The sequence below is a fragment of the Paenibacillus endoradicis genome (genome assembly GCF_024721975.1).
The window spans coordinates 1-115,343 of sequence record NZ_JANQBB010000011.1; the positions used below are offsets into that span (position 1 = coordinate 1).

Consider the following 115,343-nt stretch of genomic DNA (forward strand, 5'->3'; position numbering starts at 1 on the left):
TTGGTGATGACGGCGAAAGGGAACCACGCGTACCCATCTCGAACACGACCGTTAAGCCTTTCAGCGCCGATGGTACTTGGACCGCAGGGTCCTGGGAGAGTAGGACGTCGCCAAGCACGGATAAGCCCATTGCATACTTGCAGTGGGCTTTTTTGTGTGTTTTAACGTGTGATCACGATGCGTCGCTCCGAGGTGGATTCGACGGCGAAGAGGCCATTCATCGCTAGTTCCAGTACTCATGTACCCAGTACGTACATTCCGTGCTTCACTGCACTAGCTTCATGTCCTCTTCTTGGTGCTGACACGTTAAGCTCCAGAAGCAACCCTTTCATGAGGCTGGGGGAGGAAGAAGAACATGCTGACGAGGTGCTGCTTCGAAGCGGATTTGAACTTGAGTAGGTGTAACATCGGAAGCTAGGTAAAGATGAATAAGAATGTTTCTTACAGAAACGTTTTATTGCTGGTGTACGAATGTCGTACACACCACAGTACGGACCACAACAATGCACACCACAACAGTACTATCGAATCTCTAACAATAAAGAGGTTCACCTTCGTTAGTGATGCTCCTGTATTTTCAAAACCAAGACTCGCATATAATCTTTTTGTTCCTTCATTTGAAGGGACGAAACTTGTATAGATCTCTTTGCAAGGAAACTTTTTAATAGCTTCTATAATTTTTAACATGGCATGTTTTCCAAATCCATTACCTTGATGGCTATAATCAATCATAAGCCTAGTAATGAAATAAAATTTTTGTGTTTTCGCCCTATTAAAGTTCTCTGCAGTCTATTCAAAGTTTTCAATTAAGGGATGAGAACTTTCCAATAATCCCATGCCTTTAAGTAACCCTCCAAATCATGTGGATGAACTTTTACGCAGATTCCAATTCTGCAATAAAGTTGAAGAATAACTGCTTCAATAAGCCTTGATTTATCCATTGGCTCATAATTTAGTAAATCGAAAGTAGCAAATAACGTTTCTAGGTTTAGGTCATCAGGAGAGGAGCAAAATGCATAAGTAAAATCATAAATAACAGGTCCTACCATTGGCGATGGGTCGATAACACCTGTTAGTGTAGAGTCATGAAACACGAAATTATGGACGCCAGTATCACCATGCAATAAGTATTTCTTAATAACCTTAGAAGTGCTATCAATTAGAGATTTTACTTTATCATAATCCTCTATTGGAAGCAGATTTCCCAAATTATTTCGAGCGCCGTCCACACTTAGCTCGTTAAACTCACGCCAAGAATCACGCTGTGCTAACAATCTTCCCCATTTTTCCGTCTGTTCATAAATTTTGTAATGATTCAAAAGTTCTTTAACCAAAAGTGATAACCAGTTTATTTTTAAACCACGATTATAATGCGTTGTACCCATAATGTAAGAATATACAATGAATGTCTTAGCAGGTTCTGTATAGTGAAGTTTAGGTATTAGAGGACTATCTCTATACGTTAAATGTAATTGTTCGACCAAAGATATATTTTTGGGACTATCAAGTTTCAATACATATTTCGGTTCTTCATTGACTGTAAGAGTATATACGAGTCCATCTGTGGTCCCATTCATCTTATTTGTAATTTTGGTAGTGGAATCAATTATACCTATTTCAAGAAGTTCTTTAATAATGTCGTTAACATCGTCTCTTTGTATCATTCTTATTTCCTCCCGAGATTTGTCTGGTTATCTTAACTATAGTTTCTCAGATGATTTAAATGCTAGGTAAAATTTAATTATATTCATATATTATTGTTGCAAAAGAATTCTCACATCTCGCTCGTAACGGTGGGTCGTTCTATCACATTTAGGATATGACAAGGACAATCATTGGAGGATCGTCGAATGATACTTAAAGAAATAAAATCCATTTATAGTGAGGGATGACATGAAAAGACCTATAGGTGTAACTTTAATTAGTTATTTTTACATTTTTGGTGCTGCTTTTTTATTTGTAACCGCAATATTCTTTAGCACTGATGCCGATGAATTTGGAATAGCAGATAGATTTGGTTTACCTTTTATTCCAGAACAATTATTTAGGATCATGCTGGCTATTGTTTCCCTTATCATCATATTTGGTTATATGCGATTAAAAAGATGGGGATTTTGGTTAATGGTTCTCTACTCAGCTGGATTTGGATTAATAAGTTATGCTCTATTATTCTCGCATAACCAACAACCATTTACAGGAAATCTGATATGGTCACTAATAGTGTTAATTTATACGGTGTACTTTAGAAAGTCATTTTTTACAATGCAAAAAAAAGGATAAAGTCACAATGATATTAAAGTCAACTGCTAAAACGGGAGCAAGAGAGGCACTGGAACGGAAAATTTTTTTATTGTTTATGAAATACAAAATGACACTTATTCTTTCGGAAAGTGATACTTCATATGGTAATTCTCTTGCTTTCTTAACTGCTCATCTCTGACTTAAATAAATATGTATGAACATTACTTATGCAGTTAGTACCATTTTATAGGGAATTGTAAGTTCAATATTATTTCAGACTACAAGTAGTAGCGAAGATGATTTATCACTCGTGCAAAAGAGATTGGAACTGAGATATATTATCTTAGTCCAGATGAGGACTGGTTTATTAGTGAAATTTAATAGTGACTAAAGAAATTGAATTAAAGCTTGTTATCCTCTTGTTCTGATCCATTCTCGCTAGCCTACAAATCTACCAATATTTCACCGATGTATTTAAATTCATTCCTTGGTACAATTTCTATATTAGTATTCTAGGAGGAATCCCGTGAAAGATAATTTACGTAGACTAGTATTAACGACAGTTGCTATCATATGCGCTACTAGTATTTTTTTTCAATACATATCGGCAGATGAAGTGCTACCTTTTGATGATATAAGCACTAGCTATGCCAAAAAAGAGATTATACATTTATATAATAATAAGATAATTTCAGGAACATCAAAGACTAGTTTCTCACCCACTAAAACTATTACTAGAGCTGAATTCATAACAATACTAGATCGACTGTTAAAGCTAGATCCCGCTGAAGGTCCAATAACTTCTTTCACCGATGTAGCGAAGAACGACTGGTATTTCGGTTGGATACAAGCAGCTGTTCAACTTGAGCTAGCGAGTGGTAGAACGGCAACGACATTTGCTCCAAAGGAAGCAGTAACGAGACAAGAAGCAGCTGTTTGGATTGCTAGGGCATTGAAAAAATCAAATAGTACTGCTAGTGATGTAACAGCCTATAAGGATAGTCGTCAAATTGCAGATTGGGCAAGTAGTTCTGTCACTGTTCTAAATAAATTGGCATTAATGAAAGGTGATGAGACGGGATATTTTCGTCCATCTGACCCAATAACGAGGGAAGAAACAGCAGTACTCATTGATCGAGTACTACAAAATACTCAATGGGCAGCGGAGCTAAAGGGTAAGTCGAAAGAACATATTGTGATAGGCTGGCAGTATGGGCAAACGGTAGCTGAGTATGAGCGTAATATTCAAAAATCTAATGTAAACACGTTATCTCCACGGTGGTACTTTGTTGGAGAAACAGGAACAGTAACGGATAAGACGGAAGCTTCGCTTGTTACGTGGGCGAAGAACAATGACAAGCAGATTTGGGCGATGGTAGGCAATAGATCTGATCAAGAAGCTACACATAAAATGTTATCTAGTGCAACTGCTAGAATTGCAGCTGTTAATCAATTAGTAGCGGTAGTAACTAAATATGGACTAGATGGATTGAATCTTGATTTTGAAAATGTTCATTCAGATGATCGGACTTATTTGACAACATTTGTTACTCTATTAGCCCAAAAGCTACATGGCGTGAACGCGGTGCTATCGATGGATGTATCTCCTGATCTTGGAACTGATTGGACGGAGGCTTTTGATTATGCTTCGCTTGGCAAACAAGTGGATTACATGGTGATGATGGGATATGATCAGCATTATGATGGGAGTAAATATCCAGGTCCGAATGCTTCGCTCCCATACATTCAAAATGCTATTCATACACTATTAAAAGTTGTATCAAATGATAAAGTGATATTGGCGATGCCATTATACAATCGTGACTGGACATTGAAACAAGATGGTACAGTTTCATCCTCTGAGTATATCTCGCTTATTAAGCAAAATCAGTTGATTAGTACTTATTCATTGAAACCTGTATGGAATAAAACATTCGGACAATATGTTGCAACCTATAAGAAAGATTCAGTGCAGCATTCCCTTTGGTTGGAGGATTCACGTTCACTAATTGCAAAATACAAATTTGTTGTAAGTAAAAATTTAGCTGGCGTTGCTTATTGGTATATAGGAGGAGAAAGCTCGGATCTATGGACTAGTATGCGAAATGCAGAAAAATACTTTGATTATTCATTCAAATGATATAATAGATTAACTTAGAGGCATCTAGAGCGTGAGTTCGGTAATATACTGGACTTACGCTTTTTTGTTATGTAAGTTTAGTTTTATTACTTTGATCTATTCTCTTTTTTTGAACATAAAAGTACTATTCCGATGGATGGAATATGTTCGTCGAATCATTTGAGGGAGTGACTAGAGTTAATAATAACAATACCTCTTACTTCTAATTGCTATAAAAAAACATGGTAAAATGTGGTCAAAAGGACGTATACTGTTCATATGTGAAGTATGGAAATGTGTACCATACTGATATAAAAAGCTTTATAAATAATGAAGGGGTGTTTTTTTGAAAACATTAGTTAAGTTTATACAGTGTTTACTTGTATTTCTACTCATATTTACTATGTTACCGCTTAGTCAAGTAGCAGCATCAGCTTCATTAGATATTGGTACAAATCGTATCGATATTGAAATTGAAGATGATCTAGACTCTTATATTTGGTCACCTCCAGTAGTTGTGGGAAATAAATTATTTATCCCTTGGTTTGATTGGGCTGAAAATCAAGAGATGAGTACAGTTAAGCAATATTATTCCGTTATTCATTCTGACGGTACGGTTGACACCTTATTAGCTACACCAGTATCGCCTACAACATCAAATATTCCTCCGGACATTTTTTATAAAGGGCTTTCAAATGGTAATGTTTTAATATATTGGTATAGTAGTTCTAGTTCAAATGGATTAACTGATACGTATTTTAAAATAGTTAATCAATCGGGAACTCAAGTGGTCGCACCAACAAAAATTAATTCTTCTCCTGGATCACTTAATCGGTTTACAGAAGTTACCCAGTTGACGAATGGCAATCTAGCATTTGTATGGGATACTAATGAAGCGAGTTATGCACTACGTAGATTTACAACAACAGGAGTTGCGGTAGATACGAATCAAATTTCCATTACTGGATTGGCTGGTATATCAGGTTCACAGTACACTCACCGTATTACAGCAAACAATTCAGGACAATTTATGATATCAATTTCATATTATGATACTACTTATCGTGGAATGATTTTCAATGATACGGGAACAACTCCAATACAAATAGGGGGTCAGAATAGCTTTATATATGGCACAAATACAGAAACACCAAATGGTAATCAATATGTAAAAGCGCTCTCTAACAATAAATTTCTATTTGTTTATCACAAAAAAGCAGGATTAGATGTTAATACTCGAAGTATCTATTACCGTATATATAATGCAGATGGTACACCGTATACGAATGAAATACTTGTTGATACCATTAATACATGGGGAGCGGTTTATGAACCCATTATTACAGATGATGGCTTTATTTTAAGTTATTCTTTTAATAATAACATTGTAAATAATAACTACTTTCAACAATATAACAATGCAGGAGTTCTTCAAAGTGATTCATCACCTGATTTACCTGAATTAGAGGGCGATTACGCGATTGGATTTTTGTTTAAAGATGTGGATGGTAAATTATCATATATAGCCAATGAAAAAACTAGTGGTGCTGCTTCATATGATACATGGTTACTTCGTCATTTAACATCGGGACCTACTTCATACGACGTAATATTCCAAGACTGGGACGGAATAGAACTAAAATCAGAGACGGTGAACCACGGAAATGCAGCAACAGCTCCTCCGAATCCAAGCCGAGTAGGCTACACATTTGCAGGCTGGGATGTAGCTTATGGAAATATTACTAGCGCCTTGACTGTTACAGCAAAATATGATGCGATTACATATACAGTTAGTTTTGCTAGTCAAGGAGGCAGTACGGTAGGAAATAAAAATGGAACCTATGGGAGTACGATCACAGCGCCAACACCACCTACAAGAGCGAACTACACTTTTGGCGGTTGGTATAAGGAAGCAGGTACTGAGAATCAGTGGGATTTCACTACAGAAACTATCCCCGCTAATAATATTACTTTATATGCAAAATGGAACTTGAACAGCTACGCGGTAATATTCGAGGATTGGGATGGTAACGTGTTGAAAAACCAAACGGTGAACCATGGAAGTGCAGCAACAGCACCTGCGAATCCAAGCCAAATAGGCTACACATTTACAGGCTGGGATGTAGCTTATGGAAATATTACTGGCGCGTTAACCTTAAAAGCACAGTATAGCGTGAACAGTTACAATGTAATTTTTGATAGTCAAGGTGGCAGTATAATAGGAAACAAAAATGCGGCCTATGGTAGTACGATCACAGCACCAATACCACCTACAAGAGCGAACTACACTTTTGGCGGTTGGTATAAGGAAGCAGGTACTGAGAATCAGTGGGATTTCACTACAGAAACTATCCCCGCTAATAATATTACTTTATATGCAAAATGGAACTTGAACAGCTACGTGGTAATATTCGAGGATTGGGATGGTAACGTGTTGAAAAACCAAACGGTGAACCATGGAAGTGCAGCAACAGCACCTGCGAATCCAAGCCGAATAGGCTATACATTTACAAGCTGGGATGTAGCGTATGGAAATATTACTGGCGCGTTAACCGTAAAAGCACAGTATAGCGTGAACAGTTACACGGTAATTTTTGATAGTCAAGGTGGAAGTACAGTAGGTAACAAAAATACAACCTATGGCAGCAAGATTACAGCGCCAACACCACCTACAAGAGAAGGTTACACTTTTGATGGCTGGTATAAAGAAGCTGATGCTCAAAGTCGGTGGATTTTCACTACGGATGCCATGCCAGCGAACGATGTTACGCTATATGCGAACTGGACATTGAACAGCTATATGGTTACGTTCGAGGATTGGAATGGAGACCTGTTGAAAAATGCTCCAGTAAATCATGGAAGTGGAGCAATAGCCCCAGCAGATCCAAGCCGAGAAGGTTACACATTCACAGGATGGGATGTAGATTATGGGAATATTACTGGAAGCCTAACAGTAAAAGCACAATATCGCGTGAATAGTTACACTGTAAGTTTTGACAGCCAAAGTGGAAGTATAGTTAATGACATAACTGCAAATTATGGTAGCAAGATCACAGCCCCAAATGATCCAACAAGAGTGGGATATACTTTTGATGGTTGGTATAAAGAGAATGATGCTCAGAGTCAGTGGAATTTCGTGACAGAAACTATCCCTGCACATCATGTAACGCTGTATGCGAATTGGATATTAAATAGCTATACGGTAACGTTTGAGGACTGGGATGGAACTGAGCTTAATTCTGGAATGGTGAACCATGGAAGCGGAGCAACAGCCCCGGTAGATCCGAGTCGAATTGGTTACACCTTCACAGGCTGGGATGTAGCTTTTGGGAATATTTCTGGCTCGCTAACTGTTAAGGCACAGTATAGCGTGAACAGTTATACGGTAGGCTTTGACAGCCAAAGTGGAAGTACGGTTGATGACATAACTGCAAATTATGGCAGTAAGATCACAGCTCCAACACCACCTACAAGAGAAGGTTACACTTTTGAGGGTTGGTATAAAGAGACAGATGCTCAGAGTCGGTGGGATTTCGTATTAGAAACTATCCCAGCACAACATGTAACGCTGTATGCGAATTGGGTATTAAACAGCTATACGGTAACGTTTGAGGACTGGGATGGAACTGAGCTTAATACTGGAACAGTGAACCATGGAAGTGGAGCAACAGCCCCGGTAGATCCAAGTCGAATTGGCTACACCTTCACAGGCTGGGATGTAGCTTTTGGGAACATTTCTGGATCCCTAACCGTTAAGGCACAGTATAGTTTGAATAGTTACAAGGTTAGCTTTAATAGCCAACGTGGGAGTACGGTTGGCGACATTACGGAAACATATGGAAGCAAGATCACAGCGCCAACACCTCCTACAAGAGCGAACCATCGCTTTGTTGGTTGGTATAAGGAAGAAGGCACTGTAAACAAGTGGGATTTCCTCATAGATACCATGCAAGCAAACGATGTAACACTTTATGCGAAATGGATATACCAAGCTCCAAGCAATGATGATACAAAGCAGGATGACACGGAACAATATATTAATATTACTGTAGATGATCAGCAAGAAAAGATTGGTATCGTGAAGATTACCAAGGAAAATGGTCAGGATGTTGCAACTGTAACCATTGACTCACAAATACTACTGCAATTACTTGGTAATGAATCAAACAAACAAATTACAATTCCAACCGATCTCGCTGTAGATAAGGTAACTTTAGTATTGAATGGACAATTGATCAAAGATTTGGCACAGAAAAATATTATTATCGTATTGGAAACAAGGGGCGGTCAGTATAAATTGCCTACCTCAGAAATTGATATGGACAGCATTGCTGAGCAATTAGATCTCGAATCTCTAGAGAAACTTGCATTGTCTATTGAAATCTCTGAGTTGACCGCTGAGGAAGAGATGCTTGTAGCAAACTCGCTAGTAAAAGGCGATTATACACTTGTTGCACCACCGGTACAATTTAGCGTTTATGTAGCTTATGGGAAACAAAAAATTGAACTTTCTAAATTCCAAGTTTATGTTGAACGTTACATTGCTGTGCCGGAAGGAACAGACATAAGTAAAATTTCAACTGCAGTGGTAATAGGAAAAGACGGAACTATCCGTCATGTTCCTACGAAAATCGAACATATAAAAGGCAAAGATTTTGCAGTCATACATAGCTTATCCAACAGTATTTACGCGTTGATATGGAATCCGGTATCGTTCGTAGATGTGGAAAAACATTGGTCGAGGGATGCTGTCAACAATATGGCTTCCAGAATGATTATTAGTGGTACGGGTAATGGTATATTCCAACCAGATAAGTTCATCAGTAGAGCAGAGTTCGCTGCCATTATTGTTCGAGCACTGGGGATAGAACTAGAGCCAGGCACTGTACCATTCTCGGATGTTAATCAAAATGACTGGTATTTTAACTATGTGAAGGCAGCATATGAGTATGGGATTATTAATGGTTATTCAGATGGAAGATTTAAACCGACAGATACAATCACTAGAGAAGAAGCAATGAGTATGCTGGCTAGAGCGATGAAAATCACCGAGCTGACCGTTAAAGCAGATATTCACGATTTGGAGAAATTTTCAGATGCAGCTCAAATTGCAGTATGGGCTAAAAATGATGTGGCTGTTACTTTACAGGCAGGAATCGTGAATGGTGCAGATGCTAGTGTATTGAAACCTAAGTCATTAATTACAAGAGCTGAGGTCGCTACTATGGTCGAGAGATTATTACAACAATCCGGTATGATCTAGTTATTTATTTCAAGTAGTAATTTTCAAGGTCATCCATCAGTTGGCAAAGTGCCAACTGATGGATGACCTTATTTTTGCTGTCGGATGACATGCCTCGCGTAGTTTTATGAAAAAGAGTGTTATTCGATGATTCAGTCATCGAATAACACGAATAGTAATTAATACTCAATTTGATATTAGGATGGATAATTTAGAATAGAATATGAAACTTTATGAGGATATACTTCGTCAAAAACTATGAACGACAATATGATTGGTGGTAATAATAATGAAAAGAATAATGTTTCTTGTTCTATCCATCGCCTTTATGTCGGCAATTCTAGTAGGTTGCCAATCCGAAGGTAATACTACAGTAAATACTGAAAAAACTAGTTTCAAGCAGCGGTCTTTAGTTACAGATACTATTAAGACTGACCTCAAGCAGCGGTCTATAGTTGCAGATACTTATAAGACTGACATCGAGCAGCAGCCAAAAGTTAACGAAACAAATACACTTGATGATGAAATTGCATATATAAGTATTACGAATTTAAACGGGAATAGTGACATTACTTTTGATGATGCTAGTTCAATTGACACTTTGAAAAGTATCATTATAAGTGCGGAAAGAGTAAATGGAATCGTTGATATGGCTAACCCAGGGTTTAAAATGATTGTTGTCTATGATAATGATAATAAACAAAATTTTAATTTATGGATAGGAAAAGAAGGTGGAAAAAGTGCTTTGATGAACACTGCCGATACGCACACTATATATACGCTTTCAGAAGCAATGACTGAAAAGCTACTTGAATTAATTGAATAGCAGTTGTAGCCCAGTTCTTATATGAACTGGGCTTTTTCTTGTGTTTGGAAATGTAGACATCACTAGATAGATAATTGTAATAATAGAACGGTCAATGATGCTTAGCGATAAAGTATAATTTAAACTTTTAAGGTAACAATAACCACAAATCTTTATAAGAATGGGCTGAGCAATGATGTGGTCATCTGTTATCTCGTTTATTCCTAGCTTTTCTGTATTTTTTCAGGCTCTCATGTTGCTGTTAATTCCGCAGTTATTTTTTACTGTTGCAAAGTTTTATCGTAAGCGTGTCAACAAGGGTGAAAATAAAAATCAGCATCAATCCAATGAAAACAACAGTAATGACAACCAAGATGAGCTTAAAATTGCTGGTCATTTAGGGGATGATTTAGAGTTACTTAAAGAAAAAGTAGGGCACAATAGTGACGTCCATTTTAGAGATTTTCACATTAAGATGTTGAATCGTAAAGCAACACTTATTTTTGTGGAAGGGATGCAGCAAAGTGATTTCATTAATAAGCATATTCTAAATCCACTTATGATCGAGGGATCTTCGCATTATATCCCTTCTCAGGTCAATATTGCTACATATGTGAAAGAACACTTGTTACCTGTCATTCATGTTAATGAAATGGAAAGTGTACAAAATTTATCCCAGATGATTTTATTTGGTTATACGGTATTGCTGATAGAGGGAATGAATACGGCACTAATGGTAGGTATACCAGACGCCCCTTCACGTTCTGTTGCTGAGCCTGTATCAGATGCATTGATAAGAGGACCGCGTATTGGTTTCACTGAGGTGCTAAGTGAAAATACAGCCCTTCTTCGTAGACATGGTCTTAACGATAATTTGGTCATAAATGCTGATTATGTAGGAAGCAAATCTCAAAAAACAATGGTCATCGCTTATATGAAGGATATTGCGAATGATGAACTTGTTAATGAGGTTAAGGAACGAATAGCTAAGTTGGATTATGATTATTTTGCAGAGTCGGGATACTTGGAACAACTATTGGAAGATAATATATTTAGTCCATTCCAGCAATTTCAAAATACAGAAAGACCAGACAAAGTCATTGCTGCTTTACTAGAGGGAAGAGTAGCTATCTTACTTGATGGCACCCCCTTTGCATTAATAGCACCTGCTAGTTTTATGATGCTGTTTCAGTCACCTGAGGATTATTATCAACGCTGGATATCTGGATCGTTTACAAGAATTTTGCGAATAGGAGTAGCTTTTCTCTCACTCTTTGCACCTGCTCTGTACATCTCATTCATCTCATTTAATCCAGGTCTTATACCAACACAGCTGGCAATGTCAATTATCGAATCGAGACAAGGAGTACCATTTTCCTCCATCTTAGAGGTATTGATTCTTGAAATTTCAATTGAAATTTTAAGAGAATCGGGAATTAGACTACCTAAGCCAATTGGACCAGCAATGGGAATTGTTGGTGGTCTCGTTGTAGGTGAGGCGGCAGTACGAGCGGGGTTAGTAACTCCTTTTCTTGTGATTGTGGTTGCTTTAACTGCGATATCCTCATTTACAATACCAGAATATAGCTTAGGGATCTCAATACGATTACTTCGATTTGTGGCGATGTTTTTCGCCGCTGTATTAGGATTATATGGAACAATTATTTTCTTTTTACTACTAAGTACCCATATGATACATCTACGAAGTTTCGGTTTACCGTATTTATCGCCAATTTCACCTTTGCAGGCAGCAGATAATAAGGATGTATTTCTACGGAGTCCGTTTACTTTTATGAGAGATCGACCTAAAAGCCTTAAAACAAAAAATAAAAAGCGTATATAAGTAGAATATAGAAAAGGGGGATTATGAGGATGTTCGTTACAAAAGACGATCGTATTACAGCTAATCAAGCAACGGCAAGTATGACGTCTACGACACTAGGTGCTGGATTATTAGTGATGCCAAGAATACTTATACAAGATGTTGGTACACCTGATGTGTGGATGACTTTGCTGCTTGGTGGAATTCTTGTTGTGCTTGCCTTAATATTCTTTATCAAACTATCTCAAAAATTCCCCAAACAAACGTTATATCAATATTCTTCAAAGATTTTAGGAAGACCACTTGGTAATTTAGTTTGTTTATTGTTTTGCTTATACTTTCTATTTACATCTGCTTATGAATTGAGAATCCTTGCTGAAGTAATCGTTTTTTATTTACTAGAGGGTACACCCAAGTGGGCCATCGTCATACCGATCATGTTAGTAAGTTATTATTTGCTTTTAGGCGGTGTCAATGCGTTGATGCGCTTATTTCAAATTGTGCTTCCGATAACCATTATCATTATTATTATTGTATATGGCTTAAGTTTTTCGATGTTTCATATCGATAACTTAAAACCAGTTTTCGGTAATGGGATTACCCCTGTATTTAACGGGGTGACTCATAGCTTCAACAGTTTTGCCGGATATGAGCTTGTTGCAATATATTATGCCTATCTGAATGAGCCCAAAAAAGCAATAAAGTCTTTTTCTCTTGGCTTAGGACTGGTCGTAGTTATCTATATGATCGCGCTAATTCTTGTTATAGGGTCTTTATCATTGGAGGCAGGGATGTTAAGCACTTGGCCGACTATTGATCTCGTGCGTAATTATGAGCTAAAGGGGTTCTTTTTTGAGAGAATCGAAATCTTGTTTCTTGTCATCTGGGTGATGCAACTATTTTGTACATTTTCTAGCATGTACTATGGAGCTTCACTAGGTTTAAGCCATGTATTACGTTATAAAAAGCGTCCAATTATTTTGGGGCTGTTGCCAGTATGTTACATCTTTACAATGGTACCTAGAAACATCAATGATATTACTGTACTTGGTTATGTGATTAGCTACTACTGTATGTTACTATTTGTCATTGCAGTAATCTTATATATCGTGTACCTCTTTAGAAAAAGGGTGATTTCACATGCGTAAAATTACAATTATAACGATGAAGATAGTAAGCACAATCATCTTATTGGTTCTAGTTAGCGGTTGTTGGAGTAGTAACGAAATTGAGGATCTAAGCCTATACCTTGGTATGGCATTAGACAAAGGGGAAAGCTCAAAGGAAGAAGAAATAATGAATGAAAAGGGCAGTGATTTTCCCAACAAGCATTTACTAACCGTAACGGTTCAAATTGCACCTCCACAAGCTGCTGAATCATCTAACTCTTCAAATTCAAGTAAATTATACAATAATGTTACACAAACCGGTGATTCTTTACTTGAAATACTTCGAGAATTTGCAATTAGACAGAATAGACCCGTCATTGCACATCATCTAAAGGTCGTCATTATTTCAAATGAGTTGGCTAAGGATCAGCATCTAAATGAATATATTGATTTTATGCTAAAAGACAATGATATTCGTCCAAACTGCTTGATCTTTATCTCTACAGGTAAAGCAGTGGAACCGTTGAACTTTAATGATTCAGGTATATTACCAGCATTGTATATAAAGAATCTCATCGATAATCATACAAGATCGAATCGAATAATGAGCCCTGTTACGTTAAATCATGTTAATACTTTTTTACATTCTAAGCAGAGTTTCATGCTGCAAAACATAATTAGTACAAGTGATGAAATCAAATTTAGCGGTAGTGGAATTATTAAGGGATCCTCAGGTAAATGGGTCGGATACTTAACAGAGCAAGATGTCAGTGCGATTAATTGGATCACTGATGATGTTAAGGGTGGTCTTATTAAGAGCTACAACATGCATGATGAGGTTATTACCTATGAAGTAAAAGAAGCTAAGAGCAAAATTAAATCAATAATTGAGAATGATAAAATTAGTTTTAAGGTCAGCATCAAAACAGAAGGAAGAATAATTGAAAATTGGGACGTAAACACATACGGCTCTGATCCTACTTATATAAAAGAAGCGGAGAAAATATTTACTGAGACCTTGCACAATCAGCTTGAGGAAGCATTGAAAAAGCTACAGGAAACCTATAAAGCCGATGTGGCTAATTTTGGGAAAACATTAAAACATCAACATCCCGCTGCTTGGAAAAAAGTAAGTGAACAATGGGATGATGAATTTAGTCAATGCGCTGTTGATTTTGATATTAAGCTAGAAATTACAGACTTTGGTGCTTCAACACAATAGTAATCAGGATATCTTGGCTCATTCGTGAGGGAGGATATTCTGGTTTTAAATGTTTTAACTACTTCTAGTACTCTCTTAGAACGATTACAAGCTATGCTTGTATTGTGCAGGTGTCATTCCAGTTAGTGCTTTGAATTTACGATGGAAATGAGGAATACTCCCAAATCCACAAGCTTCTGCAATCTGTGCAATATTTCGATCATTCAACCTTAACATCTCTTTTGCTCGCATGACGCGTTTGGCAGTAACATACTCTGTAACATTCATGCCTGTTAGTCGCTTGAAAACACGTGAAAAATGAGCTGGAGTAACTGCTGAATTACGTGCAAATATAGCTAATCCAAGTTCTTCCTCTAAATGTGAATCGATATATGATAGCGTCTGCTCTATCCATTGCGGTAATGCTGCTGCCTGATGGCGAAGAAGCGATTCCCCCCAAGTTTCCTCTGCATGTCGGTTAAGTAATAATAGAATGTGTTGAATATGCATTCTAATCACTTGTCTGTATCCTACTTTTTCCTCACTATATTCATGATGAATTTGCTCAATTAAATCCACAATTTGGTTTCGATATGCCTCGGGAACGGTAAAACGAAAGGATTGCTTTGATTGTGCTGTTTCAAAAGGCTGCAAATAATGAAATGGCTCACCAACAGATGACGTATCATGTACAAAGGCAGCACTAAAATAGAAAGCTGTTGCTCGTTTGGGATCATCCTCAACAGGATATGAGTGATGAATAGTGTTGCCAGGAATTAAGTAAATGTCACCGGCTTCTGCATCATAAAAGGAATGGTCAATAAAAAAAGTACCTCTTCCTGAATAGATATATACAAATTCATACCAATCGTGGACATGATTAGGCAGTTCGAATTGTGCGCTAGTCGCATCACGATATTTATATTCAAATGGAAATTCAGCATCAAACTTAAATGTTTTACGATAAGTATTCATATCTACCTCACAATTTCTACATTTTGGTACTTCTTAGCTTAGATTATATCAAAATAGAGTATAAAAAAGATGGAATTAGATATTTATCTGTTCATATTTGTTGTCTATAATAAAGGAAATAATATATGATTCTCTCGAATATGGGAAGCTTTTTTTTGTGATGTTAAGGAATATAATAATAGCTTAAAGGGGATTGAGTTGTTATGAAATCAAACATATTAGACAGCGCGTCACTAACTACAGAAAAAAAACGAGTATACAACCAAATGATACAATCAACGATTAAGGTATTGCAAATTGGTGAGGGTAATTTTCTAAGAGGTTTTTTTGATTGGATGATATATGAAAGTAGAAAGCAAGGTTTATACGATGGTAGTGTAGTAGTCGTTCAGCCGCGTCCAAGTGGAAAAGCTAAAATCGAAGCGTTAGCGTCTCAAGATGGAGTGTACACTTTAGTAACTCGAGGCTTAGAAAATAATGTTCCAATTGAGCGTATGGATCAAATTACAGTGTTTGGTACAGTTTTTGATCCGTATGAGCATTGGAATGAGTTTTTGGCACTTGCTGAACTACCGGAACTAAGAATCGTTGTCTCAAATACGACGGAAGCGGGCTTATCTTATCACCCAGAGCAGTGGAAAGAGGGCGAACCGATTAATTCGTATCCTGGCAAATTAACGATGTTGTTATATCATAGATATAAAGCTTTTCAAGGAGATCCGGAGCGTGGGTTCATCTGTTTACCATGTGAATTGCTAGAGCGTAACGGAGATACTTTACGTGATTGCATATTGCGATATTGCGAAGATTGGGAGCTTCCAGCTGATTTTAGAAACTGGGTTGTTACACATAATTTATTTTTAAATTCACTCGTTGATCGTATTGTGACAGGATATCCGAAACAAGACCAGGCAGAAGCTTGGTTCAATGAATGGGGATATCGAGATCCGATGCTTACAACAGCTGAGCCATATCATTTATGGGCAATTGAAGGAGATCCTTCACTAGATCAGGAGTTGCCGCTCGCTTCTGCTGGATTAAATGTGCTATGGGTTGAAGACTTGAAGCCTTATCAAGTGCGAAAGGTAAGTATATTAAACGGAGCACATACGTTTATGGCGCTATATGGTACGTTACATGGTATAAAAGAAGTGAGATTAGCGATGGAAGATTCTCATATCGGTGATCTGATTAAACGTACGATTCAAAACGAAATCATTCCATCATTACCTTATAATTCAGTCGAATTGCAACAATATGCAGTTCAAGTGTACCAACGATTTTTAAACCCATTTATCCAGCATCGTTTGTCCGATATTGCGATGAATAGTTTAAGTAAATTTAAAACTAGACTATTACCAGCGATTCAATATTATTTAGCAGATGAGCAATTCACTGAACTTCCTAAAGGGTTAGCTACAGCGTCTGCCGCTTTAATACGATACTATCAAATTAGTAAAGGTGAAGCGGGATATGAAGGGAAATCATTTGATGGAGAATCGTATATTTTGCATGATGACCCTATTTTATTAGAACAGATAGCTAACATATGGGAGAACTACTATTCGGGAGAAAACGGATCTTCTTCAATTAATCAAGTAGTATCTCAAATCCTTCAAATAGAAGCTATATGGGGTGTCAATATGCATGTCAGCAATGCTAATTTAGCTACACAATTATCTGCTATCTTGATCCAATGGGAGGGATACGGGAATGAATGAGTGGATTAAATTACATGAAAAAGATACTGTAGCCATTGCATTACGATCGTTCACCAGAGGTGAGAAGCTTCACTTAGACGATAAACAATCGATTGAATTACTTGATGATGTAGCTTTTGGACATAAAATTTCCCTATATTCCTTGCAGGCTGGAGAACATATTATTAAATTTGGTAATTCAATTGGAGTTGCTACTACTGATATTGCAGCTGGTCATTGGGTTCATTCAAAAAATTTGAAATCAGGCTTAAGTGGAATTTTGAGCTATGACTATACTCCAAATGTTGAAGCATTTGCAGAAGCAGCTGCAGCACAACAACAATCAAAAGATATTTCTCGTGTTTTTCAAGGCTATGTTAGAGCCGATGGAGAGGTGGGTATTCGTAATGAAATATGGATAATCAATACAGTAGGTTGTATTAATAAAACCTGTGAAATTGTCGCCAGACGTGCGTCGGCAATCTATGCAGACCGAGTAGATGGAATCTATCATTTTGCACATCCTTATGGTTGTTCGCAATTAGGTGATGATTTATCCTATACACAAAAATTGCTAGCTTCATTAGTTCGACATCCTAATGCAGCAGGCGTATTAATAATCGGTTTAGGCTGCGAAAACAATCAGATTGAGTTGTTTCAGCAAGTGATTGGAGATTATGATCCTCGTCGTATTCAATTTGTTAAAGCGCAGCAGGCGGAAGATGAAATTGAAGAATCATTAACGCTAATAGAGGAATTGGTTGAGTATGCAGAAAGTTTTTCAAGAGAGCCAATTCCTGTTTCTCGCTTAAAGCTAGGCTTAAAGTGTGGTGGTTCAGATGGTTTATCAGGGATCACAGCCAATCCTCTTGTCGGCAAGATGGCTGATCGATTAATTGCAGCTGGAGGGACGGCTATTTTAACCGAGGTACCTGAAATGTTTGGTGCTGAAACGATATTAATGGAGCGAACGGCAACTGAACAGGTTTTCCACAATGTGGTTCATCTAATTAATGATTTTAAAGAATATTTTATTCGTCATGGTCAAGAGATTTATGAAAATCCTTCTCCAGGTAATGTTGCGGGTGGCATTACTACTTTAGAAGAGAAATCTTTAGGCTGTACACAAAAGGGTGGTCATGCCATCGTTACAGATGTCATTGCTTATGGAGATCGCGTATTGAAAAATGGTTTAACATTACTTGAAGCACCAGGTAATGATCTTGTTTCGGTAACTGCACTAAGTGCAGCAGGTGCGCATATCGTATTGTTTACTACTGGAAGAGGAACACCGTTTGGAGGTCCAGTACCAACGGTGAAAATTTCTACGAATACTGAGTTATCCCAGCGAAAGAAAAACTGGATTGATTTTAATGCAGGAAGCTTACTTGATGATTCTACAATGGAAGAGTTAAGCGATGAATTTTGGGAACAACTTATTGCGATTGCTTCTGGAGAAATACAGACGCATAACGAGCGCAATGGATTTAAAGAAATTGCGATATTTAAAGATGGAGTTACGTTATAACCTATGGTTTTGACGTGTTAAATTTATAAAGGTCCGGCTATTGTGATTAATGAGTCACAATAGTCGGACTTTTATTCTATAAATAGTTACTTAGACATCTGATACATATCTATTATTCTATTAGTGTAAGTTTGCCAGCTGAATTCCTACATTATCAGGTCTGCTTTTTGAACTGCCTCTTCCTATACTGCAACGGAGAACACCCATTTGTCTGCTTGAATAGTTTGTAAAAATTTGCTAAAGACTCCATGCCTATTTGTTCAGCGATTTCGAGCATTTTCAAATTTGTTTCTCGTAGTAAGCGTTGAGCCTCTCTAACTCTAACTAATTGCACATATTCTGCAAAACCAAAGCCCGTACATTGTTTGAATTTTCTACTTAAATAGTAGGGGCTAACGAAAAATTGAGCAGCTACGTCATGAAGGCGAAGCACTGCATTATAATGAGTTCCCACATAAGTCGCAATTTCAAACATCGTTTGATGAACAGATGAGGGTTGAACTTCTACTTCCGGCTGCTCTCTTTGCGAACGAAAAACTAGTAACAGTAGTTGTCGCAGTAATGATTCAAGCATAATATCTCTACCGTTTGCATTACCCTTTGCTTCTAATAGCAAGTCCTGAAGTATGTTTTCCCCTTTATATTGTACTTGAGGAGGTAAAGTAATAACCCCGCTTTGTGTCTGAAATGGAAAGTTTGAGAGAAATGAATCATCGAAGTTAATTACTAGTCTCTCGTGATCAGGAACACCAGTATCGATCGTTCGATGTAATTCATCCTTGTCAATAAAGACAAAACTGCCTTGTTTTACTCGATACGTACGATCACGAATGAAATAATCTCGTTCACCGGTAAATAAATAATAGAGTTCATATTCATCATGCGAATGTTGATCTTGCATCGTATAAAATCCTTTACGCTTTGTATGGTCTATCATCATTGTATGTTCGTTATTATAGTAGATGTCCATTTTGACCTCCGAATATATAGAGCAAGATATGCGACTTTTTGATGATTTGAGCAATTATTATAGACGATTATAACGCATTATTGCAGTATATTGGAAGAGAGAATTTACATTTGTTTAAAGGAGAGCGTTTCCATATGAAAAAGAAATATGCACTTATTGGTACTGGTGGTCGAGCACAATTTTTTTATGGTTCTTTGGTTAGAGATTATGGCGAAACATCCCAGCTCGTAGCATTTTGTGATACGAATCAAACTAGAATGGACTATGCTAATAAGCTGCTTACAGAAAGTTATGGTTATAAAGCGATCCCTACTTATAAAGCACATGAATTTGAAAAAATGATTCAAGAAGAAAAGCCTGATACGATTATCGTAACGACGATGGATCGTACTCATCATACGTATATAATTAGAGCAATGGAACTTGGTTGTGACGTTATTACGGAAAAACCGATGACGGTCGATGAAGATAAATGTCAAGAGATTATTGATACAGTGAATCGTACAGGTAAAAAGGTACGTGTCGCGTTTAACTATCGTTATGCACCACATAATACAAAGCTTAGAGAATTAATATTAAATGGTGCTATTGGTGATGTGCACTCTGTCCATTTTGAATGGTTACTTAATACAGAGCATGGTGCAGATTATTTCCGTCGCTGGCATAGAGATAAACGTAATAGTGGAGGAATGCTTGTTCATAAATCGACACATCATTTTGATTTGGTCAATTTCTGGTTAGGTACTCAGCCTCAAACGGTATTCGCACAAGGTTCATTGATGTTCTATGGCAAAGAAAATGCAGAAAAACGTGGAGTGACAGAGTTTTATAATCGTACTCGCGGCAGCGAAGTTGCGAAAAATGATCCATTTGCACTTGATCTTGAGAAAAGTGATGACTTAAAAGGATTGTACGCAGATGCTGAGCATGAAGATGGTTACTATCGTGATCAAAGTGTATTCGGTGACGGAATTTCGATCGAAGATACATTAGGCCTACTTGTCCGTTACAAGAACAACGCAATCTTAACGTATTCGCTCAATTGTTATATGCCATGGGAAGGATTCCAAGTTAATATAAATGGCTCTAAAGGTCGTATTGAAATGAAAATTGTGGAAAAATCTTATGTGAATTCTGGTGGGAAGAAAGAAGATGAAGGTGCACTTCAATCAAAGAGTATTAAAGTAATTCCTATGTTTGGAGAAGCATATGATGCAATAATCGAAGAAGGTGTAGGCGGTCATGGTGGTGGTGATCCAATTCTTCTTAATGATTTATTCGGAGTGCCAGTGGAAGATCCTTATCATCGTGCAGCGTCTCATGTTGATGGGGCAATGTCAATTCTTACTGGGGTTGCAGGTAACATTTCAATCAGAACAGGAATGCCTGTACAAGTAGATCAGCTTATTAAGTTTTAAGATAGTAGAGAAATCAATTAGAGGTGAATGTATGTCATATAAATTTGACTTTGGACCAGAAGGAGTAACTGTGGAAGGCTATCATAAGGTTACTAATTCTACATTATATGAAGAGAATCTTGCCTACGGATTTACTACTATTAATAAAGTATCGGCAAAAAAACGGACCAATGAGTCACTAACTGGTGATTTCTGTATTCCTTTTGATTCAACATTTGTTGCTGATGTACCTAATGGCAATTATATCGTTACTATTACATTAGGCGATGCTTTTGCACCAACTCATACTTCATTAAAGACAAACGGTGAACATCTTGTTTTGCAAAATTATGAGACAGTATCTGGACAAATCGCACGAGAACAGTTTGGTGTGAACGTACGGAATGGTCAGTTAAAATTAAGTTTTGGTGGACTTGCACCACGCTTGAACAGTGTGGAGATGTTACAAACTTCACAGCAAATTACGATATATTTAGCAGGTGACTCAACTGTTACAGATCCTTCAGAAGACGGTTTCCCATTCTCTGGTTGGGGGCAAATGCTGAATTATTATTTCAAACATGATGTAGTCATCGCAAATCATGCGATCGGTGGTCGTAGCTCTAAAAGTTTTATTTCTGAAGGCAGGCTAGAAGGAATATTAGAAGAAATAAAAGAAGGCGACTATTTGTTTATTCAGTTTGGTCATAACGATCAAAAATCTGATGAGGAAAGATTTACTGACCCAGATACAACCTACCCAGAACATTTAAAAAAATATATTGATGCAGCCCGATCTAAGAAAGCAACACCAGTTTTAATTACTTCAGTGCATCGACGATATTATGACAACGATGGACATATCATTAATATGCACACAACGTATTTGGATGCAGTGAGAAAGCTTGCGGAAGAAGAAAATGTGGCGCTTATTGATTTGGCAGATCGAAGCAAACAATTGTTTGAGGAGCTTGGAGAGGAAGCGACCAAATCGATTTTTCTATGGGGAGAACCTGGAGAGTGGAGAAATTCCTCCAATGGTATTAAAGATAATACTCATTTCCAAGAACAAGGAAGTTTGCAAATTGCCGAATTAGTCGTTCAAGGTATTCGTGATCTCAATCTAATGCGCTTAACGATGTTTCTGAAACCTACGGAATAACAAGTCGAACGCACGATGAGAGGGAAAAGTTGATGAGTATGAAATCCCTTAAGCAACGAAAGATGTCAGTAGATCCGCGAAGTAGAGTGTATCTAGAACCTATCCGAATTGTATGGACTACTGGAACTTTAGAGAGATCAGAAGTGAATAATGTTGAAGGACTGCTTTCTGCAAACGAAAATCAAGTCACTAAAGAAGCACCCAATGCATGTATTTTAACTAATAAAGGTCAGTCCCCAGCTATTTTACTTGATTTTGGCATGGAGCTGCATGGTGGGATAAGACTTTCTGTAGTAGAAGGTAACCATTTTTCCTCTAGAAGCATTCGCATTCGAATTCGTTTCGGCGAATCTGCAATGGAAGCGATGAGTGAGATTGGTGGTACTGCGAATGCTACCAATGATCATACGGCGCGAGATAGTATTGTTGATGTAGGTTTGCTAGGTTCGACTGAATTTGGTACAACTGGTTTTCGTTTTGTAAGAATAGATTTACTAGATGAAGGTTCACTTGAATTACAGAGTGTGCAGGCTATATTTGTGTATCGTGATATCGCTTATAAAGGCAGCTTTCAATGTAGTGACCCCTTACTTAATCAGATATGGGAGACAGGTGCCTATACCGTTCATCTGAATATGCAAGAGTATTTATGGGATGGGATAAAGCGAGATCGAATGGTATGGACAGGGGATATGCATCCGGAAGTAGCAACGATTAGTGCTGTCTTTGGTGAGCATGAAATTGTACCGTCTAGCTTAGACTTTAAAAGAGACCGTTCACCGCTCCCGATGTTTATGGATATGCCCACCTATTCCATATGGTGGCTGCTCGTTCAGTATGATTGGTATATGCAGCACGGAAATAAGGCTTATCTATGTGAACAGCAACAATATGTAACATCTTTATTAAGAGAGCTTATTACTAAAGTTGCTGATGATGGAACGATTGATGTATACAGACCATTTTTAGATTGGCCAGCTTCATCAAATACTGAAGGCGTTACGGCTGGTGTGCATGCCTTGTTCGTAATTGCTATGCAAGTTGGAGCGTCATTATGTAGATTGTTTCATGAAGACGAAACAGCTGCATTATGTGAATCGTTGGAAACTAGATTAAGAGAGCATATACCGCATCATGCTTATAGTAAGCAAGGTGCAGCATTGCAAGTAATAGCGGGTTTAATCAATCCACTTGTCGCCAATGAAGATGTTATCGCACCAGATGCCCCGAAAGGTTATTCAACTTTCTATGGTTACTATATGCTACGTGCACGCGCTCTTGCTGGAGATATAGAGGGTAGTCTACATAGTATTAGAGCGTATTGGGGTGGCATGTTATCACTTGGTGCGACCACATTCTGGGAAGATTTTGACTTAAGTTGGCTTGAGAATGGGGCTAGAATCGATGAACTAACTCCCCCTAATAAAATTGATGTACATGGTTCCTACGGTGGTTACTGTTATAAAGGCTATCGACATAGCTTATGTCATGGTTGGGCTTCTGGTCCTACGGCATGGCTATCCGAATTTGTATTAGGAATAACGCCAGCAGAGCCAGGTTTCCGGAAAGTGAAAATTGTAGCCAATTTAGGTGATTTAGAGTGGGTGGAAGGAATTTATCCAACCCCATATGGTAATATTCATGTACGTCATGAAAAAGAAGAAGATGGTACGATTCGTACGGAATATGAGCTGCCATCAGGAGTAGAATTGATAGATTAGCCTATAGCATCACTGCGTTATCAAAGTCGGAAGTGTGAATGCGCTCTTTAAGTGAGATCTATTACGTATGCTAATTGGAATATAAATATATTGCATGGGGTGATTAATTAGTGAAAGCATTTATGGATGATCAGTTTTTGCTAAGTAACGATACATCAGTTAAGTTATACGAGCAATTCGCAAAGCCGATGCCGATAATCGACTACCATTGCCATCTTGATCCACAAGCAATCTATGAAGATAAGACATTCGCGAATCTTACAGAAGTATGGTTGTATGGTGATCATTACAAGTGGAGAGCTATGAGAGCTAATGGGGTTGAAGAACATTTTGTTACTGGTGGCGAAGGGGTAAGTGATTATGATCGTTTTGTCGCTTATGCAAAAACAGTTCCCATGTTGGTGGGAAATCCATTATATCATTGGTCTCATTTAGAGCTTAGACGACTTTTTGGCATAGATGAAATGATTAATGAAAACAATGCTCCGATCATCTGGGAAAAAGCGAATGAGCGTCTACAACAAGAAGGTTTTTCACCTCGCGGCTTAATTCGTAGCTCCAATGTGCGAGTTGTCTGTACAACAGATGATCCTGCAGATTCATTACAATATCATCTTAAATTAAAAAAAGAACAAAATCTTGGATTTCAAGTAAGACCGACTTTTCGACCAGATAAGGCTTTAGAAATAAACCGAGCAACATTTTACCCATGGTTAATGCGCTTAGAGGAGTCGTGTGGGTTTGAAGTAAACCAATATAGCTTACTATTAAAGGCGTTAAGAGATCGCGTGCAATTTTTCCATGTAGCGGATTGCTTATTATCTGATCATGCATTAGATAAAGTGATGTATGCAGAAGCAACAATGGAGCAAGCAACAGAAATTTATGCAAAAGCTCTACGTGGTGAAGTTGTGACAGTAGAGGAAGAGGCCATATATAAAACTTATACCTTAACTTATCTAGCAAGTTTATATGTAGAATTTGGTTGGACGATGCAACTCCATATTAAAGCACATCGCAATAATAATACAGCTATGTTTAATAAACTCGGTGCTGATACTGGATTTGATTCGATCAATGATGGACCTCTAGCAGAGCCACTAGTCAAGCTACTAGACGGAATTGAAAAGGGAAGTGGATTGCCACGGACCATTCTCTATTCATTAAATGCAGCTGATAATGAAGTGCTTGCAACGATTATGGGCAGTTTCCAAGGTGGCGGTATTCCAGGGAAAATTCAACTAGGCTCAGCTTGGTGGTTTAACGATACGATCGATGGTATGCAGGCTCAACTTAAATCACTAGCGAACATGGGAGTACTCGGACGATTTGTAGGCATGTTGACGGATTCTCGAAGTTTCCTTTCTTATCCTCGCCATGAATACTTCCGCCGTGTGTTATGTAATTTGTTGGGTGATTGGGTTGAGTCTGGTCAGCTGCCTGAAGATATGGAGCTACTACAGACCGTTATAGAAGGAATTTGTTATCGCAATGCGGAGGAATACTTCCATTTTGGTTCAGAACAATAAGAGGTTATATTGGATAGAAGTGACGATATAGCGTTAGAAGTATTATATCAAAGGAGATTTGTTTGGCATGATTTCGGTATTGTACCGAAATCATGCCTTTTAGTATTGTCGAAAAGAATTAAACTTCAGCTTGCTGTGCTGCCCATGCTAGTCTTATTAATGCACAACGACCCGTACGCGCGCAAGGTTTAACACTTGGGTGTAAATATCAGAGCTATTACCCTCACGCTGTGAGGCTGCACGCAATACAGGGAAGTAGGTGCCAGGAGTAGCGAATACATAATTTGCCTCGACAACGGCTTTTGTTCCCTCCATATTAATATGAATTACTGTTCCATCAATTGCAAAGCACGCGTCTCCTTCAAAATCCCATTGTGCCGCAACGATTTTACCTGTTTTTGCAGGTACTTCAATTTCTGCACGAAAAACAACTTCTTCTCCGCTTGAAACTTCGGCGCGATCTGCTCCATTGGCTTTCAATTCAATGACGGGCTGAATTCCTTTGCGTTCGGAGGCATGAGCAGGTACCTCAACCTGACCATCTATTACATTGTAGCTAGTGCTTGCAGGTGGAGCAATTTCTTGCTCAACCCAAGCACTCAGATCAAGTAGAGCTTGATGGAGAACAGGGACATAGTTAACAATGTGAAGTCCGTCTAATGGATTATTTGAGCTAGAATCTGCATGCAAAGAGTGATCAACATACCAAAGTCTAAATCGATTATCCAAATCCTCGCCTACATGTTCTAGTACCTTTGTACGATACCAATCGGCTTGCCATGGGAACGCACTTTCGTCCATAAGAGTCTGAACAACGATCATTTTTCCTTCGAAACGGCCACTTTGAATCGAACCAGCACCTCCGCGTGCGATAGCAGGACCTACTAGAAATGGACGTTGCGGATATAGAGGTTCCCCGTGTTCATCCCGGAACTGATCCCATACGGAATATTCCGCAGTTGGAACTTGATGTCTGTGATAGGTTTGCAGAGCGATATAGTCTGAGTTGTCCAGTATAATCTCATCTCCTGTTTTTACTTTTCTCAAGTTTTCTACAGAAGTGAAAAATCCGTAGGCAGCTCCAAGTGTCGCGACATCTCCATTAAGTTGTCCTAGTGGGATTTTTATTCCAGCAGCTTCGCCGCTAACGATCTCAATAAATGCGCCCTCCAAATATATTTCGCCTTCTGGAACTGTGGCCAATTTGAAAGTAGGAATGAAATCCTTACCTTCCTCAAGCATCTTCCAAGCGTCATCGACTCCCATATTCATTGCTTTACTGGAGTCCGTATCTGCCAGCTGCACGGGTAAGACGATCTCGGTTATCGTTGTTTTATGTTGTAGTCTAGCTTGTGCAGCAGAGCTATTTGGATCGTGTCCAAGATAACCATCAACGGTCCAAAAATCATCAAAATAAGAAGGATCTATTTGCATAACGGCAGGAGTGAGTACGGTTAGTGCACCATCGCCAATTTCTTGATAAGCAAACCATGCTTTAGGGGGAAATCCCAATTTCGTCACTTCTTCGAGCGCTTGTTTTTGTTCTTCATTCAATCCAGCATATATATCGCCGCTGCCACCTGGCTCGATTGCGTCAATGATAGTAGGGAACTTATCTTTAAGAAGTCGCATAGCATGAACACGAGCTGTAAATACGTTTGGAATCGCCATAGGTGTTCCGATGACAAATGGTACCGCTCCGTCCCAAATGCCTGTTGTGTTTTCAATGAAGCTGATTGTTTTGAAGCCGCCGCCGCTACCGCCGTAAATATAGCCGTAAGGTCGGTGCTCGCCGAAAAATTCTACAGCTTTAACTCGGGAATATTGTGCTACAGCAGCGCTTGCGCGATACACAAGTGTAGCATCAGATGACATTCCTCCCATATTCGTTTCTACTAAATATGCGCCGTTGGAAATCGCGAAACCGATTTTGTTATCGACACCCTCAACGTGACTTTGAGCTGCATTTTCGCTACCCTGTACAGGATTGACAGGCTGGAAGAAGCGACCAGAATATGATCCTTCAGACGGGAAATAAAATGAAAATCTCGTTTCAGTACCTTCAAATCCACCATGAATATAGCGATGACGTAGAGGTATTTCTCTCCACTCATCGATGTCCACATATGGGCTTTGAAACTGGGCGTCTTCCTGCCCGTTATATAGCGATTGTTTTGTATTATTAATATTTTCATTATTGGATTCATGAATTGACATTAAAAATTCCTCCTACGTACACATCATTTTTTTTCTTGATCAAGATTGTCTTTTTCTTCAATCATGTTCTCTTCTGTTATTTCAATGCGGCCAGCTTTGGCATTGGCTTGATTTCTTCGTTCAATGAGCTCACTGGAAATTTTACGTTGCTTTTCTTCTGTAAGATCAAACCATGCAATACATATAGCAAGAGCTCCGATGACACCAGGCAATACACCAACGAGAATTCTAAGTCCAAACAGTGTCGAACTGCTTTGTTCTATTCCCGGGACATATCCGATAACAGATAGCGCTCCTGCTGCTATAGCACCAGATATAGCTGTAGCGAAGGTTTGGATAAAACCATTGAAAGAGCTCATAAATGCATTTAAGTTAAGCCCGCTCTTCCACTCGGTATAATCAATTGCAGCAGGCATTAAAGCCATTTGTGCAGGGCTACCAAAACCACCAATTAAACTACCTAAAACCGATACTGCGATTTGAATCATAAGGCCAGTATTATTAGCTGGAATAAACAAGATGACAGGACATAAGACTAGATTGACAATAACTCCAGCTAGCACTGTGTTTTTCAAACCAAAACGTCTTATAACCCGCTGACTAAATGCCACACCTATTAACGTTGGAATTAGAACGACGATCCCCATAATCGACATTAGGCTTTCATTATTGAAAAAATACTTATAAAAATGAATTTGAACACCAGAGCGAAGACCAGATGATAGAGCATTTGCAAACAAATAAATATATAGAATGACTGCATATTTATTCGTGAAAGTTGCGGACAGCATCTTCATAAACGAAGGGGACTTCTGATCTTTAGGTGCAGTTACAACATATCTTTCTTTAATTTTAATGGATTGATAGATTGATATGACGATAGTGATAACTGCAGCCACCAGCATTAGAATCGAAAATCCTTTGGCATCATCACCCTCACCTAAAGCTTTATATAAAGGGACAATGCCCACTTGAACGATCAAGGCACCGATTAAAATAAATAGAAAGCTTAATTGACCTATTGCTATTCTTTCGTCTATTCTCTTAGTAACAGTAGGTATAACTGCATTGCTCGGTATCGTAATAATGGAGGCGAATGTGCTGTAAATCGTATAGGTAACGACAGCGTATATCAGCTTTCCGGTATCACTGAGGTCAGGTACAGTAAATGTTAACCAGCCACTAATCGCAAAAGGAACGCCCAATATAACGAACCAAGGAGTGTATTTCCCCCACGGTGTCTTGATTCTATCCACCATGGCGCCAAACAATGGAGCAAGCAACGCATCAAATATACGAACTACAAGAAATAAGGTGGCTACAATTGCTGGGCTAATTTTCATGAAGTCTGTGTAGAAGAATAGTAAATACATTTGAATAATCTGATAATGAAATGTATTTGGAGCGTTTCCTAGTACGAGTCCTAACTTTTCACTGCGTTTCATCTTTGGTTGTTCGCCGTCAACGTCTGAAGAATGCTGAACCACCCCATTAGATGCCATAAATATCCCTCCGAGTAATAGTTTAAAAGCGCTTTCATGTGAAATTATGGCATACATCTAGTTCGTATTATGGTATGTTATGTAGAAAAATTGTACAAATTCGAGGTGTTGATAATTATTACAGCGAACAATTATCCTGACTTATCATATTTATGTAAATTAACACATGAAAGTCTGCAGCTACCCGTCTTTTGTCAATCAACGGAAGATTTGCAGGAGCAATTGTATCTAAGTGCAGGGGTACCTAAACATCCTTTCTTAAACGATCCAATAGAGATTTTTCGTTCTGTAGCCCATCAAGGAACAGCATTGGACGGTCCAGTTATTCATGTAACTAATTATTTGGAGCAGTTTGCCGTAGTTCCAGTGAAGCGAAATGGGAAATGCCAAGCCGTTATTGTGATTGGCCCAGTTATACGGAAAAAAGCAAACGACTCTCAATTCACCGAGCTATTAAATGATCATAATATTGCGAGTGAAGAACGAGTCAAATGGATGACTTATTGGGGAAGCCTTCAAGCAGTAGATCAAATGCGATGTTTACATATTTGTGTATCGACGAATTGGATGGTGAATCAGGAGGCACTAGATATTACAGATGTGATTCAATTCAATTTGCAATATGGGGTATCAAAAAAGAAAAAAAAGTTGGAGCTTGAGCTCGCGGATTGGAGAGAATATTCGATCTTCCAAGAGGGAATTGCGACGACGAATCAATTGCTTGACTACATACGTAACGGGAATAAAACGGAGCTAATGAAAAAACTTATCGAATATATAAATAGTGTAGGGGATATCGGGGTAAAGTCTAGTCGAAGCCAGCTGAGAAGCGTCAAAAATCTCGCTATTTGTGGGATAGCTTTAAGTAGCCGTGCCGCCACCGAAGGTGGGATGTATGATGAATTAGCTTCTACCCTATGCGACTTACATATTAAGCATATTGAAGAATTGCATGAATTTGCTTTAATTGATGCTGCTGTCGTCAGTGCTATAGTTGATTTTGCCGATCGTGTCAGTCAGATTCGTAATAACGGAGTGTCCAAAGTCGTCCAATCTAGTAAAGAATATATATATCTACATCTTTTTGAAGAAATAACTTTACAGCAGCTTGCAAAGGTGTCTGGAGTTAATCCACATTACTTATCACAGTTATTCAAGAAAGAGACTGGCTTAACATTAATAAACTATATTCAGCGGGAACGCATTGATGAGGCGAAGAAGCTGCTAGATCATTCCAACGACACAATTTCGAGCATCGGTACTCGACTAACTTTTTACGATCAAGCACATTTTATTAAAGTATTTAAGAAGCATGAGGGAGTAACACCCAAGCATTATAGAGACCGTTTTAGAAAATAAACCTGAAATGCAAAGCAACTATAGTGATTTGTGAGTGAACGTATCGTTTCAATGTGCTGATGAGGTTTTGAAAGATATTGCATTGTATCAATGAGTCTTTATGGTGAACATAGGGTACGCGAGAAATCGCGTACCTTGTTAAGCTTCTTTTTCTATACTTTATTCTCCATAAAGCAAACTTACCTTACTTAATCCACTCTCAATGAACATCGTTTTAATTATTGCCAGTTAATAGAGATGGTTTGACCTGAACGATGAGAATCTAAAGCTGCAGTAAATAAACGATGACTATCTGTTGCTTCTTCTGGTAATGCGCATTGAAACGTCTGCATCATTGCTTTACCGTTAACGACTTCATCACAGAATGCTGCCCACATTTGTAAAATGGAGTCGGAGAATCCAAATTCAAAAATAGTACCAGTTATAGTCTCATATGCAGACTTATAAGGCACATCTACAACGTGCCAAGCTTGCTGTTGACCTGAAGTATAAGGGAGGGAGGATATTTGCTTAGGATTTTTGGTTGAAAATTTTGCGGAAAACTCCGTTCCGTTAATCTGGAGAAACCAAGTATTCATATGCCCAGGTGCGATTCGTTTCGTAGATAATATCATTGGGAAACTTGAACCATTAGCATTTACATCACAGGCAAGGATGGCATTATCCCATGTTTCACAAGGCAACATTCCTCCTTTACCATCAGGTCGTTCATCTACAACTTTGGAAAGTAATGATCGAACACTATTCGGCTTCCAACCAAATCGCAGGGGGAGATGAAGCACATGAAGACCCAAATCACCCATACAACCATATTCACCATTTGATTGAATTTGTCGTTTCCAATTGATAGGTTTGTTTGGATCTAGATCACTCGAATGCCAAAATCCTGCTTCCACATCAATAATTTTCCCAAAGCGGCCCTCATTCACCCACTGTACAATTTGTTGTGCTCCTGGGAAAAATGGAAACTCAGATGAACATCTTACAAGCACATTAGGATTTGCTTCCATTGCGGTTTGAATCTCATAATTTGCATCCAAATCAATCCCAAACGGCTTTTCACCTAGTAAGTGTTTACCAGAATGAATGATGTCGATATAAATTTGAGCATGTAGATGATGTGGAACTGCACAATAAATGGCATCTACAGTGGAATCTTCAAGTAAATCTTTATAATTGATATAAGTACGCTCTACGCTATTAATATTTTCGAGAAACCACTTTGTTGCATTTGGATTTGCATCACAAACTGCTACAATACGCGGCTCAAAATTAACTTGTGTCAGATGACACCATCTTGCCGTAACGCTAGTAAATTCTTTTCCCATCAATCCACAACCAATGACTCCAAAGCGAATAACCTTTTTACTCATCGGATGACTTCTCCTTTCAAAATATGGAGTGCTTTTTCTTTCGTTGCATTATGATGAACAATTTCCATCAACGCTGCGATCATTCCAGCTGGATGAGGATGTTGTATAACGTTACGACCATAGACGATTCCGGATGCTCCTTGGTTCATTAATTCTACAGTGCGAGTAATGATTTCTTCATCACTTGCTCTGCCACCGCCACGAACAAGAACTGGTATTCCAGATGCTACTTCAATAATACGATGATATTCTTTTACATCATCACATGGATCTGCTTTAATAACATCTGCTCCAAGTTCTACAGCTTGACGTACAAGAGGCATTATCTTCTGAATATCGCCATCCACCATATAACCACCTTTGACATCGTTAGGAAGCATCACTAGTGGTTCAACCATCAATGTCATACCATATTTCTCGCATTCAGTTTTTAAGAGAGCAACATTTCGAATACATTGATGGTGAAGTTCAGGGTGATTAGGAAGAAGTAATAGATTCACACATACAGCTACTGCATCCCACTTTACAGCTTGTTCAACTGCTTGATGAATTAACTCGCTGAACAACACTTGAGGTAATTTTGTGCTATAGATGTTAGCTACATCAGTACGTAATACTAATCCTGGTTTGTTCTTTCCCGGCATTTCTTGAAGCAAACGAGCTTGACCAGAGCTTAGCTGAACACAATCTGGGTTCGTGGACACTACTGTTTCTATTGTTTTTTTCATATCTTCAATTCCAGATAGAAACGAATTTTCATTGAAAAATCCATGATCAATAGCAACATCAAAACATTTTCCTTGCTCGCTAAACATACGGTTTAAACGTGGTTTACGATACATAATCACACTCTCCTTATGAATAAAAATGATCTCTAGCCCCTCGATAAACGATAACTTCATTTTGAAAATGGGGAATAAATCCTGTTAAATGAAGTTGCATATGAGACTGCTCCCAACCTGCAGCAATCCGTGAATTTAATTCATCGGAGTGGATAATTCCACTCGTAGCATCTGCTTGCTCTACATTACATGCTCCAGTCGCAACAGCATTGATCAATACTTGTTCTGGATTTAATTTTTGAACAAATCCAGCAATGAATCCTGCAATAGTACAGTCACCAGCACCAGTAGTTCCAACAACGTCTACTTTAAAGCAGGGGATATATAACTCGCGATTGTACCAACATTCAATATTTTCATGGGCATACCGCCCAGATTGTAGTAATCTGGTTTTGTTAGCGGTTGTCCTCATATATAATCCATATTCACCTAGTTTAATTACAACGATTGGAGATCCCATAGTAAGAAGAATATTTGCGAGTTCATATAGGAGCGGGGCATCGACGTGATCAATTATATGTTCACTACCAAATTTTTGTAGCATTTCTTCATATTTTTCTCGATGAACCATAAACAGAATTTCTTCAAGGCTTGGAAAAAATAAGTCGACACAGGGTAATAGTTTAGTTAAAATCTCAATCCAGTCCAATTGTCCAGAGTATGAGTCAGGATCAGGCTTAGCTAAATCTAATGATGTTGTGTTACCTGCTTCTTTTGCTTTGAACATTAGACTTATTATTTCTGCTCCATTATTTTCATACATTTGTCTCATAAGAGGGGGATACCCAAAATGAAATAATCCAGCTTGCAGCAACGTTTCAAATTTTATATCGTTTGAATGAAAAGTATCATTAGCACCTGTAAAGTGAAGGAACATACGATCCATATTCTGTGGACTGATTACAATGGAATAGGACGTATATTCACCTTGAGTGATAATCATATCATCAGCCAATGAATTGTCTACTTTTTGGAATATAGAAATAATAGTTTCTCCTATAAAGTCATCTCCAACTTTACCCATTAATTGAACAGGTATTCCAAGTCGATGTAGTGCTAAACCGGTATTAGCTACAGCTCCCCCAGTCGCCAGCACAGCTTTGCCAATATCCATTAACCTACCTGGTACTATTTCAAAATCATCTCCTTTTATTGTAGGAATAATATCGAGACAAATATGACCTCCAACTATAACAGGATAAGGGACTGGTATTCTCGACAAATTTCATCCTCCTCTATATCGAATTCCAATTTTATGTAGTAACATACTAAATAAAGAAATTCATATTTACATTTCCATATGAATAACTTGGAGGACATTGATGAATAACGAATATGAAATCATTAATCATCCTAGAATGAAGCATTTCAATCCATTTATTGTGAATTTATCGTTTCGAAACTCTCATCTGCATAATGATTTCGAAATATGTTTATTACTAGAAGGGGAATGTACGGTTAATTCGAAAAAAGAAAGCTATAATTTAACTAAAGATTCAATCATTTTATTCAATCCTATACAACCACATGAAATATTGACACAAAATAATAGTGCATTAATATTATCACTACAAATTTCCAATAAATTTTGTGTTAATTACTTTCCTACAATATCCAATACTAATTTTAGCGTATCAAATCTTACTCCTTTTCTTTCAGAAGAAGATAATCGAATGTTAATATCATTAATTAATCATTTATCCTCGGCTTACTTTAAGCATGATTATGGTTATGAGTTCAAATGTTTAAGCTTAATAAATCATTTGTTTTATACATTGTTTCAATTAATCCCTCATGCTTCAATAAGCGATGAAGAACGTGCAAATAATCTCCAACGTCTTCATAGAGTTAATAGAATCATAAGTTATATTGAGGAGAATTATTCAAGTAAACTGTTTCTTTCTACGATTGCAGAGCGTGAGAAATTATCTTTAACGTACTTGTCATATTTCTTCAAAGACAACTTAAATACAACTTTTCAAAATTATTTGAATCAAGTTCGCCTAGATAGGGCAAAGCAACTCATTTTACAAACCAATATGAAATTAATAGATATCTGTTTAGAATGTGGTTTCTCAGATACACGTTACTTAAATAATATGTTTTTCAAGCAATTTGGATGTACACCAATAGCATATAGAAATAATCATAAACAGATTTACGATGTAAGCCCGAGAGTCGATCTATCCAATGCTCAGCATTTCTATTCGGATGCTGAAAGCTTAACTATTCTAAAAAAATATGCAGATGGACTTAATGAGTATCAGAGCTTCAATCTCGAAATACATAAGTCATTCGATTGACAGTAAATTCTTTATCATACAACGAACTGCTTATTAACGTAGGTTGTATGATAAAGAGTGATGGTTTGCATGAAATCTCTATTGGTCAATACCCATTAGTAGATTCATGACGTACATTTCTAAGCCTTCAAAATCACGATTAGCGACGCATAACTTTTGATATTCATAATCGAAGCGTTCAACTTTAATTTCCAAAGCCTTAATTATTTTTAAGCTGTTCTCCAAATGTTTAAAGCTATCCTTATCAACTGTTGTTCGCATCGCTTTAACATCTAACCCAACATATTCTCCATTTGAACCATAGTTATTTTCCTTTAATACTTTGATCTGATTAAAGGCTTGACGTAGATTTTCAACACCAAAGCTTTTATCCTGATCAAATTTCATCCCATTTTGGTCATTCAGATGGACACCCCATAATTTATTCATCGCTATTGCAAAACCTATTTCATGAGATGGATCAAGACCAGATAAAATAGCATGTGCAGATTCCAATAATCCTCCAACTCTGGTAGGATCAATTGTTGCAGCTGATACAGCTAACACGTGTCCCATTGTTCCACAAATGCTTCGATCAATAGGTTCATTTGGTTTAGGCTCAATGACAACTTTAATATTTTTGTCATATGTAAGCATGCTGTTAATAGCTTCTATTAATTGCTTTGTTGCATCAACAGGACTTTTACTTTCAGCACATAACGTACCTTCTCTAGCTAACCACAATACAATTTTGTCGCATCCTAATTCGTTTGCGATATCTATAGAGCGGTATGAGCGCCACATAGCAAATTCTCGATCAACCTCTGACGTAGACATATAACCACCCTCGATTGTATGAGGATCCATCCATAGTCTAGGAGCAACAAACTCTGCAACTAAATTGTACTTATCTAGTAACGCTTTGACCTTTCTTGCTTCAAGCTTGATGTCCTCTTCGGCTAATTCATTGATGTTTGGCACTGCATCATCATCATGAAATTGAATGGCACTAAATCCGATTTCTGAGAATCTTTTCAATTTCTCTTCAAAGTCAATTTCACTTCTTACTGCAGGGCCGTAAGTATCTGCTCCATTATGTACATTCCATGGACCAACCGAATATTTAAATATAGACATACATTTAATCCCCTTTTTTTGGAATTATGTTGCACTCATAGTATAGTTCGAATATCTGTTAATCACATGCATAACTTTACGATTACTAACCTACATGTTTGCGGTAGCTAGAATTGTCCAAAGTGGTTCAAGCAAGTAAAAAATACATTTATCTGCATTTGTTTGAAGAGATAACGTTGCAGAAGCTTGATCATTTCAACGACATAATCTCAAACATCGGTGCTCGGCTTACCGTCTACGATCAGGCATATTTTATTAAAACCTTCAAGAAGCATGAGGAGTACCTTCTAAACAATACAGAAATCGTTAGTGATAATAAGATGGAAATCCAAAAAAGGCACCTTAGAAGAGTGAATGATATAAGAAAAAAACAAGCACATCTGAACAATCAGTTCGGATGTGCTTGTTTTTGAATTTATGTAAAAAGTCATGAAAGTGTTATTCATAAAGTCGTATTATTGTTAGTTCGCTTAAATATTATTGAAATGGAAAGGACAGTATGCAAAAATACAACGATGAGTTAAGTCAACTTTTTGATATGGATTAACGCGATATCTATATGTTCTTGGGCGCCTATTCGGAGGAGGGGGAATATCTTCACGTTTTATCACTGTAAGCATGCACATGAATTCAGAAAACGACGAAAAAACATTATACAAATATCTGATCGAACATATAGATCCAACATATGTAAGATTTGTACACTGATTAAAAGTATGAGTGAAATTAAACTCCATCTTGCTTTTGGGCATGTCACTTTCTTCACAAGGTTTAGCATCTTTACCAGTGAAATTTTAATAAGGTATTTGAGAATAATATGTATGACGAAGTGGGATAAGCGTTATCTTACTTCGTCTTTTTTATTTTTAATATTAGAATCGAAAATACTCTTTTTTGATACTTGAAATTCTCTATAATGTACATACAAATAAAATACAGGAAGTTATGAAAGTAAAATCAGTTTCTTTACTGATCGTTCTCAATATGTTATATTATCTATGGGAGGAGGAAAACAAAATGGCAAGAAGCAAAGAATTCGAAGAGAACGTAGTATTAGATAAGGCGATGAAGCTCTTTTGGGAACAAGGCTATGAGAAGTCATCAATGACAGATCTGGTTGAGCATATGGGAATCCATCGTAGGAGTTTATATGACACCTTTGGAGACAAACATACGCTCTTTTTGAAAGCTATGGATCGATTCAGCGATAAGGTGAATGCTGAACTTACACTACAAGTTAAACGATCCAAGACAGCGACGGAAGCACTTCAATTTATTTTAGGTTCCATGATATATGGTGAAGAGGATTCGCCCTCAGGCTGTTTAATGGTGAATTCAGCGGTGGAGTTGGCTATGCGCGATGCCGATGTAGATTCAAAGTTATCTGAATCGTTCACATTATCAGAGCAGTTATTCAAGGATATTATTCTGTGGGGGCAGCAAAATGGGGAATTTAACTCAGATTGCAATGCCAACGAATTGGCGGAACATTTACATGCTGTATGTGTTGGGTTAAGGGTAATGACAAGAACCTCTATGCCCAAAGAAAAATTGAACCGTATAGCCAGTTTTTCTATCAAACTTTTAGATAAGTAATTATTTTTATTTAGTATGACTGTTCCTATATTAGTAAGCCTATAGTTACTTATCTTAAGAAAGATATAATGATAATGTTAACTATGTATATTTTAGAATGATCGTTCTTGTAATAATTCTTACAATTATTTAATGATGCGTTCAATCTTCATTACCCTTTTTAGAACGATCGTTCTTGAATTTGTTTCTCATCTTGCTTAAAGTTTACTCCATGTGACTCATTCTTACACGTTTTTTAGAATGATCATTCCCGAAAAGTGATAATTAATTGCAACCGAAAGAACCTCCCTAAAGATAATCATTGCTAGCATAGTTGTAGTGAGAAAGATTTTTTGCTGTACAAAAAATGAAATAATACATGAATAAAAGGAGATGTTAAAATTGAAAATTTCAGAACAAGTCGCATTTGTCACTGGAGCAAACCGAGGTTTTGGCCGCCAACTAGCCCTTGAACTTCTATCCAGAGGGGCTAAAGTTTATGCAGGTGCAAGAAATCCGGAGAGCATTGATATACCAGGTGTAATACCTGTAAAGCTTGATATTACTAACTCCCAAGAGGTAGCTGCAGCTGCTATGCTCACTAAAGATGTTACACTTCTGATCAACAATGCAGGATCGTCGACAGGTGCTTCTTTGCTTGACGGTGATCTTGAAAAAATACAAATAGAGTTTAATACACATTTCTTTGGCACACTTTCCATGGTTCGTACTTTCGCACCGATTTTAACTAATAATGGAGGAGGTACGATTCTCAATATTCTTTCCGCGTTGTCTTGGGTCAGTAACGGAATTGTTGGTGCTTATACTGCTGCAAAGTCGGCTGAGTGGGCATTGACGAACGATCTGCGTATAAATCTATATCCTCAAAATGTGAGAGTAGTGGGATTACATGTGGGCTTTATGGACACAGACATGACTCAGGGGGTAGAAGCTTTTAAATCCAACCCTACGGATATCGCTAAAATAGCAATTGATGGGATAGAAGCTGATCGCTTTGAAATTATTGCTGATGATGTAAGCCAAAACATACAAAGTGCATTAGCAGGTGGTGTTACTGCGATATACCCCAGTCTTTCTTAATTAATAATCAAAAAGTGTTTAGCCTTTAAAGCTGGACGATCTCAAGAAGGTATTTTGTAAAATAAGAATTTTGAAGAGGATAGAATTATAATGGAAAAAATGTGGAGTAAAACGAAAATAGGTAGACTAGAATTACCCCATCGATTAGCGATGGCACCGATGACCCGTAGTCGTGCACAAGAAGATGGTGTACCTGGAGAACTAAGTTCACTTTATTACTCGCAAAGAGCATCTATGGGATTAATCATTAGTGAAGGTGCTCAGCCCTCCGAGGATGGCCAAGGCTATTTATGGACTCCTGGTATCTATACTAAAAACCATATTGAAGGATGGAAAAAGGGTACCGATGCGGTTCATAATGCAGGTGGATTTATGTTTATCCAACTTATGCACGTTGGTCGTATGTCTCACCCTGACAATACACCTCATCATCGTCAAGCCGTTGCACCATCTGCAATTGCACCGGGCGTAGAAATGTTCACCGCCAAAGGTATGCAGAATATTCCCGTTCCTCGTGAGTTAAGCAAAGAAGATATTCAAACGACGATTGCTGACTTCCGAAAAGCAGCAGCTGCAGCTATCGAAGCAGGAGCTGATGGTGTTGAAATTCATGGAGCAAATGGTTATTTACTTAATCAATTTATTGGCGAAAATTCTAATATACGAATGGATGAATACGGTGGATCTATAGAGAATCGTGCTCGTTTTGCTATTGAGGTGACAAAAGCGATAGTCGAAGAAATCGGAGCAGATAGAACAGGTTTCCGTATCTCACCTGGGACACCTCTTGGGGGGATTGATGATGGTGAACATGGTCCAGAAGTTTATCTCCATCTTGTAAAAGAATTAGCTAAATTGAATTTAGCTTACCTTCATGTCATGCACCTTGGAAACGAAACATTACTCCAAAATATTCGAAAAATTTGGATGAATCCACTATTGGTCAACCGAGCTGGACGAGCTTTAGCAGATCTTAGTGTGGATATTGATACTGGTCTTGCTGACATAGTACCCATCGGTGCATGGTCATTAGCTAATCCGGATTTAGTAGAACGTCTTAAAAAAGGTGCTCCATTAAATGCGCCAGATCCTACAACATTCTTCAGTGGTGGAAGTAAAGGTTATACGGATTACCCTACGTTAATGGATTAAGAATAACAAGAAGGTAAATAGCTTGTATTGAAAAAATGGCGTACAACTATATGATTGTACGCCATAAATTTATCTCAAATAATCATCGCACTTTAATAAAGCGACTACCATTACACTGTAGAGGAAGAGGATAAAAACATGAAGGCCGCTCAAATGTTGAAGTATTCTAAAGAAATACAAGTGATAATGAATGATATTAAAATGCCAGAAATTAAAGACGATCAAGTTCTAGTTAAAGTAAAAGCTGCTGGTGTAAATCCATTAGATATTCTTATTCTAAATGGTAGTATCCGAATGATAACTGATTATGATTTTCCATTAACTTTAGGGAATGAACTATCTGGTGTTATTGAGGCTGTTGGAAAAGATGTTGCAAACTTTCAGGTAGGTGACCATATATATACAAGGTTACCCGTTAATCAAATAGGAGCTTTTGCTGAATATATTGCGGTTAATGAAGATATTATATCCATCATGCCTAAAAATCTATCATTTAATGAAGCCGCCGCAGTACCTCTTACTGCTTTGACTGCGTATCAAGCTTTAAACGATGTGCTCCATGTTAAACCTGACAAAAAGCTATTTATTCCCGGAGGTACTGGCGGCTTTGGTGCTATGGCAATCCCTATCGCTAAATCAATGGGTTTATATGTTATTACAAGCGGAAGTGAAAGAGGTAGATCACGTACATTTGCGATAGGTGCAGATCAATTCATCAATTATCATGAGGAAAACTATGCTGATGTTCTACGAGATATAGATTATGTGATCGATACGTTAGGAATGAAAGAAATAAAAGCTGAACTAGGTATATTAAAACCTCAAGGGAAATTAGTTTCTTTAAAAGCTGTACCTAATTATCGCTTTGCGGTAGACAATAATTTTTCCGTGTGGAAAAAATTATTGTTTGGTTTAGTAGGTGCACGCATAGATTCTTTGGCACGTAAACATAAAAATGAATATCGCTTCTTATTTGTGCAAGCCAATGGAAGTCAATTACAAGAAATCACTACACTTGTTGAAAAAGTAGATATCAAACCCTCTATAGATTCAATTTACAATTTTAATAACATTAACAAGGCATTAACAAAAGTCTCTACGGGTCACTCCCAAGGCAAAGTTATTGTAACTTTTTAAATATAACAAAGGCTGATCTTCAGATTGTTGATGATCAGCCTTTGTTATATGATTAATGGAGAGAGGATTCAGTTAACGAGATAAGATAATGTCTTTTAACAATATCTGTTCCTAATCTACTGCACACTACTACAACACACCACCAATTTAAAGTAATGGAGATGTAACTCGAATGAAACAAAATAAATATGATGATTCGCAATTTTTCGATGCTTATAAACAAATGGCTCGTTCTATTAATGGACTAGAAGCTGCTGGAGAATGGCATGTATTAAAATCTTTATTACCTGATCTAAGCAATAAAAATGTTCTTGATCTTGGCTGTGGGTTCGGTTGGCATTGTCGATATGCAATTGATCAAGGGGCAAGTTCAGTCATTGGAGTAGATATATCTGAAAATATGCTTCAACAAGCTCGTCAATACTCCAACATTGATGCTATCACATATGTGCAAATGCCGATTGAAGACATTGAATTTTCTCCATCACAATTTGATGTTGTGATCAGTTCATTGGCTTTTCATTATGTCGAATCATTTGAAGATATTTGTAAAAAGGTACATCAATGTCTAAAACCGGGAGGATCTTTTATCTTCTCAGTAGAGCATCCGATTTTCACTTCAAGGGATGAACAAGATTGGTATGTAGATGATCAAGGAAATCGACTTCATTGGCCAGTTGATCAATATCAATCTGAGGGAACACGTGTAACCAACTTTTTAGCAGAAGGTGTTATTAAATACCATCGGACTGTATCTACCTACATCAATAATGTCATTCAAGCTGGATTTACAATTAAAGCTGTCCAAGAACCTAAGCCATCTGATGAAATGTTTAATAATGATCCAATGATGAAAGATGAGAATCGTCGTCCAATGTTTATCATTATTTCAGCAGAAAAGTAAGCCGCTTAGCAATATCACATAATTATAAGGTTACTCGTAAAATACTCTAAAAACAATATCCTGATTATAGTTACCAAAGCCTCTACCAAATAATGTTAATCCACCACGTCTACGACCAATGTCATCTGCTGTGAAGCGGAACGACCATTGGTCGTTTTTCCAATGAACATCATTTAAGGTGATATTAGATATTTGTTGACCATCAACAAATGTCCCTCCAGCATTAATTTTAAGTACTTTTAGCAAGCCATATTGATTAATATCTGAGTTCCACCAATCAGGTGTTAGGCGACCTCTTAAATTACCAAAATCTCCTGGGCTAGTCCATTTCCCAAGTTCTATTCCATTCATCGTAAAAACGATATCTGAAGGCCATTTTTCATTAATATTTGGCGCTTCTGATCCAATTTCCATTGATATTTCAATTTCCTGCACAATTTGATCCATAAATAAATAGTTGGGAACTTTGTACTCTACGTAGCCTTTGGCGAACCATAGTATTCCAGCATTAACGCGTTCCTGGTCAAGAAAATATCTTGGATCATCGTAAAATCCTATCAATTTCTCAGTCGTTGCAATTCCGCAAGTTGGCCGAGCTTGTAAATCAGTGTAATGCCCCACTGGAATAGAAAGCTCAACCACTTTTTTAGCAATGTCTGAAGAACTAGACAATTTAATTTGCATATAATTAGCGGATAGGGAGCAGTATTTATAGGTACCTGTACCGATTCTTTTCATTCTAGAGCTTACTAACCCAGCTTTCTGTAACTTAGCGACATGAGAACTGACGATGGCGCTACTTAGATATAATTCGGCTGCTAATTCTTTAATATGCATTTCCCTCTTATCAAGTAGATCAATAATTTTAAGTCTTACTTCACTTCCTAGAGCTTCGTACACTCGAAGTGAATCAGCATTTGTTGTTAAATACATTACCATACCTCCAAAAAGATTAGAATAAGTAATTATATTAATCCTCAATAATTGAATTGTGCAAATGACGCTAATATACTTATAATCATAGTATAAACGAATACAAGGATTAATAATATAATTAACTCTAATTAGTATATGCTTCCGATGTGACTTTTTATGGCAAGAAGTTACTTCAGGAGGTTAATAAAAAGTTTTAGGAGGAACGATATTTATGACATTGAAATCAACGATGATTGTAGACAAAGATTTTAAGCTTGCTGAAGTAGATCCTAGAGTATACGGTTCTTTTATTGAACACTTGGGCCGTGCGGTATATGGTGGTATCTATGAACCTGATCATGCTACTGCGGATGAGCAAGGTTTTCGTCGTGATGCATTAGAAGCAATTAAATCGTTAAATGTTCCTATAATTCGTTATCCAGGTGGAAATTTTGTGTCTGGATACAACTGGGAAGATGGTGTTGGTCCAAAAAATGATCGTAAACAAAAGCTAGACCTCGCTTGGTGGACAACTGAACCCAATCTAGTAGGTACGAATGAATTTGCAGAATGGGCCAAATTAGCTGGATCTGAAGTTATGATGGCAGTCAATTTAGGTACAAGAGGAATTGATGCGGCAAGAAACTTAGTAGAATATTGTAATCATCCTTCAGGCTCATATTGGAGTGATTTACGTATATCACATGGATATAAAGAGCCGCATGCTTTCAAAACATGGTGTTTAGGCAATGAAATGGATGGACCATGGCAGATTGGGGCGAAAACGGCTTACGAATATGGCAGACTAGCTAATGAATCAGCTAAAGCAATGCGCTGGGTAGATCCAACATTAGAATTCGTCGCTTGCGGTAGCTCTAGTAGCAGTATGAGTACGTTTGCCGAATGGGAAGCAACGGTATTAGATCTTACTTATGACAACGTCGATTACTTGTCTCTTCACCAATATTATAATAATAACGAAAAAGATTCACCGAACTTCTTAGCCAAATCACTTGATTTGGATCAATTCATTAGTAGTGTCGCAGCTACTTGTGATTATATTAAAGCGAAAAAGAAAAGTAAGAAAAAAATATACTTATCTTTGGATGAATGGAATGTTTGGAATACGATAGGGACAAGTACGGCTGAACAACGTTGGCAAATCGCACCACCAGAGCTAGAAGATGTCTATAATCTAGAGGATGCACTAGTTGTGGGTTGCTTATTAATTACGATATTGAAACATGCAGATCGCGTTAAGATGGCTTGTATGGCGCAACTTATTAATGTCATTGCTCCGATTATGACAGAGAACGGCGGACCATTATGGTTACAAACGACGTACTATCCATTCTTGCATACTTCCGTCTATGGTCGTGGAACAGTTCTTCACCCACTAGTTACTAGTCCAAAGTATGATTCGAAAGAGTTTACAGATGTTCCTTATCTCGAATCTATTAGTGTATATAATGAGGAATTAAGTGAGGTAACGATATTTGCTGTAAACAGAAATTTGGAAGAAAGACTGCAGCTAGATATTGATCTTCGTAGCTTCGGTAATGTACAATTGATTGAACATATTGCACTAGCAAATGATGATATTAAAGCAGTGAATACGAAGCTTGATCCGAACAATGTTGTCCCTCAAATTTGCGGAACAACTACTGTAGACGGTGGACATATTACTGCACAACTCTCCAAAACATCATGGAACGTTATTCGACTTAAAGTGAATGGGGAATAATTAATCGAGGCTTTGAAAATTATATTTGATTATCAGAATGTAGAGTGTGGGTTCGGTATTTTATCGAGCTCATACTCTTTTATTTTTCTAATTATATTGCAACTTTATTTACTATTACCTTATTATGGGATGAGAGTTGTAAAGCTACTGTAAGTGAAAACTTAGAGAAGGTTGTGAAACTAACATGATCTATGACAAAATCGCCCATGCATCACGGTATAAATTCACATCATTATCATTAATGAAAGCTCTAGAAAGTATCGCATCTAACAATAATGATCCAGAAGAATTGGAGTATTTCAAAAAAAACATTATAGAATTTCATACTAGTTCCATAGATTTGAAGCAGGCAGAATATCATCACAAGTTCATGGACATTCATGTTGTTCTAGAAGGTAAGGAATATGTGGAAGTTGGGCATATTGATGAATTGAGTAATTGTAGTGAATTTGATGAGTCAAGCGACATTGGTTTTGGAGATTTGCTAACTTTAGAAAAATTTTCCGGGTATTTGATGCCTGGTTATTTCCTTGTATGTTTCCCTGAGGATGCTCATCTAGTTGGAGCATATGTAACAGAATCAGAGTATGTTAAGAAGATTGTATATAAAATTCTTATTAATTAAGATCACAACTAAGAGGATATTCGCATGTATAATAATGATTCGATGCAACAAGAACTGATAACAATTCTAGCTATTGAAGGAGGTCAAAACTAGATGAGGGACGAAAGTGTTTTCAAAATTGACTGTAAGGACGTATTTTTACGAGAGTTTCTAATTTCTGATTTAGATAAGTTTCATGAACTTACTTGGCAACCCGAAATTCATGAATATTTACCAGGGTGGAACGTATCAAAAGAACAAAGGGAAGATTGGTTTATTAATTACGAAATTCCTGAGAATAAACAGTTTTTGAAAGCTTTATCAAAAGGTGAAGACATTGCTGAACTCCGACTTCGTTTGGGAATTGTTTTGAAAGAGACGAATGAGCTTATCGGCTGGTGCTGCACAGGAATTAAAGATGAATTGCCACCGCCCAATCGAGAGATCATGTATGCAGTATCAAAGGATCATCGGGGAAAAGGCTACACTACCCAGGCTGCAAAAGGATTAGTCAAGTTTTTATTTGAGAATACGAACGTCGAATTACTTAATGCAATTGCTCTATTAAGTAATTTACCCTCTAATAGAGTCATAGAAAAATGTGGATTTAACTTTGAAAGTATTATCGAGATTGATAGTGAAAGTTATAATTTCTACAAAATTAATAAAAGGGATTAGGTAATGATACGTTATTGTATATGCTAGAACTTGAAAATGTTTGAGTTTACTTTATTAAGAATTTCACTTCATATGTACATAACAAAAAACGGCACTCACGTATGATGAGATGCCGTTTTTTGTTGTTCTAATTGAAACAAAATTATTTGTTTTTAATTGCTACTAGAGATTGGTGAGGTGACATCGTGACAATTTCCATTAGTTGTTTAGCCATATATTCAGGGGTATAGATGAAATCATTTTCAACCCAATTAATGATCGTTCCTACTACTGCGTAGGCTGAATACGTCGCATTAATGTCTGGATTAATTTTAGAATTTTGAAGAAATAATTCATTTAAGTAAAGTGATTTTATTTCTTTCGTTAACTTCGTTTGGAATTTGAAAATGATCTCTGAATGAACAATCATTTGATAAAATTTCTTATGTTTATATACATTTTGGAACAAAATTACTGTATTTGGCTCGATTTCATTCAACTTAAATGTACTTATATGGCTATAAGGTACTCTATATGAGTTAACAAGTTCATTTACAACTTCATCAAGTATTTCAGCTAAAAGTTCATCTTTATTGAGAAAATGATTATAGAACGTACCACGATTTAATGCTGCCTCTTCGACAATATCTTGAATAGAAATATTGGAATATTTGTTAATAGACATAAGTTGGATCATAGCATTTTTTATTTTTCTACGAGATTTAACGATACGAAAATCTAAAAATTTCTCGTTTTTCAACAAAATCACCCTCATTGTCTAATAAGTTAATTTTTTTGTACTTGAGCAGAGTAAACTGTTCATTATGCAACAAGTTACGCTTGAATGACTTAATGATCTGATTATACTAGAACTTAAGTCACTATAGCAAAGATCCAACTCTATAATGATAGCGCAATCATAAGAAAATCATAACAGGAGGTTATTTCATGAAGAATTTATTGAACTATGAAGGTAAGAAAGTAGTTGTTACTGGTGCGGCATCTGGTATGGGAGAAGCGACTGCTAAGATTCTTTTAGAACAGGGTGCTGAAGTATATGCGTTAGATATTAATGATTCTAAATTAGATGTTAAGAAATCTATAAAAGTAAATCTGGGAGATAAAGCTTCAATTGATGAGGCGGTTAGTCAATTACCAGATGTGATCGATAGCGTGTTTAGCTGTGCAGGGATTGCAGGAACGATTTATGGTAGCGGGCGTTTTACACCAGCTGATGTTGTAACTATTAATTTCATTGGGGGACGTTACTTAATTGAATCTATCATCCCACGTATGCCAGAAGGAAGCTCCATTGCTACGGTTGCATCATTGGCAGGTATGGGCTGGATGCAAAAGTTAAATGTACTAATGCCACTTATTAAAACTTCGACGTTTGAGGATGCAAAGCAATGGGTAGACGAAAATATTACCGATCCTAATGTAATGGATCAAGATGAAACGAAGAACGGATCATATGGATTGTCGAAAGAAGCGCTCATAGCTTGGGTGAAATATCGTGCTTATAGCTTGGCCGAGAAGAAGATTAGATTAAATAACGTATCACCAAGCTCAACGATAACGCCAATGCTTGCTGATTTCAATGATATTGCAAAAGCGGATGTCACAAGCTCATTTATCTCACCGATTGGTCGTGCAGCAGTTGCAGAAGATCAAGCTAACGCGTTAGTATTTATTAATAGTGATTTGAACACTTACATTAGTGGTCAAGATTTACAAGTTGATTATGCAGTTACTTCCAAATTATTCTTTGGTGAATAGATAATAAACAAAAGGAATGTCTAAAAGTCACACTCTAGTGAGCTGACTAATTGGACATTCCTTTTTTGTATCTATTTAAGAGATATTTATAAGTAATTAAAGAATAGTGAAGGAACTATACGGTAGGTAATCCTTTTTTTAACATCTCTAGACGATATACATATTCAAAAATGAATTCAAATGATTCAAGATGACGTTTTGCTTCAAAAGCATTAGCGCCCCAAGCGTAAATACCATGTTTACGAAGAAAAATACCTGGAACTTTTGGATCCAACTTCTCAGTAATTTCTGGAACAATAGAAGGGACATGAAGAAAATTACTTACGATTGGAATTTCCAATTGATATTCTTCTTCCCAAATGTTTAATCCCTTAATCAATTCCACTCCATCGACAGGAATAGAACGACGATGCCAAAAATACTCAGAAATAACAGCTCCGAAAACGGAGTGAATATGGAAGATTGCACCTGCACCTGTTTTTCGATAAATTTCAGTATGAATCACAGTTTCAGCAGATGGTTTCAAATTCGTTGCTTCACATGGTTTTGCATCTTGATCAACAAATATGAAATCCTCTGGAGTATTTTCATATTTGTCTTTACCACTAGAAGTTACTCCAAAATAAAATTGTTCAGGAGAATAATCCCCAATACGTATAGACAGATTACCTGCCGTACCAGGAAACCAATTCCGACCAGCAAATGCTTCCTTTACTTCACGTAACTTGTTTAGAACCTCTTGCTTTTGTTCTATTGGAATTTGATCAAAACTCATAATAGTATTTATCCTTTCTGTTTCATGGCTTCTATGATGTCAAAGAAGGTTTGGAATTCAGTATGTGCAATACCAAGCTCGTTACATTTTTCAGTAAGATGAGATCTTGAATATACAGTATCAGCTATTTTTGCACCTTCAAAATCAGTCACGCTATCCCCAATAATAATACGTTCATATTGTTCCGTACTGAATTTACGCATAATTGTAGGCTTGCACATACCACAATGATTGTGACAATGTTCATCACAAGAATGAGGCCATAATATCTCAATTTGTTCTCCAGTAAAATCACTCTTATTGCAGTATATATGATCTTCAGGAATACCGAAAGATTTAAGTAATGGATATACGAAGAAGTCGATACCACCACTAGTTACATAGAATTCAATGTCGCTATCTTTGCAGAATTGCACAAATTGGGCGAAACCTTCACGAATGATCGCATTTTGAATACCAAATTCAACCACTTCTTTTTCCATTGAAGCGGGAAGGAGGCGAAATAGTGAACCTACACCTTCTTGAATAGAAATTTCAGTAGAAATCGTTTTTTCTACTAATTGTTCCCAACCAGCAGGCTTGAAATGTTTAATGATTGCAACGATGTTGTCATTCACTGTAATTGTACCGTCAAAATCACAAAATACAATTTTTTTCTTAGTTGTCGTCATTATTGTTTAATCCCCCATGCTTCAATCGCTATTCGTAACTCTTCGTGGTTAGGCTGTGATGCAGCATCTCGCAAATCAATTCCGCTCATACTTGCTTGAATCGCTTGATGGAATGCTTGTCCACCTGCAGCAGTACCCATAGCATGACCATGAATACCACCACCTGCATTGACAACGACATCTATTCCAAAGTCTTTCAAAATTAGCGGAACAATACCTGGATGGATACCAGCTGAAGGTACAGGGAAGCTAGTTTTCAAATGATGCATATCATTAAGTAGTACTTCTTTAATAGCGAGATTTTCTTCCTTCGGCATAACGACAGAGCCATATGGAGAAGGGAAGAGAACTAGATCAGCCCCTGCTAAGCGATTAAGCTTACCAAGTAACACGGAAGCACTTATCCCATAATGTGGTGATGGATACATCGCGCCTGCCATTGCTGGATGAGATGCGATCGGTACATTAATTTCTGGATCACTACTTAGTTCATGTAACACATCATAGCCATAAGCTAATGTATTGAATAGTAGGGCGTTTGCACCTGCATCGATTGCTTTTTTTGCTTGAGATGCTAGCTTGCTAGTTGGACCAGTCAAATTGACAGCATACAGTAGTTTTTGACCAGTGATTTGCTCTGCTTGACGCGCAGCTTCCATACATACTTCAACACGTTTCTCAATCGGTGTTAATGGATTCTCAAAAAGAATCTCATCATCCTTAATTAGATCAACTCCACCTAAAGCTTGCTGATAAAATTGCTCGCGAAGAGTTGCTAGATCATGACCAACAACGGATTTGAAAATACTCATAAGTAAAGGACGATCATGCACTCCAACAAGATTACGAACGCCTTGAATGCCGAATTTCGGACCAGGGAAGGCAGATGCGAATTGTTCTGAAACATCTATATCGATTAATTTAATACGACCATCCATTGAAAGTTTACCGAAAATTGTAACTAGTAAAGCAGGGATGTCACGACTAAAATTAATATCGGGATAAGCAATTTTAATATCAGCATAACGTTCACCAGCTGCGGCATTGTTAGGTTCGTGAACATCAATAGAAAGTACTTTACCGAGATGTTTTTCCATTGAAGTTTTTTTAGCTTCAGGCAAATCAGTCCAACTACCAACAGTTAGACCTATTGCAATAGAATTGGCTTTTTTATTAAAATCAGCAGTATCGTCATATGAACGATAAGTAGCAATACACATACTCATATTAGATGTCCTCCTCGATGCCTTTACCAATTTCTTGCGCGCGCTGGGCACAACGATTCATTCCAGCAATAATAGTTGCTTCTAGATTACCTTCTGCCATCGTTTCAAGTGCAGCTTGAGTTGTGCCATTTGGAGAGGTTACTTTGCGACGTAAATCAGCAGGATCCTCTCCAGTAGTATTGACCATCGATGCCGCTCCTAAAGCAGTTTGCACGACTAGAAGTTTGGCTTGCTCAGCAGTAAGACCAGCCTGCTGTGCTCCTTTGATCATTGATTCCATCACGTAATAGAAGTAAGCAGGACCACTACCGGATACACTAGTAACTGCATCTTGTAGTTGTTCTTCGATGACCACATGTATACCTACAGATTCAAACATCATCTCAGTCATAAAACGCTGTTCTTCAGATACAGAAGAGGAATAACTAATACCTGTTGCTCCAAGACCTATAGTACTTGAAGTATTAGGCATCGTACGGACTATAGCCATTTCGTTACCTATTAATTTTTCGATGGCGCTAATAGAAAGACCAGCGATAACTGAGATAATTAATTGATTAGAAGAAAGATTAGGCTTTAACGAACGAATTGCTTCGACAGCGTCCTTAGGCTTCATCGCAAGAAAAATGATATTTGCTTCTTGAAGATATTGTGCATTAGTTTTTCCTTGCATCGCTGTTTGAACACCATAGTGAAGGTGCAATTGTTGTTGACGCTCTTTATTAGAACGATTAAGCATAGATACTTGTTTGCCCGGAATTAACTCTTGGTTAAGTAGTCCTCTAGCAATAGCCTCAGCCATAGAACCTGCTCCATAGAAGCAAATTAATTGATTTGAGATGGCGCTTGTTTCATGATGGTTTTCGTGTGTCATGTCAATTTCCCTCCTAAAACTTTTCATTTGCTGTTATCGTAACTTCACTAATAATGAAAAGCAACTTCGAAAGCATGGTTTAAATTTTATTTATATTATGGACGAATTTGCCCATTTCCTTGAATCATGTATTTCGTACTAGTTAATGCAGGTAATCCCATCGGTCCACGAGCATGCAGCTTCTGAGTACTAATACCGATTTCTGCACCAAAGCCAAACTCGAATCCATCTGTGAAGCGCGTGGATGCATTATGATAGACAGCAGCAGCATCGATGCTTTGTAAGAATAGTGCAGCATTATTCGCATTTTCAGTAACAATACATTCAGAATGCATAGTACCATACTTTGTAATATGAGCAATTGCTTCGTGAACATCCTTCACAATCCGAACATTTAAGATGTAGTCATTATACTCGGTTGCGAAATCTTGCTCAGTTACAGCAACGATACTACTTAGCAGTAATTGTGCGTCTTTACAGCCGCGAATTTCAACATTTGCTTCAGTTAAAGGAGCAAGTAATTGTGCAAGATGTTTTTGAGCAAATTGTTCGTGAACGAGTAAAGTTTCCATAGAGTTACATACGGATGGACGTTGTGCTTTAGCATTTAATGCAATTTGTGCTGCCATTTCTAATTGTGCAGTTTCATCTACGAATGTATGACATATTCCTGCACCAGTTTCAATAACTGGAACAGAAGCATTCTCCACAACAGTACGGATTAATGAAGCTCCGCCACGAGGAATGACAACATCAAGTAATCCATTGGCTTTGAGCATTTCATTAACAGATGCTCTATCTGAGTCTTCGATTAATTGAATCGCATCGGCAGGGACATCTGTTGCAAGTAGCGCGTTGCGCATAACTTCTACAATTTTACGATTAGATTGTAGTGCAGCAGAACCTCCACGCAATACTACAGTATTCCCTGTTTTCAAGCAAAGACCAGTGGCATCAACCGTTACATTAGGACGAGCTTCATAGATCATCCCAATAACACCAAGTGGAACACGTATTTGCTTAATTTGTAACCCATTCGGACGAGAGAATTGAGATAGCTGCTCACCAACTGGATCTGCAAGCTCAATAACTTGTTTTAAGCCATCAGCAATTCCAAGTACACGATCATCGTTCAAGGCTAGTCTGTCCAGTAATGATTCACTAGTTCCGTTTTTTCTACCATTTTCAATATCAAGAGCGTTAGCTTCGATGATAGATGCACTTTCATTAACTAGTGCATCAGCCATAGCAAGTAAAGCGTTATTTTTTTGTTGTGTAGTTAAATTATTCATTACTGCAGCAGCCTGCTTAGCAAGCAAAGCTTTAGTTTTTACTTCAGAAAAATTCGTCATTATAAACCCTCCTAAAATTTTTTTATGTCTGGGATTTCTAAAACTCAATTATTTGATACCAATTATCCTAGTGTTATTTACATCGTGATCTAGCAATGTAATGAAACCCAGCAATATGTACGGTATGAGTACATAAGCGGTCAAATGCACGAAACTTTCAATAATAGAACACTTGTTGGGGGACATATTCGATGTCGATTAAGCTACGTTAACACATTCATGGTTATCAAAGCCCGCTTTTTGAGCTATATCTAAAGGGTAATCCATTCATCACGATGAATTACTTCGATCCGTTGCACTTCTACACGCCGTTCAACTTCATCAGAAGAAAGCCCTGCAGCAGCTTGTAGTTGCCATGTTGCATAGTTGACAACACCTCGACCAATAGTTGCACCTTGTGTATCAATTACTTCAACAACATCACCAGGATGGAAATCTCCTGATACTTGGACTACTCCAGCTGGTAATAAACTTTTATGTCTTTCAATAAGTGCAGTTACTGCACCTTGATCAATCGTAATTGAACCGACTGGCGTTGAGTGGAAGCCAAGCCATTGTTTTTTCATAGGTAAGGAAGTTTCCTCTGTATCGAAGTAAGTACCTCGACCACGACCTAATATTGCAGAAGGTAATTCTCCTGCATGTTGTACACGTCCGATGAACGTAGTAACGCCACCTCGCATTGCAATACGAGCAGCTTCAATTTTTGAACGCATACCACCAGTACCGACAGCACTTCCAGCGCCACCAGCAATAGCAAGTATTGCATCTGATATTTCAGCTACTCGCTCAATTTTGGTAGCATCAGGATCTTTACGCGGATCAGCAGTATACAACCCATCCATATCCGTAATAATTGCAAGCTTATTAGCTTTAGACATCGTAGCTACAAGAGCTGATAGATGATCATTGTCACCGAATTTCAAGACGATTTCAGCTGTAGAAACTGTATCGTTTTCATTAATAATTGGAATAATACGTTGTGCAAGCAATTCTTCAATCGTCATTAAAGCATTACTAATCCGTTTACGATTAGAGAAGTCATAGCGAGTAAGAAGAATCTGAGCTGCTACGATACCATATTGTGAGAATGCTTCTTGATATGCTTGCATTAACAAAGCTTGACCTACTGCCGCAGCAGCTTGTTTTTGATGAACCATTTTGGGGCGTGACTCATATCCAATTTCACGGAAACCAGCCGCAACCGCACCAGAAGTTACTAGAATAACATCATTACCTTGTTTATATAATTCAGCAAGTTCAGAAGCAAAAAAATGAATATTTTGTTTATGTAGTCCACCCTCATCAGATGTAAGGGAGCTACTACCGATTTTCACGACAATTCGTTCCATATATACCATCCTAGCTTAATGTAGTGAAGACAATAAAAAAGACCTTCGTCCTAAATAAAGGACGAAAGTCGTTAACTCCCGCGGTACCACCTTAGTTGACACAGTAATAGTGTCCAGCTTAAGCCTTATAACAGGAGGCGCTGTCCGATTGTTATCGGCCGTTCGAGGATTGGTTTCAGTAGTATGCTAATAGTAAATTCTTTCAGCCCATGGAATTTACTCTCTGGATAAAGCAATTTCTACTTACTGGTCCCGTCAACACGTTACTATGTAATTGTTAATAGAATATCATGAAATGGTTGTAGCTGTAAAGAAAACAAGCCATAATACAGCTATTGTCTAGAACTCAAACACAAGCAGCGCTTCGATCACAAAGTGAGCGACAGCCCCGACCACCGAAGGTAAGCCAAAGCCGTAAGCAGCGCCTCGATCACAAAGTGAGCGACAGCCCCTGACCATCGAAGGTAAGCCAAGAAGTCACAAGCAGCGCCTCGATCACAAAGTGAGCGACAGCCCCGACCATCGAAGGTAAGCCAAGAAGTCACAAGCAGCGCTTCGATCACAAAGTGAGCGACAGCCCCGACCATCGAGGGTAAGTCAAGAAGAAGGCTTCCTCGAGAAGATCGCGCGTCAGCACCGAGAAGATGGGATGAAGCTAGTGACGCGAAGCGCGGAATGTACGTAGTTGGTACATGAGCACTGGAGCTAGCGATGAATGCGATCTTCGATGTCGAATAAACTCCGAAGATTCACATCGTGATCACGTGCGATCAAAAGAGGTTGAGTTTGCCTATGCGGTAGATGGCTTCCTGCAACCTCTCCTCAGAAGTAAGCAATCCAAGTCGCACATAGCCTTCACCTGATGTTCCGAATCCATGTCCTGGAGCAACAACAACTGCTGCTTCTTCTAATAGAAGATCAGCAAATGAAGCAGAAGTGTAGCCTTCTGGAATAGGTAACCAACAGAAGAATGATCCACTTGGCTTCGTAGCTTTCCAACCTATTTCATCAAGAGCAGTGAATAAAGCATCTCGACGACGTTCATAAGTAGCTGTTAATTGCTCAACACAATCTTGAGAGCTAGTTAAAGCGACAGCGGCTGCTTCTTGAATTCCACCGAATAGAGAGCAATAATAATGATCTTGGATTAAATTAATTTGCTCAATAATTTGTGCGTTACCTAACGCAAAACCAACTCGCCATCCAGCCATATTATAACTCTTCGATAAAGTATAAAACTCGATGCCAACATCTTTTGCCCCTTCAGATTGTAAAAAGCTAGTTGGTTTTTTATCATCGAATCCAATCGTCCCGTATGCAAAGTCACTCGTAACGATAATATTATGTTTGCGAGCATATGCGATGGCTTCATCATAAAACGCACCGTCTGCAGTCGCACCTGTAGGGTTATTAGGATAATTTAAAAACATTAGCTTCGCTTTGTCTGCAATGTCAGGATCGATCGCAGCTAAGTCAGGTAAGTATTCGTTGCGTTCAAGAAGTGGCATGAAATGCATACTAGCTCCTGCAAGCGCAACACCAGACCAATAATCTGGATAACCAGGGTCAGGAACGAGGCAAATATCATCTGGATTAAGGAAGCATTGACTGATTTCTACTAAACCAGTTTTTCCACCAAATAAAATAGCTACTTCTGTTTGTGGGTCAAGATCAACGTCATAATCTTCTTTATAGCGAGTTACAATCGCTTCCTTCAAGAAGCTGTAACCACTAAAAGGAGGATACTTATGATACTGCGGATTTGCAGCAGCTTGTTGAAGAGAACTCACAATATGTGGGGGTGTTGGCTGATCTGGATTGCCTTGACCTAAATTAATTACATCTTTGCCTAAAGCAATTTGTTTGTTTGCTTTCGCAACAAGAGTAGAAAAAAATTGAGTGGGCAGACCGGTCATTCTAATTGCCGGTTCGATTTGAATTGTTTGCTTTGTAGTCATTAACTCTCCACCATCCATAATTCGAAATTACTTGTCAGTTTTACAATAAAACTAATGTAGCATGAATGGCGAGAGAAATGAAGTAGATGAGGAAAAATCCAAGTTTGTTAATCGGGAATAGTTAAATATTGAATAAATGGTTTTACATCATTATGAATGTTGAAGATATAAGGTTTCTTTGTTTCATCAAATATGAGAAGCATCGGTTCTTTATCTTCATAATAGAAAAGGAATACTTCGATAACTGAAAGTTTTGTAGTTCCAACTTGCAGTGTTGCAGCTGGTTTAACTGGCACACGTACAATATACTTTGCTTTTAGGTCTGGAGAGACTTCAGGTGCCAAACCAGTAATGCCGGATAACCATTGATGAACATTTTTTTGGAAAAACTCATTATTTTCCGTTGTTTGAACGACTTGGCCTTTCTTGACGTCGAATACTTGTACGCGATTAGCGAGTTCACTTTGTTCAGGTAGCATTAACTGTGCCGGCAATGCTACATCTTCACCAATAAATGCTGCTTCCGCGTTGACTTCATAATGATTAATTGCAGGAGCGCTATAAGAATGCTCCGTAGGTATCATAAGAGAAATACAAAAACAAAAGGCAAGTGAAAAGATTGAAAGTATTTTCATTAATTATTCTCCTTTTAATTAAGATGCAATGTTACTCTTTCCAATAGTGAGCAAATAATGATAAGCAATGGGTACTGCCTAAAATCCAAGCTTAGTAATAGTAAGCTCTATTTATAAAGGCAACATGTTGTGATGAGTTTAGCTTGCCCATCTTGACATGTATCCATGACAAGGTATGATTAGGGAAATGGTTTAATCGAGAGGTTATGAAAAATTGGTCTATGCTTTCGATGTTACTTTTCATCTAAGAATAGTAAGTCGGGAAGAGAATGAAAAGTTGTAGGAGGAAACATCATGAGTCAGACGCTGAAATTCGCAATCATTCAAATGCATGTAGAAGTTGGTAATGTAGAAGCGAATACTTTGAAATTAAAAAATATGTTACATCAGGCAATATCTGCAGAGCAAAAACCCGATGTTATTCTATTTCCAGAAATGTGGAACACAGGATATGCCTTAACTGAAATTACCACATTGGCAGATCCAAGCGGAGAGTCAACAAAGATATGGTTATCTCAGTTTTCTTCAGAACATCAAGTGAATATTGTTGCTGGTTCTATTGCGGAATCCAAAGAAGATGGCGTATTCAATACGATTTATGCATTCGATCGCAACGGTAAAGTAATTAGTGATTATTCTAAACTTCATCTGTTCCGACTTATGGATGAAGAGAAGTACTTGCAAGCAGGAGACAAATTAGGGCAATTGCAAATTGATGGAATTGATGCAGGGATGATGATCTGTTATGATATCCGTTTCCCAGAATTGTTCCGTCGTCTTGCACTAGATGGAGCAAAGGTAATGTTTGTGCCGGCACAATGGCCAAATCCTCGTCTTCATCATTGGAGAACATTGTTGATGGCTAGAGCAATTGAAAACCAAATGTATGTCATTGCTTGTAATCGTATGGGTACAAGTGGCGAAAGTACGTTCTTCGGTCATTCTATCGTTATCGATCCTTGGGGAGAAATTGTAGCTGAAGCCGGAGATGAAGAGACAGTGTTAACTGGCGAGATCGATATGAGTATAGTTGATAAAGTTCGTTCTACCATTCCAGTGTTCAAAGATCGTCGCCCAGAGCAATATTAGAATTAACTTGATATGCAATGTAACGGTGTCGTACATAATATATCCATCGTTCATATTTATTTCAAAAATAGGGTTTGCTCCTAAATTTTTTAGGGCAACCCTGTTTTTGTTTTGGGTTCTATTCAACTGTAATTATATATTCCTTTAAGGTTGGTTCACTACAATTAACCTATTTTAATGCCAAATGCTATCCATCTTCCATCAATGTCTTCAACTACAAATTCTTTATTATTGTAATCAGTATTTTCTAATGAACGGATTAGTTTAACATTAGAGTTGATGAACTCGTTTTGAAGTTCTTCTTGATTCTTTGTAATAAAGTAAGCGTCATATCCGTAGCCATATAATTCCCTATTGGGAATTACTTTTTGTCCGTTAGTTTTTGTTAATATAATTTCTGTTGTATCTCGATACAAACAAATATGAGGTTCATTTGCTTCCAGATATTGAACAGCTTTGAATCCCATTTGCTGTTTATAAAAATCAGCAGTTTTTATTATATCTGGTGTTGGAAATATACAATGTGATTCTAATAAAAGGTTTTTCATTTTGAATCCTCCACTTAACGTTAATATTTAGGAGATTAATGCTCATTAATCGTTTCTTTCAACGTGGCGATAAACGCTTGAGCTGCCTTCGATAAATATCTTCCTTTACGACTAGCGATTACAAGTGTTCGAGTTGGATGTGATTTCAACTTAAGATAAATAGGGGTGTAATCAGAAAGTGAATTACGAGTCAACATATTCGGAACAAAAGCGATACCCATTTCTCCGGCAACAAGCGATTGCACAGTATCGATATTGGTACTTTCAAATACAATGCGAGGTGTGAAACCTGCTACCTCACAAAGCTCTAAAGTAATTTGGCGAAAGCCTTGTCCACGTTTCAATGCAATGAAGGGTTCATCTCTCAACTCAAGTATATCTATAGGATCCGTGCAACCTGCTAATCTGTGGTTTTTTGGTACAGCGATACAAATTTCTTCTTCCATATAAGGTTCACAAGATAAAGTAGCATCAATTAGCGGTAACGTTAGTAAGCTTAGATCTGTACCTCCGCTAGCCGTTAATTGCTCAAGCTTCGCAGTCGTCTCCTCGACAAGCACAACTTCAATTTGCGGATACTGTGCTCCAAAGCGAGGAAGGACAAGTGGCAGAATATGTGCTCCCGTAATTGGCAACGTTCCAACTACAAGTTTCCCTTTCCGCATTTGAGCCATATCATCCATCTCTTGGCGGAGCTGTTCAACGGCATCAATTATATCTTGAGCTTTATCGACGAATACTTGTCCAGCCTCTGTTGGTTCAACAGAATTAGTCGTTCTACGAAATAACATCACATTCAATTCTTGTTCAAGCTTTGATAATTGTTGGCTTAAAGAGGGCTGTGCAATATGAAGCTTCTCGGCAGCTCGAGAAAAGTTCTTATCCTTAGCGATTTGTATTACGTAGCTTAATTGTCTTAATTCCATAGTTTTACCTACCTTTTTAGTTGTTTTGTATGAACATAGTAAAAAAACGTTCAATCATGATCTATTTAGTACATATTTGTTTTTGTTTGCGAAAAATATCTACCCAAATTTATACATAAAAGCATCAACTTACATTGTTAAGACTGTGCAAATTGAAGCAAAAAGTTACTCTGTTTTGCTCATAAACTACCCACGATTCGAATTAAACAAATTCTTTTTCTGTGTATCCCTTTCCCAAAAGAGCGGAGAGACCTAATCGCGAGTGTAAATACCTAGCGGAGAGAACTAATTGCTAGTGGAAAAGCGTAGCGGTCGTTTTTGTCCTCGGATTTATACCGCTATTACAATTACAATAAATCCGAGGACAACGGCGATTGGAACAGCAATCAGTTCTCGGAGCGGTCTCTGATACGGCAGCTATTAGTTCGCGGAGCGAAATCGATTGCAACAACGAACAGTTCTCGGTGCGAATCTAATTGAGAAGGATTATCAAAATCAATAAAGATATTCACTTCTATAGGTTTTAACTATAAAGGCTATAGATATTATATCTTAGAATAATGAAAAAAGACATGTTATGATTAATTTAATAAAAAAATGCGTTGCACGGCAATGCTACAGAATCGATAGAGGTGAGTTTAATGGCGAAAAAAACAATGTTCGAGAAAATTTGGGAAAATCACGTCATTCATCAAGAAGAAGGCAAACCAAGTGTAATTTATATTGACCTACATCTTGTTCATGAAGTAACTTCTCCACAAGCTTTTGAAGGTCTTCGTATGTCTGGTCGTAAAGTTCGTCGTCCTGAGCGCACGTTTGCTACAATGGACCACAACGTTCCAACACAAGATCGTTTCAACATTAAAGATCCAATTTCTAAACAACAAATCGATACACTAACTCAAAACTGTAAAGATTTTGGTGTTACTTTGTATGATCTTGATACAATTGACCAAGGTGTTGTTCACGTTATGGGTCCTGAACTAGGACTTACTGCTCCTGGTAAAACGATTGTTTGTGGTGACTCTCATACTTCTACTCACGGTGCTTTCGGAGCTCTTGCATTCGGTATCGGTACTTCTGAAGTTGAGCATGTTATGGCAACACAATGTTTGCAACAATCTAAAGCAAAAACAATGGAAATTCGTTTCAATGGTAAACGTAAACCAGGCGTAACTGCTAAAGATTTAATACTAGGCGTTATTGCACAATATGGTACTGACTTTGCTACAGGTTATGTTGTTGAGTACACTGGTGAAGCTATTAGTAGCTTAACTATGGAAGAACGTATGACTGTATGTAATATGTCCATTGAAGCTGGTGCTCGTGCAGGTATGATCGCTCCAGATGAAACTACTTTCAACTACTTACGTGGTCGTCAACATGTTCCTGCGGATTACGATGCAGCAGTAGAAATTTGGAAAGATCTTGTAACTGACGAAGGCGCTGAATTTGATACTATTGTTGAATTCGATGTTGATTCTCTAATTCCGCAAGTTACTTGGGGTACTAGCCCAGGTATGGGTACTAACATTGAAGCTAATGTTCCTAATCCTGCTGAAATGGCTACTGAAAATGAACGTAAAGCTGCTGAAGCAGCACTTGAATATATGGACTTGAAACCAGGTACACCAATGACTGAAATTGAAATCGATTATGTATTTATCGGTTCTTGTACAAATGGTCGTATCGAAGACTTACGTGCTGCTGCTGAAATCGCTCGCGGTTACAAAGTATCTGAAAGAGTTACAGCTATCGTTGTTCCAGGTTCAGGTCGCGTTAAGATTCAAGCAGAAGAAGAAGGTCTTGATAAAATCTTTACAGAAGCTGGATTTGAATGGCGTGAAGCTGGTTGCTCTATGTGTCTAGCAATGAACCCAGACGTATTGAAACCAGGTCAACGTTGTGCTTCAACTTCAAACCGTAACTTTGAGGGTCGTCAAGGTCGTGGTGGTAGAACACATCTAGTGTCACCTGCAATGGCAGCTGCGGCAGCTATCGAAGGTCGCTTCACAGATGTTCGTAACTGGGAAGTTAAACAACCAGTAGCTAACTAATTGGAGATAAGAAAGGGGTAACCATCATGGATAAATTTATTCAACATACAGGTATCGTAGCTCCCGTTGACCGTGTCAACGTTGATACAGATGCAATCATTCCTAAACAATTTTTGAAACGTATTGAGCGTAGTGGTTTTGGTCAATTCTTATTCTACGAATGGCGTTTTGACGAAGAAGGAAATGTAAATCCTGAATTCGAACCGAACAAACCACGTTATGAAGGTGCATCTGTACTTATTTCTCGTGCTAACTTCGGTTGTGGATCTTCTCGTGAGCATGCTCCTTGGGCAATTCTTGATTACGGTTATAAAGTAGTAATCGCGCCTTCTTATGCGGATATCTTCTTTAATAACTGTTTCAAAAATGGTATTCTACCTATTAAACTTAGCGAAGAGCAAGTGGAAGATTTGTTCCAACGCACAGCTAAGTATGATGGCTACCAATTAAGTGTTGATCTAGAAAACAAGAAATTGACTGATAACTATGGTCTTGAAATTACAATTGATATTGATGAACATCGTCGTCAATTTTTACTTCAAGGTCTGGATGATATCGGTTTAACGCTTCAACATGCAGACGCAATTACTGCATATGAAGAAAAACGCGCACAAGGCATCGTTTAATATACGATTTGAGGGCACCGATTGGCAAATTATTGCTAATCGGTGTTTTTGTTTCTACTTGCTATACATATATTTTGCAAGCTTAAAGATATTTAATAGATAATAGAAAGTTTATACTTTAATATTTTTTACCTTGCGCAACTTTTTTGGACAAAATGCGTCTAAATTGGTGATAGGTTGACAACATGTGAGAGTGAAGAAATTATCATCGGGGTGGGAAATGAAAAAGAATATTAGTAGTTTTATTGTTGTTATGTGTTTTTTCTTAGTGTTTGGATTAGTTGGGAATGTATCAGCAGCAGTTGTTCCGAAAATTTTTGTTGATGGAAACAATCTAAAAAGTGATGTGGATCCAGTTATAATTCAAGGTACAACACTAGTGCCACTAGCTGTATTATCCACTGGTCTCGGGTATGGTGTGAAATGGGATCAAGCGTTAGAACAAGTTACTGTAACTGATGATGACATTAATATCGTACTAACGATAGGACAGAAAATTGGATTGGTTAACAATGAAAGCTATGAATTAGCTTTGGCTCCAATTGTAGTTAAAGGACGTACAATGGTACCATTGCGATTTGTAACAGAAATTTTAGGATTTAAACTACAGTGGAAGCAAGCTGAGAAAGAAATTTATTTGACCAGTCCTGTGAAAGTGCCTGAAATAACTGAACCAACGGTTCCAGCTGTGCAAACAGGTACGGTTACTGGAGTTACAGTAGATGCGGATTCTACAATTCACATTAACTATACAGGTTCAATGAATGAGCCAACAACAATGTTGTTAACTTCACCGAACAGGCTTGTCATTGATCTACCAGATACAAGTTTTACATATGACTTAGCTAATAGTTTTATTAAAGGGCAGACAGAAGTAACGTTAGATGGTTTTCAGAATCTTACAGGATATCGATACTCTATTTTTAGTAATAATCCATTAAAAGCTAGATTCGTTGTTCTTTTTAATGAAGTTTCAAAGTACGAAATTGTGAAAACAGATACGGAAGTGAAAATATTAATTGGTGATACGGTTGGTACAGAGACTCCAACTCCTTCACCAACACCAACGCCAACACCAACGCCAACAACTCCACCAGTAACTGATCCTGGGAAAGATGTATATCATATTGTACTAGATGCTGGTCATGGTAAGCAGGATCCAGGATTCGTTAATAGTAAATTGGGGCTTTTTGAGAAAACCTTTAATCTAAGCGCAGTATTGAAAATTAAGGCAGAGCTTGAAAAAAACTCGAAAATAGTCGTTCATCTTACTAGATCTGATGATACATTTTTGGAATTAAATGAACGTGTTGCATTTGCTGAAAAAATACCTGGTCTTAATAAAAAGGCAGACATATTTATATCCGTTCATGCAAATGGTTTTACAACAAGTTCTCCTAATGGTACTGAAACTTATTACAGCCGAGCTAATAGTAAGAAGTTAGCGGAAATCATTCATCCACGTGTGCTTGCCGCCGTAGGCTTGAACGACCGTGGTGTGAAAACAGCTGGCTTCAGAGTAATTAAGGATACCACTATGCCTGCAATTTTATTGGAAGTTGGTTTTATGAGTAATGACAATGATGCTAAAGTAATCTTTAATGAAGCAATTCAAAAAAAATTAGCTGTGGAAGTTGCTGCTGGTGTGAAGGAATATCTTAATTTGAAATAGTAGTATTTATCGGTAATGAAACGATTTCTTTAACTATTTAAATTTACCATCCAATAATGTTATGATAGATTAGTAGGTTTTGAGATAGACTGTAATATTTTTACGCGTACTATTTGGTTATTTTTAGGTTAGTCAACTTCAAGCCATAATCGTGGCTCGTGATTTACATTGAAGGAGGATATGAATATATTCATATCCTCTTATAACGTTTCTATTATACCGAATACAGTATGTGTCATTTGAAAGTGAGTTTTAAAGTATACGTAATTTAATATGATAAATAAGGTGGGAATACATTATGCCAAAACACTTTTCGTGGAAAAAAATTATGAGCGGCGCAATTGCCTTTACTCTAATTACTGGTAGCGCTGTTCCAGTTTTAACGTCTAATGCATCTGTAGTACAAGCAGCAACAACTGGAATTACACCTTTTGTAGATATTCCAGCGGGTCTATATGCTGAGAAACATATTTATCGCTTATCTTTGCAACAAATCGTTAAAGGTTATCAAGACAAAAAAACAGGTGAATTCACATTCCAACATAATAATACAATTTCTCAAGAAGAAGCCGTTATTATGGCGATTCGTTTTGCGGGCTTAACGAATGAACTTAATACGACAGATATGATCATTTTTGATGAACGTTTTGTTGTGAAGGACGATTATAAGCCATACATAGCACTAGCTTTCGAAAAAGGTATACTCGATCGTGATCTTGAATATGAGCTTGCAGGAGCAGATACTACCAACAAGTGGGGGTCTAAAGCAGCGAGTCGAGAGTGGGTCACAAAATTAATTATAAAAGCTCTGGGTGCAGAAGAAAAAGCGTCACAGCTTGCTAATAGTGCTACTACATTTACCGATAATAACAAAATAGATAAAAAATATTTGGGTTATGTAAATGCTGCAGTTGAATTAGGTCTAATTAAAGGACTGACATCAACAACATTTGGTCCGACATCCCCTATTAATCGTGCAAGTTTTGCTACAATACTAAGTCGTGCGCAAAAGGATTTCCCAATTGAAGTGGAAGGTCAGCATTATGGAATTGTAACAGCAATAACAGACAAGTCTATTACGATCTATGAAAATAATAAAGAGACAACGTACGCAACAGATGCTACAACAGGATATTACGAGACGGATAATGATTTCGCTATAGATAGAAGTAAACTTACGCAATATGGTAAAGTAGCTGTATTCGTATCCGGTGGAGTTGCAAAGTTCATTGAAGCACAAGGCAAAGAAACATTTGTGGAGAGTCTTAAATTAACTGTAGGTATTGTGAATACTGCCGAGAAAACGATCTATGTATATATTGACAATAAGCCCGTTGCAATCCCTTACAATGATAACGTGAAGATATTAAATGCTAAAGGTGAAAATATCCCTGCATCAACAATTAAACAAAACGACAGCATTACTATTTTACGAGATACTTTCCGTGAAAATTCTGTTCCTATCTCGATAACATTGAATGATGCAGAGAAAGTGTCTTCTACTGTAAGTGGTACTTTTGATAATTCAAATTCAAAATCGATTACGGTAAATACAGGTAAAGGACTTGTAAGTAAGTTCCTTGCACCGAAAGTTTCGGTTTCCATACCATTTATTAATAACGCTACAATGTCTGATCTGATCAAAGAAGTTGATCAAGTGACGGTAACGATGAATGATAAGGATGAAGTTATCAGTATTGTTGTATCTGATCGTAATATGAAAACAATGTATGCTCCTAATATTATTAATCTTGATGAATCGAATAAATTGATTACAGTAATGAATTCTGAAGGTAATAATGCTGAAGCATTATTTCTCACGGATGCAACTCGGTTCATGATAGATGGCGTAATAGTAGACTATAAGACGATAACTAGCATTTTAGATGGTTGGCAAAATATTGTCCTGCGATATGCTGAACAAAATGGTAAGAAGGTTGTTATCTACTACGATTTGGTTTCCAAATATGAAGGTGAGCTAGTGCTATTGAATGAGACTGACAAAATCGTAACGTTCAGTCTACCGGATGGTTCAATCGTGAAAATGGATTATACAGGTGCATCTATTGATAGTCTAACGGATACATCGACTACTTTCTTGAACATGAAGGCAGGAACGAAATTAACATTTAGCTTATCTTCATCTGATGTACGAGTTACTTCTTTCGATTTGTATGAGACACATCAATTAACTATCCAATCTATTACAAATTTAACGAAAGAGATTAAATTTAAAGATAGTAAAGGAAATATTTATTTTGTTCTTTTCGATGAAGTGAAATGTGTGAAAGCAGATGGAACTCCAGCTTCGATCAATGATCTTGTAATTGGAAAAACATTATCAGTTAAGTTTGCCGGAAGCCAAATTTCAACTATAACTATTCCTTAAATGAGTCATTATACGGAACATTTTGTGAAAACTGCCCTTTTAGGGCAGTTTTTTTTATAATATAGTGATTTGTGACTTGCACAGTGTAGATTTTTTCGCTACACTTTGAACGATGGTTATGAAGTGGAGGCAAACGAATGAATGGAAAGCAAAAAATGAGACATGTATTAGACATATTAGCTGATATGTTTCCTGATGCTCATTGTGAACTTATTCACAGCAATCCATTTGAATTAACGATTGCTGTACTGCTTTCAGCTCAATGTACAGATGAAACAGTGAATAAGGTGACGGTTAATTTATTCCAAAAGTATAAATCTCCAGCAGATTATTTGGCTGTGCCTCTTGAAGAACTTGAAGGAGATATCCGGAGAATTGGTTTGTTTCGCAGTAAAGCTTCTAATATACAAAAATTGTGTCGTATTGTCATTGATAAGTATGATGGCGATGTTCCAAACACACATGAAGGCTTAGTTGAATTACCTGGGGTTGGACGAAAGACGGCTAATGTGGTAATGTCTAATGCGTTTGGTGTTCCTGCCATTGCAGTAGATACTCATGTTGATCGTGTCTCCAAGCGTTTAGGTTTTGCCAAACAAGACGATAACGTATTAGAAGTAGAACATAAACTGATGAAACTAGTACCGAGAGAGGAATGGACCCTTACACATCACCGTCTAATCTTTTTTGGTCGCTATCATTGCAAAGCGCAAAATCCGCAATGTGCAGTCTGTCCACTGATTGAGTTGTGCAAAGAAGGAAAGAAACGTATGAAAGTCACGGAAAAAACTAAAGCTAAGTTAAAAACTAAACTAACGTAATGAGGATGATTAACAAATGAAATGCATTTCTGTATACACAAATAGTTTTGAACAATTTTCTGATATCTATGAACAAGTTCTTGAATCACCTCCTCAAGACAATGAAGATATTTTGGTTGAGGGCATTACAGTAAGTGGTTCTGGACATGTACCTACCCAATACATTGAACGTATGCGTGTAAAACCAGAAGTTGTAGTAATGAGAGAAAAAGCTCGCGATATTATGATTCTTCAACACGGTAATGTATTCGAAATTTGCTTACCTTCTGATGAAGAAGATGAAGAAGAAATTATCGAAGATGAAGTTGTTGAATAAGGAGAGACATTGATATGTCGATGGCCACTTTACTAGAGAAGATTCAATATATCTCAAGTGAGATGACTTCACATAACGATCATATACATGCTCACAAAGCATTAGAGTTGAATAGTAAGCTGACTGAAGGTCAGCTTACTATTGCTTTATGTGGACACTTTTCTGCAGGCAAATCAACATTAGTTAATACATTATGTGGTGCCAAATTGCTACCATCTAGTCCAATTCCCACTAGTGCGAATGTCGTAACGATTTCTTATGGTGAGCAGAGTAGGGCAGAAGTAGAAGTGTGGAGTAATGGTATAACTCGTTATGATGAAGTAGCGATTGAGCAGTTAGAACAATATTGTACAGATGGTGAAAAGTTTATTTCGGTTAACATTCAGTATCCTAGTCCGCTCTTAAAGAATGGACTCGTTCTACTTGACACACCTGGTATCGATTCTACAGATGCCGCACACAAATTAGCTACAGAGTCAGCCTTACATATGGCTGATGTAGTTTTCTATGTCATGGATTACAATCATGTTCAGTCTGAGATCAACTTTTCCTTCGCAAAAGAATTGAAGGAATGGAATAAGCCTTTATACTTCATTGTTAATCAAATCGATAAGCATCGTGAGCAAGAATTAAGTTTTGAAAATTATGAACAAAGTGTCATAGAAGCTTTTCATGCATGGCATTTGCAACCAGCAGGAATATTGTACTTATCACTGCGTGAACCAAATCATCCACATCATCAATGGAAACTACTGCAACGCTTGATTGATGAATTGACTAAACAACAATCGCATCTAAGTACTTTCAGTGTCTGGTCATCGATTTTTCAGTTAGCGAAGGAACATGGACAAGTTATAGAGGAACATTCCTCAGAGAAGCGTCACGAGCTGTTACAGGCTATTGGAGGCGAAGATCAACTTATTCATGTGGAAACGCAATTGAAGGCGCTTGACGAACAAATCTCAGAGTTACACATGCTGATAGAACGGTTTCCAATCGAACTTCGTAAAGAGATTGAAGCGTTATTAGACAATGCGAACATTACACCTGCTGAACTGCGAGATTTGGCTCATCAGTTTCTTGAAAGTCGTAAACCAGGATTTCGTCAAGGTTTGTTATTTGCAAAGGGTAAGACAGCCCAAGAGCAAGAACGCCGCCAGACACAATTTCTTGAAGAACTGCAGAAGCTTACTAATGCCGCGATTGAATGGCATCTTAAAGTATTACTTCGCAATGCAGGTAAGAGCATCGCATTTGATGATCAATTATTAGAGCAATTGCTCTTAAAAGTCGATCAGAACAGTCCATCGGACCAATTGCTAATATCTAAAGTAAACCATGGTGCAGTATTTGGTAATGAATACACCATGACATATAGTAAAGATTTGTCTAGTGCAATTAAGCTTAGTTATCGTCAAGTAGCATTAGATATCGTTGATCATTTATGGGAATCTTTCAAAAATAGCAATAAGACTCAAATTATTGAATTACAAGAGCAATTGAAACAGTGGAACGAAAAAGCATATGCAGTAGAGCAATATCGTTTACTTGAAACCGAAATTGCGTCTTATCAAGAAAAATTATTGTCAAGTTTAGAACCACCTATTGAATCACCTAACCTTCCTGATCCATTACAACTACAACTAGAAGAAACACAACCAGAACATGATCAAGAACTTCTTACCTTTGTTGAGCAGAGAGAACACGTAGACTTAAGTGAGATGTTTACTGCTCAAGATGACTACAAGATTAGCTCATTTTCTGTAGAGCAACAACAATCTTTACAAATTAATATAAGTGATCAGCTTAAAGCAGTAGCGAAGCTTATCAATTCTGTAGAAGGCCTCGATGGAAATGCACATGATTTGTTAGTGAAGAGTGAACGACTAACCCATAACGAGTTTACGATCTCTTTATTTGGTGCATTCAGCGCTGGCAAATCATCATTAGCTAACGCACTCATTGGAGAAGCTGTATTACCAGTTAGCCCGAATCCAACGACAGCTGCAATTAACAGTTTATTGCCTCCAAAAGTAGGTTTTGAACATAACACTGCACTCATTTATATGAAATCTAAAGAGTTGATGTTAGATGATATTTATTACTCCTTGTCATTGTTAGGTCATACCATTTCTAAGAAAGCTAGAGATGAGGTAGAGCATCTCTTTAAGCTGATTGATAGTATTACGCCTGATAGTATTCACAATGGGGGTAGAGCTCATTACAGCTTCATTAAAGCTGCAAGACAAGGATGGTTCACGCAAGAGCAATGGTTAGGCAAAGAACGTAAAGTTGATCGAGATCTGTATGTGAAGTATGTTGCAGAAGAACAGCTATCTTGCTATGTACAAGAAATTAAGTTCTATTATGATTGCCCATTGACTGCAGCAGGAATCATACTGGTGGACACTCCTGGAGCTGATTCCGTAAATGCACGGCATACTGGTGTAGCATTCAATTATATTAAAAATACAGATGCGATTATTTTCGTGACGTACTATAATCATGCATTTTCACATGCCGATAAACAATTTTTGAATCAACTGGGACGTGTGAAGGATCAGTTTGAACTCGATAAAATGTTCTTTATCGTCAATGCAGCAGATCTTGCCTCAGATAGTGATGAGCTTCAAGGTGTCCTTGATCATGTCGAAAATAATTTGAATGGACATGGCATTATGCATCCTAGATTGTTCCCGATATCTAGTATTCAAGCATTAGAAGCAAGACAGAGTAAAGATGAGACGTTAATGCAGCAATCAGGTATTTCTGCATTCGAACAATTATTTTTCCAATTTATCCATGAAGAGTTAGGTTCATTAACGATGGATGCTGCTAAGCAAGAATTACTGCGTAGCCAACAATTAGTTTCTGGTCTTCTAACTGGAGCTCAACATGCTCAAGCTGACAAAGCTGCGACACTTCAAGCGATCTCATTGTCAGAACATGAAATAGGAGAACACATTCAACGTTTCGCACATTCAGCGATTCCGCAAGCATTAGTTCAAGAAATCGAAGAGTTGATGTATTACATTATTCAGCGTATTCGTTTCCGCTTTGGTGACTTCTATAATTATGCCTTCAACCCATCACAGTTACGTGATGATGTGGGACAGTTGCAACAAGCAGTTTGGACTTCATGGTTAGAATTGCAACGAACACTTGCCCTAGAATTGGAGCAGGAGTTGTTAGCAACAACGTTACGTGTTGAGAAGAAGCTCAAGCAGCAATTGTCTGAGCCTTATGCTCAGTTAGGGCAACAAGCAGTGCAACGGTTGAATGGTTATCAAATGGCAAACTTCCAAGTTGATTATATCGTTCAGCCTGCTGGACAATCATCGTGGACTTTTGATGATATGAAATCTAAATGGCTGTGGAGTCAATTCAAATCACCGAAAACATTTTTTGAAGGCGAAGGTAAAGGTGTACTTCGTAAAGAATTAGATAGTATGTTGTTCCCAACGATGGAGACATGGATGAAAACAGTTAGTGCAGAGTGGCTACATCATTACGATGGGCAATGGAAAGAATTGGCTAAATCCCAAGCTGATAAATTACTTGCAAGTGTTGCTCAATTTACATCGCAACAGCGTAAATTATTGTCAGATGAAGCGTATGTGCTACAGCTGCAAGAAATATCTAAAGCAGTTAATGAAATCGTTGTTATTTCTTAATGTCAATAGTAATGAATCATTAACAAAGTTAAAGCCCATTTCTTTCTAAGTCAGAAAGAAATGGGCTTTTTTGCATATATGAGTGTGAAAATATACAAAAATGGAGCAATACTGACATATTAGCTACTATGTGCCATTATTTAAGAGTAAAGTTAAACTATGTTCACTCATTTGCCACTTTAAGAGTTCACATAGTTGGAAACGCTACAAATTGCAGTTTGCTGTTCTTTGCAGGAGTTGATAAGATTCTTTCATATTAAACAAATGTGGGGAGTTGACCGTCTTGGAAATACTGAGGCAGCTGAAAGCCTTCTATTCTCCGGAGAAGAAATTTATTGTGGGATCATTATTTTTCCTCATTCTTGCTACTGGAATTGGTCTTGTTCAGCCTTACCTTATGAAGTATTTGATCGACGATGTTATTTTGAAAAGTAATTTCGAACTCGTCGTACCGATCGCGCTATTAGTCGTAGCAGTTGTAACATTTAAGGCAACCAATCAATTTTTACATGGTTTGTGTGGTGGTAGACTAGGTAATCGGGTTGCTACAAGAATGAGAAATGCATTGTACGAGAAATTGAATGCGTTATCTTATCAATATTATGATAAGGCAAAAACGGGAGATTTGATGTCACGTTTAACTGCTGATCTTGAAGCTATACGTAACTTTATTGGCTTTGGGTTTGCTCAATTATTGAATGTATTTTTAATGGCAATTCTAGGTGGAACAATGATGATGGTTTTCAACTGGAAACTAACATTAATTACGTTGCTACCGCTTCCTTTATTGCTATATCTTGCTTTTCGGTTTGAAAGTCGTATTCATCCAATATTTAGAGAGATGCGTAAAGCGATGAGTAATCTGACGACCGCTGTACAAGAAAATATTACAGGGGTTCGTACCGTTAAGTCATATGCTAGAGAAGGCTTCGAAGTAGATAAGTTTTCCGAGCGTAGTGTTGCTTTTCAAACAAATCAAATTAATGCCTCAACCAAATGGGCACAGTACTTCCCAACGATGGAACTCGTAGCTAACCTATGTGTTATTATTTTGTTAGTAGCGGGTGGTACGATGGTTATGAATGGTTCTTTGACGCTTGGACAGTTTGTTGCATCTTTTAATTTGATCTGGTTTATTATTGGACCAATGTGGGGACTAGGGTTCCATATCAATAACTATACACAATTCAAGGCTTCCAGTGAACGCGTGTTAAATCTGTTAGCAGAGCCTATTCAAGTGAAGAATAAAGCGAATGCGAAAGTACTTAATGCTAGAGATGTCATGGGTGAAGTGAAGTTCAATCATGTAACATTTAACTACCCTGATAAGAAATCAGCTGTGACGGATATCGACTTATATGCTCCTGCTGGCTCAGTCATTGGTTTCCTAGGAGCAACAGGTGCAGGGAAATCTACGATCATTCAATTACTTATGCGAGCTTATGACGTTAAGCAAGGTTCGATTACAGTTGATGGTCAAGATATTCGTGAACTAGATGTTGCATCACTGCGTACTATTATTGCACCTGTATTCCAAGAAACATTCTTATTCTCATCTTCAATAAGAGATAATATTTCTTATGGTATTGCTGGTGTGTCGCAAGAAGATGTTGAACATGCCGCTAAGCTTGCAAAAGCTCATGATTTTATTATGGAATTGCCACTAGGATATGATACTGTCGTAGGTGAACGAGGCATGGGATTATCTGGTGGTCAGAAACAACGTCTAGCAATTGCGCGTGCATTTATTAAAAATCCTAAAATATTAATTCTTGACGATGCAACAAGTGCAGTGGATATGGAAACAGAACACGAAATCCAAGCTGGCTTTAAAGATCTAATGGCTGGCAGAACGACATTTATTATTGCACATCGTATTTCATCATTAAGATTTGCAGATGAGATCATTGTGTTAGACGAAGGTCATATTGTACAACGTGGTAATCATCAATCACTATTAACGCAAGATGGTCCTTACCGAGACACATACCGAATTCAATATGCTGATTCGCCAGAGCAACACACAGCCTCTGCGGTTAGTGAGAAAGTGTAGAGGAGGTCTTACAAGTGGCGAAAAAAGCAGCAGCAGAAGAAACGATTAAAAATGATCGTTTTATCTATACCGATGATGATGCAATTGAGAAAAGTTTTAACTGGGAACAACTTAGTCGATTATTTACTTACATGAAGCCTTATAAGCGTGAACTAATTCCAGTTATTATAATGATGGTTATTGGCACATTAACAAGACTAGGTGTGCCACTACTTATCTATTATGGAATTGACCATGTTATTAATCCGGATCAAGGTTCAGGGAAAATTAGTGATCTTTGGCTACTAGGAGCAATTATGATTGCAATGTATCTCATTCAGTTGTTTGCCACCCAGTATCGGATTCGCAATACGAATGTCATTGGTCAGAAGGTACTTTATGATCTTCGTACACATATATTCACTCATATTCAAAAGTTATCATTCCGCTTTTTCGATAAAAGACCAGCGGGTTCAGTCCTTGTACGTGTGACGAATGATGTCAATGCTCTGCAGGATTTGTTTACCAATGGTGTAGTCAATCTATTGATGGATATTATTCAATTGGTAGGTATAGTCGTTATTTTGCTAGTAATTAACTTTAAACTTGGCTTGGCAGTTATGATCACTGTACCGCTAATGTTTCTTGTTTCTACTTCATTACGAAAACGAATTCGTTTTGCTTGGCAGGAAGTGCGTATGAAAAACTCACGCATTAATTCACACTTGAATGAAAGTATTCAAGGGATGAAAGTGACACAAGCATATGTACAAGAAGAGAATAATATCAAATTTTTCAAAGATATGAATGCATCTAACTTAAAATCTTGGAATAAAGCATCAGCAATGAATCAGGCGTTCGGTCCAATTATCGAGGTTACTTCAGCGATCGGTACGTGTATTCTTTTCTGGTACGGTACTCATCTCATTCAGATCGGAGTTTTCTCAGTAGGGTTGTTGGTTGCTTACTCAAGTTATATGAGTAACTTCTGGGAGCCGATCAATCGTCTTGGGCAGATGTATTCACAATTATTAATTGCGATGGCTTCATCTGAGCGTATATTCGAATTTATTGATGAAGAGCCAAATGTTGCGCAGAAGACAGAAGCACGAAACTTACCGCATATTGTTGGTAATGTGAAGTTTGATAATATCGTCTTTGAATATGAACCAGGTAGACCTGCGCTGAAGAATATTTCGATTGATGTGAAAGCGGGTCAATCGATTGCTTTGGTCGGTCATACAGGTTCGGGTAAGAGTACGATTATTAACTTGTTATGTCGCTTCTATGATCCAGTGGAAGGAAGAGTTATGATCGATAATACCGATATTCGAGATATTACATTTGAGAGTTTGCGGACACAGGTAGGTCTTGTTATGCAAGACACGTTCATATTCTCAGGTACGATTAAAGATAATATCCGTTATGGTAAATTAGATGCAACTCACGATCAAATCGTAAAAGTTGCTCAAGCTGTTAACGCCCATGATTTCATTATGACTTTGCCAGATGGCTATGACACGCAAGTAGAAGAGCGTGGCAATATGTTATCTATGGGACAAAGACAATTATTATCATTCGCAAGAGCGTTACTGTCTGATCCAAAAATTCTTATTCTAGATGAAGCTACGGCGAGTATTGATACAGATACGGAGTTAAAAATTCAGGACGCATTGAAAGTATTGCTGAAAGGCAGAACATCGTTCATGATCGCTCACAGACTTTCAACCATTCGGAATGCTGATGAAATTATCGTCCTAGATCATGGTCAAATCGTAGAACAAGGTAATCATCAACGATTAATGAATGAAAAAGGCGTATATTATGGCCTCATTCAAGCACAATATCGTTATTTGTAGAAGAAGTTCAAAAAAGCCCTTTGTTCTAACCAAAATTAGAGTAAAAAGTTCAAAAGGCGGACATTAGTAGCGTTTCATACAATATTTAAGTATTTATAGTTGATTTTTCTGCGAAGAACCTCAATAATGGAATAAAACAATGTCTATTCACGAATATTGATAATCGTGATGTTAGTCATCTTATTCCAGGAGGTTCTTTGTTATGTATGGAGCACCATATTCAGATCAAGCTCGTAAATTGCTATTATTAGGTTCTGGAGAGTTAGGTAAAGAAGTAATTATGGAAGCACAGCGTCTAGGTGTAGAGACAATTGCCGTAGATCGCTATGAACATGCTCCAGCAATGCAAGTAGCACATCGTTCATATGTAATCAATATGCAAGATGGAGAAGCATTGCGCCAAATAATTGAAGCTGAAAAGCCTGATTATATTGTTCCTGAAATCGAAGCAATAGCTACAGATATGCTAGTACAATTGGAGTCTGAAGGGCATCGAGTTATTCCAACCGCTCGTGCCACACAACTTACAATGGATCGCGAAGGCATTCGTAGATTAGCTGCAGAAACACTAGCATTACCTACAGCACCCTACCAATTTGCAGAATCATTAGAACAATTACGTGAAGCTACGAAAGTACTTGGTTTTCCATGTGTCATTAAACCGTTAATGAGTTCTTCAGGAAAAGGACAAAGTGTATGTCATTCTGAAGCGGATATAGAAAAATGCTGGAAGTATGCAATGGAAGGCGGAAGAACGCAGAAACAACGTATTATTGTTGAAGGATTTGTTCAATTTGAATCAGAAATTACATTATTAACGGTTCGTTCTGCATCAGGAACAAGCTTCTGTAATCCAATTGGCCATATTCAGCGTGATGGCGATTATATCGAATCATGGCAGCCACATGCGATGTCTGATTCTCAAATTCTCGAGGCGCAACAAATTGCACAGACAATTACAGATGAACTTGGTGGATATGGGATCTATGGAGTAGAGCTATTTCTAACGAAGGATGGCGTGTTATTCAGTGAAGTATCGCCTCGCCCACATGATACGGGTATGGTGACGATGGCTACACAAGATTTTTCTCAGTTTGCCTTGCATGTTCGAGCAATTCTAGGCTATCCTATACCTACTATTCGTCAATTGACTCCAGGTGCAACGCATACATTGAAAGCAACAACGGAATCAAAACAATTTATTATAGGTGGAATTGATGAGGCTTTATCTGTGCCAAACACAACCGTTCGTATTTTCGGCAAGCCAGAGACAAAAGTCGGTCGTAGAATGGCTGTAGCCCTTTCTAGTGGGATTAATACGGACGAAGCAAGAAGTTATGCAACGAGAGCTGCCAATTCATTATTCATCAAAACCTAATAAAGTTCATATTGCTCCCTTGTCAGCACCAAGAAGATGACGTTGACGTGAAGTTAGAAAATAAGTAACGGAGTGTACGTAATTGGTACACGAGTAGCACAGGCTCCGATGAATGGGAGCTTCGCAGTTGAAATGCTACGTCAGCATAATGGTCGTGATCACGTTTGGCCAAGTTGAACTACCAAGTTACAAAGTAGGTGAGAACATGGGTAAAAAACAGAAGAAGGTAACCAAGCAAAAGGAATATACGAGTAATAACAGTGAATCTAACGCAACAAGTGGATCAAGCTTAAAGGATTTACTAAGTGGGGATGTGCTTGAAAAACTAAAAGCACAAAGTGACGCACTTGTACAAGCGGACCAAGATCGTAAGAACAAGGAAGCTGAAGCGAAAGCGGAACAACAGCGATTGGAACAAAAGCGACTTGAAAATGATTTTGACTATTTGTTAAACAATAGTGATACCAACTGGAGTAAATACAAATAAAGATATCTCCTTTTATTAGTAATACATGTGTACTGACGATTAACCTTAATATTAAGTCAACCGCACTCCAATGGTTAGATAACGATCTAACCATTGGAGTATTTTTGTTGAAATAAAAAGTTATTTTCTATATGTAGAAGGATATGAGATAGTTTGGTAAAGTTGTATAATAAGAGAAGTTTTAATGATGCTCAAGGATAGTCTCTTCCCTCGCTTATGGCATTTTCTTGCTGAAAGGAGTTAAACAATGAATGACTTTAATAATCGTGTCGTGGTTGGTATAGACGGTGGGGGCACTCATTCCCGAGTCATGGTAGCGGATACTAAGGGAATGATTCTTTCTTATGTTGAAAGAGGTTCCTCTTCTATTTATAAGGATTTGCAGGCTAGAGAAAATGTATATCAGGCACTTAAACAGGCATTGCATGAATCGGGAAAAGATATAAGTGAAGTGGTAACTCTTGTTGCGGGTATCGCAGGTTATGATTCCAAAGCTGATTTGAATTGGGTAGAACGGCTCACTGATCTTCCAGAGCTTAAATGTGCAAAGTTGCATGTCAATGACGCAGTAGTAGCGCATAGTGGAGCGCTGCTTTCAGAACCAGGAATTATCGTTATTTCTGGTACAGGTTCTATTATTTTTTCTGTAACAGAGGAAGGTAAGCAGATTAGGAACTATGATCTACATCAATATGCTGCCAGCGCAGCACGATTTTTGGGATATGATGCAATATATGAATTATTAGCTGGAAATGTACAGGAACAAGATCAACAATTGGTACAATCCATGTTACAGTTCTGGGGTGTGACTTCAGTGGAACAATTATCACTACTTGCATTGAAAGGTTTCATCACGGACCAAAGAGAGCGGGATCGACGGTTTTCAGAATTAGCCCCAATTGTTACTGAAAATGCTATGAAGCTTAGTCCTTTGGCGCAGACAGTCTGTAATCGTGCTATACATAAAATTACCGTTGGTGTGAAAATACTCGCGTCTTATTTTTTGGAATCGGAAGTTAAAGTTTCATTAATAGGAAGTGTTGTTAACAGCGAATATTTTCAACAGCAACTGAGTTCAAGAATGATAGAAGGTAACAATAAAAAGTACCGTCTAGTTTCACCAGCATTTTCGCCAGTAGCTGGTGCGGTCTTAATGGCTCTAAAGCAGCTTGATATCATTATTACCCCAGAGTTGCTGGAGAACCTTGCGTTACATACCAACTCTCGACATAAGTGATCCAAATTCATGAATATCAATGATTAGATTACTTCGTCGTACTGTCAATATATGATCATACTCGACTGATAAGATATCTCAAATTAAACTATGGTAGACTATGCTTAATCACCTTATATGTTTTCATGTTGATCACATTCACGATTTCTAGGCAGCTGTCATATGCTAGAAGAAGAGCACTTGGAAAGGAATGGATGACGGATGGAAATATCAGTTCGACAAGGTGATACACTATGGAACTATAGTGTAATGTTCGAAATCCCGATTGGACTAATTATCGACGCAAATCCGGGTCTTGGCGATGAATTACAAATTGGGGAAGTTGTCTTAATTCCAGGCTACGAATGGTATGAATATGAAATTGTAGCTGGCGACACAATTTGGCAAATTGCTAAGCGGAACAATATTACGGTTAATCTTTTGTTGCAAAGCAATCCAAATTTAGATGCTGATCAATTACACATCGGATCTAAAATAAGATTACCTCGTCGAATAGTTGGCAGAGTTATCAATGCTAATAAAAATTACACATATGAGCATTTATATCAAGATGCGATGAGATTAATGGAAGTATATCCGATGTTAACAGTGAATTCGATCGGAAAATCTGTGATGGGTAAAGACATATTAGAATTACGTTTAGGAACGGGTCCTTCGGAGTTACATTATAATGCTGCGATGCATGCCAATGAATGGATTACCGCAGCTTCATTGATGACATTTATTAATGATTACTTGCTTACATTGACGAATAGTGGAACATTGAATGGACAAAGTGTATATCCAAGCTATAAGACAAATACTTTCTCTTTTGTACCTATGGTTAATCCTGATGGGGTTAATCTTGTATTGAATGGATTACCCGAGCAAGAGCCTTATCGTTCGAATGTTTATTATATCAACGATGAAAGTACTAATTTTCAAGGGTGGAAAGCAAATATTAATGGTGTTGATCTTAATAAACAGTTTCCTGCTTTATGGGAAGTTGATGCTGTTCAAGGTCCTCAAGAGCCAGCACCGCGAGATTATTCAGGTACTGCTCCTTTAACTGAACCCGAAGTTATTGCACTTGCTAATCTGACGAAAGAGAGAAATTTCAATCAAGTGTTAGCATTGCATACACAAGGGCAAGAAATTTATTGGGGATTCCAGGGGCTAGAGCCGCCAGAATCAGAATTAATTGCGAATCGAATGGCACAGGCTAGTGGATACACAGCTGTTCGAACGGTTAATAGTACAGCTGGATATAAAGATTGGTTTATTCAAGATTGGCGCAGACCTGGATTTACGATAGAATTAGGATTAGGTGTAAATCCACTACCACTAGATCAATTTAATGATGTTTATGAAGCTACGAAAGCTATTATATTGGAATCAATGAAGAGTGTTAATGCTTAATGAACTATTAATTGGATAGAATGTCTATTAAAGCTTTGGCTTTCCGTGATCGGATCAGGGATAGGTTAAAGCTTTTTATCTATAGCATATTGTTGCTCTTTTTTCTACTTAGAGGGCGAAAGTGATTCTGCGAGAACATATTAATGTTCCAATCGCCGTTGTCCTCCTATGAATTTTTCTAAGTTATTTGCTATCTTCTTAATTGTCGTGTAGAATGTATGTTCGTATCAATAAAACGGTAAATTATGATAAAATGCTTTATTCGTTTCACAAAAATTGGGATTACTGTTTGCCTAATTGGCTCTATTGCGAGTATGATGTTAATATGTTTGCTTTACGAGGTTGTTCAAAAAGCAGACTTTGATAACGAAGTGATGCAGGAAAATTAATCGACATCGAATATGAAGCGAACTTGGAAAGTCCGGTACTCATGTACCAATAACGTACATTGGAGTGTCCTCCTTCCTCAAGTAACACTTCATCTTCTCGGTTCTGAAAGCCTGCTATTTGAACTTTTATTATAAGTGGTTGTTCAAAAAGCAGACTTTGATAACGAAATGATGCAGGAAGATTAATCGACATCGAATATGAAGCGAACTTGGAAAGTCCGGTACTCATGTACCAATAACGTACATTGGAGTGTCCTCCTTCCTCAAGTAACACTTCATCTTCTCGGTTCTGAAAGCCTGCTATTTGAACTTTTATTATAAGTGGTTGTTCAAAAAGCAGACTTTGATAACGAAATGATGCAGGAAGATTAATCGACATCGAATATGAAGCGAACTTGGAAAGTCCGGTACTCATGTACCAATAACGTACATTGGAGTGTCCTCCTTCCTCAAGTAACACTTCATCTTCTCGGTTCTGAAAGCCTGCTATTTGAACTTTTATTGTAAGTGGTTGTTCAAAAAGCAGACTTTGATAACGAAGTGATGCAGGAAAATTAATCGACATCGAATATGAAGCGAACTTGGAAAGCTCGCATTTTTAACTTCATAATAAGACAATGTTAGTTTTAATTAAACTGTATGGATAAAAGACAAAGACAGGTAGTTGATTGGGGGAAGATCATGACAGAGCAAATCGATCTTTTTAATACAGCTTCAAAGAGCGAAGATTATGGTGCTGATGATATTCAAATCCTTGAAGGATTAACAGCAGTAAGAAAACGTCCAGGTATGTATATTGGTAGTACTGGCAACTCAGGACTTCACCATTTAGTATGGGAAATCATTGATAATGCTGTAGATGAGCATTTAGCTAAGCATTGTTCAGCGATAGAAGTGACATTACATAAAAATGGTTCTATTACCATTCATGATAATGGTCGAGGAATTCCAACAGGAATGCACAAATCAGGAATTCCAACGCCACAAGTCGTATTTACAATTTTGCACGCAGGTGGCAAGTTTGGCGGCGGCGGATACAAGAAGTCTGGTGGTTTGCATGGCGTAGGTGCATCAGTTACGAATGCACTGTCAGAGTGGTTAGAAGTAGAGATTTTCCGTGATGGGAAAATTCATAAGCAACGTTTTGAATATTGGATAGATAAAAAAGGCAAAGAGCATGTCGGGGAGCCAGTTACAACGCTTGAAGTGACTGGAAATACGAATCGTACGGGAACAAAAGTGACGTTCAAACCTGATATTAAAGTATTCGCAAATGGCATTCATTTCAATTACGATACTTTATCAGAACGACTACAAGAAATTGCCTTTCTTAACTCGGGTTTGAAAGTAACGATTAAAGATGACCGTACAGGTACGATGGATATTTTCCATTACGAGGGTGGCGCAAAGCAATTTGTCGAATTCCTGAATGAAGGTAAAACCGTCTTACATGATGTTGTGCATTTTGCTGGTGAGAAAGAAGATATTGAAGTTGAAATTGCACTTCAATACAATGATGGATATACGGAAACCATTGTGTCCTTCGTTAACTCTATCCCAACTCGTGGCGGCGGTACACATGAGACGGGTTTTAAGGCTGCATATACGCGTGTTATGAATGATTACGCACGTAAGGTAGGTATTCTTAAAGAGAAGGATAAAAACCTTGATGGCAATGATTTACGTGAAGGCATGATGACAGTCATTAATACAAAAATGTCTGAAGTTGAATTTGTTGGTCAAACGAAGGATCAACTCGGAAGTTCGTCCGCACGTGGTACGGTTGATGCGATTGTAACAGAACGTATGAACGTTTTTCTTGAGGAGAATCCACAAGTTGGACAATCTCTTTTGAAGAAGGCTGTACAAGCTGCTAGGGCACGTGAAGCTGCGCGTAAAGCTCGTGAAGAGATACGCACGGGTAAGAAACGTAGTGAAAGTTCCAATCTAGGAGGTAAGCTTACTCCTGCCCAGTCAAAAGATTCTAGTCGTAATGAGTTGTTTATAGTAGAAGGTGACTCTGCAGGTGGATCAGCTAAGCAAGGGCGTGATTCGAAACATCAAGCGATTTTACCGCTTAAAGGTAAGCCGATGAATCCCGAGAAATCAAAACTTGCCGATATATTGAAAAATGAAGAGTATCGTGCGATTATTTCTGCAATCGGTGCAGGTGTAGGTTCTGAATTTGAAGCAGAAGAAAGTAATTATAGCAAAGTAATTATTATGACTGATGCGGATACCGATGGAGCTCATATTCAAGTATTGTTACTTACATTCTTCTATCGTTATATGAAACCATTAATAGATACTGGGCGTGTCTATATCGCTCAACCACCCTTATATAAAGTAACTCGAAAATCAGGTAAGCTTAACACGGTTCGTTATGCTTGGACTGACGAAGAGTTGCAAAATTATGCGAAAGAAATGGGTAAAGGCTACGAATTACAACGTTACAAAGGTCTTGGTGAGATGAATCCTGATCAGCTTTGGGAGACAACAATGGATCCTGAGACACGTACGCTACTTCAAGTTCAAATCGAAGATGCTGCTAAGGCAGAACGTCGTGTATCTACACTTATGGGAGATAAAGTAGATCCTCGTAAACGCTGGATCATCGAAAATGTAGATTTCACAGAATATGATGAGTAGGCTCACACTTCCTCAAGTTAGTGATATTGATGAAAAGTTTAAGGAGCGAGGGTTATGAGTACTTTAGAACAATTTTTACCGGCGTTTCTAGAAGAAGTGGTTGGAGACCGCTTCGGGCGCTATTCCAAATATATCATTCAAGATCGTGCTATACCCGATGTGCGTGACGGCTTAAAGCCTGTACAACGTCGAATACTATATGCCATGTATGATTCAGGTAATAGTCCTGATAAACCATATCGTAAATCAGCGAAAACAGTCGGTGATGTTATGGGTAATTATCATCCTCATGGTGATTCATCTATTTACGATGGTATGGTGAGAATGGCGCAACCTTGGAAGATGGGATATCCACTTGTCGATGGTCATGGAAACTGGGGATCACAAGATGATGATCCTGCTGCAGCGATGCGTTATACGGAAGCACGTTTATCGAAAATCGCTATGGAATTATTGCGCGATATAGAGAAACGTACAGTATTGTTCAAAGATAACTTTGATAATACAACGAAAGAGCCTGTCGTATTACCATCACGTTATCCGAATTTGTTAGCTAATGGTGCGAGTGGAATATCTGCTGGTTTTGCAACAGAAATACCTCCACATCATCTAGGTGAGATTATTGATGCTAGTATTGCTTATATGAATAATCCATCGATTGAACTTTCTGAGATTATGCAGATTGTCAAAGGTCCAGATTTCCCTACAGGTGGCATAATTATGGGGGAAGAAGGGATACGTGACGCTTACGAAAAAGGTAAGGGACGTATTTACTTGCGATCCAGAACAGAAATCGAGACACTTCGTGGTGGCAAACAGCAAATCGTTATTACTGAAATTCCCTATCAGGTTGTGAAGTCTCGTCTCGTGACGGCGATGGAAAATATACGACTTGAGAAAAAAGTAGATGGAATTGCTGAAGTTCGTGATGAGAGCGGTCGTAATGGATTGCGAATTGTCGTAGAGTTGAAAAAAGAAACAGATGCTGTAGGCATTCTTGCATATTTGTTCAAAAAAACAGATTTACAAGTAACATATAACTTTAATATGGTCGCTATTGTAAACAAAGCTCCGCAACAACTAGGAATTATTTCGATGATTTCTGCGTATATCGAGCATCAGAAAGAAATTGTTACTTTACGTACCAAATATGATCTTGAAAAGGCTGAAGATCGTGCTCATGTTCTAGAAGGACTAGTGAAAGCTCTTAATCTTCTTGACGAAATTATCGAAACGATCAAAGCTTCGAAAAATCGTGCAGACGCTAGTGATAATTTGATGGCGAAATATGGATTCAGTGAACGACAAGCCGATGCTATTCTTACATTACAATTATATCGTTTAACGAATCTTGAAATTAATTCTTTAGAAAAAGAACACGCAGAGACGATGAAAAAGATCAAGTATTTGCGTTCAATTCTTGATAATCCTAAGAAATTAATTTCTGTTATCGAGCAGGAACTTCTTGAGATCAAGACAACTTATGAAATTCCGCGTCGTTCCGATATTCAGAGTGAAGTTGAAGAGTTGAAAGTAAACCTTGAAGTACTTGTTAACTCGGAAGATGTACTTGTTACTTTAAGTAACGAAGGCTATGTGAAGCGGACAAATATGCTTTCGTACACGCGATCAGGTGCTGAACTTGAAAGTTCCGGCGTGAAGGAAGGCGATGTGATTCGTGAATTCTTGCAAGTGAACACGTTAGATAACTTGCTCTTATTTACGAAAAAAGGACAATATTTCTTATTGCCTGTTCATCAAATTCCAGAGTTCAAATGGAAGGATACTGGGACAGCAATCGTTAACATCATTCCACTTGCGAAAGATGATAGTATTGTCACCGTTATTCCAATTAGAGATTTGAACATCGAGAAGAGTCTCGTATTCGTTACAAAGCGTGGTCAAGTCAAACGATCAGAGCTGAAGGAATATGCAACGACTCGTTCGACAGCAATTTCGGCATGTAAAGTAGCTGATGGTGATGAAATTGTAACGGTAACTTTAAGTGATGGTACTTTAGAGTTGATACTAGTAACTGCACAAGGGATGTCTATTCGTTTCTCTGAAAGCGAAGTGAACGCCATGGGACGTACTGCTGGTGGAGTTAAAGGTATTAGCTTAAAGGCTGATGATGAGGTTGTATCGGGACTTTGGGTGGATAATGATGAGGGTGAGATACTTGTCGTTTCTGATACTGGTCACGGTAAACGTACATTGTTACTTGATTATCCGATTCAGGCACGTGGCGGTAAAGGCGTTCAAACGTTTGAATTCAAAGAAGGTAAACGTGTTCGCACGAACGGTTCGAAGCTATTTGCAGCATTCTATTGTCGTGAACCGATTCAGATCGCAGCATTTACCGAAAAAGGTAGCAAACATATTGTAGATTCTGAACGTACCATTATAGAAGAACGTAAAGCGATTGGTAGAGCGGTCTTTGCTATTGATAAAGATGACTCCATTAGTACAATGTTCCAGTTTAAAGAGTTAACCGGCATCACAAAAAATGATGTTTAGTGATAAATAAACGAAAAGGTTCTCCTAATTAATAATTTAGGAGAACCTTTTTTTGTGTAATTGTTTGATGTAACATGAATATTGCAACCATATGTTTCCTTTTTTCGTCTGAAGGATGGGGGTGTCTATATGAAATGGTTGATTACATTAACATGTTTATTAGTTATTATTACAGCTTGTAGTAATAATACAGATGCTGGGATAAGTTCCAACTTTGAGAACCAACAGAAAACTGCAGTGGTGGAACAAGGTACTGTAGTCGAGGAACAGTATAACATGCCAAAAGAGATGCCAGACGATTTCGACTTCAGTGTTAGTTTTGGTTATGGTGAGTCTACAAAAAATGAAATTAATACCTTTAATGATTCGGTTACGAAAGATTTGATAACTAAGGGTATTGCCACTGCAGAGATAAAGTTTACCCTAGAAGAAATGGATAGTATATATGAAAAGATGCGAGAGATGAATATAATGGAAATGAAGGGGGTACCATTAGCCAAGTTAGGTTGCCAATCAATACCCTTTAACGAAGACAATTGGGAAATTAGTATCGACGGAAAAACAAATACTTTAACTTGGACTGATAAGCATTGTGATGTATCGGAAGAGGCAAGCCAGTTATTAGAATTGCGCTTATTCATTCAACACATTGTTGAGGAGAAAGAAACTTATAAACAATTGCCTACAGCAGTAGGTGGTTATGAATAATAGACTGGCTGCCCACACTATTATGACAACATTGTAAGTAGCCAGAGCATATCAATCTTGGTCAAACAATCCATAAAAACTGTAAGTAATTGAATAAGGGAACTCCTAATGAATACTTTAGGAGTTCCCTTATTTGTTGTATTCAGTTAACTTGTTACATGACTTTTCATAGTTTGGCCTTTCTTTATTGGAAGAATGGTAGGAGTATATACCCCATGCAAATTTTTAAATTCAGAAGGAGTACATTTCTTATATGACTTAAATACTCGATTGAACGTAGGTAAGCTACCAAAGCCAGAACGCATAGCGACATCCATAATGGACAACTTAGGATCAATAAGTAAATTTTCAGCATGCAGTATACGATGTTGGATTAAATAATTATAATAGGTGATCCCCATAATCTGCTTGAACATTCTTGCAAAATGAAACTTGCTGAAACCTGCTATATCTGCCAGTTTATCCAATGGGATTTCTTCTGTACAATGTTGATTAATATAATGGCAAACTTCTAAAAATTTCTCTATGTAGATGTGTTGTTTTGAACTCTTCACTTGTGAGAAATGATTATCTTGTTTCAAATGGTTACGTCCTAAAGTTACAAAAAATTGAATGAAATGAGAGTATGTAGATGCTTCCTTAAATATTTCTTGGCTAAAATACTCTTCTTTCATGGAAAGCACTAGTTGCTTTAATTTTTGATGAAGCTCATAGTTATCGTCTGAAGTAATCACTAGACATGGTCTAAATAAATGAAAAGATGAATCAAAGCCTTTCAATTGATACAGCATGGAACTATCGAATTGTAAAATGATACGTTTACCATTATCTGGAGCGTATAATTGATGAATTTCTCCAGAAGGCAATATCATAATGTCTCCAGGATTCAACACATAAGTAATGTCATTAACGACGACGGTATATATATTTTCGAGTGGCATAATAATTTCGCCTGCAGTATGCCAATGAATCGGATAATCTTCTGCTTCCACATTAAGATACAATCGAATCCCAAACTGTTCTCTAAACGCGACTGTCTCTACCACACCATTTAAGATTTCTATCATCATTTATTCATCCTTTCAAGAAAAATAGCAATATATGATTAGTGAAAAGCTAAATTCACGAAGAATAGAGTGAAAATTAACTCTATAATGAAATTATGAAACCGCATACATTCCAAATTATTGAAAAAGAATTACATCAGAATAATACAAAGCAGAAGGTTTCTTAGTTGTAATATATTTAAAATAGTACCATTAATGTTAGTTAATTGAAAATTAATTTTTGTTTATAGAGAAAAAGGGGGATGAGATTAGTGCATCATGAGCAAGCGTGGCTAAACTATAACACTGTTTGTAATCCAAACTACAAAAAATATGCTACTGATGTTTTTTGTAATCAAATAGATGAAATAACTCGATCTGCTATTTCCGAATTAAGAGCAGCGTTCCAAAACTTGTTCGATAAGCAAATAGTAGCTACTGAAAGTAGCGGGCAAGCTGCAATAAAATTATTGATTGTCAGGAATGACCAATTAGGTATAGAAGGGTTCCAGCTTGATATTAAAGAGGATGAGGTCGTTATTGAATCACAATATTCGATTGGGTTATTATATGGAACTTTTCATCTATTACGTTTGTTACAAACAGAGAAGAACATTGAACTAGGCTCTATCGTAGAAATACCTAGTCAGCCATTGCGAATGGTTAATCATTGGGATAATCTTGACGGCAGCATTGAGCGAGGCTACTCCGGACAATCATTTTTCTTTGAAAATAATGAAATTATTATTAATGAGCGAACGGTAGATTATGCGAGATTAACAGCATCTGTGGGGATCAACGGTGTTGTGATCAACAATGTTAATGTGAGAAAAGAAGCTACTCAATTAATTACAGATCGATATCTAGATCGTTTGAAAGAAATGAAAAATATTTTCTCTGCTTATGGTATTAAATTGTTTATTAGTCTTAATTTTGCAGCGCCAATGGAAATTGGAATGCTTGAGACAGCTGATCCTTTAGATAGTTCAGTTATTAATTGGTGGCGCACTCAACTCGATTATGTACACGGGTACATTCCTGGTTTTGATGGGTTTTTAATCAAGGCAGATTCTGAAGGAAGACCGGGGCCATTCACATATAATCGAACTCATGCAGATGGTGCCAATATGTTAGCAGACATTATTAAACCTTATGGTGGAATTATCATATGGCGCTGCTTCGTATACAACTGTCAGCAAGATTGGAGAGATACAGTAACAGATCGAGCTAGAGCAGGCTATGATAATTTTGTGCCTTTGGATGGAACTTTGCATTCGAATGTTATCTTGCAAATTAAAAATGGTCCAATGGATTTTCAAGTTAGAGAGCCTGTATCACCACTGTTTGGAGGATTAAAGGCAACCAATCAAATGCTTGAGGTGCAAATTGCACAAGAGTATACAGGACAACAAAGGCATGTTGCTTATTTATTACCAATGTTCAAAGAAATTTTAGATTTCCGTACACATTGTGATTCCGCTTTCGATACGGTTAATGACATTGTAAGTGGAAAAACATTTGATCAGCCTTTAGGTGGAATTGCAGCAGTCATTAATACAGGGAATGATGAAAACTGGACTGGACATGATCTGGCAGCTGTCAATTGGTATGGATTTGGTAGATTAAGTTCTAATCCTAATCTTTTAGCGGAACAGATTGCGATTGAATGGATCAAGTTAACGTATGGTAATGATGAGTTTGTTATCCAACAAATACTTTCGATACTAATGCCATCATGGGAAACCTATGAAAAGTACACTTCACCACTGGGCATTGGCTGGATGGTTAATCCAGGACATCATTACGGTCCTAATGTTGAGGGTTATGAATACTCAAGATGGGGCACATATCATCGCGCAGATCAACGTGGACTTGGTGTAGATCGAACTAGTAAAGGTACTGGGTATTCCACGCAATACCAGTCATTGAATGCATTAATGTATGAATCAATAGATAAATGTCCTGAGCCATTATTATTGTTTTTCCATTATGTCGAATATACCCATCACCTTAAATCTGGGAAATCGTTAATACAGCATATCTATGATACTCATTTTGAAGGAGTAGAAGAAGTTGCTAGTATGTTGAAGCGATGGCGTTCAATTGAAGACAAAATTGAGCGAAAGATATATGATCGGGTGCTTGAAAGATTACAGCATCAATACTCACATTCTACTGAATGGCGAGATATCATTTGCTCATACTTCTACAGAAAATCAGGCATTCAAGATGTGCATAACAGACAAATTTACTAGAAAGTGAGTGATGACATAGTGGCCGCAACGAGCAAAGCATTAGATACGACACCGTTATTGAAACACATTAGGAAAGAATGGAAAATATACTCCTTTGTAGTCATCCCACTTCTATACTTTCTAATTTTCAAGTATGCCCCGATGTTAGGGAATATTATAGCTTTTCGTAAATATCGCGGAGGACCTAATCTATTCGGAGCTGAGTGGGTAGGGTTTCAATATTTTCAAATGTTCTTTAAGGATCCAACTTTTTGGAGAGCATTTTTCAATGATCTTACATTAAGTACATCATATCTAGCGCTAAAGTTTCCAATTACGCTAGGGTTTGCATTACTGCTCAATGAAATTAGAAAAATGGCAATGAAAAAATTTGTGCAAACGGTTTCTTATTTACCACATTTTATTTCGATGGTAATCGTTGCTGGTATGGTGAAAGAGATGGTCTCCATGAGTGGACCTATCAATGCGTTACTTGCCAATCTAGGAATGGAAAAAATATCGTTTATATCTTTACCAGAATGGTTCCCATCATTATACATAATATCAGGTTTATGGCAAGGTCTGGGTTGGGGAACGATCCTTTACTTAGCGGCAATGACAGGTATTAATACAGAGCTATATGAGGCAGCAAGAATCGATGGAGCCAATCGTTGGAAGCTAGCGTGGCATATTACGATTCCAGGTATTCTACCTACCATAATGACATTATTAATACTAGATATCGGTGGTATTCTTGGTTCTAACTTCGAGAAAATCTTGTTGCTGTATAATCCACTTACTTACGAGACTGCGGACGTTATATCGACCTACGTATATCGAATGGGTATAACGGGCGGTAACTTTAGTTATGCGACAGCAGTTGGTTTGTTTGAAGGAATAATCGGATTAATACTAGTAACTACAGCGAATCAAATTTCCAAAAAAACTACGAAATCAAGTCTATGGTAGAAGGGAGCAGTCATCGTGAAAGAAACAGCATCGTATAAAGTGTTCCAAATATTCAATGGTGTCATCATGACACTTGTTGTTATTGCAACGTTATTTCCCTTCTTATATCTAATTGCTCAGTCATTTAGTTCTGAAGCGGCAGTATATGCAGGGAAAGTATCCATATTTCCAGTAGAATTCACAACAAAAACGTATGAAATCATTTTAAGTAAGCCTGATTTCTTCAGGTATTACTGGAATACGATTGTATATGCAGTAGTAGGTACAACTATTTCTGTATTAGCAACAGCGATACTAGCTTACCCACTATCTAAAGATAGACTTCGCTTGAATAAAATCTTTATTCCATTTGTATTATTCACGATGTATTTCGGTGGGGGATTAATTCCTAACTACATTCTAGTAGCCAAAACATTAGGAATGAGAGATACGATATGGGCGATTATTATTCCAGGTGCAATTAGTGCCTTTAACGTAATACTTATGAAAACATTTTTCGCGAATATTCCTAGTGAGGTAGAAGAGGCTGCTAAGGTTGATGGCTTAGATGTGTATGGCATATTTATTCGAATAATAATGCCGCTCTCCAAACCAATACTAGCAACGATGGTTCTGTTCGTAATCGTCGGAATATGGAATAACTGGTTCGGTCCGTCACTATATTTGCAATCTAAGGAGAAGTGGCCAGTTGCCCTTTACTTAAGGCAAATCATCGATAGTGCGATAAGCCCTACTGAGATGGGGGCAACATCGGAAACTGCAAGTCAGATTGCAGCAACAGTTAAGTCTACTGCAATGGTATTAACTTCATTACCAATTATCTGTATTTATCCGTTTGTACAAAAGTATTTCGTACAAGGGATGATGATTGGATCGGTAAAAGGTTAAGGATAAGCTCGATATAATCAGCCTATGATTCAGCAACGTAGATAAATAATGACCCATAGGCTGCTATATAAATAAATATTATTAGGAGGACATTATGAAGAAAAACAAAAAAGTTTTAGGGGTCATCATGGTGGCGGCACTATCATTAGCAATATCGGCATGTAGTTCAAATTCAGGTAACGAACCATCGCCAACGAAAACTCCGGCAGCTGGAAACAATTCAAATAATACTAAAGTTGAAGAGTTAGATTATACGTTTGGTGAAGGGCAATCATTTCATTCTAATGAACCTGTAAAGTATTCATTAATGTACAGCGATCATGAAGCGTATCCTCAACAAAGCAACTGGAGACTTTGGAGTGCTATCTCAGAAAAAACCAATGTTTCATTCGAACTAGCGACTACTGCTCGAACAGAATATGAGAACCAAAAATCTTTATTAGTTAATAGTGGAGATGCACCATATATTATTCCAAAAACATATGAAGAAGCAGCATTTGTTCCTACTGGACAAATTGTTGCAATAAGTGATTGGGTACAATACATGCCTAACTACTCTAAAGTAGTAAAAGATTGGGGAATGGAAAAAGATTTGAAAGTTAAGCTACAAGCGGATGGTAAATACTATGTATTACCAGGTATGTGGGAAGTAGCTGGAGGCGGCTATTCATACATTATTCGTAAAGATGTATTTGAAGCAGCTGGCGTAGATGTGAAAGCTGAAGAAGGCAATTGGACATATGAAAGTTTCTATGAAGCAATGAAAAAAGTAAAAGAATTTACTGGCGCTGACTATGTATTGTCTGATCAATTCAAAGGTGATTCAACATTAAATATTGCTGCTGTTCAATATGGTGTAACTGCTGGTTGGGGTGCAGCTAATGGAATGAGATTCGATCACGAAAAACAACAATTTGAATTTGCTAATACAACGAACGATTTCAAAGACTATGTAACATACTTTAACAAATTGGTAACAGAAGGAATTATGGATCCAGAGTCATTCACGCAAGAAGATGATGCAGCTCGTGCTAAGTTCTTCAAAGGTGACAGCTACGTTATTAACGGAAACTATCAATTACTTGCTGACTATCAACAACAAATGCAAGTGGATGCTGAGTTGTATATGATCGTACAACCTGGTGGTCCAAAAGGTATGCAACAAATTGAAACATCTCGTCTTGAAAACGGTGTAATGATAAGCCAAAATGCACTTAATGATCTAGGTGAAGAAGAGTTTATTAAAATGCTTCGTTTTGTTGACTGGTTATGGTACTCCGATGAAGGTCAAACTTTAAGTCTATGGGGTGTAGAAGGCGAAACTTATACGAAAGACGCTGAAGGAACAATTGCACTTAACTCTGACATTTCTTGGAACGGACTTAATGTAGATACAGCTACTAAAAAATTAAATGTTGATTTTGGATTTGGTAATGGTGTATTTGCATACGGTGGTACTTCTAAACTTAAAATGTCCAAAATGACTGAAGGCGAAAAAGATTATAACGCTCGTATTTTAGAGTACCGAGTGCCACGTGAGATCGCACCTCCAATTATGGGGAATGCGGATCAAAGTGAGCAAATGAATCTAATTTCAACGCCAATGATGGACTATGTTAAAACGATGACATTGAAATTTATTACAGGTCAAGAACCATTAGCGAATTTCGATAGCTATGTAAAACAAGTTGAAGCTAATGGAAGTACTCGTTACGTAGAAATGTCTAATGAAATTTTCAATGACACAAAATCACTATTAGGATATTAATACCATAAATAATTCAAAAGAGCTATTCCAAAGTAGAGTGAAATCTACTGAAGAATAGCTCTTTTTCCTTAATATAAAATTGTTGAGATAGGTTAGGATTAGGTGTAAATAATGTAAAAGTCACAGATAAATTGTCGAAATATGTAGATAGATATTTAGAAGTAGTAATAAAGAACTATATTGCTTAAATAAAGAATAATAAATAGAGATAAAGTAATACAGTGCTCACAAAATATGAATAAAAATAAGATATTAGATATATTTTCACTGGAAAATATCAGGGATTTGTATTATACTAATTGGAATACATTAGGAGAGTGAATTGACCTTGATCGATATACATTGTCATATATTGCCAAAAGTTGATGATGGGACGTCGGATATGGAAGAGGCAATTATGATGGCAAGACAGGCAGTAAAAGATGGAATACATCATATTGTGGCAACTCCACATCATCGTGCTCATCACTTTTATAATGAACGAGACACAATACAAGAAGCAGTTAATCAATTGTCACAACAATTAGAAATATATAATATACCATTACATATATATCCAGGTCAGGAAGTTCGTACATATTCGGATCTTTTACTAGATTACGAGAATGGACTTCTCCAGTCACTTAATAATAGTAGATATTTGCTTGTAGAATTTCCAAGTTCACATGTACCTGATCTAGCTGAAGAGCTATTGTATGAGTTAAGTCTATTAGGGGTCGTCCCTATTATTGCACATCCAGAGCGCAATAAAGAGCTTGCTAATGATAGTACTAGATTGAAAGATTTAGTTCGTGAGGGAGCATTAGCTCAGATGACGACCAACTCGATAACAGGTCAGCTAGGTAAAAACATTCAAAAAATATCTACAACTATGTGTAGAGAAGGACTTGTCCATTTTATTGCAACAGATGCACACAATGTCCAGACAAGACCATGTATTCTTTCTGACGCATACGAGGTCATACAAGAACAGTTAGGAAGAGAATTTGTTGATTACTACCAAAACAACGCTAAGCTATTACTGCATAATGAAGCGATTGAACCAAAGCTTCCATTAATAACTAAGCGTAGTTGGTATAAATTTTGGTAAGAAATTTTAGAAAATGGAGGAGAGAAATGAGATTGTCTATTAAAAGAGTAGTACAAACCATTGCGCTTTTACTAGTTTTGATCGTAGGTGGTGGCTCTGTTGGCCCACAAATAAGTGAGGCAGCAAGCAAACAGACACTTACTGTTGAGCGTATGGATATGCATTTCATTGTGGATGGTAAAGTTTACCACACATCGAAAGAACAACAAGCATTTGTTTACAAAGGCCGTACTTATGTACCGATTCGCTTTGCAAGTTATTTGTTTGAACTGTGGGTTGTATGGGATCAAGCTAATTCAACAGTTATCATTGATCAACCGACAACTTCACAATTGAAGCAACTGCAACAGTTTAAGAATCAATATTTAACTGCGAACGCGGATATTTCTAAGCCGGCATCCACTTCTCGATTAGAGAAAATCACACTAGCTACAATTGAAACAAAATATAAGTTTTTTGGTGTGAAGCAGCCAGCACCTAGCGATGCTATAACGATGAATTATATGGGGACAGTATATGTTCCAATTAGATACTTCACAACACAGACAAACAGTACTATCTCATATGATGGCGTTACTAAGAGCATTACTATGCAGCTTGATAAGAACCAAGGGGGTTCTAATTCAGGAGCTGGCAATGGCTCAACTAATCCAGGGACAGGAAATGGCTCAGGAGCTGGTACAGGCTCAGGGTCGGGAGAAGTTGATCCAAGTAAGCCTGCAAGAGCAAGTATTGTAGCTGCAACTCAGACTAAACTGGAAGAATTGCAAACGGCTTGTTCTACAAAAGCATATTCTCTATATAACAAGTTTTTATCCGCACCGGATAGTGAAAAGCAAAACTACATTAGTCAAGGTCTTGCAGCGGTAGATGATTGCGATGCGAAATTTGAAGAAGCAATTGGGAATATGAACTCACAGCTAGAGAAATATGATTATGAAATTGGCGATGAAGCTACTAAATTCAAAAAACAGTATGATGACACAAAGGCTGCAATGTATTCGAAGTTTCTAGGTTAATAGTTTCAGATGACGAATTCGTCATAATAATATATGAGGTGATAATGAAATGATGAAAATGACTAAAAAAACTATTATGTTATCTGCTGTAGCACTAATTGCAGCTAACGCGTTAACGTTTGGCCCTGTTTCTTATAAAGTGAGTGCTGCAGATCCTGCAGTTGTTAGTTCAGTGGCTACTAGCTCTGATAAACTGAATAAGGTATATACACAGCTAAACAATGATCCAGTATTACTTCCTTTGGTAACAAAAGGTTTTACTGAAGTTAATAATTATGTGAATCAGGATACTTTTGATGCAACTGCATTGCTACCAAATCTTTGGAGTGGAATTTCTGTAAACCTAGATCCCGCTGAAAAGATTGCCTTTAAAAACGAGTTAACTAAAGTGATTAGATTAGCTCTTGTGGAATTCGATCCAACTAAAGCGCCAGTGACAGATATTTCAGCTGATCTTGAACAAAGTTTGACTAATTTATCTGATTTATTAGACTCGAAAGATTATCCGCGTGTCAATAAAACACAATTGGCTGATTTTATATTAGAGCTTGAAGCTGCAGCATTGGCTAAAATCAACGGAACCGAGCTAGCTCCAACTACAGACTTAGGAGAACTAGTATCTATCGAGTTAGATGCTTTAATTCAAGGACTATGGAACAGTTCATCATCTCAAGTAGTTGTCCTTCTTAAAGCATTGTATAACGAAGATCTTGAGCTTCTAGTGAAAGATGTGAAAAAAGCGCAGGAAATTCTAAGTGCTGATGCGTTCTCACCTAATACAGCTAAGCAAGCGAGTGCTGCACTGGGTATTGCTTATGTGAAGGCTCAATTAGTTGGTAAAAGTCCGCTTGGAAATGCGACTGCAGTTAACAATAAAGAACATAAAATTAGTCAATTAAATATTTTGGGAATTAAAGGTTTTCCTCTTTCTGCATTCGACTTTAGTACTACTGACTTAGTTAATCCGGAGTTTGATACTACTAATGGGTACCTAAAGATTACATCTGACACTTCCATTAACTCTAGTAAAACAATTGAAGTAACAGCGAAATTGGCAAACGATAACTTAATACCTCAATGGTTACATGGTGCAACCGTATTTACCCAAACAGTAACATTGAGCCCTAAGTCGAATGCTGGCGGAGGCGAGTTCATTGACACTGAACTAAGCTTAGTACCTAACGCAACTACAATTGCACAAAACATTAGTGACAAAATCGATGCTGCACTAGTGGGTATAGGAGAGCTAACAACAAATAAAGATATATTCGCTCTTCGTGCGATCGTTGAAGAAGAATTAAGATCCGCACTGACGGTAAACGCTGGCAGTAAAGTGACAACGAATAATGGTGTTAGTGAATTGAAGCTAACAGCAGCAGACTTAAGTAGTGTATTTAGCCAATTAGATTCAGTAATTAAAACGGCTAATGCAGCACTTCAAGCAGTTGTAGCAGATGCTGAACCAGTTAAACCGGTGCTTAATCTATCAGTAGGAAATCTTGATAGTGTTAAAGTAGTAATTAATGGTGAACTACTCGGTTCACTTAAAGCAAAAGGTATTTATGCAATTGGTGTAACTTCTAATGGTGCATTAATCGAGGTTCCGCTTACGGAGCTTGAAGCAAATAGTTCACTACAAATTACAAAGACTAATGGTATTACTGCGGAATTAAAAGACGGTATGAATCAAGTATCTGCACTTACAGCAAAAGGTATCCAAGCTATTGGAGTAACTGGTATTACTCCGGAATTAAAAGACGGCATGAAACAAGTATCTGATATATACAATGTTGTTGTAATTGGTGCTGACGGCAAAGAGAAGCATGAATTCCAATCTCAAGCACGCATTGTTCTTCCAGTGAATAGCGGAAGTGTTGGCAATGAGCAATTCCTAACACTTGCAAAAATCGAAGGAAGCAAATTAATTAATTTGGGTGGTACTTATAACCCAGCTAAAAAACAATTCTCTGCAATGCGTAATACATTCTCATCATATGTTGTTATTGAAAATCCGGTAGCGTTCAAGGATACTAGTGAGCTGGCTTGGGCAGAGGATGATATTCTAAAAGCAGCAGCAAAAGGCATTATTGTCGGACGAGCTGAAGGGGTATTTGCTCCACGTGCTGAAATTACTCGTGCTGAGTTTACAGCTTTACTTGTAAGAACTCTTGGCATCGAAGCGGTTAGTTATACTGAAACATTTACTGATGTAAATGACGGTGACTGGTACCAATCAGTTGTTGCAACAGCAGCAGCTTACGGCATTATTAATGGACGTACAAGTACTACATTTGATCCTGATGCACCAATTACAAGAAGTGAAATGGCAACAATTACTTCCAACGTACTTGTGAAAGTATTAGGCTACAAACCAGTCAGTGATGTGAATGATACATTGAATTTATTTGCAGACCAAGCTGATGTTGTCCCAGCTCATCGTGCAGGTGTTGCACTTGTAGCACAAGAAGGTATTGTTCAAGGTAAAGGACTTGGTGTTTATGATCCTAAAGGAACATTTACTCGTGCTGAAGCAGCTGTCGTGATTAACAAATTGTTAAATCTAAGATAATGGTTATAGATTCCTCCTCTTTCTATTTATTGAGGGGAGGAATCTTTTCTTTTTGAGGTTCACGCAATCATAAATCCCACCACGAACAACTAGAATATGTATAGACGGGAGTACGTTCATATAATGGAATTAGAGCTTAGAGATTATGTGGAGATAATAAAGAAAAGACTATGGTTAATCGGGTCAATTGTTGCAATACTGGCTGTGGCAACCGCGGTAGTAAGTTATTTTTTTATTAAACCCGAATATGAATCAACCACTAAATTAATTGTTAACAATAACAACGAAGTATCTAGTGGACTTGATTTGAATAGCGTCAATCTAGATTTGAGATTAATAGATACATACAAACAAATTATTAAGACAACAGCGATTACAGATGAGGTAGCGTTACGTAATCCATCACTTCAATTAACTGGCGAACAGATCATTGAATTAATTACGGTTTCCTCAGTAAATAACACACAAGTATTAACTATTTCAGCACGTCATCATGACTATGCAACAACGGTTAAGCTTGTTAACGAAGTGGCAGCAGTATTTGTTCAACAAATACCTACGATTATGACGGTCAATAATGTCTCGATTCTTAATGAAGCGAAGTTTAATAATAATCCTTCGCCAGTACAACCAAATCCAATGCTTAATATTGCAATAAGTATTGTTATTGGCTTAATGCTAGGTGTTGGGATTTCCTTATTGTTAGAGTATTTGGATGACACGATTAAAGATCCACAAGATGTAGCACAATATTTAGATTTACCGGTCTTAATTAGTATTCCTAGACTAACATCCGACGATTTCAAAGTTGGAGCTGCTAGAACAGCCTCACGAGCAACAAGGTCTACTAGAGTGGAGGCGAACAAAAATGTCACAATCAACGAATAACGCGAAACGTACCATCATTTCGCTCAGTAATCCTAAATCCCCAATTAGTGAATCGTACCGCACATTAAGAACGAATATTAGTTTTACTGCAGTAGACAATGAATTGAAAGTAATTATGGTAACTTCTGCTAGTCCTGGGGAAGGGAAATCAACAACGGCTGCTAACATCGCAGTAACGTATGCACAATCTAATTATAATGTAATCGTAATGGAGTTAGACCTGCGTAAGCCAACAGTACATAAAACATTTAACGTAACGAATCGTGCGGGCATTACTCATGTCTTAACTAATCAGGCGAGCTTAGAGGAAGTTATTAGATCAACGGATATTCCCAATATTGATGTCATTAGTTCTGGTCCAATACCACCAAATCCATCGGAATTGTTAGGGTCTAACCAATTAGTTAAAGTTATTAACGGGCTCAAACAGATATATGACATTATCATTATTGATACGCCACCTCTACTAGCTGTAACTGATGCACAATTAGTTGCTTCTATTTGTGATGGTGTTATTCTTGTTGTCGATTCTGGACAAGTGAAGCGTAGTGCAGCTATCGATGCCAAACAAAAGCTAGATAGAGTAAACGCTAAAATTCTCGGAGTTGTTCTTAATAACGTTAAGAAAAAGAAAAATGATGATTACTACTATTATTATTACGGAGAGAAAGAAGATTAGTAGAGATAATGGAGGCAAGAGATGAGCTATGCTCGAATGCGAACGCTAGTACTAATGGCAATAGATAGTAGTATTATATTAGGTTGCATTATTGTAGCTTATTTATTTCGTTATAATGCTGATCTTACTTCAGCAGAAATCCAACAGGCCGCTTTATTTAGCGGCATTGCTATCGTAATAGGATTAATCGTACTTTACAATTACGGACTGTATCGACGAGCATGGCAATTTGCCAGCATTGGAGAAGTCGTGCTCATCTTTAAATCAGTCACGATTGCAATTCTATTATCATATACCATTACATCACTAATCATCCCAGGTCGTATTCCAATTGCCATTGGGTTTCGTACATATGAACTTTGCTTATTAGTAATAGGTGGATCACGGTTTATGCTGCGTATTATTAAAGACAATTACATCAAGCCATCTAATAAGCAACGTCAATCATTAATTATTGGTGCAGGTCAATGCGGTGTGATCGTTTATCGGGAGCTTAAGATGAATGCCGCTTCTAATCAAGAGGCCATTGGATTTATTGACGATGATCCGAGAAAGTGGGGACAAGAAGTATTCGGCCTTCTTGTCATCGGAGGAAGAGAACATATTATTAACATTTGTAATGAACAGAAAATAGACGATATTATTATCGCTTTACCATCAGCATCTCGTACACAAATTTCAGACATTATCGCCATTTGCAAACAGACAAATGCGAAGCTGAAGATGGTTCCGCAAATTAGTGAATTGCTTGAAGGAAAAGTGGAATTAAGTATGCTTCGTGATGTCGGAGTGGAGGATTTGCTCGGACGTGAGCCTGTTGTCCTTGAAAACGATGGAATTGATGAATATGTTACTAATAAAGTCGTATTAGTAACGGGTGCAGGCGGATCTATCGGTTCAGAGCTGTGTCGGCAAATTTTACATTTTAAACCAAGTAAACTATTATTGCTTGGCCATGGGGAAAATAGTATCTATCAAATTCATCGTGAGTTGAAAGATAAAGTTGAGCATCTGGTGCCAATCATTGCAGATGTTCAGGATCGAAAGAGAATGGAACAAGTATTCAAGCAGCACAAGCCACATGTCGTTTTCCATGCAGCTGCGCATAAACACGTACCTCTAATGGAAGAAAACCCCTCGGAATCCATAAAAAACAATGTGTTTGGTACACGTAATGTGGCTGAATGCTCAGATATTTATGGGGCAGAGCGTTTCGTATTGATCTCTACAGATAAAGCTGTGAACCCAACCAGTATTATGGGGACAACAAAGCGCATTGCTGAAATGTTTATTCAATGTTTAGCCAAGCAAAGTAGAACGAAATTCAGTGCAGTTCGCTTTGGTAATGTATTAGGAAGCAGAGGCAGTGTTATTCCATTATTCAAAGAGCAAATTGCAGCAGGCGGTCCAGTTACCGTTACTCACCCTGAGATGGTTAGATATTTCATGACCATACCAGAGGCTTCAAGACTTGTTATTCAAGCCGGTGCATATGCCAATGGTGGAGAAATCTTTATTCTTGATATGGGTGAACCTGTGAAAATCGCAGATCTTGCTAGAGACTTGATCCGTTTATCTGGCTATGAGCCAGAAGTTGATATTAAGATTCAATATTCGGGTATTCGTCAAGGTGAGAAGCTCTATGAGGAATTGTTGCTGAAAGAAGAAGGAATGACCGATACACAACATAGTCGCATATTTATAGGCAGACCCGCATCCTTCAATCGTGAAGATATTGAACTAGAATTAAGACGCTTAGAACGTATATTGGGTGAAGATCGTACAATTATACAAGAACTGCTATCTAGAATTGTTCCAACATATGTGACGGAAAAAAGGGAAGATACTAGAGTTCTTGTTACGAGTTCATAATACGTAAGTAATTAACGATGGTGGGAGGGGTGCAATGATTTTGCTACCTCCCTTTTACTATTAATTACATAAATGAGAATACCATTATAGGAGATTAGATATGAGAAATATTCCTTTTTCCCCTCCCGATATTACAGAAGAAGAAATAGCAGAAGTAGTAGATACATTAAGATCAGGATGGATTACAACCGGACCTAAGACTAAGAGATTTGAGCAAGAAATTGCTAAATATTGCAATACGACTAAAGCGGTTGCGTTGAACTCAGCAACTGCGTGTATGGAAATGACGCTAAGAATGCTAGGTGTAGGACCTGGGGATGAAGTTATTACATCGGCATATACATATTCAGCTTCAGCCAGTGTAATTCATCATGTCGGAGCAACTATTGTATTAGTAGACACTGGGATAGATAGTTATCATATTGACTATGATGCAATCGCAGATGCAATAACAGAAAAAACTAAAGTAATAATTCCTGTAGATATTGCCGGAGTTATGTGTGATTATGATCGAATCTTTGAAGCTGTTGAGAGTAAAAAACACTTATTTAGACCATCAAATGTAACACAAGAATTATTTGGTAGAGTTATTGTATTAGCAGATGCAGCTCACTCTATTGGTGCCACATATAAAGGAAGAATGAGTGGAGAAGTAGCAGATTTCACGTCTTTCTCATTTCATGCAGTCAAAAATCTAACCACTGCTGAAGGTGGGGCTGTCACTTGGAGAGATGTCCCCGGGTTGGATAATGAAGAAATCTATCGTCAATTTATGCTCTTATCACTTCATGGTCAGACGAAAGATGCATTAGCGAAAACAAATGCTGGATCTTGGGAGTATGATATTGTAGCACCTAATTATAAATGCAATATGACTGATATAATGGCTTCATTAGGATTAGTACAATTAAAACGTTACGGTCAAATGCTTAAGATTAGAGAGACATACATTCAAAAATATGAACAATTGCTAAAGGGTTCTAATGTTCATATTATGCCTCATTATTGTGATCAGTATAGTTCTAGTGGGCATTTATTGTTGACACGTATTGAAGGTGCAACTGAAGAAATAAGAAATAGAATTATTCGAGCAATGAGTGAGAAAGGTATTGCTGTAAATGTACATTATAAGCCCTTACCTTTACTTTCAGCATACCAAAAATTAAACTTTTCAATCGAACAATATCCAAATGCGTACGAAATGTTTGAAAATGAAATTACATTGCCACTGAATACTCAATTGACATATGAAGATATTGAACTTATTGTCTTTAACTTATTACAAATGATAAAAAAATAAGTAGTGTATAAAAATTAACTAGGTGATTATTAGATGAACAAAAAAATAATTATTATAGGAAACACCGAGTACTCTCGATTAATTAGATATTATATTGAAGTTGATACAGAACTAGAAGTAATAGCATATTCAGTAGAAAAAGATTATTTACAAGCGGAGTATTTTGATAATATACCGCTCATTGCATTAGAAGAGTTAACGAATAGTTATTCATTTAGTGAGTATGATATTATACTCGGAGTTGGCTACAGTAAAATGAATACAATTCGCGAAAAATTATACTTAAAAATTAAAAGCTATGGCTACTCAGTAATAAACTTTATACATTCTACAGCTGTTATTGCACCTAACTCAGTTATTGGCGAAGGAAATATTATTATGGAAAATGTAGTAGTAGCTCCATATTCGACGATTGGAGTAGGGAACATCATTTGGAATAGTGTAAATGTTTCACACAACAATGAGGTTGGAAATTTTAATAGTATATCAGTAGGGACGAGTTTATCAGGATTTGTGGAGATCGGTAATAACTGTTTCTTGGGGAACAATTGTACCATTAAAAACCATCTTAAAATTGCTAATTATTCATTAATAGGAGCAAGCTCATATGTCTCAGAGTCTACTGACGAGTACCAAGTTATTGTGCCACAAAAAAGCATAGTTTTACAAAAAAAAATAAGTACTGACTTAATATAATTGAGGAGTAAGATATGTACCAACAATTTAAAAGAATGTTTGATATATTAATTTCATTAGTTTTATCTCCTTTTGTTGGAATTTTAATTCTATTAGCTATAGTTGCAATTAAATTAGAAGAAAAAGGACCAGCATTCTATAATGCACAACGAATAGGAAAAGACAGAGAAATATTTAGAATGTATAAGTTGAGATCGATGTATGTGAATGCTCCAGATATAAGATTAGATGATGGTTCAACTTTTAATTCAGAGAATGATAGTAGAATCACAAAGGTTGGAAGACTATTAAGAAAAACCAGCATCGATGAATTACCTCAAATATTTAATGTTTTAAAGGGCGATATGTCGTTTATCGGTCCCAGACCAGACTCTGCGAATTGGGTTGATGAGTATACTGAGGAAGAAAAAGTGATTCATACGGTAAGACCAGGTATAACTGGGTATAACCAAGCAATACATCGTAATGCAGTAGGGACGAAAGAAAAGCTACAGAATGATATTTATTATGTAAAACATATGTCTCTATTATTTGATATAAAAATAATATTTTTGACTGTCAAAATTTTAATTGTTCCAAAAAATGTATATCGTCAATAATTATGCCAGGAGATTATAAGATGAAGAAAATTATGATATTAGGTGCAAGTATTTTGCAGCTTCCTGCAATTAAAAAAGCTAAGCAATTGGGGTTTTATGTGATTGTGGTAGACATGAATCCTCATGCAATAGGTTTAAATTATGCTGATGAATACAGAATAATTAGTGTTAATGAAATTGAAGAAGTATTAGTTTACGCTCAATCTAGCAATATTGATGGGATTATGACATTAGCAAGTGATATGCCAATGATGACAGTCGCTACTGTATCCCAAAAAATGAAGCTTAATAGCGTTTCTGTAGAGACAGCTGAACATACTACAAATAAAGCAGCTATGAGACAGCGACTAGAAATAAATAATATCGCAATTCCCAAATTTGATATTGTAAAAAATAGAGTGGAATTTGATTCTGCTATAAGAAAGTATAATTCGAAAGTTATTGTTAAACCGTCAGATAATTCTGGTAGTCGTGGGATTTTTCTTGTACATGATACTTCAAATATAGAAGAAGTTGAGGGTGCCTATCAACATAGCATAACTAATTCGAAAAATGGAGTTTTATTAGTAGAAGAATATATGGAAGGTACTGAAGTTAGTGTTGAAACAATTAGTATTAATGGAAAATGTCACGTTATCCAGATTACAGATAAATTAACTACAGGTGCCCCTCACTTTGTAGAATTAGGACATGCACAGCCATCAAAGTTAACTGATGATATATTGCATCAAATTACAGAGTTAACTCAAGACGCAGTAGAGGCTCTAGGAATAAATATAGGACCTTCACACACTGAAATTATTGTTACGAATGATGGTCCTAAAATTGTTGAGGTTGGAGCAAGATTAGGTGGAGATAACATCACTACACACTTAGTACCCCTGTCGACTGGAATTGATATGGTGGAAACCTGCATTCGAATTGCAGTAGGTGAAGAGATTACATTTAATTCCAATAAACATAATTCAGCAGTTATAAAATATTTTGTTACTCCACAAGGAATACTTGAAGATTTTCAGGGAGTAGAAGAATCACTTACCTTTCCTGGTGTGAAGGAAGTAATAATCAATAAATCAAGAGGAGACCAAGTAGGAGTTATTAAAAGTAGTGTTGATCGTATTGGATATGTTATTGCTACATCAGATACAGTTGAAGGCGCAACGTTATTATGCGAAAAGGTAATGGAAACAGTTACGTTTAATATTAGTGTTTCTTGAAAACATGTTGGAGGAAAAATTAGTGGCGAAAGTATTAATATCTGTACATTTAGGACGACATTTTTATAAATTTGGTCATTCAGATTATGAAGTGTTATTACAAATGGGACATGAAGTTCATGTTGCTGCAAATTTTAATGATGATTTAGATAAATTTTATGATCCTAGAGTTACAAAACATCATATTAATTTTGATCGAAGTCCATTTAGTTTTCAAAACTTTAAGGCTTTGAGGGAATTAAAAAATTTACTGCAAAAGGAATATTTTGATCTAATTCATACTCAATCCCCTTCAGGTGGTGCAATTACGAGGTTAGCAGCTAGGAAAACTAGAAAAAAAGGTACTAAAGTAATTTATACCGCTCATGGTTTTCATTTTCATAAAGGTGCACCAATTTTGAATTGGTGCTTATACTTTCCTATTGAGCTATTTCTGTCATTCTTATCTGATCAAATAATTACGATAAATATCGAAGATTATAATAGAGCAAATAGATATTTCCAAAAACCAAAGGTACTTTATATACCCGGGATAGGGATAAATATTGAAAAATATATGATGACAGAAGTTAATTTAGTAGAAAAAAAAGATGAATTGGGAATTCCTTTACACGGGTTTACGTGCATTTCTGTAGGTGAATTGAATGACAACAAAAATCATTTGAGCATTTTGAAAGCAATCAGTAAATTGAAAGATGAAGATATACACTATATTATTTGTGGTCAAGGGTATTTACAAGAAAAGATGAAAGAAGAAATTGAAAACCTACAATTGAATGATAAGGTACATCTATTAGGATTTAGAAATGATGTCAATGAACTATACAAACTAGCAGATGTATTCATTTTTCCTTCTTATAGAGAGGGACTTGGTTTAGCGGCTTTAGAAGCAATGGCAGCAGGTTTACCACTTATTACTTCAAATAGACATGGAATTATTGATTATTCATCTAATGAAAAAAGTGGATATATTTGTGATCCTAATGATATTGAAGGTTTTAAAAATGCAATTTTAAAAATGAAAAAAAGTGAGGACAAAAGACACTTTTTCTCGAAAAATAATTTAACTAAAGTAAAGAATTATGATTATAGAGTAGTTCAGAAAAAAATGAGAGAGATATATCGAGGTTGTATTGAAAATGAATAATCCCTTAGTTAGTATTATTATTCCAATATATAATAGCGAAACGCATTTACAAATAACATTAGACAGTGTAATAAAACAGACTTATAAAAATTTACAGATTATTCTAGTTGATGATGGATCAAAAGATAAAAGTTACCAAATATGTGTAGATTATTCGGAAATTGATAAGAGAATTTTTCCATTTAAACAAGAGAATAAGGGTGCATCAGAAGCAAGAAATTATGGGTTAACTCACATAAAAGGAGATTTTTTTATGTTTGTTGATTCTGACGATTGGATTGAGCCAGAAATGGTTAGCAGTTTGCTATCGAATGCCTTGAATAATAAGAGTGACCTTGTTATGTGCGGTATGGTGATAGATTATTTTAAGTCGGATAGAATTTTGGACTATTCTAGAACTGTATTACTCAATAAAAGAGAACTTTATGGAAATGAAAATATAGCAGAAAACATTATTGATCTTGTTGAAAATGAAAGTATTAATGGACCTTGTTGTAAATTAATTAGAACAAATATTGTGGTAGACAATAAACTAATGATGCAGCCACATATAAAGATTCAAGAAGACTTAGAGTTTAACATACAGTTACTTAAACACATAAGTTCACTAACTGTAATTGAAGAGCCATATTATCATTATAGTGTGAGGAATAGTGAGAGTTTAACTAAAAAATACTTCATTAATAGGTTTACAATGATAAATGCAGTTCATGATGAGCTACTTAACTACTATCTGGATAGAAGTTACCAGAAGGAACTACTATCTGTTGTAGGATTCCTTTATATAAAAAATTTTTATTCTGCAATTCTCAATTTATTTCATAGAAATTGTGATTTGACAACAAAAGAAAAATATAAGCTAATTAATGATATTTACAAGAGTGATAAACATAAAAGTATGATGGGGATAGCTAAACGAGATGGATTAAAATACAAAATATTGAAACTAATGGTGTCAATTAATAATATTACTATGATATTATTATTCACTAAAATCTTGTGGATACTACGAGAAAAATTTAAACTCACATTTTGAAAAATATAAGGAGAATGATATGTCTAAGTTACTTTCGATAATTGTGCCGATTTATAATGTTGAAGCTTATCTAGAAAAATGTATTGATAGTTTATTAAATCAATCTTATGGTAATGTCGAGATTATTCTGATTAATGATGGCTCAACTGACAGATCAGGTTTAATTAGTGATAAGTACTCTGAACTCGATCGTAGAATTAAAGTTATTCATAGACTGAATGGTGGTTTATCGGCCGCTAGGAATACCGGGATAAAAGCAGCATCAGGCTATTATATAGCTTTTGTAGATTCTGATGATTTTGTTTCAGAAGATTCTTTTAATGTACTTATAGAAAAAGCAGAAAGTAATGATTTGGATATAGTTTGTGGAAATGCGTTTAGGTATTTTGAAAATAGAAATAAAAAGACTGTTATGATACAGAACGATATGACAACAGAAAAAGTATATTCTGGAGTAGAGTATATATGCGATAAAATAGAAGGAAATGCTTATCAACCGTGTGTATGGTTAAATGTGTATCGAGCTTCATTAATTAATGATAATCAACTGTTCTTTAAAGAAGGTATACTACACGAAGATGAGGAGTGGACTCCAAGAGTCTTTTTGAAAACTTCGAGGGTACAATATTCTAATCATGTATTTTATTATTATGTACAAAGACAGGGATCTATTATGAATGCAAGAGATAAAACGAAAAATGGTATCGATGTTGTAGAAACATGTTTGGAACTTGATCAAATATATTCAGATATTTCCTCAATAAGTCATAGGAAAATATTGAAGAGTTATTTAGCTAAGTTATATTTAAGTGCAATCACAGTAGGTAGATTAAGTCGAAAAGAGTTTAAGCAATATATTAATAAAAAATTTGTATATGACAGAGTAAAAGGTGGTAAAGATAGGATAAAAATGATCTTATTTATTTTAAGTCCCAAGATATACGTAATTGTAAATAGATATTCTCAGTCAAAATACAGCAATAATTTTAGTTGAAATGATGTGATTAATTGATTATTTATATCGCCTTAATATTATATGTTATATTGATGGGAATTCTCTTTAAGATTATTCAGAAGAGTACGATAAGAAATATGTTTTATTTGCTGTTAACGTTTTTACCCTTATTTATAGTTGCGGGTTTCAGATTTGAAGTGGGAGTAGATTACAAAAATTATGTAGCGACATATATTAAAATAAATAACTCTTTAAGAGATGTTAGCATTTTCGAGTTAAGAAGTATGTTAGATATGGAGATAGGATATCTTTTACTGAACAGACTAGTAGATTTTTTGTTTGGAAATTTACAGTATGTATTTGTAATCTCGAGCTTTATTACACTGATTCTTGTATTAGTTACAATATACAGGTATTCTTCAAATGTATACTTGAGTGTTCTTTTTTTTACACTAGGGGCATATATTAGTTCCTTTAACATTCAAAGACAATATATTGCAATAGCAATAATATTCTTTTCAATTAAATACGTGATCGAAAGAAAGTTAATTAGATATATTTTTTCGGTATTAATCGCATCAATGTTCCATACATCAGCTGTTCTATTGCTACCATTATATTTCATTCTTAATAAAAAAATAAATGCAAAAAAAATAATAATAGGTATTATTTTAGTTTGCTTAAGTACAGTATTAATGCCTAATATTCTATCAATTGTTCAAAAGTATTTTTATTCTCAGTACAGTTTAGAATCATACGGTATGAATGATGGTACAATCAATAATGTAATTATTGCTGCTTTTTATATGATTTTGGCAATGTACTTGCAGAAAAAAAGTTCAGATATAAGCATTAAGAATATCGTTCTTATTAATTGGAGTTTTATTAATTTACTACTTGCCATTCTAAGCACAGAAGTTTGGCTGATAACCAGAATTATGTCATACAGTTTGATTTTTCAGATTTTGTTATTACCTGAATTCGTGAAGTCAGTAGAAAATAAATATGTAAAATCGATAATTTCTTTTTTATTGATACTATTATCGATTTATCTTTTTGTTACTACAATAACAAATGAACAGAATCTATTGACCCCATTCCAATTCAATTTTAAATAGTTAAAAATATCAAATTAAGGTAGTTGAGGTAATTGAAAAATAAAGATATATTTACTAAGTATTTTTGTGAAATGCATAGTATTGATTTTGAGGAAGAAGCTAATATCATTTATGTTAAAGCAAGGGATTTAATTTGTGCAGAAAGACTGGACTTAATTGTGAAATTTAAGTATGTTGAGCACAAAAATAAAGGATACGATTTAAGTTATATTAAAGAAGTCTATCATGCCCACATTGAAGCTTTTTCTAATGGAACATTTACTGAACCAGGCACAGAAGAAAAGAATAGTATAAATAAATATTTTAAAGAGTTTGATCTTCTAATAGATAGTATTGAAAGAGAAGGGGTAAATTATCAGAAATCAGTAATCCCCTTAGGTTCGAATAATGTAATACTGGATGGCTCGCATAGAGTAGCGATAGCTGCTTATTATAATTTGGAAATTCCAGTAGTATTTTTCGAGGAATTATCAGTCTGTTATGACTATAAATTTTTTGAGAAGAGATTATTGGATAAATCTTATATTGATTTTCTAGTATTAGAATATATTAAGTTAAAGAAGAATGTTTTTTTTGCATGTATTTGGCCTAAGTCTACTAAAATGAATTTAGAAGCAGAGCTAAATAAAATATTACATAAAGAGAGTGAATTTTTTTATACTAAGAAATTGAATTTAAACTACGATGGATTAAGAAATTTGATGACTCAAATATATAGTCAGCACGATTGGATTGGGGATTACATTAATAATTTCCGTACAGTGAATAAAAAAGTAGATAATTGCTACGAAGAAGACCAACCTATGTTAATTTACGTGTTTGAATCAAATCATTTATCAAAAGTGTTATCACTAAAAGAAAAAATAAGACAGCTGTACAATATTGGTAATCACTCCATTCATATAACTGATAATGACGAAGAAAGCATTCAAATAGGTAAATTATTGTTGAATGAAAACTCGATTTCCTTTTTAAATAATGGCAAACCAGATATTTATAAAAATGTATATCGAAGAATACTTAACTTTAAAGATAATTTGATAGAAAGTAATTTTGATTTAGATGAATCTATAATCACATCTAGTTCAATTCTTTCAATGTATGGTTTAAGAGAAGCAAATGATTTAGATTTTATAAGTTGTTCGAAAAACTCTTCATTACTAATAACTAATGAAATAGGATGTCATAATGAATATATTAAGTTATATGATAAGACAATTGAAGAATTAATTTTTAATCCAAATAACTATTTTTATTATTTAGATATTAAGTTTGTAAGCATTAATGCTATCAAAAAATTTAAAATAAATAGAAATGAAAAAAAAGATGTTGTTGATATTGAATTAATTAATACATTGGATATTGTCGATTCTAAGTTATCTCAAATAATCAGATTGAAAAATCATAAACTGAAAATAAAATGGCGTAACTTAGGGAATAAAAGTAGAATAGTCATTATTTCAGTATTGAAGCGATTAGGTCTATTTGACATTTCAAAGAAACTTTATCTAAAGGTCAAAGGAATTTCAAATGAATAATAATGAATCTCGTTCTTTAAATTCACTCCGTAATATGAGTATTGGTATAGCAACTCAATTAATATTCTTAGTTGTAACTTTCGTTTCACGTACTGTTTTTATAAATACTTTAGGTGCAGAATATTTGGGACTTAATGGGATACTAAGCAGTACACTCTTGGTATTGTCTTTAGCTGAACTTGGTTTAAGCAATGTTCTCGTATTTAGTTTGTACAAGCCATTATCTGAGAGGAATATTAAGCAAGTCTCTAATTTATTGCTTTATTTCAGGAAATTATATAAGAAAATAATTGTCCTAATTCTTATTATTGGACTATTAGGAATGCCCTTTTTAAACCATATAACTAATTCCTCCATTTCTAATAGTGATATAATTTTATTTTATGTAATATTTTTGTCCAATACTTTATTATCTTATTTAATAATGCATAAAGTTGCGTTAATTCAGGCAGATCAAAAGAATTATTTGTTACAATTAACGAATTTAATATGTAGCATTTTAAGAGATGGAATCCAAATATACTTATTATTACAATATAGAAATTATTTATATTATTTATTGGTGTTGCTTTTCTCAACCCTACTATATAATCTCTTAATTAGCTTAATCGTAAAGAATAAATATTCTGAGTATATGATTCATATTACAACTGAAAGAATAGATACAATAGGAATTAAAGAAAACATAAAGTCAATGTTTTTATATAAAATTGGTGTGACATTGATGAATAGTTCTGATAATATTCTTATCGCCGTTATATTTGGAGCAGTTTATGTTGGATTCTATTCAAATTATAGTCTTTTAATTTCAGCAGTATTGGTTTTTATGACAGCAATTGTTCAGGCATTGATGGCAAGTGTAGGTAATTTGAATTCGTTAGGGAACATTAAGAAATCTTATGAATTTTTTAATGTCTTGCTCTTAGTATTCCAATTAATTGCAACTATCTGCAGTTTATGTATGGTGTTTGTTCTTAATGACTTCATTACAATATGGATTGGAAAAGAATATATCCTGTCAGATTCAATTGTTTTTTTAATAATTTTGAATTTTTATATACAGAGTATAGTTAATCCTGTTTGGATGTACAGAGAAACATTTGGTTTATTTAGTAAAATGAAATATATAATGCTGTATTCAACCTTCATAAAAGTGATACTTTCATTTATATTAGGATATTTATTAGGAATTGAAGGTATCTTTATAGCAACCATTCTTGCAAGATTATTCACAACTATTTGGTATGAACCAATGCTATTATTTAATAAGATATTTAAACAAACAGTTCATAATTATTGGATTAGACAGGGCAAATACATCTTGTTTACAATAATATCCTATATAATTGTAAACTACTTAATAGATCATATTATTCTGTCGAATCAAATTATACAGATAGCATTAAAAATTATTATATCAGTAATTATTGTTTCAATGCTTTTTGTTATTGGAAATTACAAATCAGAAGAGTTTAAACAGTTAAAAAATATATTTAAATCTATAATTATTCGATTTTTAAGATAGTAGTATCTTAAGCTAGGAGGCTCCCATATGACAATTCGCAAAGCGATTATCCCAGCTGCTGGACTTGGAACTCGATTTCTACCAGCGACTAAAGCACAACCGAAAGAGATGCTTCCAATTGTGGACAAGCCGACCTTACAATATATTATTGAAGAGGCTGTAGCATCGGGCATTGATGAAATTCTTATTATTACTGGACGAAATAAGAAGTCAATCGAGGATCATTTTGACAAATCTGTCGAATTAGAACTAGAGCTTGAAGCAAAAGAGAAATTTGAATTGTTAGCCGAGGTTCGAGAGATTTCTAATATGGTTAACATCCATTATATTCGCCAGAAGGAACCTAAAGGTCTCGGGCATGCGATCTATTGTGCCAAGAGCTTTATTGGCAATGAGCCTTTCGCTGTCTTACTAGGTGATGATATTGTTCACAGTGAAAAGCCCTGTTTGAAACAACTGATAGATGTGTATGAATATTACAACAGCTCAGTTCTAGGCGTACAACAAGTTGAGCAGAAAGATGTACATAAGTATGGGATCGTCGATGGACAGAAGATTGACCAGTCTGTATCTCGAGTTAATCAGTTGGTTGAGAAGCCTGAGACTGAAGATGCACCTTCTAATATTGCGATTTTAGGACGTTATATTATTACCCCTGAAATCTTCACGATTCTTGAAAATACTGCTCCTGGTGCTAACGGTGAGATTCAACTTACAGATGCGCTCAATCAATTATCGCGTAGTGAAGCGGTCTATGCATACGAATTTGAAGGACGTCGATATGATGTTGGAGATAAACAAGGTTTCTTGGAAGCAACGGTTGAATACGCGTTAAGAAGAGAAGAGCTTCGCGAGCCGTTTATGTCATATTTAAAATCTATTGTGGACAAAAAAGGATAAATTATGCAACATAATAGAAGAATTCTCCGTTTAATATTGTGGGGACTAGTTATTGCTCTGCTAATCTCTATATATCTACTATCTAGTCAACCAGCTTCAAGTTCTGCTAAACTCAGCACGAATATTGCGGAACATACGATTCATATCTATGAGAAGTTGACAGGAATGGATATTACGATAAAGCAGTGGGATCATAAGTTGCGTAAAGCTGCACATTTCTCGATCTATTCTTTACTTGGCATTTTTATTATGACTTTATGTCTAATAAGTGGAGTAAGTAAGAAGTGGTCTATCTTAATTACTATGGTTGTTGGAATTATTTATGCGAGCATAGATGAATTACATCAGCTTTTTGTAGATGGTAGAGGTGCAAGTGTACGGGATGTTGGTATAGACAGCTTAGGCGTTATACTTGGCATCACTATTATATGGATAGTTAATAGGAGATGGAAACGATGAAGAGATGGAAAAAGGTAGTACTATGGATAGCTTCAATTCTAGTAGTAGTTGCTATAGGTGGAGCTTTTGCAGCGAATTATGCGGTTGATAAGATGCTAGGTTCGATGAGCGGATTAAGTACAGAGATACTGGAGAATACAGAGGGCGAAGGCACGCCAGATTCTGCACCAGCACCTGGTGAAACTGGTGTTGCTCAGAATAATAATGGTTCGAATGACGTTGGTGCAGGGGATACTCCTGTTAGCAATGATTCATCGTCATCAGTGACGAATAACGGTGAAGGAAACAATGGAACTGTAGCTACTGATTCTGATTCTAATCAGAATGGATCTTCAGAGGGTAGCGCAGGTTCAGATGGCTACAACCCTTCAGTTTCTACAGATAAGGCAAAGGAAATTGAAGAAAAAGTAACGTTAGGTGAGAAGGCAAAAGTAGTTTCAATTCTTACGAAGCGTTTATCTACTTCTGATATTTCAACTATGCAGTCATTAGCGAGTGGTGGATTATCTGGAGAAGAGAAAAAGCAAGCTAGAACTTTAATGCTGGAGAAGTTAACTGAGGATGAATACAATGAGCTTGTTGCCATTGCAGCCAAGTATGGCTTAAGTCAAGGTAGATCATATGCCGAGGTTTCTAATGAATAGCAAGGCTTAACAAAAGGTTTATTCTCTCTAGTAGGAAAAATAATGCCTCCAAAATATTAAATAAATAGTAACACCTTCAAGAAAAGTAGTTTATGTCGTAAGATATGAATTACTTTTCTTGAAGGTGTTTTTTGTTGTGGATAAGAGTCAGATTTAGTCTTGCAAACAAGCTGATAATGATAAAAATAAGTTTTCAGCTAATATACATAATTAGCGTTAAATATAATAATAATAATGGGTAAAGTAGAATATACACTAATAAGATAACGATAAAGATAGGAGGGCTAATATGAAACATTATTATAGATGGATAAACGTAATTGGTCTTATTGTAATGCTTGTTATTAACTTTGCAGCTCAGCGAGGTAGCATTGGAGGTCAGACAACTGCAGAAGTCTCAGCTAAGTATCCCGTTCTAATTACACCTGCAGGATATACTTTTATGATTTGGCTACTGATTTATGCATTTCTAATCGGTTTTGTTACCTACTCATTCACAAGAAAAGGTAAGGAAAGTAAAATTAGTGAAACGATTGGACCATATTTTTTGCTTAGTTGCCTATTCAACAGTTCATGGATTATTTTATGGCAATTTGAAAAAATAAATAGTAGTGTATTTATGATGTTAGCGTTGCTAATAACACTAGTTGTGATTTACATAACGACACAAAAGTATATCGTTTCTCAAAAAAGAAAACTAAACTATTGGCTAGTTTCCGTTCCTTTTAGTTTGTATCTTGGATGGATATGTGTTGCAACAATAGTCAATATTGCAGTAGCACTATTAGCAAACCAGTGGGATGGCTTGGGAGTAAGTGAAATAGGTTGGACAATAATTATGCTCGTTGTAGCTACTTTGCTAGCTGTAGGTATAGGATTTCGAAATATTGATCCGATCGCTGTTCTAGTATTCGTATGGGCATTTATAGGTATAGCTGTAGAGCAACATGCAACGCCTGCTGTTGCAAATACTCCCCTTGTATTTGCGATTTTCTTATTCCTTATAGCTATCTTTCTATTTACAAAGAAATGGAGAAAGACGGCTATATCATAATCTAAAGAATTTTGAACATTGCGTACATAACCTATTCTTAATCTAGCAAATTGTTACAATGTTCACGTACAAACTGTTACTTGATGTAATAGCATCGTATAATCTAGCAGTTTTTATCGTAAACTATTAATTGCGTTAATCTTTCTTTCGACAAATATAATCAGTATAATAAGTATTAGATAATATTGTCAGGAAGTAGGTGTAAGCAATGGTATCAGAAGATTTCTCGAAATTATGGAATAAGCTTTCACGAGATTGGAAATTGACACTGGAACAAGAACTATCGCCATTAACAGAAGGACAATTAAATATTTTGGAATTACTGCAGGAATGCTCACCGATGAAACCATCTGATTTACTTCAACATTTATCAACGACTCCTGCAGCGATTACTACAATTCTAGATCGTATGGAACGTAATGAACTGATTATTAGAGTACGTGATGAGAAAGATCGTCGCATTGTTTGGATTGAAGTAACAAACAAAGGACAAGCTGAGACAGAAAGAGGATCAAAGATTAAGCGTGATATTATTGAACAATCACTAGATCGTATTTCAGCTCATAATCAACAATTGCTAGTTTACTTACTTGGTAAAGTTGCTAGTACATCATAGATAACATTCATAGTGCAACCAACCAATAGAAACAGAATAAAAGATATCTTATTGCCAACTCTATCTATTCCAAAGTGAATTAGGAGAGGACGTTAAGATAT

At 36.7% G+C, this 115,343-nt stretch carries 90 protein-coding genes, 1 rRNA gene, 1 pseudogene and 1 other annotated feature; of the genes and pseudogenes, 68 read left to right on the forward strand and 24 right to left on the reverse strand.

Annotation, left to right across the window (positions count from 1 at the left end):
- Positions 1–116, forward strand: a 5S ribosomal RNA gene (gene rrf, locus NV377_RS24885).
- 325 nt (positions 117–441) lie between these two features.
- Here rrf and NV377_RS25980 read toward each other — a convergent pair.
- A pseudogene (locus tag NV377_RS25980) lies at positions 442–750 on the reverse strand (GNAT family N-acetyltransferase); the annotation flags it as partial.
- Positions 751–806: 56 nt separating this feature from the next.
- The gene (locus tag NV377_RS24890) at positions 807–1,664 is read right to left on the reverse strand and encodes an aminoglycoside phosphotransferase family protein (protein ID WP_258203535.1); all 858 of its coding nucleotides are present in this window, start codon (positions 1,662–1,664) and stop codon (positions 807–809) included.
- 229 nt (positions 1,665–1,893) lie between these two features.
- Between NV377_RS24890 and NV377_RS24895 the strand changes: the two genes are divergently transcribed.
- The 8 genes from NV377_RS24895 to NV377_RS24930 all read left to right on the forward strand — a co-directional run bounded on the left by NV377_RS24895 (position 1,894) and on the right by NV377_RS24930 (position 14,560).
- Entirely contained in the window at positions 1,894–2,280 is a 387-nt protein-coding gene (locus tag NV377_RS24895) for a hypothetical protein (protein ID WP_258203536.1), read from the forward strand.
- A 7-nt stretch (positions 2,281–2,287) separates the two neighbouring features.
- A complete protein-coding gene (locus tag NV377_RS24900; RefSeq protein WP_258203537.1) occupies positions 2,288–2,440 on the forward strand; it encodes a hypothetical protein in 153 nt (50 codons plus the stop codon).
- 327 nt (positions 2,441–2,767) lie between these two features.
- Complete coding sequence (locus NV377_RS24905) at positions 2,768–4,381, forward strand: S-layer homology domain-containing protein (RefSeq protein ID WP_258203538.1); 1,614 nt, start codon at positions 2,768–2,770, stop codon at positions 4,379–4,381.
- 325 nt (positions 4,382–4,706) lie between these two features.
- A complete protein-coding gene (locus tag NV377_RS24910) occupies positions 4,707–9,623 on the forward strand; it encodes an InlB B-repeat-containing protein (RefSeq protein WP_258203539.1) in 4,917 nt (1,638 codons plus the stop codon).
- Between the two features lie 268 nt (positions 9,624–9,891).
- Positions 9,892–10,428, forward strand: coding sequence for a YhfM domain-containing protein (locus NV377_RS24915; protein ID WP_258203540.1), 537 nt, complete (start codon positions 9,892–9,894; stop codon positions 10,426–10,428).
- A 175-nt stretch (positions 10,429–10,603) separates the two neighbouring features.
- Positions 10,604–12,250: a spore germination protein gene (locus NV377_RS24920; protein WP_258203629.1), complete on the forward strand. Its 1,647-nt coding sequence runs from the start codon at positions 10,604–10,606 to the stop codon at positions 12,248–12,250.
- Positions 12,251–12,279: 29 nt separating this feature from the next.
- On the forward strand, positions 12,280–13,377 hold the full coding sequence (locus tag NV377_RS24925) for a GerAB/ArcD/ProY family transporter (protein ID WP_258203541.1): 1,098 nt from the start codon (positions 12,280–12,282) through the stop codon (positions 13,375–13,377).
- A complete protein-coding gene (locus NV377_RS24930) occupies positions 13,370–14,560 on the forward strand; it encodes a Ger(x)C family spore germination protein (RefSeq protein ID WP_258203542.1) in 1,191 nt (396 codons plus the stop codon). Before NV377_RS24925 ends, NV377_RS24930 begins: the two co-directional genes overlap by 8 nt.
- 84 nt (positions 14,561–14,644) lie before the next feature.
- Here NV377_RS24930 and NV377_RS24935 read toward each other — a convergent pair whose 3' ends face one another.
- Positions 14,645–15,514 carry an AraC family transcriptional regulator gene (locus NV377_RS24935; RefSeq protein WP_258203543.1) on the reverse strand — a complete coding sequence of 290 codons (870 nt, stop codon included), beginning with the start codon at positions 15,512–15,514 and terminating at the stop codon, positions 14,645–14,647.
- A 203-nt stretch (positions 15,515–15,717) separates the two neighbouring features.
- Between NV377_RS24935 and NV377_RS24940 the strand changes: the two genes are divergently transcribed.
- A complete protein-coding gene (locus NV377_RS24940) occupies positions 15,718–17,235 on the forward strand; it encodes a tagaturonate reductase (protein ID WP_258203544.1) in 1,518 nt (505 codons plus the stop codon).
- Positions 17,228–18,742, forward strand: coding sequence for a UxaA family hydrolase (locus tag NV377_RS24945; protein ID WP_258203545.1), 1,515 nt, complete (start codon positions 17,228–17,230; stop codon positions 18,740–18,742). The genes NV377_RS24940 and NV377_RS24945 overlap by 8 nt, the downstream gene beginning before the upstream one ends.
- Positions 18,743–18,896: 154 nt before the next feature.
- Here the strand turns inward: NV377_RS24945 and NV377_RS24950 are convergent, their stop codons facing one another.
- A complete protein-coding gene (locus NV377_RS24950) occupies positions 18,897–19,712 on the reverse strand; it encodes a helix-turn-helix transcriptional regulator (RefSeq protein ID WP_258203546.1) in 816 nt (271 codons plus the stop codon).
- A 134-nt stretch (positions 19,713–19,846) separates the two neighbouring features.
- On the opposite strand from NV377_RS24950, the gene NV377_RS24955 reads away from it, so the two are divergent.
- From NV377_RS24955 to uxaC, 4 genes are all read left to right on the forward strand, one after another.
- Complete coding sequence (locus tag NV377_RS24955; RefSeq protein WP_258203547.1) at positions 19,847–21,130, forward strand: Gfo/Idh/MocA family protein; 1,284 nt, start codon at positions 19,847–19,849, stop codon at positions 21,128–21,130.
- A 31-nt stretch (positions 21,131–21,161) separates the two neighbouring features.
- Entirely contained in the window at positions 21,162–22,271 is a 1,110-nt protein-coding gene (locus NV377_RS24960) for a rhamnogalacturonan acetylesterase (RefSeq protein WP_258203548.1), read from the forward strand.
- Between the two features lie 32 nt (positions 22,272–22,303).
- Positions 22,304–23,992 carry an alpha-L-rhamnosidase-related protein gene (locus NV377_RS24965; protein WP_258203549.1) on the forward strand — a complete coding sequence of 563 codons (1,689 nt, stop codon included), beginning with the start codon at positions 22,304–22,306 and terminating at the stop codon, positions 23,990–23,992.
- A gap of 110 nt (positions 23,993–24,102) precedes the next feature.
- Complete coding sequence (gene uxaC, locus NV377_RS24970; protein ID WP_258203550.1) at positions 24,103–25,521, forward strand: glucuronate isomerase; 1,419 nt, start codon at positions 24,103–24,105, stop codon at positions 25,519–25,521.
- Positions 25,522–25,677: 156 nt separating this feature from the next.
- On the opposite strand, the gene NV377_RS24975 is transcribed toward uxaC, so the two are convergent.
- The gene (locus NV377_RS24975; protein WP_258203551.1) at positions 25,678–27,738 is read right to left on the reverse strand and encodes a hypothetical protein; all 2,061 of its coding nucleotides are present in this window, start codon (positions 27,736–27,738) and stop codon (positions 25,678–25,680) included.
- A 23-nt stretch (positions 27,739–27,761) separates the two neighbouring features.
- Positions 27,762–29,240, reverse strand: a complete 1,479-nt coding sequence (locus NV377_RS24980; protein ID WP_258203552.1) for an MFS transporter — start codon at positions 29,238–29,240, stop codon at positions 27,762–27,764.
- Positions 29,241–29,348: 108 nt separating this feature from the next.
- On the opposite strand from NV377_RS24980, the gene NV377_RS24985 reads away from it, so the two are divergent.
- The gene (locus tag NV377_RS24985) at positions 29,349–30,599 is read left to right on the forward strand and encodes a helix-turn-helix domain-containing protein (protein WP_258203553.1); all 1,251 of its coding nucleotides are present in this window, start codon (positions 29,349–29,351) and stop codon (positions 30,597–30,599) included.
- Between the two features lie 218 nt (positions 30,600–30,817).
- Here NV377_RS24985 and NV377_RS24990 read toward each other — a convergent pair whose 3' ends face one another.
- From NV377_RS24990 to NV377_RS25000, 3 genes are read right to left on the reverse strand one after another with little or no spacing between them, the layout of a single operon-like run.
- Entirely contained in the window at positions 30,818–31,972 is a 1,155-nt protein-coding gene (locus NV377_RS24990; RefSeq protein ID WP_258203554.1) for a Gfo/Idh/MocA family protein, read from the reverse strand.
- A complete protein-coding gene (locus NV377_RS24995) occupies positions 31,969–32,814 on the reverse strand; it encodes a class I fructose-bisphosphate aldolase (protein ID WP_258203555.1) in 846 nt (281 codons plus the stop codon). The genes NV377_RS24990 and NV377_RS24995 overlap by 4 nt, the downstream gene beginning before the upstream one ends.
- Before the next feature lie 13 nt (positions 32,815–32,827).
- Positions 32,828–34,036 carry a carbohydrate kinase family protein gene (locus NV377_RS25000; protein WP_258203556.1) on the reverse strand — a complete coding sequence of 403 codons (1,209 nt, stop codon included), beginning with the start codon at positions 34,034–34,036 and terminating at the stop codon, positions 32,828–32,830.
- Between the two features lie 100 nt (positions 34,037–34,136).
- Between NV377_RS25000 and NV377_RS25005 the strand changes: the two genes are divergently transcribed.
- Complete coding sequence (locus NV377_RS25005) at positions 34,137–35,117, forward strand: AraC family transcriptional regulator (RefSeq protein WP_258203557.1); 981 nt, start codon at positions 34,137–34,139, stop codon at positions 35,115–35,117.
- A gap of 78 nt (positions 35,118–35,195) precedes the next feature.
- On the opposite strand, the gene NV377_RS25010 is transcribed toward NV377_RS25005, so the two are convergent.
- The gene (locus NV377_RS25010; protein WP_258203558.1) at positions 35,196–36,233 is read right to left on the reverse strand and encodes a TIM barrel protein; all 1,038 of its coding nucleotides are present in this window, start codon (positions 36,231–36,233) and stop codon (positions 35,196–35,198) included.
- Between the two features lie 1,017 nt (positions 36,234–37,250).
- Between NV377_RS25010 and NV377_RS25015 the strand changes: the two genes are divergently transcribed.
- The 5 genes from NV377_RS25015 (at position 37,251) to NV377_RS25035 (ending at position 42,102) form a co-directional block, all read left to right on the forward strand.
- Entirely contained in the window at positions 37,251–37,829 is a 579-nt protein-coding gene (locus tag NV377_RS25015) for a TetR/AcrR family transcriptional regulator (protein ID WP_258203559.1), read from the forward strand.
- A 372-nt stretch (positions 37,830–38,201) separates the two neighbouring features.
- Positions 38,202–38,909 carry an SDR family oxidoreductase gene (locus NV377_RS25020; RefSeq protein WP_258203560.1) on the forward strand — a complete coding sequence of 236 codons (708 nt, stop codon included), beginning with the start codon at positions 38,202–38,204 and terminating at the stop codon, positions 38,907–38,909.
- Between the two features lie 90 nt (positions 38,910–38,999).
- Positions 39,000–40,061: an alkene reductase gene (locus tag NV377_RS25025; RefSeq protein ID WP_258203561.1), complete on the forward strand. Its 1,062-nt coding sequence runs from the start codon at positions 39,000–39,002 to the stop codon at positions 40,059–40,061.
- A 138-nt stretch (positions 40,062–40,199) separates the two neighbouring features.
- Positions 40,200–41,198: an NADP-dependent oxidoreductase gene (locus NV377_RS25030; protein WP_258203562.1), complete on the forward strand. Its 999-nt coding sequence runs from the start codon at positions 40,200–40,202 to the stop codon at positions 41,196–41,198.
- A gap of 172 nt (positions 41,199–41,370) precedes the next feature.
- The gene (locus NV377_RS25035) at positions 41,371–42,102 is read left to right on the forward strand and encodes a class I SAM-dependent methyltransferase (RefSeq protein ID WP_258203563.1); all 732 of its coding nucleotides are present in this window, start codon (positions 41,371–41,373) and stop codon (positions 42,100–42,102) included.
- A gap of 30 nt (positions 42,103–42,132) precedes the next feature.
- On the opposite strand, the gene NV377_RS25040 is transcribed toward NV377_RS25035, so the two are convergent.
- Positions 42,133–43,035, reverse strand: a complete 903-nt coding sequence (locus NV377_RS25040) for an ArsR/SmtB family transcription factor (protein ID WP_258203564.1) — start codon at positions 43,033–43,035, stop codon at positions 42,133–42,135.
- Between the two features lie 214 nt (positions 43,036–43,249).
- Between NV377_RS25040 and arfA the strand changes: the two genes are divergently transcribed.
- From arfA to NV377_RS25055, 3 genes are all read left to right on the forward strand, one after another.
- Positions 43,250–44,761, forward strand: coding sequence for an arabinosylfuranosidase ArfA (gene arfA / locus NV377_RS25045; protein WP_258203565.1), 1,512 nt, complete (start codon positions 43,250–43,252; stop codon positions 44,759–44,761).
- 184 nt (positions 44,762–44,945) lie between these two features.
- A complete protein-coding gene (locus NV377_RS25050) occupies positions 44,946–45,386 on the forward strand; it encodes a YhcH/YjgK/YiaL family protein (RefSeq protein ID WP_258203566.1) in 441 nt (146 codons plus the stop codon).
- A 93-nt stretch (positions 45,387–45,479) separates the two neighbouring features.
- The gene (locus tag NV377_RS25055) at positions 45,480–46,043 is read left to right on the forward strand and encodes a GNAT family N-acetyltransferase (protein ID WP_258203567.1); all 564 of its coding nucleotides are present in this window, start codon (positions 45,480–45,482) and stop codon (positions 46,041–46,043) included.
- Positions 46,044–46,185: 142 nt separating this feature from the next.
- Here NV377_RS25055 and NV377_RS25060 read toward each other — a convergent pair whose 3' ends face one another.
- Positions 46,186–46,782, reverse strand: coding sequence for a TetR/AcrR family transcriptional regulator C-terminal domain-containing protein (locus NV377_RS25060; protein WP_258203568.1), 597 nt, complete (start codon positions 46,780–46,782; stop codon positions 46,186–46,188).
- Between the two features lie 188 nt (positions 46,783–46,970).
- On the opposite strand from NV377_RS25060, the gene NV377_RS25065 reads away from it, so the two are divergent.
- Positions 46,971–47,801, forward strand: coding sequence for an SDR family oxidoreductase (locus NV377_RS25065; RefSeq protein ID WP_258203569.1), 831 nt, complete (start codon positions 46,971–46,973; stop codon positions 47,799–47,801).
- Positions 47,802–47,916: 115 nt separating this feature from the next.
- Here the strand turns inward: NV377_RS25065 and mtnB are convergent, their stop codons facing one another.
- From mtnB to NV377_RS25105, 8 genes are all read right to left on the reverse strand, one after another.
- Positions 47,917–48,576, reverse strand: a complete 660-nt coding sequence (gene mtnB / locus NV377_RS25070) for a methylthioribulose 1-phosphate dehydratase (protein ID WP_258203570.1) — start codon at positions 48,574–48,576, stop codon at positions 47,917–47,919.
- Positions 48,577–48,584: 8 nt separating this feature from the next.
- Complete coding sequence (locus NV377_RS25075; RefSeq protein WP_258203571.1) at positions 48,585–49,247, reverse strand: 2-hydroxy-3-keto-5-methylthiopentenyl-1-phosphate phosphatase; 663 nt, start codon at positions 49,245–49,247, stop codon at positions 48,585–48,587.
- On the reverse strand, positions 49,247–50,473 hold the full coding sequence (locus tag NV377_RS25080; RefSeq protein ID WP_258203572.1) for a 2,3-diketo-5-methylthiopentyl-1-phosphate enolase: 1,227 nt from the start codon (positions 50,471–50,473) through the stop codon (positions 49,247–49,249). Before NV377_RS25080 ends, NV377_RS25075 begins: the two co-directional genes overlap by 1 nt.
- Position 50,474: 1 nt before the next feature.
- Positions 50,475–51,347: a pyrroline-5-carboxylate reductase gene (proC, locus tag NV377_RS25085; RefSeq protein WP_258203573.1), complete on the reverse strand. Its 873-nt coding sequence runs from the start codon at positions 51,345–51,347 to the stop codon at positions 50,475–50,477.
- 95 nt (positions 51,348–51,442) lie between these two features.
- Positions 51,443–52,747 carry a glutamate-5-semialdehyde dehydrogenase gene (locus NV377_RS25090; protein ID WP_258203574.1) on the reverse strand — a complete coding sequence of 435 codons (1,305 nt, stop codon included), beginning with the start codon at positions 52,745–52,747 and terminating at the stop codon, positions 51,443–51,445.
- A gap of 203 nt (positions 52,748–52,950) precedes the next feature.
- Entirely contained in the window at positions 52,951–54,051 is a 1,101-nt protein-coding gene (gene proB / locus NV377_RS25095; RefSeq protein ID WP_258203575.1) for a glutamate 5-kinase, read from the reverse strand.
- A gap of 54 nt (positions 54,052–54,105) precedes the next feature.
- Positions 54,106–54,319 (reverse strand) — a binding site (T-box leader).
- Between the two features lie 502 nt (positions 54,320–54,821).
- The gene (locus NV377_RS25100) at positions 54,822–56,009 is read right to left on the reverse strand and encodes a pyridoxal phosphate-dependent aminotransferase (RefSeq protein WP_258203576.1); all 1,188 of its coding nucleotides are present in this window, start codon (positions 56,007–56,009) and stop codon (positions 54,822–54,824) included.
- Between the two features lie 107 nt (positions 56,010–56,116).
- Complete coding sequence (locus NV377_RS25105; RefSeq protein ID WP_258203577.1) at positions 56,117–56,644, reverse strand: hypothetical protein; 528 nt, start codon at positions 56,642–56,644, stop codon at positions 56,117–56,119.
- A 294-nt stretch (positions 56,645–56,938) separates the two neighbouring features.
- Between NV377_RS25105 and NV377_RS25110 the strand changes: the two genes are divergently transcribed.
- On the forward strand, positions 56,939–57,733 hold the full coding sequence (locus tag NV377_RS25110) for a carbon-nitrogen family hydrolase (RefSeq protein WP_258203578.1): 795 nt from the start codon (positions 56,939–56,941) through the stop codon (positions 57,731–57,733).
- 164 nt (positions 57,734–57,897) lie between these two features.
- Here NV377_RS25110 and NV377_RS25115 read toward each other — a convergent pair whose 3' ends face one another.
- A complete protein-coding gene (locus tag NV377_RS25115) occupies positions 57,898–58,281 on the reverse strand; it encodes a VOC family protein (RefSeq protein WP_258203579.1) in 384 nt (127 codons plus the stop codon).
- A 35-nt stretch (positions 58,282–58,316) separates the two neighbouring features.
- Entirely contained in the window at positions 58,317–59,207 is an 891-nt protein-coding gene (locus NV377_RS25120; RefSeq protein WP_258203580.1) for a LysR family transcriptional regulator, read from the reverse strand.
- Positions 59,208–59,848: 641 nt separating this feature from the next.
- Here NV377_RS25120 and leuC point away from each other — a divergent pair.
- The 13 genes from leuC (at position 59,849) to NV377_RS25185 (ending at position 79,153) form a co-directional block, all read left to right on the forward strand.
- Complete coding sequence (leuC, locus tag NV377_RS25125; RefSeq protein WP_258203581.1) at positions 59,849–61,264, forward strand: 3-isopropylmalate dehydratase large subunit; 1,416 nt, start codon at positions 59,849–59,851, stop codon at positions 61,262–61,264.
- A gap of 26 nt (positions 61,265–61,290) precedes the next feature.
- Positions 61,291–61,890 (forward strand): 3-isopropylmalate dehydratase small subunit, encoded by a 600-nt coding sequence (gene leuD, locus NV377_RS25130; RefSeq protein ID WP_258203582.1) that lies wholly within the window; start codon positions 61,291–61,293, stop codon positions 61,888–61,890.
- Between the two features lie 220 nt (positions 61,891–62,110).
- The gene (locus tag NV377_RS25135) at positions 62,111–63,562 is read left to right on the forward strand and encodes an N-acetylmuramoyl-L-alanine amidase (RefSeq protein WP_258203583.1); all 1,452 of its coding nucleotides are present in this window, start codon (positions 62,111–62,113) and stop codon (positions 63,560–63,562) included.
- Positions 63,563–63,860: 298 nt separating this feature from the next.
- On the forward strand, positions 63,861–65,951 hold the full coding sequence (locus tag NV377_RS25140) for an S-layer homology domain-containing protein (protein WP_258203584.1): 2,091 nt from the start codon (positions 63,861–63,863) through the stop codon (positions 65,949–65,951).
- A 137-nt stretch (positions 65,952–66,088) separates the two neighbouring features.
- Entirely contained in the window at positions 66,089–66,772 is a 684-nt protein-coding gene (gene nth / locus NV377_RS25145) for an endonuclease III (protein ID WP_258203585.1), read from the forward strand.
- Between the two features lie 16 nt (positions 66,773–66,788).
- Entirely contained in the window at positions 66,789–67,088 is a 300-nt protein-coding gene (locus tag NV377_RS25150; RefSeq protein ID WP_258203586.1) for an NAD/NADP transhydrogenase alpha subunit, read from the forward strand.
- 14 nt (positions 67,089–67,102) lie between these two features.
- On the forward strand, positions 67,103–70,762 hold the full coding sequence (locus NV377_RS25155) for a dynamin family protein (protein ID WP_258203587.1): 3,660 nt from the start codon (positions 67,103–67,105) through the stop codon (positions 70,760–70,762).
- Between the two features lie 283 nt (positions 70,763–71,045).
- Positions 71,046–72,815, forward strand: coding sequence for an ABC transporter ATP-binding protein (locus tag NV377_RS25160; protein ID WP_258203588.1), 1,770 nt, complete (start codon positions 71,046–71,048; stop codon positions 72,813–72,815).
- Between the two features lie 14 nt (positions 72,816–72,829).
- On the forward strand, positions 72,830–74,653 hold the full coding sequence (locus tag NV377_RS25165) for an ABC transporter ATP-binding protein (RefSeq protein WP_258203589.1): 1,824 nt from the start codon (positions 72,830–72,832) through the stop codon (positions 74,651–74,653).
- A gap of 202 nt (positions 74,654–74,855) precedes the next feature.
- Positions 74,856–76,031, forward strand: coding sequence for a formate-dependent phosphoribosylglycinamide formyltransferase (purT, locus tag NV377_RS25170; RefSeq protein WP_258203590.1), 1,176 nt, complete (start codon positions 74,856–74,858; stop codon positions 76,029–76,031).
- A gap of 127 nt (positions 76,032–76,158) precedes the next feature.
- Positions 76,159–76,518, forward strand: coding sequence for a YqkE family protein (locus NV377_RS25175; protein WP_258203591.1), 360 nt, complete (start codon positions 76,159–76,161; stop codon positions 76,516–76,518).
- Between the two features lie 247 nt (positions 76,519–76,765).
- On the forward strand, positions 76,766–77,755 hold the full coding sequence (locus NV377_RS25180) for a BadF/BadG/BcrA/BcrD ATPase family protein (RefSeq protein WP_258203592.1): 990 nt from the start codon (positions 76,766–76,768) through the stop codon (positions 77,753–77,755).
- 201 nt (positions 77,756–77,956) lie between these two features.
- Complete coding sequence (locus NV377_RS25185) at positions 77,957–79,153, forward strand: M14 family metallopeptidase (protein WP_258203593.1); 1,197 nt, start codon at positions 77,957–77,959, stop codon at positions 79,151–79,153.
- 303 nt (positions 79,154–79,456) lie between these two features.
- Here the strand turns inward: NV377_RS25185 and NV377_RS25190 are convergent, their stop codons facing one another.
- Positions 79,457–80,107 (reverse strand): hypothetical protein, encoded by a 651-nt coding sequence (locus NV377_RS25190; RefSeq protein WP_258203594.1) that lies wholly within the window; start codon positions 80,105–80,107, stop codon positions 79,457–79,459.
- Between the two features lie 116 nt (positions 80,108–80,223).
- Between NV377_RS25190 and parE the strand changes: the two genes are divergently transcribed.
- From parE to NV377_RS25205, 3 genes are all read left to right on the forward strand, one after another.
- On the forward strand, positions 80,224–82,191 hold the full coding sequence (parE, locus tag NV377_RS25195) for a DNA topoisomerase IV subunit B (protein WP_258203595.1): 1,968 nt from the start codon (positions 80,224–80,226) through the stop codon (positions 82,189–82,191).
- A gap of 54 nt (positions 82,192–82,245) precedes the next feature.
- Positions 82,246–84,708 (forward strand): DNA gyrase subunit A, encoded by a 2,463-nt coding sequence (gene gyrA, locus NV377_RS25200; RefSeq protein ID WP_258203596.1) that lies wholly within the window; start codon positions 82,246–82,248, stop codon positions 84,706–84,708.
- Positions 84,709–84,837: 129 nt separating this feature from the next.
- On the forward strand, positions 84,838–85,416 hold the full coding sequence (locus tag NV377_RS25205; protein ID WP_258203597.1) for a hypothetical protein: 579 nt from the start codon (positions 84,838–84,840) through the stop codon (positions 85,414–85,416).
- 146 nt (positions 85,417–85,562) lie between these two features.
- Here the strand turns inward: NV377_RS25205 and NV377_RS25210 are convergent, their stop codons facing one another.
- On the reverse strand, positions 85,563–86,486 hold the full coding sequence (locus NV377_RS25210) for a helix-turn-helix domain-containing protein (RefSeq protein WP_258203598.1): 924 nt from the start codon (positions 86,484–86,486) through the stop codon (positions 85,563–85,565).
- Positions 86,487–86,725: 239 nt separating this feature from the next.
- Here NV377_RS25210 and NV377_RS25215 point away from each other — a divergent pair, with 239 nt between their 5' ends.
- The 25 genes from NV377_RS25215 (at position 86,726) to NV377_RS25330 (ending at position 115,242) form a co-directional block, all read left to right on the forward strand.
- Complete coding sequence (locus NV377_RS25215; protein WP_444850876.1) at positions 86,726–88,717, forward strand: alpha-glucuronidase family glycosyl hydrolase; 1,992 nt, start codon at positions 86,726–86,728, stop codon at positions 88,715–88,717.
- Between the two features lie 18 nt (positions 88,718–88,735).
- Entirely contained in the window at positions 88,736–89,665 is a 930-nt protein-coding gene (locus NV377_RS25220) for an ABC transporter permease (RefSeq protein WP_258203600.1), read from the forward strand.
- Between the two features lie 15 nt (positions 89,666–89,680).
- The gene (locus tag NV377_RS25225) at positions 89,681–90,553 is read left to right on the forward strand and encodes a carbohydrate ABC transporter permease (RefSeq protein ID WP_258203601.1); all 873 of its coding nucleotides are present in this window, start codon (positions 89,681–89,683) and stop codon (positions 90,551–90,553) included.
- Between the two features lie 94 nt (positions 90,554–90,647).
- A complete protein-coding gene (locus NV377_RS25230) occupies positions 90,648–92,321 on the forward strand; it encodes an ABC transporter substrate-binding protein (RefSeq protein WP_258203602.1) in 1,674 nt (557 codons plus the stop codon).
- Between the two features lie 328 nt (positions 92,322–92,649).
- On the forward strand, positions 92,650–93,411 hold the full coding sequence (locus NV377_RS25235; RefSeq protein WP_258203603.1) for a tyrosine-protein phosphatase: 762 nt from the start codon (positions 92,650–92,652) through the stop codon (positions 93,409–93,411).
- A gap of 26 nt (positions 93,412–93,437) precedes the next feature.
- Positions 93,438–94,430 carry a stalk domain-containing protein gene (locus NV377_RS25240; RefSeq protein WP_258203604.1) on the forward strand — a complete coding sequence of 331 codons (993 nt, stop codon included), beginning with the start codon at positions 93,438–93,440 and terminating at the stop codon, positions 94,428–94,430.
- Positions 94,431–94,479: 49 nt separating this feature from the next.
- Positions 94,480–96,999 (forward strand): S-layer homology domain-containing protein, encoded by a 2,520-nt coding sequence (locus NV377_RS25245; RefSeq protein ID WP_258203605.1) that lies wholly within the window; start codon positions 94,480–94,482, stop codon positions 96,997–96,999.
- 123 nt (positions 97,000–97,122) lie between these two features.
- A complete protein-coding gene (locus NV377_RS25250; protein ID WP_258203606.1) occupies positions 97,123–97,887 on the forward strand; it encodes a YveK family protein in 765 nt (254 codons plus the stop codon).
- Positions 97,868–98,566 carry a CpsD/CapB family tyrosine-protein kinase gene (locus NV377_RS25255; RefSeq protein WP_258203607.1) on the forward strand — a complete coding sequence of 233 codons (699 nt, stop codon included), beginning with the start codon at positions 97,868–97,870 and terminating at the stop codon, positions 98,564–98,566. The genes NV377_RS25250 and NV377_RS25255 overlap by 20 nt, the downstream gene beginning before the upstream one ends.
- Before the next feature lie 21 nt (positions 98,567–98,587).
- Positions 98,588–100,438, forward strand: coding sequence for a polysaccharide biosynthesis protein (locus NV377_RS25260; RefSeq protein WP_258203608.1), 1,851 nt, complete (start codon positions 98,588–98,590; stop codon positions 100,436–100,438).
- Between the two features lie 100 nt (positions 100,439–100,538).
- Entirely contained in the window at positions 100,539–101,738 is a 1,200-nt protein-coding gene (locus NV377_RS25265) for a DegT/DnrJ/EryC1/StrS family aminotransferase (protein WP_258203609.1), read from the forward strand.
- Between the two features lie 33 nt (positions 101,739–101,771).
- Positions 101,772–102,434 carry an acetyltransferase gene (locus tag NV377_RS25270; RefSeq protein ID WP_258203610.1) on the forward strand — a complete coding sequence of 221 codons (663 nt, stop codon included), beginning with the start codon at positions 101,772–101,774 and terminating at the stop codon, positions 102,432–102,434.
- 14 nt (positions 102,435–102,448) lie between these two features.
- Complete coding sequence (locus NV377_RS25275) at positions 102,449–103,033, forward strand: sugar transferase (protein ID WP_258203611.1); 585 nt, start codon at positions 102,449–102,451, stop codon at positions 103,031–103,033.
- 20 nt (positions 103,034–103,053) lie between these two features.
- A complete protein-coding gene (locus tag NV377_RS25280) occupies positions 103,054–104,250 on the forward strand; it encodes an ATP-grasp domain-containing protein (protein WP_258203612.1) in 1,197 nt (398 codons plus the stop codon).
- A gap of 22 nt (positions 104,251–104,272) precedes the next feature.
- On the forward strand, positions 104,273–105,397 hold the full coding sequence (locus NV377_RS25285; protein WP_258203613.1) for a glycosyltransferase family 4 protein: 1,125 nt from the start codon (positions 104,273–104,275) through the stop codon (positions 105,395–105,397).
- A complete protein-coding gene (locus NV377_RS25290; protein WP_258203614.1) occupies positions 105,390–106,433 on the forward strand; it encodes a glycosyltransferase family 2 protein in 1,044 nt (347 codons plus the stop codon). The genes NV377_RS25285 and NV377_RS25290 overlap by 8 nt, the downstream gene beginning before the upstream one ends.
- 19 nt (positions 106,434–106,452) lie before the next feature.
- Positions 106,453–107,427 (forward strand): glycosyltransferase, encoded by a 975-nt coding sequence (locus NV377_RS25295; protein WP_258203615.1) that lies wholly within the window; start codon positions 106,453–106,455, stop codon positions 107,425–107,427.
- A 98-nt stretch (positions 107,428–107,525) separates the two neighbouring features.
- Positions 107,526–108,506: an EpsG family protein gene (locus tag NV377_RS25985; protein WP_373425853.1), complete on the forward strand. Its 981-nt coding sequence runs from the start codon at positions 107,526–107,528 to the stop codon at positions 108,504–108,506.
- 32 nt (positions 108,507–108,538) lie between these two features.
- A complete protein-coding gene (locus NV377_RS25300) occupies positions 108,539–110,044 on the forward strand; it encodes a hypothetical protein (protein WP_258203616.1) in 1,506 nt (501 codons plus the stop codon).
- Positions 110,037–111,569, forward strand: coding sequence for a lipopolysaccharide biosynthesis protein (locus NV377_RS25305; RefSeq protein WP_258203617.1), 1,533 nt, complete (start codon positions 110,037–110,039; stop codon positions 111,567–111,569). Before NV377_RS25300 ends, NV377_RS25305 begins: the two co-directional genes overlap by 8 nt.
- 27 nt (positions 111,570–111,596) lie before the next feature.
- Complete coding sequence (gene galU, locus NV377_RS25310) at positions 111,597–112,469, forward strand: UTP--glucose-1-phosphate uridylyltransferase GalU (protein ID WP_258203618.1); 873 nt, start codon at positions 111,597–111,599, stop codon at positions 112,467–112,469.
- 3 nt (positions 112,470–112,472) lie between these two features.
- Positions 112,473–112,928: a VanZ family protein gene (locus NV377_RS25315; RefSeq protein WP_258203619.1), complete on the forward strand. Its 456-nt coding sequence runs from the start codon at positions 112,473–112,475 to the stop codon at positions 112,926–112,928.
- Entirely contained in the window at positions 112,925–113,572 is a 648-nt protein-coding gene (locus NV377_RS25320; RefSeq protein WP_258203620.1) for a hypothetical protein, read from the forward strand. Before NV377_RS25315 ends, NV377_RS25320 begins: the two co-directional genes overlap by 4 nt.
- Before the next feature lie 289 nt (positions 113,573–113,861).
- A complete protein-coding gene (locus tag NV377_RS25325) occupies positions 113,862–114,626 on the forward strand; it encodes a TspO-related membrane protein (protein WP_258203621.1) in 765 nt (254 codons plus the stop codon).
- 208 nt (positions 114,627–114,834) lie between these two features.
- Positions 114,835–115,242, forward strand: a complete 408-nt coding sequence (locus NV377_RS25330) for a MarR family winged helix-turn-helix transcriptional regulator (RefSeq protein WP_258203622.1) — start codon at positions 114,835–114,837, stop codon at positions 115,240–115,242.
- The last annotated feature ends 101 nt before the right edge of the window (positions 115,243–115,343 follow it).

What these genes read in the sequence shown, in the direction of transcription:
- NV377_RS24890 (WP_258203535.1), bottom strand. Translation starts at nt 1,664, where the DNA reads ATGATACAAAGAGACGATGTTAACGACATTATTAAAGAACTTCTTGAA.
- NV377_RS24895 (WP_258203536.1), top strand. Translation starts at nt 1,894, where the DNA reads ATGAAAAGACCTATAGGTGTAACTTTAATTAGTTATTTTTACATTTTT.
- NV377_RS24900 (WP_258203537.1), top strand. Translation starts at nt 2,288, where the DNA reads ATGATATTAAAGTCAACTGCTAAAACGGGAGCAAGAGAGGCACTGGAA.
- NV377_RS24915 (WP_258203540.1), top strand. Translation starts at nt 9,892, where the DNA reads ATGAAAAGAATAATGTTTCTTGTTCTATCCATCGCCTTTATGTCGGCA.
- NV377_RS24920 (WP_258203629.1), top strand. Translation starts at nt 10,604, where the DNA reads ATGTGGTCATCTGTTATCTCGTTTATTCCTAGCTTTTCTGTATTTTTT.
- NV377_RS24925 (WP_258203541.1), top strand. Translation starts at nt 12,280, where the DNA reads ATGTTCGTTACAAAAGACGATCGTATTACAGCTAATCAAGCAACGGCA.
- NV377_RS24930 (WP_258203542.1), top strand. Translation starts at nt 13,370, where the DNA reads ATGCGTAAAATTACAATTATAACGATGAAGATAGTAAGCACAATCATC.
- NV377_RS24935 (WP_258203543.1), bottom strand. Translation starts at nt 15,514, where the DNA reads ATGAATACTTATCGTAAAACATTTAAGTTTGATGCTGAATTTCCATTT.
- NV377_RS24940 (WP_258203544.1), top strand. Translation starts at nt 15,718, where the DNA reads ATGAAATCAAACATATTAGACAGCGCGTCACTAACTACAGAAAAAAAA.
- NV377_RS24945 (WP_258203545.1), top strand. Translation starts at nt 17,228, where the DNA reads ATGAATGAGTGGATTAAATTACATGAAAAAGATACTGTAGCCATTGCA.
- NV377_RS24950 (WP_258203546.1), bottom strand. Translation starts at nt 19,712, where the DNA reads ATGGACATCTACTATAATAACGAACATACAATGATGATAGACCATACA.
- NV377_RS24955 (WP_258203547.1), top strand. Translation starts at nt 19,847, where the DNA reads ATGAAAAAGAAATATGCACTTATTGGTACTGGTGGTCGAGCACAATTT.
- NV377_RS24960 (WP_258203548.1), top strand. Translation starts at nt 21,162, where the DNA reads ATGTCATATAAATTTGACTTTGGACCAGAAGGAGTAACTGTGGAAGGC.
- NV377_RS24965 (WP_258203549.1), top strand. Translation starts at nt 22,304, where the DNA reads ATGAGTATGAAATCCCTTAAGCAACGAAAGATGTCAGTAGATCCGCGA.
- NV377_RS24975 (WP_258203551.1), bottom strand. Translation starts at nt 27,738, where the DNA reads ATGTCAATTCATGAATCCAATAATGAAAATATTAATAATACAAAACAA.
- NV377_RS24980 (WP_258203552.1), bottom strand. Translation starts at nt 29,240, where the DNA reads ATGGCATCTAATGGGGTGGTTCAGCATTCTTCAGACGTTGACGGCGAA.
- NV377_RS24990 (WP_258203554.1), bottom strand. Translation starts at nt 31,972, where the DNA reads ATGAGTAAAAAGGTTATTCGCTTTGGAGTCATTGGTTGTGGATTGATG.
- NV377_RS24995 (WP_258203555.1), bottom strand. Translation starts at nt 32,814, where the DNA reads ATGTATCGTAAACCACGTTTAAACCGTATGTTTAGCGAGCAAGGAAAA.
- NV377_RS25005 (WP_258203557.1), top strand. Translation starts at nt 34,137, where the DNA reads ATGAATAACGAATATGAAATCATTAATCATCCTAGAATGAAGCATTTC.
- NV377_RS25010 (WP_258203558.1), bottom strand. Translation starts at nt 36,233, where the DNA reads ATGTCTATATTTAAATATTCGGTTGGTCCATGGAATGTACATAATGGA.
- NV377_RS25015 (WP_258203559.1), top strand. Translation starts at nt 37,251, where the DNA reads ATGGCAAGAAGCAAAGAATTCGAAGAGAACGTAGTATTAGATAAGGCG.
- NV377_RS25020 (WP_258203560.1), top strand. Translation starts at nt 38,202, where the DNA reads ATGTTAAAATTGAAAATTTCAGAACAAGTCGCATTTGTCACTGGAGCA.
- NV377_RS25025 (WP_258203561.1), top strand. Translation starts at nt 39,000, where the DNA reads ATGGAAAAAATGTGGAGTAAAACGAAAATAGGTAGACTAGAATTACCC.
- NV377_RS25030 (WP_258203562.1), top strand. Translation starts at nt 40,200, where the DNA reads ATGAAGGCCGCTCAAATGTTGAAGTATTCTAAAGAAATACAAGTGATA.
- NV377_RS25035 (WP_258203563.1), top strand. Translation starts at nt 41,371, where the DNA reads ATGAAACAAAATAAATATGATGATTCGCAATTTTTCGATGCTTATAAA.
- NV377_RS25040 (WP_258203564.1), bottom strand. Translation starts at nt 43,035, where the DNA reads ATGTATTTAACAACAAATGCTGATTCACTTCGAGTGTACGAAGCTCTA.
- arfA (WP_258203565.1), top strand. Translation starts at nt 43,250, where the DNA reads ATGACATTGAAATCAACGATGATTGTAGACAAAGATTTTAAGCTTGCT.
- NV377_RS25050 (WP_258203566.1), top strand. Translation starts at nt 44,946, where the DNA reads ATGATCTATGACAAAATCGCCCATGCATCACGGTATAAATTCACATCA.
- NV377_RS25055 (WP_258203567.1), top strand. Translation starts at nt 45,480, where the DNA reads ATGAGGGACGAAAGTGTTTTCAAAATTGACTGTAAGGACGTATTTTTA.
- NV377_RS25065 (WP_258203569.1), top strand. Translation starts at nt 46,971, where the DNA reads ATGAAGAATTTATTGAACTATGAAGGTAAGAAAGTAGTTGTTACTGGT.
- mtnB (WP_258203570.1), bottom strand. Translation starts at nt 48,576, where the DNA reads ATGAGTTTTGATCAAATTCCAATAGAACAAAAGCAAGAGGTTCTAAAC.
- NV377_RS25075 (WP_258203571.1), bottom strand. Translation starts at nt 49,247, where the DNA reads ATGACGACAACTAAGAAAAAAATTGTATTTTGTGATTTTGACGGTACA.
- NV377_RS25080 (WP_258203572.1), bottom strand. Translation starts at nt 50,473, where the DNA reads ATGAGTATGTGTATTGCTACTTATCGTTCATATGACGATACTGCTGAT.
- proC (WP_258203573.1), bottom strand. Translation starts at nt 51,347, where the DNA reads ATGACACACGAAAACCATCATGAAACAAGCGCCATCTCAAATCAATTA.
- proB (WP_258203575.1), bottom strand. Translation starts at nt 54,051, where the DNA reads ATGGAACGAATTGTCGTGAAAATCGGTAGTAGCTCCCTTACATCTGAT.
- NV377_RS25100 (WP_258203576.1), bottom strand. Translation starts at nt 56,009, where the DNA reads ATGACTACAAAGCAAACAATTCAAATCGAACCGGCAATTAGAATGACC.
- NV377_RS25105 (WP_258203577.1), bottom strand. Translation starts at nt 56,644, where the DNA reads ATGAAAATACTTTCAATCTTTTCACTTGCCTTTTGTTTTTGTATTTCT.
- NV377_RS25110 (WP_258203578.1), top strand. Translation starts at nt 56,939, where the DNA reads ATGAGTCAGACGCTGAAATTCGCAATCATTCAAATGCATGTAGAAGTT.
- NV377_RS25115 (WP_258203579.1), bottom strand. Translation starts at nt 58,281, where the DNA reads ATGAAAAACCTTTTATTAGAATCACATTGTATATTTCCAACACCAGAT.
- NV377_RS25120 (WP_258203580.1), bottom strand. Translation starts at nt 59,207, where the DNA reads ATGGAATTAAGACAATTAAGCTACGTAATACAAATCGCTAAGGATAAG.
- leuC (WP_258203581.1), top strand. Translation starts at nt 59,849, where the DNA reads ATGGCGAAAAAAACAATGTTCGAGAAAATTTGGGAAAATCACGTCATT.
- leuD (WP_258203582.1), top strand. Translation starts at nt 61,291, where the DNA reads ATGGATAAATTTATTCAACATACAGGTATCGTAGCTCCCGTTGACCGT.
- NV377_RS25135 (WP_258203583.1), top strand. Translation starts at nt 62,111, where the DNA reads ATGAAAAAGAATATTAGTAGTTTTATTGTTGTTATGTGTTTTTTCTTA.
- NV377_RS25140 (WP_258203584.1), top strand. Translation starts at nt 63,861, where the DNA reads ATGCCAAAACACTTTTCGTGGAAAAAAATTATGAGCGGCGCAATTGCC.
- nth (WP_258203585.1), top strand. Translation starts at nt 66,089, where the DNA reads ATGAATGGAAAGCAAAAAATGAGACATGTATTAGACATATTAGCTGAT.
- NV377_RS25150 (WP_258203586.1), top strand. Translation starts at nt 66,789, where the DNA reads ATGAAATGCATTTCTGTATACACAAATAGTTTTGAACAATTTTCTGAT.
- NV377_RS25155 (WP_258203587.1), top strand. Translation starts at nt 67,103, where the DNA reads ATGTCGATGGCCACTTTACTAGAGAAGATTCAATATATCTCAAGTGAG.
- purT (WP_258203590.1), top strand. Translation starts at nt 74,856, where the DNA reads ATGTATGGAGCACCATATTCAGATCAAGCTCGTAAATTGCTATTATTA.
- NV377_RS25180 (WP_258203592.1), top strand. Translation starts at nt 76,766, where the DNA reads ATGAATGACTTTAATAATCGTGTCGTGGTTGGTATAGACGGTGGGGGC.
- NV377_RS25185 (WP_258203593.1), top strand. Translation starts at nt 77,957, where the DNA reads ATGGAAATATCAGTTCGACAAGGTGATACACTATGGAACTATAGTGTA.
- NV377_RS25190 (WP_258203594.1), bottom strand. Translation starts at nt 80,107, where the DNA reads ATGTCGATTAATTTTCCTGCATCACTTCGTTATCAAAGTCTGCTTTTT.
- parE (WP_258203595.1), top strand. Translation starts at nt 80,224, where the DNA reads ATGACAGAGCAAATCGATCTTTTTAATACAGCTTCAAAGAGCGAAGAT.
- gyrA (WP_258203596.1), top strand. Translation starts at nt 82,246, where the DNA reads ATGAGTACTTTAGAACAATTTTTACCGGCGTTTCTAGAAGAAGTGGTT.
- NV377_RS25205 (WP_258203597.1), top strand. Translation starts at nt 84,838, where the DNA reads ATGAAATGGTTGATTACATTAACATGTTTATTAGTTATTATTACAGCT.
- NV377_RS25210 (WP_258203598.1), bottom strand. Translation starts at nt 86,486, where the DNA reads ATGATGATAGAAATCTTAAATGGTGTGGTAGAGACAGTCGCGTTTAGA.
- NV377_RS25215 (WP_444850876.1), top strand. Translation starts at nt 86,726, where the DNA reads ATGAGATTAGTGCATCATGAGCAAGCGTGGCTAAACTATAACACTGTT.
- NV377_RS25230 (WP_258203602.1), top strand. Translation starts at nt 90,648, where the DNA reads ATGAAGAAAAACAAAAAAGTTTTAGGGGTCATCATGGTGGCGGCACTA.
- NV377_RS25240 (WP_258203604.1), top strand. Translation starts at nt 93,438, where the DNA reads ATGAGATTGTCTATTAAAAGAGTAGTACAAACCATTGCGCTTTTACTA.
- NV377_RS25245 (WP_258203605.1), top strand. Translation starts at nt 94,480, where the DNA reads ATGATGAAAATGACTAAAAAAACTATTATGTTATCTGCTGTAGCACTA.
- NV377_RS25250 (WP_258203606.1), top strand. Translation starts at nt 97,123, where the DNA reads ATGGAATTAGAGCTTAGAGATTATGTGGAGATAATAAAGAAAAGACTA.
- NV377_RS25255 (WP_258203607.1), top strand. Translation starts at nt 97,868, where the DNA reads ATGTCACAATCAACGAATAACGCGAAACGTACCATCATTTCGCTCAGT.
- NV377_RS25260 (WP_258203608.1), top strand. Translation starts at nt 98,588, where the DNA reads ATGAGCTATGCTCGAATGCGAACGCTAGTACTAATGGCAATAGATAGT.
- NV377_RS25265 (WP_258203609.1), top strand. Translation starts at nt 100,539, where the DNA reads ATGAGAAATATTCCTTTTTCCCCTCCCGATATTACAGAAGAAGAAATA.
- NV377_RS25270 (WP_258203610.1), top strand. Translation starts at nt 101,772, where the DNA reads ATGAACAAAAAAATAATTATTATAGGAAACACCGAGTACTCTCGATTA.
- NV377_RS25275 (WP_258203611.1), top strand. Translation starts at nt 102,449, where the DNA reads ATGTACCAACAATTTAAAAGAATGTTTGATATATTAATTTCATTAGTT.
- NV377_RS25280 (WP_258203612.1), top strand. Translation starts at nt 103,054, where the DNA reads ATGAAGAAAATTATGATATTAGGTGCAAGTATTTTGCAGCTTCCTGCA.
- NV377_RS25290 (WP_258203614.1), top strand. Translation starts at nt 105,390, where the DNA reads ATGAATAATCCCTTAGTTAGTATTATTATTCCAATATATAATAGCGAA.
- NV377_RS25295 (WP_258203615.1), top strand. Translation starts at nt 106,453, where the DNA reads ATGTCTAAGTTACTTTCGATAATTGTGCCGATTTATAATGTTGAAGCT.
- NV377_RS25985 (WP_373425853.1), top strand. Translation starts at nt 107,526, where the DNA reads ATGTTTTATTTGCTGTTAACGTTTTTACCCTTATTTATAGTTGCGGGT.
- NV377_RS25305 (WP_258203617.1), top strand. Translation starts at nt 110,037, where the DNA reads ATGAATAATAATGAATCTCGTTCTTTAAATTCACTCCGTAATATGAGT.
- galU (WP_258203618.1), top strand. Translation starts at nt 111,597, where the DNA reads ATGACAATTCGCAAAGCGATTATCCCAGCTGCTGGACTTGGAACTCGA.
- NV377_RS25315 (WP_258203619.1), top strand. Translation starts at nt 112,473, where the DNA reads ATGCAACATAATAGAAGAATTCTCCGTTTAATATTGTGGGGACTAGTT.
- NV377_RS25320 (WP_258203620.1), top strand. Translation starts at nt 112,925, where the DNA reads ATGAAGAGATGGAAAAAGGTAGTACTATGGATAGCTTCAATTCTAGTA.
- NV377_RS25325 (WP_258203621.1), top strand. Translation starts at nt 113,862, where the DNA reads ATGAAACATTATTATAGATGGATAAACGTAATTGGTCTTATTGTAATG.
- NV377_RS25330 (WP_258203622.1), top strand. Translation starts at nt 114,835, where the DNA reads ATGGTATCAGAAGATTTCTCGAAATTATGGAATAAGCTTTCACGAGAT.